General features: G+C 70.1%; 88 protein-coding genes and 4 pseudogenes. 47 read left to right on the top strand and 45 right to left on the bottom strand.

What is annotated here, in order from left to right; translation table 11 throughout:
• Positions 1 to 106 precede the first annotated feature (106 nt).
• The 13 genes and pseudogenes from ACWD4J_RS31700 to ACWD4J_RS31640 all read left to right on the top strand — a co-directional run bounded on the left by ACWD4J_RS31700 (position 107) and on the right by ACWD4J_RS31640 (position 13,686).
• A complete protein-coding gene (locus ACWD4J_RS31700; RefSeq protein ID WP_451398897.1) occupies positions 107 to 1,312 on the top strand; it encodes an MFS transporter in 1,206 nt (401 codons plus the stop codon).
• A 123-nt stretch (positions 1,313 to 1,435) separates the two neighbouring features.
• Positions 1,436 to 3,652 (top strand): FUSC family protein, encoded by a 2,217-nt coding sequence (locus ACWD4J_RS31695; RefSeq protein ID WP_451398896.1) that lies wholly within the window; start codon positions 1,436 to 1,438, stop codon positions 3,650 to 3,652.
• A 125-nt stretch (positions 3,653 to 3,777) separates the two neighbouring features.
• Positions 3,778 to 4,599: an NPP1 family protein gene (locus tag ACWD4J_RS31690; RefSeq protein WP_451398895.1), complete on the top strand. Its 822-nt coding sequence runs from the start codon at positions 3,778 to 3,780 to the stop codon at positions 4,597 to 4,599.
• Between the two features lie 135 nt (positions 4,600 to 4,734).
• Positions 4,735 to 5,502: a sulfite exporter TauE/SafE family protein gene (locus ACWD4J_RS31685; protein WP_451398894.1), complete on the top strand. Its 768-nt coding sequence runs from the start codon at positions 4,735 to 4,737 to the stop codon at positions 5,500 to 5,502.
• 72 nt (positions 5,503 to 5,574) lie between these two features.
• A pseudogene (locus ACWD4J_RS31680) lies at positions 5,575 to 6,035 on the top strand (zinc-binding dehydrogenase); the annotation flags it as partial.
• A gap of 68 nt (positions 6,036 to 6,103) precedes the next feature.
• Positions 6,104 to 6,569, top strand: a pseudogene (locus tag ACWD4J_RS31675) (MBL fold metallo-hydrolase).
• Between the two features lie 533 nt (positions 6,570 to 7,102).
• On the top strand, positions 7,103 to 7,636 hold the full coding sequence (locus ACWD4J_RS31670) for a DUF5994 family protein (RefSeq protein WP_451398906.1): 534 nt from the start codon (positions 7,103 to 7,105) through the stop codon (positions 7,634 to 7,636).
• 497 nt (positions 7,637 to 8,133) lie between these two features.
• On the top strand, positions 8,134 to 9,225 hold the full coding sequence (locus ACWD4J_RS31665) for a ferredoxin reductase (protein WP_451398893.1): 1,092 nt from the start codon (positions 8,134 to 8,136) through the stop codon (positions 9,223 to 9,225).
• Between the two features lie 62 nt (positions 9,226 to 9,287).
• On the top strand, positions 9,288 to 10,343 hold the full coding sequence (locus ACWD4J_RS31660; protein WP_451398892.1) for a fatty acid desaturase family protein: 1,056 nt from the start codon (positions 9,288 to 9,290) through the stop codon (positions 10,341 to 10,343).
• 188 nt (positions 10,344 to 10,531) lie between these two features.
• Complete coding sequence (locus ACWD4J_RS31655) at positions 10,532 to 11,788, top strand: PP2C family protein-serine/threonine phosphatase (RefSeq protein ID WP_451398905.1); 1,257 nt, start codon at positions 10,532 to 10,534, stop codon at positions 11,786 to 11,788.
• Positions 11,789 to 12,280: 492 nt separating this feature from the next.
• Complete coding sequence (locus ACWD4J_RS31650; RefSeq protein ID WP_451398891.1) at positions 12,281 to 12,712, top strand: DUF5994 family protein; 432 nt, start codon at positions 12,281 to 12,283, stop codon at positions 12,710 to 12,712.
• Positions 12,713 to 13,079: 367 nt separating this feature from the next.
• Positions 13,080 to 13,340 carry a hypothetical protein gene (locus tag ACWD4J_RS31645; protein ID WP_451398890.1) on the top strand — a complete coding sequence of 87 codons (261 nt, stop codon included), beginning with the start codon at positions 13,080 to 13,082 and terminating at the stop codon, positions 13,338 to 13,340.
• 79 nt (positions 13,341 to 13,419) lie between these two features.
• A complete protein-coding gene (locus ACWD4J_RS31640) occupies positions 13,420 to 13,686 on the top strand; it encodes a hypothetical protein (RefSeq protein WP_451398889.1) in 267 nt (88 codons plus the stop codon).
• Between the two features lie 57 nt (positions 13,687 to 13,743).
• Here ACWD4J_RS31640 and ACWD4J_RS31635 read toward each other — a convergent pair whose 3' ends face one another.
• The 6 genes from ACWD4J_RS31635 to ACWD4J_RS31610 form a co-directional block, all read right to left on the bottom strand.
• Complete coding sequence (locus tag ACWD4J_RS31635) at positions 13,744 to 14,304, bottom strand: GNAT family N-acetyltransferase (RefSeq protein WP_451398888.1); 561 nt, start codon at positions 14,302 to 14,304, stop codon at positions 13,744 to 13,746.
• A 123-nt stretch (positions 14,305 to 14,427) separates the two neighbouring features.
• Positions 14,428 to 15,309, bottom strand: a complete 882-nt coding sequence (locus tag ACWD4J_RS31630) for a carbohydrate kinase family protein (protein WP_451398904.1) — start codon at positions 15,307 to 15,309, stop codon at positions 14,428 to 14,430.
• 149 nt (positions 15,310 to 15,458) lie between these two features.
• Complete coding sequence (locus ACWD4J_RS31625; RefSeq protein ID WP_451398887.1) at positions 15,459 to 16,055, bottom strand: TetR/AcrR family transcriptional regulator; 597 nt, start codon at positions 16,053 to 16,055, stop codon at positions 15,459 to 15,461.
• Positions 16,052 to 17,530: an MFS transporter gene (locus ACWD4J_RS31620; RefSeq protein ID WP_451398886.1), complete on the bottom strand. Its 1,479-nt coding sequence runs from the start codon at positions 17,528 to 17,530 to the stop codon at positions 16,052 to 16,054. The genes ACWD4J_RS31625 and ACWD4J_RS31620 overlap by 4 nt, the downstream gene beginning before the upstream one ends.
• A gap of 144 nt (positions 17,531 to 17,674) precedes the next feature.
• Complete coding sequence (locus tag ACWD4J_RS31615; RefSeq protein WP_451398885.1) at positions 17,675 to 19,741, bottom strand: SpoIIE family protein phosphatase; 2,067 nt, start codon at positions 19,739 to 19,741, stop codon at positions 17,675 to 17,677.
• A gap of 137 nt (positions 19,742 to 19,878) precedes the next feature.
• Positions 19,879 to 20,430, bottom strand: a complete 552-nt coding sequence (locus ACWD4J_RS31610; protein ID WP_451398884.1) for a DoxX family protein — start codon at positions 20,428 to 20,430, stop codon at positions 19,879 to 19,881.
• 327 nt (positions 20,431 to 20,757) lie between these two features.
• Between ACWD4J_RS31610 and ACWD4J_RS31605 the strand changes: the two genes are divergently transcribed.
• The 3 genes and pseudogenes from ACWD4J_RS31605 to ACWD4J_RS31595 all read left to right on the top strand — a co-directional run.
• Positions 20,758 to 21,345 carry an RNA polymerase sigma factor gene (locus ACWD4J_RS31605; RefSeq protein WP_451398883.1) on the top strand — a complete coding sequence of 196 codons (588 nt, stop codon included), beginning with the start codon at positions 20,758 to 20,760 and terminating at the stop codon, positions 21,343 to 21,345.
• The gene (locus ACWD4J_RS31600; protein WP_451398882.1) at positions 21,335 to 22,099 is read left to right on the top strand and encodes a hypothetical protein; all 765 of its coding nucleotides are present in this window, start codon (positions 21,335 to 21,337) and stop codon (positions 22,097 to 22,099) included. Before ACWD4J_RS31605 ends, ACWD4J_RS31600 begins: the two co-directional genes overlap by 11 nt.
• Before the next feature lie 2 nt (positions 22,100 to 22,101).
• Positions 22,102 to 22,317, top strand: a pseudogene (locus tag ACWD4J_RS31595) (serine hydrolase domain-containing protein); the annotation flags it as partial.
• 64 nt (positions 22,318 to 22,381) lie between these two features.
• On the opposite strand, the gene ACWD4J_RS31590 reads toward ACWD4J_RS31595, so the two are convergent.
• Complete coding sequence (locus tag ACWD4J_RS31590; protein WP_451398881.1) at positions 22,382 to 22,756, bottom strand: DoxX family protein; 375 nt, start codon at positions 22,754 to 22,756, stop codon at positions 22,382 to 22,384.
• Positions 22,757 to 22,920: 164 nt separating this feature from the next.
• Here ACWD4J_RS31590 and ACWD4J_RS31585 point away from each other — a divergent pair, with 164 nt between their 5' ends.
• Both ACWD4J_RS31585 and ACWD4J_RS31580 read left to right on the top strand, forming a co-directional pair.
• Positions 22,921 to 23,406, top strand: coding sequence for a MarR family winged helix-turn-helix transcriptional regulator (locus ACWD4J_RS31585; protein WP_451398880.1), 486 nt, complete (start codon positions 22,921 to 22,923; stop codon positions 23,404 to 23,406).
• Positions 23,407 to 23,500: 94 nt separating this feature from the next.
• On the top strand, positions 23,501 to 24,517 hold the full coding sequence (locus ACWD4J_RS31580; protein ID WP_451398879.1) for a dioxygenase family protein: 1,017 nt from the start codon (positions 23,501 to 23,503) through the stop codon (positions 24,515 to 24,517).
• A gap of 35 nt (positions 24,518 to 24,552) precedes the next feature.
• On the opposite strand, the gene ACWD4J_RS31575 is transcribed toward ACWD4J_RS31580, so the two are convergent.
• Positions 24,553 to 25,464 (bottom strand): serine/threonine-protein kinase, encoded by a 912-nt coding sequence (locus ACWD4J_RS31575; protein WP_451398878.1) that lies wholly within the window; start codon positions 25,462 to 25,464, stop codon positions 24,553 to 24,555.
• Positions 25,461 to 27,290 (bottom strand): ABC transporter ATP-binding protein, encoded by a 1,830-nt coding sequence (locus tag ACWD4J_RS31570; protein ID WP_451398877.1) that lies wholly within the window; start codon positions 27,288 to 27,290, stop codon positions 25,461 to 25,463. Before ACWD4J_RS31570 ends, ACWD4J_RS31575 begins: the two co-directional genes overlap by 4 nt.
• A 735-nt stretch (positions 27,291 to 28,025) precedes the next feature.
• On the opposite strand from ACWD4J_RS31570, the gene ACWD4J_RS31565 reads away from it, so the two are divergent.
• The 4 genes from ACWD4J_RS31565 to ACWD4J_RS31550 all read left to right on the top strand — a co-directional run bounded on the left by ACWD4J_RS31565 (position 28,026) and on the right by ACWD4J_RS31550 (position 31,968).
• Positions 28,026 to 28,262: a DUF6296 family protein gene (locus tag ACWD4J_RS31565; protein WP_451398876.1), complete on the top strand. Its 237-nt coding sequence runs from the start codon at positions 28,026 to 28,028 to the stop codon at positions 28,260 to 28,262.
• Positions 28,263 to 28,377: 115 nt separating this feature from the next.
• On the top strand, positions 28,378 to 29,631 hold the full coding sequence (locus tag ACWD4J_RS31560) for an RNA polymerase sigma factor (RefSeq protein WP_451398875.1): 1,254 nt from the start codon (positions 28,378 to 28,380) through the stop codon (positions 29,629 to 29,631).
• A gap of 109 nt (positions 29,632 to 29,740) precedes the next feature.
• Positions 29,741 to 29,920: a CsbD family protein gene (locus ACWD4J_RS31555; RefSeq protein WP_451398874.1), complete on the top strand. Its 180-nt coding sequence runs from the start codon at positions 29,741 to 29,743 to the stop codon at positions 29,918 to 29,920.
• Between the two features lie 218 nt (positions 29,921 to 30,138).
• The gene (locus tag ACWD4J_RS31550) at positions 30,139 to 31,968 is read left to right on the top strand and encodes a glycoside hydrolase family 15 protein (protein ID WP_451398903.1); all 1,830 of its coding nucleotides are present in this window, start codon (positions 30,139 to 30,141) and stop codon (positions 31,966 to 31,968) included.
• Positions 31,969 to 32,057: 89 nt separating this feature from the next.
• Here the strand turns inward: ACWD4J_RS31550 and ACWD4J_RS31545 are convergent, their stop codons facing one another.
• Positions 32,058 to 32,867: an SGNH/GDSL hydrolase family protein gene (locus ACWD4J_RS31545; RefSeq protein WP_451398873.1), complete on the bottom strand. Its 810-nt coding sequence runs from the start codon at positions 32,865 to 32,867 to the stop codon at positions 32,058 to 32,060.
• Positions 32,868 to 33,105: 238 nt separating this feature from the next.
• Positions 33,106 to 33,567, bottom strand: coding sequence for an ATP-binding protein (locus tag ACWD4J_RS31540; protein WP_451398872.1), 462 nt, complete (start codon positions 33,565 to 33,567; stop codon positions 33,106 to 33,108).
• A 481-nt stretch (positions 33,568 to 34,048) separates the two neighbouring features.
• Here ACWD4J_RS31540 and ACWD4J_RS31535 point away from each other — a divergent pair, with 481 nt between their 5' ends.
• Entirely contained in the window at positions 34,049 to 34,816 is a 768-nt protein-coding gene (locus ACWD4J_RS31535; protein WP_451398871.1) for an IclR family transcriptional regulator, read from the top strand.
• Positions 34,817 to 34,861: 45 nt separating this feature from the next.
• Positions 34,862 to 36,376 carry a glycerol kinase GlpK gene (glpK, locus tag ACWD4J_RS31530; RefSeq protein WP_451398870.1) on the top strand — a complete coding sequence of 505 codons (1,515 nt, stop codon included), beginning with the start codon at positions 34,862 to 34,864 and terminating at the stop codon, positions 36,374 to 36,376.
• Positions 36,377 to 36,386: 10 nt separating this feature from the next.
• Here the strand turns inward: glpK and ACWD4J_RS31525 are convergent, their stop codons facing one another.
• Entirely contained in the window at positions 36,387 to 38,489 is a 2,103-nt protein-coding gene (locus ACWD4J_RS31525) for a SpoIIE family protein phosphatase (protein WP_451398869.1), read from the bottom strand.
• A gap of 301 nt (positions 38,490 to 38,790) precedes the next feature.
• On the opposite strand from ACWD4J_RS31525, the gene ACWD4J_RS31520 reads away from it, so the two are divergent.
• Entirely contained in the window at positions 38,791 to 39,765 is a 975-nt protein-coding gene (locus tag ACWD4J_RS31520; protein ID WP_451398868.1) for an alpha/beta hydrolase, read from the top strand.
• Positions 39,766 to 39,937: 172 nt separating this feature from the next.
• Here ACWD4J_RS31520 and ACWD4J_RS31515 read toward each other — a convergent pair whose 3' ends face one another.
• The 3 genes from ACWD4J_RS31515 to ACWD4J_RS31505 form a co-directional block, all read right to left on the bottom strand.
• The gene (locus ACWD4J_RS31515) at positions 39,938 to 42,349 is read right to left on the bottom strand and encodes an endonuclease/exonuclease/phosphatase family protein (RefSeq protein WP_451398867.1); all 2,412 of its coding nucleotides are present in this window, start codon (positions 42,347 to 42,349) and stop codon (positions 39,938 to 39,940) included.
• A 244-nt stretch (positions 42,350 to 42,593) separates the two neighbouring features.
• Positions 42,594 to 43,877, bottom strand: coding sequence for an MFS transporter (locus ACWD4J_RS31510; RefSeq protein ID WP_451398866.1), 1,284 nt, complete (start codon positions 43,875 to 43,877; stop codon positions 42,594 to 42,596).
• A gap of 39 nt (positions 43,878 to 43,916) precedes the next feature.
• The gene (locus tag ACWD4J_RS31505) at positions 43,917 to 44,384 is read right to left on the bottom strand and encodes a hypothetical protein (RefSeq protein WP_451398865.1); all 468 of its coding nucleotides are present in this window, start codon (positions 44,382 to 44,384) and stop codon (positions 43,917 to 43,919) included.
• Between the two features lie 118 nt (positions 44,385 to 44,502).
• Here ACWD4J_RS31505 and ACWD4J_RS31500 point away from each other — a divergent pair, with 118 nt between their 5' ends.
• The 5 genes from ACWD4J_RS31500 (at position 44,503) to ACWD4J_RS31480 (ending at position 49,624) form a co-directional block, all read left to right on the top strand.
• On the top strand, positions 44,503 to 44,802 hold the full coding sequence (locus ACWD4J_RS31500) for a DinB family protein (protein WP_451398864.1): 300 nt from the start codon (positions 44,503 to 44,505) through the stop codon (positions 44,800 to 44,802).
• Positions 44,799 to 45,833 (top strand): hypothetical protein, encoded by a 1,035-nt coding sequence (locus tag ACWD4J_RS31495; RefSeq protein WP_451398902.1) that lies wholly within the window; start codon positions 44,799 to 44,801, stop codon positions 45,831 to 45,833. The genes ACWD4J_RS31500 and ACWD4J_RS31495 overlap by 4 nt, the downstream gene beginning before the upstream one ends.
• Before the next feature lie 189 nt (positions 45,834 to 46,022).
• Complete coding sequence (locus ACWD4J_RS31490) at positions 46,023 to 47,423, top strand: MFS transporter (RefSeq protein WP_451398863.1); 1,401 nt, start codon at positions 46,023 to 46,025, stop codon at positions 47,421 to 47,423.
• A 102-nt stretch (positions 47,424 to 47,525) separates the two neighbouring features.
• Positions 47,526 to 48,254, top strand: a complete 729-nt coding sequence (locus tag ACWD4J_RS31485) for a response regulator transcription factor (protein ID WP_451398862.1) — start codon at positions 47,526 to 47,528, stop codon at positions 48,252 to 48,254.
• Complete coding sequence (locus ACWD4J_RS31480) at positions 48,251 to 49,624, top strand: HAMP domain-containing sensor histidine kinase (protein ID WP_451398861.1); 1,374 nt, start codon at positions 48,251 to 48,253, stop codon at positions 49,622 to 49,624. Before ACWD4J_RS31485 ends, ACWD4J_RS31480 begins: the two co-directional genes overlap by 4 nt.
• Before the next feature lie 22 nt (positions 49,625 to 49,646).
• On the opposite strand, the gene ACWD4J_RS31475 is transcribed toward ACWD4J_RS31480, so the two are convergent.
• Positions 49,647 to 50,618 carry a TAXI family TRAP transporter solute-binding subunit gene (locus tag ACWD4J_RS31475; protein WP_451398860.1) on the bottom strand — a complete coding sequence of 324 codons (972 nt, stop codon included), beginning with the start codon at positions 50,616 to 50,618 and terminating at the stop codon, positions 49,647 to 49,649.
• A gap of 85 nt (positions 50,619 to 50,703) precedes the next feature.
• Between ACWD4J_RS31475 and ACWD4J_RS31470 the strand changes: the two genes are divergently transcribed.
• Positions 50,704 to 51,417: a 4'-phosphopantetheinyl transferase family protein gene (locus ACWD4J_RS31470; protein ID WP_451398859.1), complete on the top strand. Its 714-nt coding sequence runs from the start codon at positions 50,704 to 50,706 to the stop codon at positions 51,415 to 51,417.
• Between the two features lie 36 nt (positions 51,418 to 51,453).
• On the opposite strand, the pseudogene ACWD4J_RS31465 reads toward ACWD4J_RS31470, so the two are convergent.
• Together ACWD4J_RS31465 and ACWD4J_RS31460 are read right to left on the bottom strand one after the other, a co-directional pair.
• Positions 51,454 to 52,285, bottom strand: a pseudogene (locus ACWD4J_RS31465) (SGNH/GDSL hydrolase family protein).
• Positions 52,272 to 52,841: a PadR family transcriptional regulator gene (locus tag ACWD4J_RS31460; protein ID WP_451398858.1), complete on the bottom strand. Its 570-nt coding sequence runs from the start codon at positions 52,839 to 52,841 to the stop codon at positions 52,272 to 52,274. The pseudogene ACWD4J_RS31465 and the gene ACWD4J_RS31460 overlap by 14 nt, the downstream one beginning before the upstream one ends.
• Positions 52,842 to 52,948: 107 nt before the next feature.
• On the opposite strand from ACWD4J_RS31460, the gene ACWD4J_RS31455 reads away from it, so the two are divergent.
• On the top strand, positions 52,949 to 53,380 hold the full coding sequence (locus ACWD4J_RS31455) for a nuclear transport factor 2 family protein (protein ID WP_451398857.1): 432 nt from the start codon (positions 52,949 to 52,951) through the stop codon (positions 53,378 to 53,380).
• Positions 53,381 to 53,414: 34 nt separating this feature from the next.
• On the opposite strand, the gene sbnA is transcribed toward ACWD4J_RS31455, so the two are convergent.
• Entirely contained in the window at positions 53,415 to 54,407 is a 993-nt protein-coding gene (sbnA, locus tag ACWD4J_RS31450; RefSeq protein WP_451398856.1) for a 2,3-diaminopropionate biosynthesis protein SbnA, read from the bottom strand.
• A gap of 453 nt (positions 54,408 to 54,860) precedes the next feature.
• Between sbnA and ACWD4J_RS31445 the strand changes: the two genes are divergently transcribed.
• From ACWD4J_RS31445 to sbnB, 4 genes are all read left to right on the top strand, one after another.
• On the top strand, positions 54,861 to 57,563 hold the full coding sequence (locus ACWD4J_RS31445; protein WP_451398855.1) for a Pls/PosA family non-ribosomal peptide synthetase: 2,703 nt from the start codon (positions 54,861 to 54,863) through the stop codon (positions 57,561 to 57,563).
• 66 nt (positions 57,564 to 57,629) lie between these two features.
• The gene (locus ACWD4J_RS31440; protein ID WP_451398854.1) at positions 57,630 to 60,185 is read left to right on the top strand and encodes a non-ribosomal peptide synthetase; all 2,556 of its coding nucleotides are present in this window, start codon (positions 57,630 to 57,632) and stop codon (positions 60,183 to 60,185) included.
• A gap of 103 nt (positions 60,186 to 60,288) precedes the next feature.
• Positions 60,289 to 61,332, top strand: a complete 1,044-nt coding sequence (locus ACWD4J_RS31435) for a TauD/TfdA family dioxygenase (protein WP_451398853.1) — start codon at positions 60,289 to 60,291, stop codon at positions 61,330 to 61,332.
• Positions 61,329 to 62,414, top strand: a complete 1,086-nt coding sequence (sbnB, locus tag ACWD4J_RS31430) for a 2,3-diaminopropionate biosynthesis protein SbnB (RefSeq protein WP_451398852.1) — start codon at positions 61,329 to 61,331, stop codon at positions 62,412 to 62,414. Before ACWD4J_RS31435 ends, sbnB begins: the two co-directional genes overlap by 4 nt.
• A gap of 134 nt (positions 62,415 to 62,548) precedes the next feature.
• Here sbnB and ACWD4J_RS31425 read toward each other — a convergent pair whose 3' ends face one another.
• From ACWD4J_RS31425 to ACWD4J_RS31400, 6 genes are all read right to left on the bottom strand, one after another.
• Positions 62,549 to 63,562: a LacI family DNA-binding transcriptional regulator gene (locus tag ACWD4J_RS31425; protein ID WP_451398901.1), complete on the bottom strand. Its 1,014-nt coding sequence runs from the start codon at positions 63,560 to 63,562 to the stop codon at positions 62,549 to 62,551.
• A gap of 162 nt (positions 63,563 to 63,724) precedes the next feature.
• Positions 63,725 to 64,615 carry an NAD(P)-dependent oxidoreductase gene (locus tag ACWD4J_RS31420; RefSeq protein WP_451398851.1) on the bottom strand — a complete coding sequence of 297 codons (891 nt, stop codon included), beginning with the start codon at positions 64,613 to 64,615 and terminating at the stop codon, positions 63,725 to 63,727.
• Between the two features lie 116 nt (positions 64,616 to 64,731).
• Positions 64,732 to 65,247, bottom strand: coding sequence for an SRPBCC domain-containing protein (locus ACWD4J_RS31415; protein WP_451398900.1), 516 nt, complete (start codon positions 65,245 to 65,247; stop codon positions 64,732 to 64,734).
• A 414-nt stretch (positions 65,248 to 65,661) separates the two neighbouring features.
• Complete coding sequence (locus ACWD4J_RS31410) at positions 65,662 to 66,543, bottom strand: fructosamine kinase family protein (protein WP_451398850.1); 882 nt, start codon at positions 66,541 to 66,543, stop codon at positions 65,662 to 65,664.
• A gap of 169 nt (positions 66,544 to 66,712) precedes the next feature.
• Positions 66,713 to 67,201: an Lrp/AsnC family transcriptional regulator gene (locus ACWD4J_RS31405; RefSeq protein ID WP_451398849.1), complete on the bottom strand. Its 489-nt coding sequence runs from the start codon at positions 67,199 to 67,201 to the stop codon at positions 66,713 to 66,715.
• Between the two features lie 232 nt (positions 67,202 to 67,433).
• Positions 67,434 to 68,141 (bottom strand): SDR family oxidoreductase, encoded by a 708-nt coding sequence (locus ACWD4J_RS31400; RefSeq protein WP_451398848.1) that lies wholly within the window; start codon positions 68,139 to 68,141, stop codon positions 67,434 to 67,436.
• Between the two features lie 102 nt (positions 68,142 to 68,243).
• On the opposite strand from ACWD4J_RS31400, the gene ACWD4J_RS31395 reads away from it, so the two are divergent.
• Complete coding sequence (locus tag ACWD4J_RS31395) at positions 68,244 to 69,083, top strand: helix-turn-helix transcriptional regulator (protein WP_451398847.1); 840 nt, start codon at positions 68,244 to 68,246, stop codon at positions 69,081 to 69,083.
• Positions 69,084 to 69,187: 104 nt separating this feature from the next.
• Here the strand turns inward: ACWD4J_RS31395 and ACWD4J_RS31390 are convergent, their stop codons facing one another.
• The gene (locus ACWD4J_RS31390) at positions 69,188 to 69,664 is read right to left on the bottom strand and encodes a (2Fe-2S)-binding protein (RefSeq protein ID WP_451398846.1); all 477 of its coding nucleotides are present in this window, start codon (positions 69,662 to 69,664) and stop codon (positions 69,188 to 69,190) included.
• Between the two features lie 16 nt (positions 69,665 to 69,680).
• Positions 69,681 to 72,047 carry a molybdopterin cofactor-binding domain-containing protein gene (locus tag ACWD4J_RS31385; protein ID WP_451398845.1) on the bottom strand — a complete coding sequence of 789 codons (2,367 nt, stop codon included), beginning with the start codon at positions 72,045 to 72,047 and terminating at the stop codon, positions 69,681 to 69,683.
• Positions 72,048 to 72,407: 360 nt separating this feature from the next.
• Here ACWD4J_RS31385 and ACWD4J_RS31380 point away from each other — a divergent pair, with 360 nt between their 5' ends.
• A complete protein-coding gene (locus ACWD4J_RS31380) occupies positions 72,408 to 73,529 on the top strand; it encodes an Acg family FMN-binding oxidoreductase (protein ID WP_451398844.1) in 1,122 nt (373 codons plus the stop codon).
• Between the two features lie 10 nt (positions 73,530 to 73,539).
• On the opposite strand, the gene ACWD4J_RS31375 is transcribed toward ACWD4J_RS31380, so the two are convergent.
• The 3 genes from ACWD4J_RS31375 to ACWD4J_RS31365 form a co-directional block, all read right to left on the bottom strand.
• Positions 73,540 to 74,235: an N-acyl homoserine lactonase family protein gene (locus ACWD4J_RS31375; RefSeq protein WP_451398843.1), complete on the bottom strand. Its 696-nt coding sequence runs from the start codon at positions 74,233 to 74,235 to the stop codon at positions 73,540 to 73,542.
• 131 nt (positions 74,236 to 74,366) lie between these two features.
• On the bottom strand, positions 74,367 to 75,017 hold the full coding sequence (locus ACWD4J_RS31370) for a hypothetical protein (RefSeq protein ID WP_451398842.1): 651 nt from the start codon (positions 75,015 to 75,017) through the stop codon (positions 74,367 to 74,369).
• Positions 75,010 to 75,837 (bottom strand): alpha/beta fold hydrolase, encoded by an 828-nt coding sequence (locus ACWD4J_RS31365; RefSeq protein ID WP_451398841.1) that lies wholly within the window; start codon positions 75,835 to 75,837, stop codon positions 75,010 to 75,012. Before ACWD4J_RS31365 ends, ACWD4J_RS31370 begins: the two co-directional genes overlap by 8 nt.
• A gap of 145 nt (positions 75,838 to 75,982) precedes the next feature.
• Between ACWD4J_RS31365 and ACWD4J_RS31360 the strand changes: the two genes are divergently transcribed.
• Positions 75,983 to 76,138: a DUF6131 family protein gene (locus ACWD4J_RS31360; protein ID WP_451398840.1), complete on the top strand. Its 156-nt coding sequence runs from the start codon at positions 75,983 to 75,985 to the stop codon at positions 76,136 to 76,138.
• A 252-nt stretch (positions 76,139 to 76,390) separates the two neighbouring features.
• Here the strand turns inward: ACWD4J_RS31360 and ACWD4J_RS31355 are convergent, their stop codons facing one another.
• Positions 76,391 to 77,131 (bottom strand): class I SAM-dependent DNA methyltransferase, encoded by a 741-nt coding sequence (locus ACWD4J_RS31355; RefSeq protein WP_451398839.1) that lies wholly within the window; start codon positions 77,129 to 77,131, stop codon positions 76,391 to 76,393.
• A 218-nt stretch (positions 77,132 to 77,349) separates the two neighbouring features.
• Here ACWD4J_RS31355 and ACWD4J_RS31350 point away from each other — a divergent pair, with 218 nt between their 5' ends.
• On the top strand, positions 77,350 to 77,937 hold the full coding sequence (locus ACWD4J_RS31350) for a hemerythrin domain-containing protein (RefSeq protein WP_451398838.1): 588 nt from the start codon (positions 77,350 to 77,352) through the stop codon (positions 77,935 to 77,937).
• Between the two features lie 310 nt (positions 77,938 to 78,247).
• Here the strand turns inward: ACWD4J_RS31350 and ACWD4J_RS31345 are convergent, their stop codons facing one another.
• Positions 78,248 to 78,712 carry a cyclic nucleotide-binding domain-containing protein gene (locus ACWD4J_RS31345; protein ID WP_451398837.1) on the bottom strand — a complete coding sequence of 155 codons (465 nt, stop codon included), beginning with the start codon at positions 78,710 to 78,712 and terminating at the stop codon, positions 78,248 to 78,250.
• Between the two features lie 171 nt (positions 78,713 to 78,883).
• On the bottom strand, positions 78,884 to 79,522 hold the full coding sequence (locus ACWD4J_RS31340) for an NADPH-dependent F420 reductase (protein WP_451398836.1): 639 nt from the start codon (positions 79,520 to 79,522) through the stop codon (positions 78,884 to 78,886).
• Positions 79,523 to 79,621: 99 nt separating this feature from the next.
• Here ACWD4J_RS31340 and ACWD4J_RS31335 point away from each other — a divergent pair, with 99 nt between their 5' ends.
• Entirely contained in the window at positions 79,622 to 80,008 is a 387-nt protein-coding gene (locus tag ACWD4J_RS31335; protein ID WP_451398899.1) for a winged helix-turn-helix transcriptional regulator, read from the top strand.
• A gap of 71 nt (positions 80,009 to 80,079) precedes the next feature.
• On the opposite strand, the gene ACWD4J_RS31330 is transcribed toward ACWD4J_RS31335, so the two are convergent.
• On the bottom strand, positions 80,080 to 81,033 hold the full coding sequence (locus ACWD4J_RS31330; RefSeq protein WP_451398898.1) for a LysR substrate-binding domain-containing protein: 954 nt from the start codon (positions 81,031 to 81,033) through the stop codon (positions 80,080 to 80,082).
• A gap of 215 nt (positions 81,034 to 81,248) precedes the next feature.
• The gene (locus ACWD4J_RS31325) at positions 81,249 to 82,484 is read right to left on the bottom strand and encodes an FAD-dependent oxidoreductase (RefSeq protein WP_451398835.1); all 1,236 of its coding nucleotides are present in this window, start codon (positions 82,482 to 82,484) and stop codon (positions 81,249 to 81,251) included.
• A 154-nt stretch (positions 82,485 to 82,638) separates the two neighbouring features.
• Between ACWD4J_RS31325 and ACWD4J_RS31320 the strand changes: the two genes are divergently transcribed.
• On the top strand, positions 82,639 to 83,274 hold the full coding sequence (locus ACWD4J_RS31320) for a PadR family transcriptional regulator (protein ID WP_451398834.1): 636 nt from the start codon (positions 82,639 to 82,641) through the stop codon (positions 83,272 to 83,274).
• A gap of 165 nt (positions 83,275 to 83,439) precedes the next feature.
• Here the strand turns inward: ACWD4J_RS31320 and ACWD4J_RS31315 are convergent, their stop codons facing one another.
• A complete protein-coding gene (locus ACWD4J_RS31315; protein ID WP_451398833.1) occupies positions 83,440 to 83,652 on the bottom strand; it encodes a hypothetical protein in 213 nt (70 codons plus the stop codon).
• A 212-nt stretch (positions 83,653 to 83,864) separates the two neighbouring features.
• The gene (locus ACWD4J_RS31310) at positions 83,865 to 84,953 is read right to left on the bottom strand and encodes a protein kinase family protein (RefSeq protein ID WP_451398832.1); all 1,089 of its coding nucleotides are present in this window, start codon (positions 84,951 to 84,953) and stop codon (positions 83,865 to 83,867) included.
• On the opposite strand from ACWD4J_RS31310, the gene ACWD4J_RS31305 reads away from it, so the two are divergent.
• Positions 84,946 to 85,776 (top strand): phosphotransferase, encoded by an 831-nt coding sequence (locus tag ACWD4J_RS31305; RefSeq protein WP_451398831.1) that lies wholly within the window; start codon positions 84,946 to 84,948, stop codon positions 85,774 to 85,776. The two genes, ACWD4J_RS31310 and ACWD4J_RS31305, sit on opposite strands and share 8 nt — an antisense overlap.
• Positions 85,777 to 85,850: 74 nt before the next feature.
• Positions 85,851 to 86,579: a tyrosine-protein phosphatase gene (locus ACWD4J_RS31300; protein WP_451398830.1), complete on the top strand. Its 729-nt coding sequence runs from the start codon at positions 85,851 to 85,853 to the stop codon at positions 86,577 to 86,579.
• A gap of 101 nt (positions 86,580 to 86,680) precedes the next feature.
• On the opposite strand, the gene ACWD4J_RS31295 is transcribed toward ACWD4J_RS31300, so the two are convergent.
• From ACWD4J_RS31295 to ACWD4J_RS31265, 7 genes are all read right to left on the bottom strand, one after another.
• Complete coding sequence (locus ACWD4J_RS31295) at positions 86,681 to 87,691, bottom strand: LacI family DNA-binding transcriptional regulator (RefSeq protein ID WP_451398829.1); 1,011 nt, start codon at positions 87,689 to 87,691, stop codon at positions 86,681 to 86,683.
• 31 nt (positions 87,692 to 87,722) lie between these two features.
• Positions 87,723 to 89,072, bottom strand: a complete 1,350-nt coding sequence (locus ACWD4J_RS31290; RefSeq protein ID WP_451398828.1) for a glycoside hydrolase family 36 protein — start codon at positions 89,070 to 89,072, stop codon at positions 87,723 to 87,725.
• Positions 89,069 to 90,049 carry an ABC transporter ATP-binding protein gene (locus ACWD4J_RS31285; protein ID WP_451398827.1) on the bottom strand — a complete coding sequence of 327 codons (981 nt, stop codon included), beginning with the start codon at positions 90,047 to 90,049 and terminating at the stop codon, positions 89,069 to 89,071. The genes ACWD4J_RS31290 and ACWD4J_RS31285 overlap by 4 nt, the downstream gene beginning before the upstream one ends.
• Positions 90,046 to 91,125 (bottom strand): ABC transporter ATP-binding protein, encoded by a 1,080-nt coding sequence (locus ACWD4J_RS31280; protein WP_451398826.1) that lies wholly within the window; start codon positions 91,123 to 91,125, stop codon positions 90,046 to 90,048. The genes ACWD4J_RS31285 and ACWD4J_RS31280 overlap by 4 nt, the downstream gene beginning before the upstream one ends.
• On the bottom strand, positions 91,122 to 92,096 hold the full coding sequence (locus ACWD4J_RS31275) for an ABC transporter permease (protein ID WP_451398825.1): 975 nt from the start codon (positions 92,094 to 92,096) through the stop codon (positions 91,122 to 91,124). Before ACWD4J_RS31275 ends, ACWD4J_RS31280 begins: the two co-directional genes overlap by 4 nt.
• Positions 92,093 to 93,076: an ABC transporter permease gene (locus ACWD4J_RS31270; protein ID WP_451398824.1), complete on the bottom strand. Its 984-nt coding sequence runs from the start codon at positions 93,074 to 93,076 to the stop codon at positions 92,093 to 92,095. Before ACWD4J_RS31270 ends, ACWD4J_RS31275 begins: the two co-directional genes overlap by 4 nt.
• 138 nt (positions 93,077 to 93,214) lie before the next feature.
• Positions 93,215 to 94,885 carry an ABC transporter substrate-binding protein gene (locus ACWD4J_RS31265; RefSeq protein WP_451398823.1) on the bottom strand — a complete coding sequence of 557 codons (1,671 nt, stop codon included), beginning with the start codon at positions 94,883 to 94,885 and terminating at the stop codon, positions 93,215 to 93,217.
• An 874-nt stretch (positions 94,886 to 95,759) separates the two neighbouring features.
• Here ACWD4J_RS31265 and ACWD4J_RS31260 point away from each other — a divergent pair.
• From ACWD4J_RS31260 to ACWD4J_RS31250, 3 genes are all read left to right on the top strand, one after another.
• Positions 95,760 to 97,691, top strand: coding sequence for a glycoside hydrolase 5 family protein (locus tag ACWD4J_RS31260; protein ID WP_451398822.1), 1,932 nt, complete (start codon positions 95,760 to 95,762; stop codon positions 97,689 to 97,691).
• Between the two features lie 34 nt (positions 97,692 to 97,725).
• Entirely contained in the window at positions 97,726 to 98,706 is a 981-nt protein-coding gene (locus tag ACWD4J_RS31255; RefSeq protein WP_451398821.1) for an acetylxylan esterase, read from the top strand.
• 209 nt (positions 98,707 to 98,915) lie between these two features.
• On the top strand, positions 98,916 to 99,050 hold the full coding sequence (locus ACWD4J_RS31250) for a hypothetical protein (protein ID WP_451398907.1): 135 nt from the start codon (positions 98,916 to 98,918) through the stop codon (positions 99,048 to 99,050).
• A gap of 45 nt (positions 99,051 to 99,095) precedes the next feature.
• Here ACWD4J_RS31250 and ACWD4J_RS31245 read toward each other — a convergent pair whose 3' ends face one another.
• Complete coding sequence (locus ACWD4J_RS31245; protein WP_451398820.1) at positions 99,096 to 100,715, bottom strand: cellulase family glycosylhydrolase; 1,620 nt, start codon at positions 100,713 to 100,715, stop codon at positions 99,096 to 99,098.
• Positions 100,716 to 101,065 lie beyond the last annotated feature (350 nt).

Here is a 101,065-nt window from a genome sequence, read left to right as displayed (position 1 = left end):
GACCACCCGGCTCGCCCCGGATTGCCAGTAAATGTCAATCGTCATGAACCGATGCAAGCCGGGCGCGATTCCAAGATCTTCAGGACACTCCTAGCTAGGGTGAGATGTGGTCAGTCAGGGTACGAGCCGTCAGCAGGGCGCCGTCCGGCCCGGATACGTGGCCGCCGCGGGCGTGTTCGCGGTCGGCATGATGGGTACGACCCTGCCCACTCCCCTGTACGGGCTCTACCGTGAGCAGATCGGTTTCTCCGAACTCATCGTCACCGTGGTCTTCGCCGTCTACGCCGTCGGCGTGATCGCCGCCCTCCTCGTCGCCGGTGACTTCTCCGACATTCTCGGCCGCCGCCCGATCCTGCTGTGCGCCCTGGGCCTGGCCGCGCTGAGCGCGGTGTGCTTTCTGCTGGAGAGCGGACTGCCGCTGCTCTTCGCCGGTCGCGTCCTGTCGGGGTTCTCCGCGGGCCTGCTGAGCGGTGCCGCCACGGCGGCCGTACTGGAACTCGCACCGCCCGGGCGCCGCACCCGCGCAGGATTCGCGGCGACCGCGGCCAACATGGGGGGCCTGGGACTCGGCTCCCTGACCGCGGGGGTCCTCGCCGAATACGCCCCGTGGCCGCTGCACCTGCCCTTCCTGACCCATCTGGCGCTCCTGGTGATCGCGGCGGCGGTCACCTGGCTGCTGCCCGAAACCGTGCACCGCGGCAAGCCCAGGCCGCCGCTGCGGCCGCAGGGCATGGTCGTCCCCGCCCAGGTGCGCGGTGTGTTCGCGCCCTCCGCGCTCGCCGCCTTCGCCGGGTTCTCGCTGCTGGGCCTGTTCACGGCGGTCGCGCCCGCCTTCCTCGCCGGGACGCTGGGCGAGCACAACCTCGCCGTGTCCGGCGCCGTGGCCTTCTCCGCCTTCTGTGCCTCGACCTGCGGCCAGTTGCTGATGAGCCGCGTCGGGACGCGCAGCGCCCTGCCCGTCGGCTGCCTGGTGCTGGTGGCAGGCCTGCTGCTCGTGGGGGTCTCCCTGTTGCTGGAGTCGTTGCCGGTCCTGCTGGTCGGTGCCGTGACGGGCGGCATCGGACAGGGCCTGGCCTTCCGGGCGGGTCTGACCGTGGTGAGCGCGGCAGCTCCCGACACCCGAAGGGGCGCCACCATCTCCGCGTTCTTCGTCGTCGCGTACGGGGGGATCTCGGTGCCCGTCATCGGGGTCGGAGCCCTGACGTTGGCGCTGGGGCTGCGCAACGCGGGCCTGGTGTTCGCGGGATGCGTCACGTTGCTGGCCGCCTCAGCGGGCGGCTATCTGTGGCGACGGCCGCCCGCGGAGGCCTGACGACCCACGGCCTCGGCCCTGTGCGGCGCCCGCCGTCGTGGTCGGGGTGACCGGCGAAGCTCGTGCGGCGGTTCGGGTCGGATGTGATCCTGGGAGGACGACGAGCGGGCAGGGATGCTGACCATGGGCCCTGAGGCCGACAGCGGCGGTGCCACCGTCCGGGCACGTGTGCGGCCCGCCCGAGCGCTGCGCAGGGCCGCCACCGCACTGCGGCACGGCACGGGCACATCGGCCTGCGCGGCCCGGCGGGCCGTCCGGCTGACGATCGCGGCCGTCGCCGCCTTCTACGTCTGCCTCTACGGTCTGCACCAGCCGGTCACCGCCACGTACGCCCTGTTCGCGGCGGTGGCGATGGCCGGCCTCTCCCGTATCCCCGGCACCGGCCGCCAGCGTGCGGTTGTGGTGCTCCGGGTGCTCCCGGTCGGCTGGCTCCTCGTGACGGCCGGGACGCTGCTCGCGGTGAACACCTGGGCGGCTGTGGCGGGGATGCTGGTGATCGGCTTCCTGCTGGCGTTCGCGGCGGCGGCCGGTCCCCGGCTGGCCGGGGCGGCTCCGGGCCTGCAACTGCTGTACATCCTGCCGTGCTTCCCTCCCTACGCGCCGGAGACACTGGGGGAACGGCTGAGCGGGATGACGCTGGGCATCCTGCTGCTCGTGCTCGCCGAGAGCCTGCTGCTGCCCGACCCGCCTCCCACGTCCTACCGGGCTCTGTCGGGGCACGCGGCCATGACCGCGGCGCGCTGCGCGACCGAGCTGTCCCGCCCGCCGTGGACCCTGTCGGACGAGTCGCGCAGCGCAGCGCGGTCAGCCGGTGAAGCGCTGCGCCCCTTCTACGTACCCGAGTCGGAGCGCCCGGCCGGACCGGGACCGCGCGAACGGGCGCTCGCCCACACCGGCATGGCAGCCCGTGTCCTCCTCGCGCGTCTGCAAGAGGTGCCGGCGCCGGGACCTCAGGGTTTTCATCCCCATTCCCTCGAACTTCTGCACGAGATCACGGTGTCGGCCCGGCGGACCGCCGCCGCGCTGCGCACCGGCCGCCCGGCCGGCCCGGGACGGCTGCCGGACGCCCTCGCCCTGTACCGGCGCCGCCGCACGCTGCCCACGGACGGGGCGACACACGCGACGACCAGCACGGTGATGCACCGTCAGGCGATGCTCATCGAGGCTGCCCATGCCGGGGTGACGCTGGCGACGGCCGCCGATCTCGCCCTGGGACGGCGCCGGAGACCCGCCCGGACACAGGACGCGAGTTTCTGGTACGCGGGCCACAGCACGGTCCAGCTGTGGGCGCACCGGATGATGGCGCACCTGAGCCCCCGCTCGGTGTACTTCCAGAACGCGGTGCGCGTCAGCCTGGCCCTGGCCACCGCGCGTACCGTGGCCGGGGTCGACTCCCTCCCGCACGGATTCTGGGCCATGCTGGCCGCTCTGACCCTGATTCGCACCACGGCCGCGCAGACGGGTGCGGTTGTACGCCAGGCCCTCATCGGAGCCCTGCTGGGCGCGCTGGCCGCCGCCGTCCTTCTGGTGTACGTCGGAGGGAACACCACGGCCTACACCGTGGCACTCCCGGTGGTCATGCTCGCCGCGTTCTGGATCGGCCCGACACGCGGTGCGGGATGGGCGCAGGGCTTGTTCACCCTGGTCGTGTCCTTCGTCTTCGCTCAGCTCGCGCCGGCCACCTGGCAATTGGCCGAGGTCCGCTTCCTCGACGTTCTCACCGGCAGCGTGATCGGGCTGGTGATCGGGCTGCTCGCCTGGCCACGGGGCGCCCATGAGGAGCTGCGCCGAGACGTGGCCCAGGTGCTCCGCGCCATCGGCTCGACCATCAGCTCCACCACGTCGGTCCTCGCCACGAGTCATACGGAGGTTCAGGGGAGCGGGCCTTCGCTGCAGCACGCCCTGCTCCTGGCGGAGTCGTCCTACGCGCAGTACCAGAGCGAACCGCGGCGGTCCGACACAGCGGTGGCGGACTGGCAGGCGGCGCTGATGGCCGGGCACCACGCCCTGAGCGGGTCCCGGCGCCTGCTGGATCCGGGGAGTACGGACAGTGTCCGGCCGCTCGGGCCTGTCCACGGTGCGGGGCTGGCCCGGGACGGTGACGCCCTGGCCGTGCAGTACGAGCTGGTCGGCGCCCTCCTCGCAGGCGCACGTCCGCCGACGTCGCGGTCCGGCCGTCCGAGGCCCGGCGAGGCGGACACCCGCCCGCAAGGCGCCCCGGCTCCGCCGCTCTACTACGACGCCGAGGCATGGCTGCAGGGACTGGCCGTCGACCTGGACCGCATCACCGAGGCCACGGCCGCGGCCGTGGCGGGGGCATCCCTCAAGGGCGAAGGCTGATCCGGGACTTGGCTGCGTGAGACGCGCAACTGCCCCCGATCTCTTCCCGTGTTGGCCGATCTTTCATCGATCTGACACCTCCTGACGCTCAAGTAGTCAATGACGCCCGCAAGTGTGAGCTGGGCATGCCAATCTGGCTGCTGCCTACCCCCCCACATGCGGTCAACCAGGAGGACGCAGTGAAGAGGCGATCGCTCACGCGCAAGGTCCCGCTCATACTCGGCAGCGCCGTCGCGCTGGTCGTCGCCTTTCCGGGCAGCGCTCTCGCCGACCCTCCCAAAGCCCTGCCCGCCAACGCGGACAGCCTGGAGCAGACGTTCCAACCGGCCTACGACTACGACACGGACGGCTGCTACCCCACCCCGGCCATCGGCCCCGACGGCACCCTGAACGGCGGCCTCAACCCGACCGGAGCCCTCAACGGCCAGTGTCGCGACTCGTCGGACCTCGACAACACCAACGGATACGCGCGCTACAAGTGCAACAACGGCTGGTGCGCCATCATGTACGGCCTCTACTTCGAGAAGGACCAGGCCGTGGCGGGCAGCAGCATCGGCGGGCACCGCCACGACTGGGAGCATGTCGTGGTGTGGGTCCAGAACAACCAGGCCCAGTACGTCTCCACCTCCAACCATGGCAGCTTCACCGTCCACAGCCGTGACCAGATCCGGTGGGACGGGACGCACCCCAAGATCGTGTACCACAAGGACGGTGCGAGCACCCACTGCTTCCGCGCCGCGAACGCAGGCGACGAGCCGCCGGAGAACCACTACAAGACGTGGCAGTTCCCCACGCTGGTCGGCTGGAACGGCTACCCCGCGGGTCTCCGCGACAAGTTGAGCCAGGCCGATTTCGGTAGTGCCAACTTCGGCCTCAAGGACGGCAATTTCAACGCCCACCTCGCGAGCGCGAAGCCGGCCGGCATCTCGTTCGACCCCTACGCCTGAGGCCGGGCGACCGCTGCAAGCGAAGGTCGGGGCGTACAGTCGAGCCGTCTACGCTGTCTCCCTATGTAGACATAGTTTTTCATTTTGGACGAGAGGTAGGAGGATGGGCCGTCCACGTTCAGAAAGGATGGTCGTGTGGCGGCCGACTCCGTACTCCTGCTCGCCGCGGCGGGCGTCGCATCCGGCCTGGCCGGCTCGATCGCCGGCCTGGCCTCGCTGTTCAGCTATCCGGCCCTGCTGGCCGCAGGCCTCCCACCGGTGGCCGCCAATGTGACCAACACCGTGGCTCTGTTCTCCAACACGGTGGGTACCGCGGCCGGCTCGCGGGAGGAGCTTCGCGGCCAACGCCGCCGTCTCGTGCGGCTAGCGCTCCTCGCTGCCGCGGGCGGCTCGGTCGGCGCGGCGCTGCTGCTCGGCACGCCGTCCTCGGCGTTCGAACGCGTCGTGCCCTGGCTGATCGCCCTGGGATCGGTGCTCATCCTGGTCCGAGAGCCGCTCCGCCGACTGGCGGCGACCCGCCTGCAGCGGAGCGACGGCGGACTGCGCGTGAAGTCGCCGCTGACCTGCGCAGTTCTCCTGGTGGGCCTCTACGGCGGCTACTTCGGGGCCGCGGCGGGTGTTCTGATGCTGGCAGTGCTGTCGCTGTCGGCGAACGAACCACTGCGGGTGACCAATGCCGTGAAGAACATAGCCACCGGAGCGGCAAACATCACCGCGGCCATCGCCTACGCCTTCCTCGCGCCGGTCCACTGGGGAGCCGCTGCGGCGCTCAGCCTCGGATGTCTGGTCGGCAGCCGGGTGGGGCCGGTCGTCGTCCGGCGAATTCCCGAGAATCCGCTGCGGATCGCCATCGCCCTGGCGGGCTTGGGCCTGGCCGTCTCCCTGTGGCACGAGGCGGGCTGACGTCCGCGCTGCCCACGAAGGTGAAGCCGTGGCGCGCATGCCTCGGCGAGCCGTCCGTGCCCCGAACCTCACGCGGTGGACATCGACGACCGCAAGCTCGCCACAGCGCAGCGGCTCGGCGCCACACGCACCGTCAACTCCCGCCAGGCCGACGCGGTGGAGGCGATCCGCGAGCTGACCGACGGCTTCGGCGCGGACGTGGTCATCGACGCGGTGGGCCGACCGGAGATGCATCAACAGGCCTTCTACGCCCAGGACTTGGCCGGGACCGTGGTGCTGGCCGGGGTGCCGACGCCGGAGAAGAAGCTGGAACTGCCGCTGCTGGACGTCTTCGGGTGCGCCGCGCGCTGAAGGCCTTGTGGTACGGCGACTGCCTGCCATCCCGGGACTTCCCGATGCTGATCGGCCTGCACCGCCAAGGGCGCCTGGACCTGGAGGCCTTCGTCACCGAGACCATCGCCCTCGACCAGGTGGAGCAGGCCTTCGAGCGGATGCACCACGGCGATGCGCTGCGCTCGGTGGTGGTCTTCTGATGGCGGTCGGCCGCACCGAGCACCTGGTCACCTCCGGCACCTTCAGTCTGGGCGCCGGCACCTGAGACGTGGACAACAACGTCTGGATCGTGGGCGACGACCACGAGGTCATCGTCGTCGACGCCGCGCACGACACCGAGGCCATCGCCGCGGCGGTCGGGGACCGGCGCGTGGCGGCCATCGTGTGCAGCCACGGCCACAACGACCACATCGACGCCGCGCCCGCGCTCGCCGACGCGACCGGCGCCTCCGTCCTGATCCACCTCGACGACGGCTGCTGTGGAAGCACACCCCCCCGACCGGAACCCGGACCGCTACCTCTCCGACGGGCAGCAGATCACCGTGGCCGGCACCGAACTGACGATGCTGCACACGCCCGGTCACACCCCCGGAGCGATCTCGCTCCACGCGCCCGGGCTTGGAACGGTCTTCACGGGCGACACCCCCTTCGCGGGCGGCCCCGGCGCAACCGGGCGCTCGTACTCGGGCTTCCCGACCATCATCCGGTCCATCCGGGACCGGCTGCTCACCTGACCCTCCCGCCGGACACCGTGGTCCGCACCGGTCACGGGGAGTCCAGGACCATCGGCGCCGAGGCGCCCCACCTTCAGGCGTGGATCGCCAGGGGCCAGTGAGTCACTGATCGCTGTTCCACAGCGGGGCGACCGCCTGTGCTGCCGCCCGCCCCTGGGCGAAGCCGGCGTGGCCCGCAGGGGTCCTGCTGGCGGGGGACAGCGGGTCGGTGCCGAAGGCGCGCGCTGATCAGGCCGGGCAGCTCGCTGCCGATGTCACGGGAGGCGCCCGTGCCGACGGACACATGGTTGACTACGGCGGATATCCGTCGGCAGGTTCACAGTACTGCGCGCACCGACGTGCACGGCTTGTCCGCGGCGCCGCGGCAGATCGCGGCGCTGCCGGGAACGCGCTGACGCGCACGTTCGCCAGTCGGGGAGCGGAGTAGGGTGAAGGCACCGGGAGTACTTCGCACACCGGCTCCCACGCTGGTGTCGTTCCCGGTGATCGACGACACCGGGTCGTCGCAGACGGGCCGGAGACAGGTCCGCGTCGTGAACGTGACCATCGACCGTACTTTGCGTGAGCGCGCACCCTCACCGCCGGCCCGGTTGTCCCTGACACCCTCGAGCACGGTTCTGGGCCGGTTGGACGGCGCGTGGTGGCCCCGCTCCCGGAACCTCTTCCGCGAACTCCCGGCCCTGGCGGACGCTCTCGTCGGCCCCAGCGACCTGGTTACCCGTGTCACGGTGAACCCGGTCTGCTGGCCCGTCATCCCCCGTACGGTCCCTGTCAGTGGGCACATCGTGCACGTGGGATGGTTCACGGACGAACAACACCCGCACACAGTGGTTCTGCTCTCCCACACCGTCGGCCGCTGGAACCTCCTGGTGGTCCCGCCGGAGACGGGTGCGGCCGCCGCCGCCCGGCTGATGTCCGCCGCGGCGACTGTGGGTAACCGGCGTGCGGCCGACCGGCTGATGGCCGATGAGGAGGCGACCGACCACGTCACCGACGCCCGAAGCGGGGAAGAGGCGTGGGAGACGGACGGCGGGGCCTGGGCACGACCGCCGCTTTCCCGCCGCTGAGCCCGGCGGGGCGGGGCTCTTGGCCTCCGGCCGAGGAAGTCGGACCACGGAGACCGCTCGCAGGGGCGGTGCCATGGTCGCGGTCCGGTCGTCCTGAGCCGGAATCGCCCTGACCCGCCGTCTCAGAAACTCGCCATGACGCACGGTCGCAGACTCCGCCACGACGCCGCCATGCCGGGGATCGGCCGTGGAACCGCAGGCGGCGCCGAACGGCCGGCGGTCGGACATGCCGGGAACAAGGGCTTGGCAAGCCGTGGCCGGGATGTGCATCGCGCTGTATGTGCGTCCACACCGGCGCCGCGAGGTCGCCGTCGGTGCGCGCGAGTAAGCCCCCGGTCGCGGAGCGATCATGCCCCGACAGCACTCGCGCCAGGGTGATGCCCGAAAGCACCGGCGCCAGGGTGATGCCCGAAAGGGAAAGAGCAACCCGGCTTGCCGGTCCTCCACGGCTGCGTGAGCGTAGGTGATCGGAGAGTGTCGAGGAACGGGGAGGCGGAATGGGCGGCGTGCTCCGGCACCTGGCACGGCCCGTCTGGCACGGCGCCGGGCGGCTGACCACCCCATTGCTGCCTGACGACTTTCTGGCCGTCGTCGATCCCCTGTGGTCGGCCAGGTGTCCGTCGGGCCGGGTGGAGCTGGTCCGGGCGGAGACGGCGGACGCGACGACGCTCGTGGTGCGGGCGGGGCGCGGCTGGTCGGGGCATCGCGCGGCCGGGCAGTACGTGCCGGTCGGAGTGGGCATCGACGGCACAGTGCACTGGCGGACGTACTCGATCACGACCCCGCCGGGCTCCGGGCGTTTCGCGATCACAGTGCGGGCGGTCCGGGACGGGCGGGTGTCCCCGCACCTGGCCCACCAGGTCCGGCCCGGCGAAACCCTGCGCCTCGGTCCTGTCCAGGGGGACTTCGTGCTGTCCGGCCCGCCGCCCGCGCGCGTCCTGTTCCTGACCGGCGGTATCGGCATCACTCCCGTGGTGGCCATGCTGCGCGCGCTCGCCGGACGCACGGGCCGCCGCCCGGACACCGTGCTGGTGCACAGCGCGCCGGACGCCGACCGGGTGGTCTTCGGTGGTGAGCTCCGTGCCATGGCCGCCCGCGAGAGCTGGTTCACGCTGTACGAGCACCACACCCGCCGCGCAGGGCGGTTGGATCGGGTGCACCTGGGCGCTCTGTGCCCTGACTGGGAAGAGCGCGAGTCCTGGGCCTGCGGCCCGGAAGGGCTGCTCGCGTTCGCCGAGCGGGTCTGGCGCGGCGCGGGTGCCCGGCGCCGGCTGCATCTGGAGCGGTTCCGGCTGCCGTCACCGGCCGCGCCCGGCAGTGGATCGGGCGGGCACGGTGGGCGGGTGCGCTTCACCCGGAGCGGTGTCGAGACGGACGCAGGCTCCGACACGCCCCTGCTGGACGTCGGCGAGGCTGCGGGTGTCGTCATGCCCAGCGGCTGCCGTATGGGCATCTGCCACAGCTGCGTCAGCCCGCTGTCCGCCGGACGGGTCCGCGACCTGCGGACCGGCGACGTACACGGCGAGCCAGGCGATCTGATCCAGACCTGCGTGTCGGCAGCCTGTGGATCCGTGCACATCGACCTGTAGAGCCGATCTGTCGAGCCTCGAGCCTTCGTCGAGCCTCGAGCCTTCAAGGAAAGGGAGAAACCGTGGCCGCTGTGCTTGCTCTTGCGCCGCCCGAAGCCGACGCCTTCGGGCAGGAACTGGACCACATCCGCGCCGAGGTGCTGGCCGAGCGCGGCGCCGAGGACGCCCATTACATCCGCACACTCATCACCGTGCACCGCGCCCTGGAAGCCGGCGGCCGGGCCGCACTGGCCGTTTCCCTACTACCGCCCGCCTGGCTGGCCGGGACGGCGATGCTCACCACCGCCAAGATCCTCGAGAACATGGAGTTGGGCCACAACATCCTGCACGGCCAGTGGGACTGGATGCGCGACCCGGCCATCCACTCCACCACATGGGAATGGGACTTCCCCACCCCGGCCGCCGCCTGGAAGCACACCCACAACGACCTGCACCACACCTGGACCAACGTGGTGGGCCGGGACCGGGACCTGGGCTACGTGGCCATCCGGATCAGCGCAGACCAGCCCTGGCGCTCCGTCCATCTCCTGCAGCCCCTCTACGGCGGGCCGCTGCTGGCACCGCTCTTCGAGTGGGCCATCGCGCTGTACGACCTGGAGCCCGACGCAGTCGTCCAGGGCCGCAAGTCCGTGCGCGCGTTCCTGGGCGACCTTGCAGGTATGGCCCGCAAGACGGCACGGCAGTTCACCAAGGACTACGTCCTCTTCCCGCTGCTGGCCGGCCCGTCCGCCCTGCCGTGCCTTCTCGGCAACCTCACCGCCAACGTCACCCGCAACATCTGGGCGCACACCGTCATCTTCTGCGGCCACTTCCCCGTCGGCGCGGAATCCTTCACCGAGGACCAGATCGAGGGCGAGTCGCGCGGCGAGTGGTACGTGCGGCAGGCACTCGGCTCGGCGAACATCGACGGCGGCGCCCTCCTTCACATCCTCACCGGCAACCTCAGCCACCAGATCGAGCACCACCTCTTCCCCGACCTGCCCAGCAACCGCTATGCCGAGATCGCCCCCCGGGTGCGCAAGCTTTGCGAGAAGTACGGCATCCCGTACACCACCGGCCCGCTGCTGCGTCAGTACGCCTCCACCTGGGGCCGCATCTGGCGCATGGCGATCCCGTAGACCTCCGTCGGCCTTAAGCTGTTGCCGAGAGACTCCATGGGCTGTTGATCACGGTCGTGTCAGGAGCCCGAGGGTGTACAGATCGCGTGAGCGGCTTGATGAGCAGATCCGCCGGGATCGCCAGTCGGAACCGGCACCGACCGCCCGCTGCGAGCCTGCCGATGCGGAAGACCACGCTGGGGCGGGTCATGGAGGACAGTGAACGGCAGCCCGACCTCGGACGGGTGGACCTGTCCGAAGGGTTCCGGGAGCGGCTGCTGGAGGTGTTGCTGGACCGGTCACGCGACCTTCCGGCACATCTGATCGGCAATCTGGTCGCTGACGAGGTACGCAAGATCGGCGGCCGAGACGTGTCGATCTTCCTGCAGGACTACGACCAGCTGTTCCTGATGCCGCTGACGGGAAGAGGACTGACCCCCGGGGAGCCCCAGCTGATCGCCGACTCGGATGTCGGCCTCGCCTTCCAGCTCCGGACACCCGCCGAGGTGCCGCAGCCCGACGGCATCCGGATCTATCTGCCGATGCCTGACGACAGCGACGACGTGGGCGTCCTCGCTCTCACCCTGGACACCATCAGCGATGACGACCGACGGCTGCTGCGCAGCCTCGCCGGCCTGGTCGCCGGTATCCTCGCGACCAAACGCCACGCCACCGACCTGTTCTTCCAGACCCGGCGCCGTCAACCGATGACCCTCGCCGCGGAAATCCAGTGGTCTCTCCTGCCGCCACTGACCATGGCCGTTCCACAAGTCGAGGTGGCCGGGATCCTCGAACCCGCCTACGCCATCGCTGGGGACAGCTTCGATTACTGCCTCAACGAGGACATCCTGCACGTGGCCGTCATCGATGCCATGGGTCACGGACTCGACGCCGCCACCATGGCCACCGTCGCCATCGGCGCCTACCGGCATGCCAGACGCGCCTACATCGGGCTGTCCGAGATCTACACGTTCATGGACGAGGCCATCGCCGAGCAGTTCGGACCCGACCACTTCGTCACCGCGCAGATGATGCTCCTGAACATCGCCACGGGCCGTCTGCAATGGGTCAACGCCGGCCACCCCGTACCACTGCTGATTTGCGGCCACCGGGTCATCCAGCGGCTGAACAGCCCCACCACGCTGCCCGTCGGCTTCGGCGGGCACGAACCCGAGGTCAGCGAGCAAGAACTCCAACGCGGCGACCGCATTCTGTGCTTCACCGACGGCCTGGTCGAAGAGCGCAACGCCGGCGGCGAAGAATTCGGAGAAGAACAGCTCATCGACTCGGTCAACCGCCACCAACCGGCTGCGGGAGGCGCCCGGGCGGCGGTACGTTCCCTGTCTCACGCACTCAGGAAGGCCCGCGGAAGGACCACGGACGACGCGACCCTCGTTCTGATCGAATGGCGCGGGGGTACCGCCGACCACCTCTCCAACGGCGCCGACGGGCCGAGCAGGCCCTGATCCGGTGGTCGCTGGGCGACCGCATCATTGGTCGGCGCGGTCCCCCCGGCCCCGGCCGCCATTTCGATGGATATTTTCAAGGAAATTCCGCATGGTTGCAGAATCCGTGCTAGATTGGGTGAAGTTTTAGTTCTGGTATCCATAAAATCGATGTGCACCTGACGGTACGTGACCTTCAGGTGTATTTCGTTTTCCGGCGCTCCCTGGATGGGGCATCTCGGCGACGGGATTTCGCACGGTGCCTGTTTTCGGTTCTCCCGTCTCGCTTCCATCTGCGCACCTCATCTGCGGAAAGGCTGTCCCTCGCCCTTCTCCACGGCCTGGAGTACGGTAGCCATACCGAGGGCATTTCGCGCAGCGCGACCACGGCGGTGCCGTTCCCGGCGAATGACGACACGGGCAGCCGAAAAACGCCCGGGACGGATTGCTCAGATGGACGGGACAAAAAATCCCCCCGAATGCACGCCATCGGCGAAAGCGCGAACGTACCGGATGCCCTTGCCCCGGCTGGCCCTCACGCCGGGCGTCGGCCACGGCTCGCTGGACGGAGCCTGGTGGCCGCGCTGCGATGTGCTCGAACTGGAGCTGCCCTCGCTCGTCGGCTCGCTGGCCCCGGGCTGCGGTGCTGTCATCCATGTCACCGTGGGCGCCGCTGCCTGGCCTCACGCCCCGCGCACGGTCATGGCACCTGGTCACGTGATCGAGGTGACACGCGCGGACACCGAGGCCGAGACACACGTCGTAAGCCTGGACTGCGGCACCATGGGCCACTGGGAGCTGCTGGTCATCCCGTCCGACGAGCCCGCCGGAGCGGCCACCCGGCTGCTGGCCGCCGTCGCCGATCCCTCGAACCCGCTGACAGCCCAGCGGATGCCGGCGTTCGCCGTGGCCGACCTTCTTGAGGAGAGGCCGCATGGGACTTGAGGAGTGCACCACGCGGTCGTCGACGACCAGGTGCTGGAAGTGCCTCCCAGGCCTCAATCGTCAAGGCGAGGCCCACGCGGGGTGACCAGGCCGAGGTACCCGGTGAGAGCTCTCACGAGAGCAGGCCACTCGGCGCCGATCTCGCGACTGCGGCCCACCAGGCTGCCGGGGCACCACGTGCCGACGGGCGTCGGTCTCCGGGTGTCACCGTGACGCCGGTGCCCTGCTCGATGGGCAGGGACCACAGGGCCGGGCATACGCTGCAGAGGGGGCGTACGTGAAAGCGCGGCGCTGCGCTCCTACCCCCAGACGTGGGAAGCGGCGACCTCGTTCGTCCTCAGCGCCGCCGCCCTGCAGGAGGTACGCCATGGATCACGACCCGTTGCCCTCCGCGGGCCGCGCCGAGGTCCGAATCGTCGCAGCGACGCCGGAGGTCGCTCGTCGCGTCGCCGAAGTGCTCCGTCGCTGCTTCTCCTCGACCGAGCAGCGCAGCTACCCCGCTGGCTACGAGGGAGCAACCCGTCTCCATTTCACCGTCGACACGACGCAAGCCGCGGAGCCCGCACGATCCTGGCTGGCAGCCAGCCAGTCGTCCTCCGAGAAGCACCAATATTCGGATGATGTGTGAACAGGACACGTGGAGGCCGTGGAAACCCAGCCCCGCATCCGCGTCCGCACCGTCAGCCACCACCCGGAGAGCAACAGCCATGGCGACTCTGCGTGAACGAAAGACCTACCGGAAGTCGGTCATGAATTCTCTGTACGAGGCCGTCGAACGCAATCGCCCGGAGGTCAGCGGAGCCACACTCCGTGACGAGCTCCGTATGCCCGACGAGGACCTGTCCGCAGCCTGCACCTACCTGGCCGGCGAGGGCCTGATCACCGTCGACTGGACATCGCACAAGACACCGGCGACCATCTCTCTGACCCATGAGGGCATCCGGTTCATGGAAGAGCAGGAAGAACACAGCTGAAACACCGGGAAAGCATCCTGCCGTCACGGCAGGATCGTCGTCCGAACAAGACGTCCTCTAGGACGCCTGCTTGGACGCCCGCCACTCCGGTGCGAGGACCGACCAGACCTCCATGTCATGCCGCTTGCCCCGGTACGGGTAACTCTCCCGCAGTACGCCTTCCTTCGTCATCCCGAGCCGCCGGGCCACCGCGATGCTGGGCTCGTTCGCCGCCGAGACCTGCCACTCCACGCGGTGGACGCCCCGCTCCTCGACGGCCCAGTCGATGATCACGCGCGCGGCCCTGGTCACCAGGCCCCTGCCCGCTGCGGACGGCTCGAGCCAGCAGCCGGCCTCGGCGGTGCCGTGCTCGACGTCCATCGTGCGGAAGAGGACCCCGCCGACCAGTTTGCCGTCCGCCCAGATGCCGTAGATCCGCCCCGTGTCGGCTGCGGCCTTCTCCGCGTACGACTGGAGGAACGAGCGGCTCGAGGCGAGGTCCGTGACGAAGTCCGGGAGCGCGATGTGCTGCCCGACGAACTCCCGGCCCCGGTCCATGTGGGTCAGGAACTCCTGGGCCTGCCAGGGCTCGAGCGGGCGCAGCTCCGCGCCGTCGTCGCCCAGGGATATCGCGTACATCGTCACCTTCCATGGTCGATACCGGCGCGCACTGCGAGGGATCTTCTCACGGGGACTGCGGGCTGCCATCTGTTTTCGGTGCCACCGGCGTCTCGGCGTACGAAGTGCTGCTCGTCCCCGGCGTCATCCGCCGTGAGTCGCCAGGAGGTCTTCCGGTGAGATGAGGGCGGTGGAGCCGGGGGCCGTGCAGGCGTAGGCGCCCGCCATTGCGCCGAGGCGGGCGCACTCCAGTACCTCGCGGCCGGTGAGCCTGCCGTACAGGAAGCCGCACACATACGCGTCGCCCGCACCGTTGGAGTCCACCACCGGTGCGGGCGGAACGGCCGCCGCGATGTGGTGCGGGGTGGAGCCGCCGTCCCGGGTGAGGAGGTAGGCGCCGTCTGCGCCCGCTGTGGCGACCACGGTCTGCGCGCGGCCCGCGCGGAGGATCTCCCGCATCAGAGCAGGGGTGTTTTCGCCCGCGCCCGCCGCGCTGAGGAAGACGAGGTCGGAGCGGAGGGCGAACTCCCTGTGGTGGTCGGCCAGTCCGTCCCAGTCGTGCAGGTCGGTGGAGACGGGGACGCCGAGGTCTTCGATGTCGTCGTAGAGGAAGCGAGCGAAGTCCATGATCGAGACGTGGACGTGCCGGGTACGTCGCAGGCGGGGCAGGTAGTGATCTCGGGGCATGCGCAGACCGGCCGGGTCGCGGGCGTCGTAGAAGGACATCCTGCGGCCCGTCGCGTCCACCAGGTTCACCGCGCGGCGGGTGCCCGCGGGGGAGATCACCGGGGCGAACTCCACGTCCCCCTCGGCCAGTCGCTCGCGTACCTGCGCGCCGATCCAGTCGTCGCCGATGAAGTCGAGCAGCGCGACCCGGAGGCCGAGTGTCCTGGCGCCGAGCGCGACGTTCCCCCCGGTGTGGCCGGGCCACTCCTCGATCGGGCCGACGTGGACGGAGTCGGCGAGCGGGACCGGCAGGGAGTCGACGCGGACGATGGTGTCCACCCCGCTGCCGCCGACGATCACGACGTCGTACTCCGCGTGCTGACTGCTCACACGTCCGCCTCTCTGGCCCCGGTTCTGTTCCCGATCGCGTCCCAGTATGGCGACTTCGGGTCGTCAGGGGCTGCGTTGTTCCGCGGCAGCTGCTCAACGGCCGCCGGGAGGCCCGCCGGTCAGCGGCGGCCGCTGAGGAGGTCCTGGAGTGCGGGGGAGTAGCGGTCGGCGAGGTCGTCGATGTCGGTCGCGCGTACGGCGTCGCCCCTGGCGATGCCGTACATGATGCCCAGGCCCAGCAGCATGCTCATGGCGAGTTCGGCGCGCACGGCTGCGTCCGGCCCGGTGAGGCGCTCCGTGAGCCGGGTGACGACCTGCTTTCTGAAGTTGGCGCGGAGCACCTCGCCGTACTCCCCGTGACCGCTGTGCAGTGGCGCGAAAGCGATGCGCAGCACGGGAGCGGTGCTGCGCTCGGCCTGGCTGGTGAGCAACTGGACGACCATGTGCCGGCCCAGCTCCTCCAGCGGAGCGTCCAGCAGCGCGTCGGCGTCCTCCTCGAAGGACAGAACGTGGGCGAACAGCCGTTCCTTGTTGCCGAAGTACTTCACGATCAGCGGGGCGCTGACTCCGGCCTGCTCCGCCACGGCCTTGAGCGTGATGTCGGTGTACGGATGGCGGGCGAACATCATCCGGGCCGCGCGCAGGATGGCGTCCCGCGACGCCTGCGCGTCCCGGCGCCGGGCGCCCTGCCCGGCGGTGCGGCTCGGCCCGCTCACGCTTCCTCCACTGCCTCCACCGTGGCCGGGGCCGCCGACCGTATACGCTGCCGGGCCTCGCCGGCGGGGTCGCGGTGGCGCGGGATGAGAAGTGCCAGGGCGAAGGCCAGCACAGCGACCGTACCAGCCATACAGAACGCCAGCAGATAACCGTGGAGCGTGGGCACCGCGATGCCGCCCAGGGACATCGTGTGATGCGTGAGCACAGCGGCGACCGCGGCGCTGCACGTGGCCTGGCCGATGGTGCGCAGCAGCACGTTCACGCCGTTCACGGAGGCGGTCTGGTGGGCCGGCACCGACTCGATGATGAGCGTGGGCAGGGCCGAATACGCCAGGGCCGTGCCCGCCGAGAGGACGGCCGAACCGGCGATGATCAGCCAGAGTTGCTCGCTGTCCGCGATGCGTACCGCGTACCCCGCGGCGATGACGGCGGCCCCTGCGGCAAGGGCGGTCTTCGCACCCCGGGCGGCCGAGATCCGGGCGGATATGGGGGAGACGCACAGCATGATCAGGCCGCCCGGCAGCATGCACAGGCCGGTCTGCAGGATGGACAGGTCGAGGCCGTACCCGGTCTCCGCCGGGGCCTGGAGCAGTTGGGCGGTCACCAGCGAGTTGGCGTAGAAGGCGAACCCGGTGAACAGGGCCGCCAGGTGCGGCAGCGCCACCCGGGGCCGGGCCGCCAGCCGCAGGTCGACCAGCGGACTGCGGGCCCGCATCTGATAGAGGCACCAGGCGGTCAGCACGATCACCGTCGCACCGGCAAGTCCCAGCACCGCCGGGCTGGTCCAGCCCCAGTCGCCGCCCTGTGAGATGGCCAGCAGCAGGCAGATCAGGCCTGCGCTCAGCCCGACCGCGCCGACGGCGTCGAAGCGGCCCGGAGTGCGTACAGGCGACTCCCGGACCGCCCACCGGGCCAGGGCCAGTCCGATGGCGCCGAGCGCGGTCGTGACCCAGAACATGACGTGCCAGTTCGCGTACTGCACGATCGCCGCCGCGAGCGGCAGCCCGAGGGCCGCGCCGATACCGACCGTGGAACTCATGAGCGCGACCGCCGAACCGCTCCGGGCCGGCGGCAACTCGTCCCGAAGGAGGCTGATTGACAGCGGTACGACCGAGGCGGCCGACCCCTGCAGGGCGCGGGCCGCGATCAGCAGCCGGATGTCGGATGTCACCGCGCACACCAGCGAGCCGGCCGTCATCAGCGCGAGGGAGAGCAGCAGCACCCGCCGTTTGCCGTACATGTCGCCCGCCCTGCCGAGGACCGGGGTGAGCACCGCCCCTGCCAGCAGCGTCGCGGTGACCATCCATGACACTGCGGCGGCAGAGGAACCCGTCAACCGCGGGAGATCGGGCAGCAGGGGTACGACGGCTGTCTGCATGACCGCCATGAGCGACCCGCCGAGGGCCAACACCGGCACGGTGAGCCGCTCCCTGAGGGGTGGCGCCGGAGCACCCGGGAGACGAGACATCGGCATGCTCCGAGCGGAGTCGCGGAAGACATGGGTAATTGAATAGCAATTCACCACTCTAGGTGAATTGTTGTTCACCAGCCAGAGTTTGCCGGCCGGAGTACGCCGGACAGGGTTGTTTCCGCTTGCCGTCCGTCGACCGAAGACGCCTCAGGGCGTGCCGACGCGGGCGATGAGGATCGCGATGTCGTCTTCCGCGGGGGTCGCGGCGAGATGCGTGACCAGGGTGTCGCAGAGGCCCGGCGGCGGCTGACCGGAGTTGCCGAGCAGATCGGTGAGTTCCGTCAGGCGTTCGTCGAGGTCGCGTCCGCGGGCTTCGATGAGGCCGTCGGTGTAGAGGACGAGCAGGCTTCCCGGCGGGAGGGCGACTTCGGTGGTCGTGAAGGTGATGCCGCCGATGCCCAGCGGTGCGCCGGAAGGCAGGTCGAGCAGGCGGGCGGTGCCGTCCGGTGTGATCACGGCGGGCGGGGGATGTCCGGCGCGGGCGAACCGGCAGCGGTTGGTCGAGGTGTCGCACACGACGTACAGACAGGTGGCCAGCAGCGGGTCGTCGAGTTCCTGCATCGCATGGTCGAGGTGGTCAAGGAGCTGGTCGGGCGGCAGGTCGAGACGGGACAGCGCCCGCACCGTGGTGCGCATCTGGCCCATCACGGCGGCGGCGGTGATGCCGTGGCCCATGACGTCACCGATGACGAGTGCGGCTCTGTCCGGGGTGATCTCGGTGACGTCGTACCAGTCGCCGCCGATCTCGTTGACGTCGGACGCCGGGCGGTAGCAGTGGGCGATCTCCATGCCCGCCGGGGCCTGGGGGCGGCGCGGCAGCATGCTGCGCTGCAGGGTGAGTGCGGTGTCGTGCTCCCGGTGGTACAGCCGCGCGTTGTCGATGCAGATGGCGGCGTGTGCGGCCAGGTCGCCCGCGAGCGTGAGGTCGGCGGCGTCGAAGGCGGTGGGTTCGTCCGCCCGCAGGAAGGTGGCCACGCCCAGGACGAGGCCACGCGCGATGAGCGGCACCATCATCAGGGAGTGGACACCCAGGCGGCGGATCCGTTCGGGTGTGGGGGTGTATCGGGCGGCCGGCGCGACGGCGCGGGCGTCGACGCGCGGGAGCAGATAGGGGCGGCGGTCGACGAGTGCCTGCACGTAGGGCGCGGCGGCGGGAAAGTGCAGGATACGGCCGACGGGAGCGAGGACGTCGGCGACCACTGATCCGTACACGGGCGCCTTCCCCAGGCGGCGCAGGGCGGCACCCGCGGCCAGGCCGCTCAGCGGTTCGGCGGCCTCGCTGACGGTCCGCAGGACGTCGACGGTGGCGATGTCGGCGAGCCGGGGAACGGTGAGGTCGGCGAGTTCCTGCCCGGTGCGGGCTACGTCGAGTGTGGAACCGACCCGCAGTGTCGCCTCGTTGAGCATGGCCACGCGCCGGCGGGCGGCGGCGCTGTCCAGGTCGTCCTGCTCGTCGCCGGTGATGTCGATGAGCGAGCCGCTGATGCCGAGCGGCCGCCCGTCGGGGCCGTCGAGGCGGAAGTACGAGCACGACCAGACGCGCTCGCGGTGCGGATCGGCGGGCGTACGGCCGATGCGGCGGAAGTTCACCACCGGCTCGCCGGTGTCCAGCACCCGGCGCATCGCCGCCTCCATCTGCTCGGAGTTGACGCCCGGCAGCACCTCGGACAGACGCCGGCCCAGATGCGCTGCCGCGGGCAGACCGTTCATGGCTTCCATTGCGGGATTGATCTGCCGGAACCGCAGCTCGGTGTCGAAGAAGGCCAGGCCGAGGGGCGAGCCCGTGAACCACTCCTCCGGCAGTGCCTGCCCACTGCGCGTCCGCTGAACATCACGGGCGTCCGCCGCCAGGCACAGCAAGTCCCGGTCCTGACGGCCGGGGCCGGTGACCGGGCACACCCACACCTCCAGCCGGACGGTGCGGCCGGTCTTGTGGCGCACGGGAATGGACCCGGTCGCGCTGCGCCCGGCGGCGACGGCCTCCCGCAGGGCTCGGAGCGCGGCCTGGCCCTGCGGGTGCACGAACTCGGCGCTGTCATGGCCGAGGACCTCCTCGGCCGCGTATCCGAGCAGCTCGGGGGTGGCCTGGGCCCACTGCAGTACGTGTCCGCCGCGGTCGAGGACGAGAAGGGCGACCGGCAGCACGTCCCACCAGGCCTCGGCCTGCTCGTCGACCAGGGCTCTCCCGTCCCCCGCCGGACTGGGATCCGGCATAGCAGATCCTCCACGAAGCGGCTGGTCCTGCCTCCCTTTCAGTATGAACCGGTACGCACATCCGCGGCGCCCGTATGCGCATCGGCAGGGCGACGGTGGCGGGCACCGTGGGCACGGACGTCACTCGTGTGCGGACGTCATGCGAAGGCGAGGACCAGGGCGGCGCCGATGGCACCGAGGCCCAGGGCCACGCCCGCTGGTAGCCATCCGCCGTTGCGCCAGCGGAACGGGCGGTCCAGCGAGAGCATGCCGGGGCCCACAGCGGCGATGGCGATCGCCGCGGCCGTGATGACCAGCGGATACTCCAGGCCACCGGCATGCGCCCACAGACCCTTCGGCGCCGTCGTGGCCATGGCGTTGATCATGACGCCGACCACGGCCGCCGCGGCCAGCGGGGTGAGCAGGCCGACAGCCAGACCGAGCCCGCCGAGGAACTCCGAGGCACCGGCGAGGCCGGCGAAGAAGTCACCGGGTTTGTAGCCGAGATCGGCGAAGCCTTTGCCGGTCGCGGTCAGCCCGGGGCCGCCGAAGATGCCGAACAATTTCTGCGCGCCGTGCCCCGCCAGCAGCAGACCCACGGCGAGGCGGAGCAGAAGGATTCCGGCGTCGGCGGCGGACGGGGACAGCGGTTGCGAAGTGGCGGCCTCCGGACGGGACGCGGCCCGGAGCCGCTGAGCGGTCACTCTCATCGATGGTTCGCTTTCTGTACCGACTGCCCCCGGGCGGCGACGCAGGGCTTCCATGGCCGGGGGCGGGGTGCCGACGGGTGCGCTTGCCTCATTCACCAGCCCGGCCCGGCATAGCGACGAATTACTGACTTCTACGGAAGGTCGGCCGGCGCCGTCGGGTGCGAGGTCGGACCAAGCCGAGCACACAGGAGATACGAGACGGAAGCGCCGGATGGATTGCCCCGGTCGGCCCAAGCACTGGATCATGCGGCGGTATCCGGGAGTACCGAAGGATGATCTTCCCTGGTGGCCGGAATCCCCTGGTCGATACGCACCGTATATACGGGTATGCAGAGGTTCAGGTTCCCGGTGGGCCGTCTCTCGGACGAGGCCCTGCTGTCCGGCCTGGCCACGGGCGATCCGGAGCTCGCCGTCACCTTCGTACGGCGGTTCCAGCACACCGTCTTCGGCGTCGCCATCGCCGTGACCGGCGACCCGCAGCTCGCCGAGGACATCGCCCAGCAGACGTTCGAGCGCGCGTGGCGGCACGCGCAGATCTACGACTCCCGCCGCGGATCGGTGACGACCTGGCTGACGACGATCGCACACAACCTCGCCATCGACGCAATCCGTTCACGCAGGCCCGAGCCGGTGGCGCCGGAGGACCTCGACGCGCTCCTCGGCGTCGTGACCGAGACCCCCGAGCAGCGTGCGCTGGCCGACGACGCGTCGGCCAGGCTGCGCGCCGCCGTGGCACAGCTGCCGCGCGAACAGGGCCGCGCCCTGGTGATGGCAGGCATCTACGGCATGACGGCCCAGCAGATCGCCGACCGGGAGCACATCCCCCTCGGAACGGCCAAGACCCGCATCAGGACAGCGATGGGCAAGCTGCGGACCACGCTCACGTCCCCGAAGCGAGGCGACCATGTCCAATGACGTGACCTGCGAAACGCTGCAGGAGAACGGCGCCGAGCTGGCTCTGGGCGTGCTGCCGGGCCGGGAGCGGGCCGAGGCTGTCGCGCATCTGGACCGCTGCGCGGACTGCCGGGAGTACGTCGAGCAGCTGACTCTCGTCGGCGACGGCCTCATCGGCCTGCTGCCGGGCAGCGAGCCGCCGGTGGGGTTCGAGTCGAGGGTGGCGCGGGCGTTGACCCGGGCATCGGCCGGGCGCGATGGACCCCTGGCCGCGCACGGCCTCGCCCGCGTGCGCAGGGGATTCCGCTGGCGTGGATACGGATCTCGACGGGTACGGCTCCGGGTCGCCGCCGCAGCGGCCGCCCTGGCGCTCGCCTGCGGCTTCGGCGGCTGGGCCGTCGGTACGGCCGTCGAGACCTGGACGGCAGCCCCCTCGCACCCGGCTGAGTCCACGTCCGGCCTGTTGTGGGCGAACGTGACCGGAGTCGGTCCCGGCCGGCCCCACGCCGGTGAGATCTTCGCCTATGCCGGGTCGCCGGGCTGGGTGTACATGTCCGTGGACTTCGCCGACGCCGGGATCTCGTACAACGGGAAGGTCACCTGCCTGCTGGCGAGCAAGGACGGCACCAATGTAAAAGTAGGCACGTTCGACGTCCGGGACGGATACGGCTACTGGGGCGCCCCGGCCCCCGTGGACCCGTCCACGCTCTCCCACGTCCGTCTGATCTCCGCCGACGGCACCGTCCTGGCCGAGGCGCACTTCAAGGCGGCCTAGGCGGGCAGGGCTGGGGCTTCGGCGGCTCCTTCGACGTCGAGGCCGTCGATCCCTGGAACGTGCAGGGACGCTACGGCTGGATCGGCGGCACCGGCAAGACGGCACACCTCACCCCGTCCACGGGCGCGGTCACCGTCCTGCTGACCCAGGTTGAGATGTCCGGACCGACCCCGCTGCCTCTGATGCGGGACTTCTGGCGGTACGCGGCCGGCCTTTGACCCGGATCAGCTGTGACGGGCAGCGGTGACGGTCAGTGGCTCTCGAGTGGCGTGCGCCTGTGGCTCAGAAGGCGTACGGACCGAAGCGGCCCCATGCGACGACGGCTGCCAGGACGAGCAGCACGAGGGGCGCCGCGATGGCCTGGTTCTCCTTGCGGCGCACGTGCACGACGACCGCGCCCACCATGGTGACGGCCAGTCCCACGGCCGCCCAGGCCACCAGCGCCGGGGCGATGTCCAGTGCGGCCGGGAGTATGAGGCCGAGGGCGCCGAGCGCCTCGGCGGCGCCGATCGCCTTGACGGCGCCGGGGGAGAAGTCCCCGGCCCACGCCATGCCGGAGGCGGCGAGCTTCTCGCGGGGCTGGGAGACCTTCATCAGACCGGCGGCGAGGAAGCCGGCGGCGAGGATGCTCGCAATGATCCACAGGGTGATGTTCATCAGGGACTTCTCTGCTCGTGGGTTGAAGGTTCAATATTGAACGCAGGAGCCGAAGGTAGTCAGCGGAGATTGAAGCGTCAAGTGATGTGACGACATTTTCGGCTTGACCCTTCAATCGCGAGGTGCCCGTCTCGGACTTGAGACATCAAGCTATGGTGAGCGGTATGGACACTTCGGAACCCCGCTGGCTGACCGATGAGGAGCACGAGGTCTGGATGGCGCTCGGCAGCATGCTGATCCGGCTGCCGTTCGCCCTGGACCAGCAGCTCCAGCGGGACGCGGGCATCAGCCACTTCGAGTACCAGGTGCTGGCCGGACTGTCCATGGCGCCGGAGCGCACACTGCGGATGAGCGATCTGGCCTTCTTCGCGGACGGCTCGCTGTCGCGTCTGTCGCATGTGGTGAAGCGGCTGGAGAAGCAGGGCTGGGTGCGCCGAACCGCTGACCCGGTCAACGGCCGCTACACGCTGGCCATCCTCACCGACACCGGCTGGGACAAGGTCGTGGCCACCGCCCCCGGCCATGTCGAAGAGGCGCGGCGCCTGGTGTTCGACCCGCTGACCAAGGCCCAGCAGAAGCAGCTCCGGGAGATCGGCCACAGGATCGGCAAGGCGATCGGCCCGGACGCCTGCGACGCTCATCAGCCTTGACGCTCATCAGCCTGGACGCGCCGCCCGACGTTCAGCGTCAAGCGCCGACGAACGCTCGGCGTTGACGTGCTGCCGATCGTCCAGCTCTGACGCGGTGCCCGTCCGTCGACCGGCCGGCACCCCCGCGTACCGCAAGAGGCCGAACACCCCCGCCTCCCGACCAGAACCCACCGCCCAGGACCGGGACGCCGTCACCCGAGGGCGGCCCGACCCCATACTGCTGGAGCACCCCGTGAACTCCCTGCTCAACCCGGACATACCGGCCGGCGCCTACGACGCCTTCCTGCCCGGCGCCCTGCCCCGGGCCCGCGCCCAGCGCGAGTGGAGCCCCGCCGACGGACCCCTGCCCGCCCTTTACCTCAGCCACGGCGCGCCTCCGCTGTTCGACGACGGACCCTGGATCCGGGAGTTGTTCGACTGGGCCCAGTCCCTGCCCAAGCCCAGAGCCATACTGATCGTCTCCGCCCACTGGGAGAACGCACCGCTCTCGCTCTCCGCACCGGCCGCGCACACACCGTTGGTCTACGACTTCGGCGGCTTCCACCCGCGCTACTACCAGCTGCGCTACGACACCCCCGACGCCCACGGCCTCACCCGGCGGGTCGCGGCGATGATGCCCGACGGCGAACCGCTCCACCAGCACACGCATCGCGGCCTCGACCACGGCGCCTGGGTCCCGCTGATGGCCATGTATCCGCTGGCGGACATCCCGGTCCTCCAGCTGTCCATGCCCACCCACGATCCCGCCCGCCTCCTCGACATCGGCCGCCGCCTCGCCCCGCTGCGCGAGGAAGGCGTCCTCGTCATCGGCTCCGGCTTCATGACCCACGGTCTGCCGTTCATCACCCGCGACATGCTCAGCGGTGCGGTCCCCGCCTGGTCCTCCGACTTCGACACGTGGGCCGCCGAAGCCCTGGCCCGCGGCGACGTCGACGAACTCGCCGCCTATGCCACCCGCGCCCCCGGCATGCCGTACGCCCACCCCACCCCGGACCACTTCCTGCCCGTCTTCATCGCCTTGGGCGCCGCCGAGAACCCCGAGCAGCCTGCCCGCAGCGTCATCGACGGCTTCATGATGGGCTTCGCCAAGCGGTCCTTCCAGATCATGTGAGTCCGGCCCGCCGACCGCTCGCCGCTGCCGGCGCGTCAGAGGCCGCTCGCCGGGTTCCTCGGCCCGCGCAGCATCGTGTCGAAGATGGCGGCGAGTTCCAGAACAGTCGGCCGGGCGGCCGGTTCCGGGCTCAGACAGCTGTCGATGGCCAGCGCGAGATCATGCGGCAGGCGTCGACGGGAGGTTATCGGCGGCGCAGTGCCTTCCAGTTGCGGATACCAGTCGTCGCCGCCACTCGTGTCACCGCCCTGAGTGACCGAGCCGGCGGCGTCGCTCCCGGACACGGTCTCTCCGGTGTCGAACGGCGTGTCGCCCGTTGCGACTTCGTACAACGTGACGCCGATGCCCCACACGTCGGCGGCTGCCGACAGCGGTCCGCCGCGCGCCTGTTCGGGGGCGAGACAGCAGAACGTGCCGATGCCCGGCGGCGCGATGCCGGGCGGCCGCGCGACGCTGAGGTCCAGCACCTTGGCGTGTCCGCAGTCGACCACGACGTTGGACGGCTTGAGATCCAGGTGGAGCAGGTCCTGGCCATGGAGATAGTGGATCGCGGAACACAGCTGCACGCCGAGGAGCGCCACGTCCCGCGCGGCGGGCCGGCGCCGCAGCCGGTGGATGAGGTGGGACAGCGTCTCGCCGGTCAGCGTCTCCAGTACGACGAGCGGTTCCGGCGACTCGACGATCTCGTAGGCGCGGACCAGGTGCGGATGCGTGAACGCCCGGAGCCAGCGGCCCTCACGCAGCAGCCGTCGCTTTAGGGGCGCCTCGTGGCGGCGGTCGGGCCGCACCGTCTTGGCCACGCACCGGCAGTGCCGTTCCTCGCTCCAGGTGTCGTAGAGATCGAGCCAGCCGGTGCGGGCCAGATGCGCCAGGATCTCGTAGCCGGGCGCGGGGCTGGTCCCGGGCGCCAGAGTGGCCGCGGGAGCAGCGGCGCCGCCGTGCGTCATGGGAGCGCCTTCCCCGTGCTCAGAGAATCGGAGGGACCGGCCCGCATGGGGCCGGCGATCTCGTGCAGCCGGTGCAGCCGGGCGTAGGACCCGTCGCGCAGCACCAGTTCGTCGTGAGTGCCGGACTCGACGACCCGGCCGCGGTCGAGGACGACGATCCACGTGGCGTCGCGGACGGTGAGCAGATTGTGCGAGATGACGACGGTGGTGCGCCCGGTCATCAGCCGGCGCAGCGGTTCCATGATCCGTCGGCCCGACTGGGCGTCCAGGCCCGTGGTCGGCTCGTCGAGCAGCAGGACCGGCGCGTCCCTGATCATCGCGCGGGCGATCGCCAGGCGCTGGCGCTGCCCGCCCGAGAGCGTGCGGCCCCGCTGCCCCACCACGGTGTCGTAGCCGTCGGGCAGCAGCTGGATGAAGCCGTGCGCATCGGCGGTGCGGGCCGCCGCCACGATGTCCGCCTCCGTCGCGTCCGGGCGTCCGTAGGCGATGTTCTCCCGCACGGTGCCGTGGAACACGAGCGTCTCCTGCAGCACCACCGCGACGTTCTCCCGCAGCTCGGACAGGCGCAGGTCCCGCAGATCGACACCGTCGAGGCGGACCACCCCCTGGTCGGGGTCGTAGAAGCGCAACTGCAGCTTCGCGACGGTGGACTTGCCGGCGCCGCTCGCGCCGACCAGCGCCAGCGTCCCGCCGGGCGCCACGTGGAACGACACGCCGGACAGCGCCCACCGGGACGTATCCGGATAACGGAACGACACACCGTCGAACTCGACGTCGCCCCGCGCACGCCCGATCCGCCGGGCATGCGCGGGCTCGGTGACCTGGGGGCGCTGGTCGAGCAGCTCGATGATCCGTTCGGCGGAGGCGGAGGCCGCGTAGAACGTGTTGGTGAGCTGGGAGAGATCGCGAATCGGGCTGTAGAGCCTGCTGAGCAGCGCGATGAACACCAGCAGCCCGCCGAGCGTGAGTTCCCCTTGCGCCAGCTTCCAGGTGCCGAGGCCCATGACCGCCAGCGCGCCGGCCAGTTCGATGACGTTGACGATCGGCTCGTAGACGGCGTGGATCCGCGCCGAGGCCATCGCCGCCCGGAACTTGCCGGCGCTCTCCCGGTCGAACCTGCTCTCCTCCCACCCCTGGCGGTTGTACGCCTGTACCAGGGCGACGTTGCCGAGCGACTCCTCGGCGATCGCGCTGAGCGAACCGCTGCGCCGCCTGCGCTCGCGCGACGCGGCCTTGATGAGCCGGGAGAAGTGCCGGGCCGCGCGCCAGAACAGCGGCGCGATGACGAGGGCGAGCAGCGTGAGATCCCACTGCAGATAGAACAGCAGGCCGAGATAGACACCCAGTTGGATCACGTAATACAGGGCGTTCGCCACGCCCGACAGCAGGAATGTCTCCACCGCGTCGACATCGCCCGTAACACGCGCCAGTACGTCCCCCAGCCGCCGCCGCTCGAAGAACCCGAGCGACAGGCTCTGGACGTGCCGGAACACATCCGACCGCAGCGCGAGCAGGAAGCGCTCGCTGACCCAGGTGGACAGCACGTCGTCGGCGAAGTCCAGGACCCCGGAGCAGACGATGAGTCCAAGGTAGGCCAGGGCGATCCAGAGGAAAGGACGCAGGTCACGCGGGACCAGGACATCGTCCACCACGATCTTGAAGAGCCAGACCTCGGCCCCGTCGATGACCGGCCCGACCACGCTGAAGGCGAGTATGGGCACAAGCCAGCGCCGACCGCCGCGCGTATAGGGCCAGAACCGCCGGAACACCTCGCGCGGGGGGACGGGCGGGGCGGCGGCGACAACGGCATCGGGGTCCTCGGCCACCGACAGCAGGCGCCGCACAAGAGGCCGCCAGGTAGGCCGGCGGGCTGACCGCCGCCAGGCAGACCGCAGAGCCGACCGCAAGGCAGGCGCAGAGAGACGCGCCATGGCAGGCGTTCCTCAGGAGACGAGACCACGGAGAGAGGGGACCACGGGCCGAGCGGACCGAGAGCTCCCGCCTCGGGGCTCCGGTCCGCTCATCCCTCAATTGCCGGTCACTATCAGTAACCGTGGTTGTGGTTGTGGTTGTGACGACCGTGGCCGTGGCCGTGGCCGTGGCCGTGGTCGTGGCCGTGCCCGTGGCCGTGCCCGTGCCCGTGGCCGTGGTCGTCTCCGTGCGACGACCTGTCATTCCTGTCGTGGTCCCCGTGATCCCGCATTGCGGGACATAGACCACTGAAGATCAGCATGAGCTTCCCTCTTCCAACGTGCCCCCGCCTCCAACCTGCCCCCGAACGAGATACGTCCGAGAGCCGCAGTTGGATGGCATTTGCGGGAAATTGGGGGGAACCTGCATGTCACATGTCACAACGGCCGCAGCCGACACCACCGCCCGCCACCTCTGCGCCCCTTCGGCCCCGTTTCAGGAGGCGACGTCTGCCTTCGCCTCCACGGGCCTGCCGGGGGCGGGGGACCGGTCCAGCAAGGCGCTCCTTGTCGCCGATGGTCCGGAGGCATCATGAAAGAGGGGCTCACAATTGTCCGCCATGTGGGGGTTTCGTCTGTTGGGAGGCCGTCATGAAGACCGTCGACCGTTACCGGCTGAAGTTCACCGATCGGTCAACGGGGGCCGGCGTCGTGACGGACGAGGTGATCGTCGAGCGTACGGACGCTGTGGGGCCGGGCGGGCATCCGGTGTACAGCGATCCCACGGGCATACTCCGTGCCGAGATCAGCCCGGCGGGCGAGGTGCGCATGCTGGCCACCGGGGTCTATCAGTCGCCCCAGGCACCCACCGTAGAACCGCTGCCCTGACAGGCCCGCACCCCTGGGAGTGCCGGCCGTGTGCGGCGGCGTGATGCGGGGCTGGGCAGCTGTCGAAGGCCGATCCGGCCATGCTTGCCCTGCCCCGGTGCGGCTGCTCTGATGGGTGGCCGTGACGGCAGCAAGCCCGGCCGAGACGGTCGAAGCGGTGTTCAGGATCGAGTCGGCGCGGATTATCGCAGGTGTCACCCGCATCGTGCGAGACGTGGGGATCGCCGAGGAACTCGCGCAGGACGCCCTGGTCGCCGCGCTGGAGCAGTGGCCGGAGTCAGGCGTGCCGGACAGGCCGGGCGCCTGGCTCATGGCCACCGCCAAGCACCGCGCGATCGATCTCATACGCCGCAAGGAGACGTACGCGCGCAAACTCGCCGAGGTGGGGCGGGCGCTGGAGGACGTGCCGCCGCCCGAGCCGCCGGAGGCCGACGACATCGACGACGATCTGCTTCGGTTGATCTTCACCGCGTGTCACCCCGTGCTCTCGCCCGAGGCGCGCATCGCGCTCACCCTGCGCCTGCTGGGCGGGCTGACGACGGACGAGATCGCCCGTGCGTTCCTCGCCTCGGAACCGACGGTCGCCCAGAGGATCGTCCGCGCGAAACGGACGCTCGCCAAGGCGCGGGTCCCCTTCGAGGTTCCCTGCGGCGCCGAGCGAGCCGTTCGCCTCGCGTCGGTTCTCGAGGTCATCTACCTCATCTTCAACGAGGGGTACTCCGCCACGGCAGGCGACAACCTCGTACGACCGGCCCTGTGCGAGGACGGGCTCCGCCTGGCGCGTGTCCTGGCGGGCCTGATGCCCCAGGAGCCCGAAGTCCATGGCCTGGCCGCACTGCTGGAGTTCCAGGCCTCCCGTATCGCGGCCCGCACGGGACCCGACGGCGAGCCGGTGCTGCTGGCCGACCAGAACCGCTCCAAGTGGAATCGCCTGCTCATCCGCCGCGGCATCGAGGCCCTGCAGCGCGCGGGCCGCGGCCCGTACTCCGTGCAGGCCGCGATCGCCGCATGCCACGCACAGGCGGTTCGCTACGAGGACACGGACTGGACGACGATCGCCGCCCTGTACGGCCGGCTGGCGGCCCTGACCCCCTCCCCGGTCGTGGAGCTGAACCGGGCGGTCGCCGTCGCGATGTCGGAGGGCCCCGCGGCCGGCCTGCAGCTGGTCGACGCCTTGGCGGACGAACCGGCCCTCAAGGATTACCACCTGCTGCCGAGCGTCCGCGGGGATCTCCTGGAACGCCTCGGGAGAAGCGAGGAGGCGCGCGCGGAGTTCACGAGGGCGGCGTCCCTGACCCGGAACGCCCGCGAGAGGGAGCTGCTCATGGAACGTGCGGCAGGCCGGGACAGGGGAGCGGGAGGCGGCTGACCAGCGGACCGCTCCGCGTGTCTCGTACGCCGCTGGTTCGGTCGCATTATTCCGGGTATGCGGAGATTGTTCCGTTCCGCCCGAACTGCTCATCCTTGGGAGAGATGTAATGGCCAGGAAAGACAAGGCCTCGAACGCCGCCCAGAAGATGAAAGGCAAGGCGAAAGAAACAGCCGGCAAGCTGACCGACGACGAGAGCCTGGAGGCCAAGGGCAAGGCCGAGCAGGTCAAAGGCGACGTCAAGCAGGCCGGAGAGAACGTGAAGGACGCGTTCAAGCATGGGCGGTGATCCGCGAAACGCCGCGTTCCTTCAAGCCTGGACGCTTCACCGGCGTCCAGGCTTCCGCGCACCCGGGATTTCCGCCCGGTTGCGCGGTCCGGCGACTCGTGGCCTGAAGAGCGGGCCGCGGACAAGGGGGGAGACGGAGCAGGGAGGCCGACGTGACACTTGAGGCCGAAGCGACCGCGGGCAGGTCCGGCTCTCCGGGCGGAACCCCGGACGCCGCGATCGCCGGTACGAACCCCGGCTCCAGCCGCTATCTGCCGGTCGCCGAACACGGCCTGATCGGCGATCTGCGGAGCGCGGCGCTGGTCGGCACGAACGGGACCATCGACTGGTACTGCTGCCCGCGCTTCGACGCGCCCAGCATCTTCGCCTCGATCCTCGACGCCGACAAGGGAGGGTCCTTCGAACTCGCAGCGGACGTCCCGGCGCGCACGAAGCAGTTCTACTTCCCCGACACGAACGTGCTGATCACCCGCTTCTTCGCGGACGACGGAGTCGGCGAGATCCAGGACTTCATGCCGGTCGTCGACGACTCACGCGAGGCCGACCGGCACCGGCTGATCCGCCGCGTGATGTGCGTACGAGGGTCGCTGCCGTTCCGCGCCCGTGTGGCCCCCCGCTTCGAGTACGGGGCACAGCCGCACACCGTGCACGTGCAGGACGGCCAGGCGATCTTCGAGGCGCCGTCGCTGGCCCTCGCGCTGACGTCCACGGTGCCGATCGAGGTCAGCGGCCAGGACGTGTGGTCGCTGTTCAAGCTGCACGAGGGTGAGTCCGCGGTGTTCGCCCTCGACCGGGTCGGCGGGGGTGTGGCACCGCGTTTCTGCGCTCTGTCCGAGGCGGAACAGCAATTCAACGCCACCGTGTGCTACTGGCGGCGCTGGGTGTCGCGGTCCCGCTACCGGGGCCGCTGGCGGGAGATGGTGCACCGCTCCGCCCTGACCCTGAAGCTGCTCACCTACGCCCCGACGGGCGCCATCATCGCCGCGCCGACCACCAGCCTGCCCGAACAGGTAGGCGGCCAGCGCAACTGGGACTACCGCTACGTATGGATCCGTGACGCCGCGTTCTGCGTCTACGCGCTGCTCAGGCTGGGCTTCACCGATGAGGCCGAGGCGTTCATGGGCTTTCTGTCCGAGAATGCCCACCTGGAAGTGACCGACGCGCACTGCTCCACAGGTCCCCTGCAGATCATGTACGGCATCGACGGGAGCCATGAGCTGCCCGAGCAGGAGCTGTCCCATCTCGAGGGATACCGGGGTTCAGCGCCGGTGCGCGTCGGCAACGACGCCGTCAGCCAGCTGCAGCTGGACATCTACGGGGCGCTGATCGACTCCCTCTACCTCTACGACAAGTGGGGGCACCCCATCTCCAGTGGGCACTGGGACAGGATCTGCGAGCTGGTCGACTGGGTGTGCGGCCACTGGGACCAGCCCGACGAAGGGGTCTGGGAGACCCGCGGCGGACGAAAGTCCTTCCTCTACTCGCGTCTGATGTGCTGGGTGGCGATCGAACGGGCCATGCGCCTCGCCCGGCACCGCGGCCTGCCCGCCGACATGGTCCGCTGGGGACAGGCCCGGGACGCGATCTACCACCGCATCATGCGCGACTTCTGGTCCGACGAGCGGAACGCCTTCGTCCAGTACGAGGGAGGCCACGTCCTCGACGCGTCCGTGCTGATGATGCCCATGGCGAAGTTCATCTCGCCCACCGACCCGAAGTGGCTCGCCACGCTGGACGCACTGGGTGACGACCTCGTCTCCGACTCGCTGGTCTACCGCTACGACCCGCAGGCCAGCCCCGATGGACTGCGCGGCGAGGAGGGCACCTTCTCCATCTGCTCGTTCTGGTACGTCGAGGCACTGGCCCGCGCCGGGCGCCTGGACGACGCCCGGCTCGCGTTCGAGAAGATGCTCACGTACGCCAACCACGTCGGCCTGTACGCCGAGGAGGTCGGCCACACCGGCGAGCAGATCGGCAACTTCCCCCAGGCCTTCACTCACCTGTCCCTGATCAGCGCGGCCTTCAACCTCGACCGCGCCCTCGGGTAGCCGAGCGGTCAGTCGGCGCCGGAACGCGCGTCGCCGGAGCGACGGCATGGACGTGATGGTGATCGTCACCGTGCTCACTCTGGAGGTCGTCACGTCGCGTCGGTGAACACCGAAAGGTATCCGCGGGCCTGCCCGGTCGCCGTGGGGTGGTACGACTCCGTGATCGCCAGCCAGTTGACGCTGCGCATCCACGGCCTCGCGGAGCAGATCTCGTGTCCGGAGAAGGCGGCCCTGACGTCGCCGAAGGTGAACCCGTGGTCGGCGGCACGCTTCGCGGTCACGGCGTTCAGATGGTCCACGCCCCGGTTGATGGCGGCCCGCGAGGTCTCCGAGAGGCCCCCCACACAGTTGCCGTCCAGCTCGTACAGGTGCGGGTAGCCGAGCACCACGACGTGAGCGGCCGGGGCCTTCGTCCTGATGGCCCTGTAGAGACGGTCGAGATTGCCGGGCAGTGTGTCGTCCATGTAGGTGCGCGCCCGGGAGACGGCGGTGAGGCATGCGTGGGAGCCCTGCAGCACACACGTCTTCATGACGTCCGCGAAGCCCGCGTCGCTTCCGCCGACGGTGATGCTGACGAGGCCGGTTCGCCTGTTGAGCGGGCCGAGTTGGCTGCGCAGGACATCGGTCGTATGAGCGCCGTTGCAGGCCCTGAAGCTGAACGACGACGGGGAATGGTCGCCGGCCCACAGGACGGGATACGCCCGGCGGCTGCGCAGGCACTCCACGCTGGAGCCGATGTAGCTGCCGGCCCCTACACCGGCGGAGTAGGAGTCACCGAGGGCGACATAGCCGGTCGCCGCCTCCTCTGAGGACGACTGCGCCGTCGCGGCGCCGGTGACGGCGCAGGCGACGGCGAGGACGAGCGAGGACACGTATGCCGCGATTCGGGGCTTTCTCATAACCCTCGATTAGCATGATCCGTCCGCCCCGACTGTCATGGCCTGCAACCCGTTTGCTGTTCCGTCGAGGAGTGTCGGGCGCGCCGCGACTCATCAACGTCCCCACATCTGCGGGGACTTCGGCTGTCCTCGGCGAGCCGGCCGTCGTGACGGACTTCGAGCCGACGTCGCCCGGAGAGCCGTCACTCTTTCGTGGCACGCGCTGCTGCGCCGTTTTACGGGCCGAGCGGCACCGGCATCACGGAGCTTCCACGTCGGCCCATCGAGTAACCCCCTCGCTGTGGGTACGGATTCCGTGCCGGGCGGACAGGGCGGCGACGATCGGGATCCCGCGGCCGTGCTCGTCCGGCTGCAGGTCGGCAGGCCGTTCGGTGAGCGAGGCGGGACCGCCGTCGGTCACCTCGATACGCAGGGCGCGGCGCCCGTCGACCCGGGTCCAGCCCAGGCGCAGCACTGCCGGAGGGCGGGCATGGGTGACCGCGTTGGTGACCAGTTCCGAGATCACCAGGAGCGCGTCCTCAGCCGTGTCCGGAGGCAGGTCCCAGGCCGCCAAGGCGGTGCGGGCGCGTCGGCGCACGGCTGCCACGGCCTCGGGTATGTGCGGTACCGGACAGACATGCTCGATGGGGTGTCCCCTGCCGGCGTCCGCCTCCGGCGTCATCTGGGGACCAGGGAACCCGCCCAGGGCTGTGGCGCTCATCGCGCGCCTGCCACAGTCTCTCGCGGGGCACCGGGACGCGCATTCGAGCGGGGAAGCAGGCATGCCGGGTCACCGGTGCCGGTGCCGGTGACGGCGAAGGCGACCTCGCAACGGATCGCCGTCGTGCTGCTGCCCTGCGAGACCGCCGACGAGCCCGCCCCTGGGGTGTTCAACCGTGCTACCACGTGTCCTCCTGCGGAACGCCCTTCGGTGGTGACGAACATGTCGAGCGCCACCGGCGCGGTGTCGACGAGGGAACGTCGCGCGCCGCGCAATGGTAGAAATTGCGCCAATAGGGCACGCTAGGGAGCGAGGCACGGCGGGTCAATGAATGGCGGTCGGCATTACCGAACGGAGATGTCGACCATCGAACAGCAATCGAAAGATTGTGTTAAATCCGGTCAAGCCGCTCTGTGTGACGAGAGCCGTGTGCCAGGCGGCTCGACAGTGCCGAACAGCGAAGCGGAGTTACGATCGCACCATGCCCGGCGCGGTCCAGTCGATCGAGCGAGCGGCGGCGATCCTGCGTCTGCTCGCCAGCGGCCACCGCCGACTCGGGCTCGGAGAGGTGGCGGCCTCACTGGGGCTGGCGAAGGGCACCGCCCACGGCATCCTGCGCACCCTGCAGCACGTCGACTTCGTCGAGCAGGACCAGGCGACCGGAAAGTACCAGCTCGGGGCGGCCCTGCTGCACCTCGGCACCAGCTATCTCGACGTCAACGAACTGCGGTCCCGCTCCATCAACTGGGCCGACGCCCTCGCGGCCCGCAGCGGTGAAGCCGTCCGCATCGGCACACCCCTCGAGGGCCAGGTACTCATCGTCCACCACGTCTTCCGGCCCGACGACACGCTCCAGACCCTGGATGTCGGCGCTCTGCTGCCGCTGCACGCCTCCGCGCTCGGCAAGGTCCTGCTGGCCTTCGGGGCCACACCCGTGGCGCCGCTCGTGGAAGCCGGCCTGGAGGCGTACAACCGCCACACCTTGGCGACCCCCGAGGAGCTCGAGCGTGCGCTCGCCGGGATCCGGGAGGTCGGATGGGCCGCCGAGGTCCAGGAAATGATCATCGGTGAGGCCGGTATCGCCGCGCCGATCCGGGGGCAGGGCGGTTTGGTGGTGGGTGCCATCGGCGTGTCCGGCGCGGTCGAGCGCATCTGCGACACGCGGGGCCGGCCCCACCCCAATCTCGTCGCCCTGGTACGCGACGCCGCTCGCGCGGTTTCCCGGGATCTCGGGGCCGCCCGCTGGTGACGTCGTCCACGCCCTCCTCGCCCGCATCCGAAGGAAGGCCCGCTCATGGTTGAACGCTATGTGATGTCCATCGACCAGGGCACCACTTCCACGCGATGCATCCTGTTCGATCACCGCGGGCGCCTGGTGTCGGTCGCCCAGCGGGAGCACCGGCACCACTTTCCCCGGCCGGGCTGGGTCGAGCACGACGCGGTGGAGATCTGGCGCAACCTCCAGCGGATCGTGCCGCAGGCCCTCGACGGAGTCGAAAGCGACCAGGTGGCCGCCATCGGCATCGCCAACCAGCGCGAGACGACGGTGCTGTGGGACCGTACGACGGGCGCTCCCGTGGGGAAGGCGATCTCCTGGCAGGACACCCGGACCGGTTCGCTGGTCGAGGACCTGCGGCGCACGACCGGGGACGACTTCTTCCTCGACCGCTGCAGCCTCCCGCTCGCCACCTACTTCTCCGCACCGCGGATCCGCTGGCTGTTCGACCACGTGACGGGGCTGCGCGAGCGCGCCGAATGCGGCGAGGTGCTGTTCGGCACCATCGAGACCTGGCTGATCTGGAATCTCACCGGCGGACCCGCCGGAGGACTGCACATCACCGACGTCACCAACGCCAGCCGCACCATGCTCATGAACACCCGCTCACTCGCGTGGGACGAGGACCTGCTCGCGTACTTCGACGTGCCCCGCGCGATGCTGCCGGAGATACGGCCGTCAGCGGAGACCTACGCCGTCGCCGACTCTCTCCTGCCCGGCGTCCGGATCGGCGCCGCCCTCGGCGACCAGCAGGCGGCGCTGTTCGGACAGACGTGCTTCGCCCCCGGCGAGGCGAAATGCACCTACGGGACGGGCAGCTTCCTGCTGATCAACACCGGCACCCAGGTGATCCGGTCGCGGCACGGTCTGCTCACCACGGTCGGCTACAAGATCAAGGACGAGCCCGCGGTCTACGCCCTGGAAGGCCCCATCGCCGTCACCGGCTCGCTCGTCCAGTGGTTCCGGGACCGGCTCGGACTGATCAACAGCGCACCCGAGATCGAGACCCTCGCCCGCACCGTCGACGACAACGGGGGCTGCTACATCGTCCCCGCGTTCTCCGGCCTGTACGCCCCCCACTGGCGAAGCGACGCGCGCGGCGTCATCGTCGGCCTCACCTCGTACATCACCAAAGGACACCTCGCCCGCGCCGTGCTCGAGGCCACCGGCTGGCAGACACGGGAGGTCGTGGACGCCGTGAACGCCGACTCGCCGCACCCCCTCAAGGAGCTCAAGGTCGACGGCGGCATGACCGCGAACAACCTGCTCATGCAGTTCGTCGCCGACGTGCTCGACGTACCCGTCGTACGCCCCATGATCGCCGAAACGGTCTCGCTCGGCGCCGCGTACGCCGCCGGGCTTGCGGTCGGCTACTGGCCGGACCTCGAAGGACTCCGCCGCAACTGGCACCGGGCCGCGCAATGGCTGCCGGACATGGACCCCGAGCGGCGGGCAGCGGAGTACGACAACTGGCAGCGCGCGGTCGAGCGGGCGCTCGGGTGGATCAAGCCGGCCGCGTCCGACCGGCACTGACCATGTGCCCTCACTCCGCCGGCGACGGCGCGCCCGATGGCTTCCACCGCCGTGCGCGGGCGATGAGCAGGGCGACGTCGTCGTGGTTGTCGGGGTGGCGCAGTGCCCGCAGAAGGTGGTCGCAGGTGTCTTCCAGCGGGCGGCCCGGCTCGTCGAGGAGCCACAGCAGCGTAGTCAGACGTTCGTCGATCGAGTGCTGGCGGGTTTCCACCAGCCCGTCGGTGTAGAGCACGAGCTGGTCACCGGGGCGGAGGTCGATGGTGGTCGTGGAGAAGGGGACGCCGCCCACGCCCAGGGGTACGCCCGTGGGCAGATCGAGCAGTTCCGGGGGACGGCCCGGGCGCACCAGGGCGGGCGGCAGGTGTCCGGCCCTGGCGATCTCGCACCGCTGGGTGTGGGGGTCGTAGACGGCGTACACACAGGTGGCGATGTAGTGGTCCAGGCCCTCGGTGATCTTGTCGAGGTGTTCGAGGAGCGTGGCGGGGGCGAGGTTGAGGGAGGCCAGGGTGCTGGTCGCGGTGCGCAGCCGCCCCATGGTGGCGGCGGCGTCGATGCCGCTGCCCATGACGTCGCCGACGACCAGCGCGGACTTGTCGCCCTCCAGGGGAATGACGTCGAACCAGTCCCCGCCGACCTCACTGGCCGCCCCGGCCGGCTGATAGCGCGAGGCGACCTCGAGCCCCGGAGCGGCGGGCGGGCGCTCGGGCAGCAGGCTGCGCTGGAGGGTGACCGCGGTGTTGCGCACGTTCTGGTACCAGCGGGCGTTGTCGATCGCCACGGCCGCCCGGGAAGCCAGCTCCCGGGCCAGGACCAGGTCGTCGTCGCTGAAGGGCCGCGGGTTGCGGCTGCGCTTGAGGTCGAGGGCGCCGAGCACCTCGCCGCGAGCGATCAGCGGCACCGCCAGATAGGAATGGACACCCGCCCGCGCGAGGTGCGTCGCCGCCTGCTCGTCGCGGGCGATACGGCGCAGATCGTCGTCCGTCACATGCCGCACCATGACCGGGCGGCCGGTGCGCACGGACTGGGTGACGAGGCGGTCAGCGGGGTACCAGGCGAGCTGCCCCTCCGGGTCGGCCGCCTTGAGCGCCTCCGTGGGATGGCCGGCCTGTACCGCGACGGCGCGGATCACCGCCGCATCACCGCTCGAGGCGCCGCTGCGGCGGTCCTCCACCACCGTGTCCAGCAGGTCCACGGTCGCGATGTCGGCGAGCTCGGGCACGGCGATGTCGGCCAGTTCGCGGGCGGTCCGGTTCAGGTCCAGGGTGGTGCCGATGCGGGCGGAGGCGTCGGCGATGAGGGCCAGGCGCCGCCGGGCGGTCTCGGCCTCGAGGCCCGCCCGGTGCCGCTCGGTGACGTCCACGACCGAGATCGCCACGCCCAGAACCTCTCCGGCGGCATCCTCCAGCCGGTAGAACGACACCGACCAGGCATGGTCCTCCGCCGGATCCGCAGGAGTCCGCCCCACAGCGGACAACTCGATCAGCGGCTTGCCGGTCCGCAGCACCCGCCGCATGGCGGACTCTATGCCGTCGACGTCGAGGAACGGCAGGATCTCGCGGAACGTGCGGCCGATGTGGTCTTCGGCGGGCATGCCGTTGATCTGCGCCAGCGCCGGGTTGATCGACACGAACCGCATGTCCGTGTCCAGTACGGCAAGCCCGATCGGCGACTGCGTCACCATCTGCACCGACAGCGCGACATCCCGCTCCACCCGGCGCACGGCCGCCCGGTCGGCCGCCAGCCCCAGGGCGTAGAAGTCTCCGCGATCGTTCAGGAGCCGCATGTTGCGGAACTCCACCAGCCGTACTCGGCCGTCCTTGTGCCGCACGGGGAAGGCCCCGGCCCAGCCGCTGCCGGTCTCCATCACATCGGCGAACAGCTTGGTCACCACATCGAGGTGCTCCTCGTGGACCAGGACCCGGGCCGCGTACTGGCCCAGCGCCTCCTGGGCGGTGTAGCCGAAGAGCTCCTCGGCCTGCGGGCTCCACAGGACGATGCGCCCCCGCGCATCCAGCAGCACCGCCGCCACGCCCAGTACGTCCAGCAGGCCGCTCGGCCCCGCGGACCCGCGCACCGGCTCGTCGCCGCCCGCCACGAAGGATCCTGACGTCATCCCAGGCACCGCCTCCACCGCCTGCAACGGCATGCCGTCCTCTATCGGCTCTCCGGCCCGGCCCGCCCCCGGTTCACCGCGTTCCCTCCCGCTCCACCATGCTCCCCCGGAACCGGCCGCCACCACATGCCGGACCGCCATCCGGCCGCCCGGCTGCACCCGCAGGCCACGTAGCGCTGTTGTCGGTGACGCTGCGTTGCCGGGGGCGGTGGTGACGCCGATGGTGGTTGTAGACCGCCGGACAAACCGGCTGCCTGGATGGCCCCACGTCTCACGACCGCTCAACCAGAGGGAGAACGAGATGTCCGAAGAGTCGTCCACCGCTCCGGTGCTCGAGCCTGCCGCCGCCGCGTTCGCCGAGGCGACCGCCAACCCGCCGTACCTCTACGAGATCCCGCCCTCCGAGGGCCGCAAAGCGGTCGACGAGGTTCAGGCGGGCGACATCGAGAGGCCCGCGGTCGACGAGGAGTGGGTGACGGTCGAGGGCGGTCCCACCGGGAGCGTCCGGGCACGCATCGTCCGCCCCGCCGGGGCCACGGGTGTCCTTCCCGTCGTCCTCTACATCCACGGCGCCGGCTGGGTCTTCGGAAACGCTCACACCCACGACCGGCTCGTCCGCGAGCTGGCCGTCGGCGCCTCGGCCGCGGTCGTCTTTCCCGAGTACGACCTCTCGCCCGAGGCCCGCTACCCCGTCGCGATCGAACAGAGCTACGCCGTCGCCCAGTGGGCCGTGCGCGAAGGCCGCGACAAGAACCTCGATCCTGCACATATGGCGGTCGCGGGCGACTCCGTCGGCGGCAACATGTCGGCCGCTCTGACGCTCTTGGCCAAGGAGCGCGGCGACGTCGGCCTCGCCGCGCAGGTGCTCTTCTACCCCGTGACGGACGCGGCGTTCGACACACCCTCCTACCGGCAGTTCGCCGAGGGCTACTTCCTGCGCCGGGACGCCATGCGCTGGTTCTGGGACCAGTACACGACCGACGAGGCGGAGCGTGCCCAGATCACCGCTTCACCGCTGCGTGCCACCACCGAGCAGCTCGCGGGTCTTCCGCCCGCCCTGGTGATCACCGCCGAGGCGGACGTCCTGCGGGACGAGGGCGAGGCGTACGCCGGAAAGCTCCGCGCCGCGGGTGTCCCGGTCACCGCGCTGCGTGTGCAGGGCGTCATCCACGACTTCGTGATGCTCAACGCCCTGCGCGAGACCAACGGAGCCGAGGCGGCGATCTCGTTCGCCGTCCACACCCTGCACAAGGCCCTCCACCCGCAGGGAAGTTGACCTCGCTTCCGTGGCACGGTGTCGAGGCCCCAGCCGCCCGTCGGGGCCTCAACGGCGTCCGCGCAAGTCCTCCATGCAGCGGGACGCCGAAGCCGGCCGCTGACAGACACCACGCGGACGCCGACAGGCGGGCCCGCGGTGTCTGCACCGCCGGCCCGCCTGCCCGCAGTCACTACCTCTTGTAGCTCTTGACGTCGAAGCGGACGATCTGCGGGTCGTGGTCGCTCGCCTGGTCGGCGAACTCCGCGTTGATGTGGACCACGTCGTAGTCGTGGCACTTGATGGCCGGTGACGTCAGGATGTGGTCGAGGGACTGCGAGTTGCCGTCGTAGACGTAGGTGTACCGCTCGTCGGCCGGCAGCGTGTTGAGCAGGTCCGTCAGGACCTTGCCGTCGTCGGTGAGGGTCTTGACCGCGGGGGAGAACTCGTAGTCGTTGAGGTCGCCGAGGACGACGATCTGGGCCTCGGAGTCCGCGGCCAGCATCGAGTCGACGAAGGCGTTCACCTCGGCCGCTTGCGCCTTGCGCTGCGTCTCGGAGCTGCGTGCGGGCTCCTGGTAGCGGCCGTGCAGGGGCTGGTCGCCGCCCTTGGAGTTGAAGTGGTTGGCGACGACGAAGACCGACTCGCCGCGGAACTTGAACTCGCCCGCCAGCGGCTTGCGGCTGCTGTCCCAGGCGTCGCTGGTCGGGTCGATGCGGCCGGGAGAGGCCGAGAGCTCGACGCCGTGCTTGGTCTTGACGGCGGATACGGCGGTCGTGGCGTCGCCGCCCGCGCGGTCGACGAAGGTGACGCGGTCGGGGTTGTAGAGGAAGACCTGGCGGATGTTGCCGCCGGGCTCGCCGCCGTCGGTGTCGTTCTCAGGGTCGATGGAACGCCAGGAGTAGCGCGGACCGCCGGCCGCGACGATGGCGTCCACGAACTTCTGGACGGTCTGATCGGCTGCGACGACACCGTCGTCCGTCGCACCGTCGTTGTCCTGGATCTCCTCCAGGGCCACGATGTCCGGCGAGTTGAGGTTGACGGCGACGCCCTCGGCGAGACGGGCGAACTTCTCGTCGCTGTCCTTCGGGTCGAGGTTCTCCACGTTGTATGTGGCGACCGCGAGCTCCTCGTCGCTCTGCTTGCGGGTGACCTCGCGCTGCAGGCCCTTGTCGACGGGGGTGCCGAGGCTGCCGGCGGAGGTGGCGAGCAGGTATCCGCCGAAGGAGGAGTAGTCGACCGGGCCGGTGGTGGTACCGGACAGCTCGTCGCCGACATCGAGCGTGGGTGCGTCGCTTCCGTCGGCGGTGGTGATCTCGATGCGCCCGGTGTTCTGCTGGTCGTACGCGCCGTAGACGGTGCCGCCGCGCGGTGTCGGATTCTCGTCGGGCTTGGCGGTGACGAACAGTTCTCCGTACGAGTTGGTCGCGCCGACGACCCGGGCGTCGCTCACCTCGGCGCGCATGCCCTCGATGGACTCGTAGAAGTCCTGGGAATACGTGTGCGGTTCGAGAGCGAGTGACTCGATGCTGCCGCCGCCGGCGGTGGGGCTGTACGCGTCCGGGATCGAGTGCTCGTCGAGGACGACCGCGTCAGGGAGGGCGTTGCCCGTGGACAGCGTGGTGGAGACCGGGCTGGTGAGCTCGGTCACCGACTGGGTGGTGGACGACGGGTAGTACTCCGAGACCTTGCCCGTGACCAGCACCGAGTCGCCGACGGAGACCGTCGGAGCCGACGACGTGTAGACGAAGATCCCCTCGCTGGTGGCGTCGTCTGAGTCCGGGTTCGGGTCCTGGATCCAGTAGCCCTTGCTGCCGGTGGTACGGACGGCGGTGACGATGCCCGGCACACCCGTCACCGTCTGGCCCTTGAGTGGCGAGATACGGGTCGTGCCCTGGATGTCGTGGATCCGGAACGCGCCCGGCTCGGTGGGGCCGGAGGTGCCGCCGCCGCTTCCGCTCGCGGTCTCGCCCGCGCTGTTGGTGGGGGTGGGCGTACCGGCCGTGAAGTCGGCGGAGTTGTCGTCGGTGTCGACGAGCGAGGCGGCTCGGGAGACGGACGTGGTGTTGCTCGCGGTCGGGGCGGCGGTCTTCTCGCGTACGACCGCGGTGCCGTAGCCGACGAGGTCGACCACATTGGGGTCGGCCGCGCAGTCGGCGACCGTCTTGCAGGTCAGGGCGGTGGCCGAGTCGACCAGGGCGACCGTGCCGCTGGCGGCGGCCATGGCGATGCTGCCGCTCGCGTCGGCGGTGGGCAGCGCCGTGGTGCCGCCGCTGCCGGCGGCCTCGGAGACGAGATACGTCCCGCCTGCGGCGAGCGAGCCGGTGAGGCGGGTGACCTGCCACTGTGAGCTGGAGCTGGGGGACGCGGGAAGGTACTGGATGCTGTAACCGTCCAACGCGTATGCGTTCGTGGAGCGGTTGGCCAGCTCGACGAAGTCCTTCGTCAGGGTCGCGCCGGAGTTGCCGCCACCGCCGTACACCTCCGAGATCACAGCCGAGGAGGAGTTGGCGTACGCGACCGGCAGCGGTGTCAGAACGAATGAACCGGTCACCGTGGCGAGGCCGGTGGATATCAGGGCTATGCGTCTGAGTGGGTAGGGCACGAGGTGACTCTCCGTCCGGTCAGCTTGCGTGCGTGCGCGGCAGCACGCCAGTTGCAGCATGAGTAATGCAGTTGAGGGACGTTACGCGCGTAGAAAGACCCTGGACAAGAGCCATGCGGTTAAATCTGTGGATCTCGTGAGCAGGCGGCGACTTCTCGGGTTTGTCTGTGCGTCAGCTGACAAACGTCAGACGAGGATCAGCCGACCGCACGGTGAACTGACCACAATCGACGCAGCGTTGTGGTCAGGCGTTGCCGGGTGACCGCTCCGGACGGGGCTGTCGGACCGGCGTGAGCAGGGCCAGCGCCGCGATGAGCAGGCAGGATGCGCCGGCGGCCACGCCCACGGGGGCGGTGCCATGGTGTTGCGCGGCCCAGGTGAGGACGGCCGCGCCGACCGGGGCTGCCGAGTAGTGAAGGGTCCAGAACGCCGAGGTGACCCGTCCCAGCAGGTGCTCGGGGGTCACTTCCTGGCGCAGGGACATCGAGCACGTTCCCGCCACGGCGGTGCAGCCCAGGAACGTCGCGGTCAGAACGGCGACGCCTGCCACGCCGCCGGTCCAGCCGATGCCCGTCACGGCGAGCCCGCAGACCGCGACGGCGCCGATCCAGGTCGCACCGAAGCCGAGTTTGCGGCGGACCGGGGCCACGAGAAGGGCTCCGGCGATCGTGCCCGTGGCACCGGCCGCGAAGACGGTCCCCACCGCGCCGTCGCTCTGGCCGAGGTCGTGCTTGAGGTGGTAGATGAGCAGGTCGTTCAGACCGAGAGTCAGGAAGCTGAAGAACGACAGAAGGACCGTCAGGGCCCGCAGCACGGGATGCCCGCGCAGGAACGACACCCCGGCAAGCAGGTCCTTCCACACCATCTGCCAGGCCGATTCCGCTCCGGGCTCACGGGCGCTCCGGGACGCCCGTGTGCCGCTCCGGAACCGCACGAAGCTCAGGCAGGCCGCGGACACGCCGAAGCTTGCCGCGTCCACGCCGATCGCCGCCGCCGGGCCGAAGCGGGCCGCCACCAGGCCCGCGCACAACGGGCCGACCACGCCGGCCGCCGCGGCCGTCGCATTCAGTGTGCCGTTGGCCTCCGTGATCCGGCTTCCGCTCACCAGGCTCCGGACAACGGTGACGTACGTGACGGAAAACAGCATGCCGACGGCCTCGCCCAGGGGCAGGAGCACGTACAGCAACCAGATCTGCGGGCCGAACGCCCACACCAGCGGTATCACGGCGTACAGCACCATGCGGACGACATCGGATGCGATCAGCAGCTTTCTGCGGTCCATCCGGTCCACCACGACCCCGGCGACAACCCCTGCCAGGAGCGAGGCCGCGCCGGCGGCGGCCGTCAGCAGCCCCATCTGCGCCACGGATCCCGTCGCGTGCAGCACCAGCAGAGGCAGGGCGATCAGAGCGAAGGAGTCTCCGACGACCGAGAGGGTCTGCGCGGTCCAGAAGACACCGAAGTCGCGGTCGCGCCACAGCGGACGTGCCCCCTCCGGTAACGGCTCGTCAGCAGCGGGTTCGGCCATGCTGAGGAGCGTAGGGCCGATGGCGGGTGAGCACAGCCGTCATATGCGGGGGCGCTGCGAAGACCTGCGCGACGAAGAGCGCCGTCGGGGCGGCCAGTTGCCGGCCTCTCCGCGCAGGACGCGTTCGAACCAGTCCGCCGTCAGTTCCGCGCACCGGGCGGGTGAACCGGCGGCGTGGAGTATCTCCACGAGGGACTCGTGGACTTGGGGAATGTACATCTGGTTGTGCACTTCGGTGCCGAGCACACCCTCCCCGTCGAAGAACGCACCGAACACGCAGGAGACAGAATCGGTTTCAGGCGTCACCCCATAGACAAGGGCCAGCAGATGCGCGAACCCGGTTTCTTCGGGACGGAGGATGAGAGTGTCGTCGGGTTCGCACGGCCACGTGACGGCCCGCTCACGCAGTACGGAGACGAAGGTGCGCCACGCGCTGTCCAGCGTCTCGAACGCGTCCTCGTCGGTCTCTCCGACAGAGAACCAGGGCACGTATACGGGGCCGTCCATGGCCGACACCCTAGCCGGAGGCTGACTACCAACTGCCAAGCGCACTGTCGGCAGGCGGGACTGACATCGAGCCGCCCGGTAGTGTCAGGCCGGCAGGTCGTCAGAGGAGGGAAACGCGGTGAAGGCCGACGAGGGCCGATGGCAGGACCTGACGCTTCGGCTGTTCCGCCGGATCCGCAGCGACCTTGCCGAGGCGGTCGAAGGCGCCACGGCTGTCGAGCTGGACGAGCGACTCTTGCCGGGTTCCAACAGCGTCGGCTGGCTTGCATGGCATATCGCGAGAGGGCAGGACCGGAATCTGTCCGAGATCACGGGCAGCCCGCAGCTGTGGCTCTCCGACGGCTGGGCCGCCCGCTTCAGCCGACCTGCGGACCCTGGTGACACCGGGCTGCTCGTCTACCACGGGTGCGGTCTGTGAAGGCCGGGCCGGCACGTTCCGCCGCGGTCCAGTGGGTCGCACGGTATGCCGAATCCGACGCCGGGTTCCGCGGCGCGTACTTCAGCGGATCGACCGTCGGGCTGCCGGACGACGCCGAGCTGCCGCTGTCCTCCGACGTCGACGTCTTCGTCGTCACGGCCCATGACCCTCCGCGGGCCAAACCGGGCAAGTTCCGCTACCAGGGCGCCCTGCTGGAAGTCAGCTACGTGCCCTGGGCACAGCTCGCCTCGGCTGACGACGTCCTCGCGTCCTACCACCTGGCCGGAAACTTCCGCACCGGCGCGATCATCGACGACCCCACCGGCCGTCTGAACGAGCTGCACCAGTACATCTCACCTCGTTTCGCCGCCCGGCCCTGGGTCCGCCGCAGATGCCAGGACGCCCGACACCGGATCGAGAACCGCCTCGCCGCGATCGACACCTCGGCCCCGTTCCACGAGCAGGTGACCGCCTGGCTGTTCCCCACCGGCGTGACCTGCCACGTGCTCCTCGTCGCCGCCCTGCGCAACCCCACCGTCCGCTTGCGCTATCTGGCCGCCCGCGAGGTCCTCACCGACTACGGCCACCTCAGCCTCTACCCGGAACTTCTGGACCTGCTCGGCTGCCGGCAACTGCCTGCCCAACGCGTCCAGCGTCATCTGCACGAACTCGCAGCGACGTTCGACGCCACCGTGCAGGTGGCGAAGACTCCGTTCTTCTTCAGCAGTGACATCAGCGCTGCCGGGCGCCCGATCGCCATCGACGGAAGCCAGACGCTCATCGACTCGGGCAACCACCGCGAGGCCGTCTTCTGGATCACCGCGACCTTCGCCCGCTGCCACACCATCCTGGCCACGGACGCCCCGCAACTGCACGAAGCCCTCGCCCCGGCCTTCCGGGCAGCCGTCTCCGACCTCGGCATCAGCTCTACCGCTGACCTCCTCCACCGGGCCGCAGAGGTCACCCGGTTCCTCCCGCGGCTCTGGAGGACGACCGAGGACATCCTCGGCAGCAATCCCGACATCACCTGACAGGGGAGCAGTGACGGGCCCGCGCGATTCTTAGCGGGACGTTAGATCTGCGTGCCGGACCTTGTACGGGCATGGCGGCCGCCCGCATGCTCATGCCGCACTTCGTCCCCGGCGAGGCCCCTCCCCCCAACTCCTGGGTCCCGCCTGCGCCCTGGGTCTCCCACCAGGGACCTCTCAACTGGAGCCGCCATGTCTTCTGCTGCCGCCGTGCCCGGAACACCGCCCGGGGACCTCCGCGCGAAACGCCGCCTCGCCCTCGTCGGCGGGTCGCTGGGCAACCTCGTCGAGTGGTACGACTGGTTCGTCTACGCCAGCTTCGCGATCTACTTCGCCGACTCCTTCTTCCCCGGCGACAACCCGACAACGCAGCTGATGAACACGGCCGGAATCTTCGCGGTCGGCTTTCTGATGCGCCCGGTCGGCGGCTGGGTGCTCGGCCGCGCCGCGGACCGGCACGGACGCAAGAGCGCGCTCACCCTCACCGTCACGATGATGTCGGTGGCCGCCCTGCTGATCGCGATCGCCCCCACATACGGCCAGGCCGGCTACTTCGGCGCCGTGGTCCTGCTGCTGGCGCGGCTGCTGCAGGGCATGAGCATCGGCGGCGAGTACGCGGCGAGCGCCACCTATCTGACCGAGGCGTCGGCCCGCAACCGCCGCGGCCTCGGCTCGTCCTTCCAGTACGTGTCGATGACCTGCGGCCAGCTGCTCGGCCTCGGCATCCTGATCACGTTGCAGCACACCCTGACCACTCCTCAGCTGGAGAGCTGGGGCTGGCGCATCCCGTTCGTGCTCGGTGCGCTCTTCGCCGTGGTGGTGTTCTGGATCAGGCGCCGGCTGACGGAGACCGACGCGTTCCAGGAGGAATCGTCCGATGAGGACGGCCAGGACAGTACGCGCGGCACGCTGAAAGCGCTGTGGCAGCACCGGCGTCAGGCGGTCCTGGTCATGGCGCTCACCCTCGGCGGCACAGTGGCGTACTACACGTACACCACCTATCTCACCAAGTACCTGATCGGCAGCGCGGGCATGTCCAAGAACACCGCCACGCTCGTGAGCTTCACCGCTCTCACCGTCTTCGCCGTGCTGCAGCCCTTCGCGGGGATGCTGTCGGACCGGATCGGCCGCCGCCCGCTGCTGATCACCTTCGCCGTCGGCTGCACAGTCGGCACGTATCCGATCATGACCGCTCTCGGGTCGGCCTCGTCCTACTGGTCGGCGCTGGGCCTGTCGCTGCTGGCCCTGGTCATCGTCACCGGCTACACGTCGATCAACGCCGCCGTGAAGGCGGAGCTCTTCCCGACCCGGGTGCGCGCTCTCGGTGTGGCACTGCCGTACGCGATCGCCAACGCCCTGTTCGGCGGCACGGCCGAGTACGTGGCGCTGTGGTTCAAGGACAGCGGCCACGAGAGGATGTTCTTCTGGTACGTGTCCGGGTGCGCGCTGGTCTCCCTGGTGACGTACGTCCTGATGCCCGACACCCGGCACGCGGCACTCAGTCGTACCGAGGCCGGACACGACGCCGAAGCCGAGGCCGATTCGGCAGCGGCGGGGGTTCCGGCAGCCGCCGCGGCCGAAGCCCGGCGCTGAGCGGACCGAGCCCCGGACGGTGACCTGGACCGCAGACCTTCCGTAAGCTGCGGCCCAGGTCACCAGGCCCGCGAGGGCCGCAAGCGGCACGAGGAAGCACATATGCACGCGCTGCTCGTCGAGGACGACGACCGCATGGCCCATGCCCTGGGCACCGCCCTGTCCCAGCGCGGCCACACCGTCCGCAGGGTCGGCCGGGCCCTGGACGCCCTGCGGCACGTGCACGAGGCCGAGTTCGTGCTCCTCGACCTCGGCCTGCCCGACCTGGACGGACTCGAGCTGCTGCGGCGGCTGCGCACCGTCTGTGACGCGCCGCTCATCGTGGTCACGGCACGCTGCGAGGAGCGCGACATCGTTCAAGGTCTGCGCGCGGGCGCCGACGACTACGTGGTGAAGCCGTTCCGGATGGCCGAACTGATCGCCCGTATCGACACCGTGCGCCGCCGGACGGGAACCCCGCACGGCGGCACGGACACCGGCCGTACCGCCGGCACCGGGGAGCCGGTCCGCGCCGGTGACGTGGAGATCGACCTGGCGGGCCGCACGGTGGCGGTGGCGGGGGAGGAGATACGGCTCACCCGCCGCGAGTTCGACGTGCTGGCCTTCCTCGCCGCGCGCCCGGACCAGGTGCACTCCCGTGAGGAGATCCTGGACCGGATCTGGGGCGACGCCTTCCTCGCGGCCTCCCGCTCCCTGGACGTCCACGTGGCGGGCATCCGCGCCAAGACCGGCCGTTCCGGCCTGGTCCGCACCGTCCGCGGCTTCGGCTACCAGCTCGGTTCCGTGCCCGGCCGGGAGGAACGCCAAGGCCGGCGGGACGGCCGGAAATGAGACGCAGACTCCTCGCCGTGCTGATGGTGCTCATGGGCGCCGCGACGGTGCTGCTGTCCGTGCCGTTCGCCGACGCCTACGCCCGCGGACGGACCGAGCACCTCCTGCTCCAACGACGCTCGGACGCCGAGCGGTTCGCCGATCTCGCCGACCGCATACGCACCGGCCCCGACCGGCTGGAACTGCTGGCCGAGATCCGCCGCTACACCGAGCTCTACGGAGCGGGAGTGACCGTCGTCGACACGGCGGGCCGGACCGTCGCCCGGGCCGGATCCAGCGCCGGTGTCACGGGCGCCGCGGCGGACGACGCCCGGCATCGCGCCCTCACGGGCCGCTCCACCGAGCAGCTGCCGACCGTGCACCCCTGGGGCCCGGACACCGTCGTGCTCGCCGAACCGGTCGGGCGGGACGAACGGGTGAGCGGCGCCGTCCTGCTGTCCGTACCGACCGACGCCGCCCGCCGCGACGTCACCTTCCGCTGGTCGCTCATCGCCGCCGGGGCCGTCGCCGCCTTCGGGGCCGCGGCCCTGGTCGCCGCGGGCATCACCCGGTGGCTGATGCGCCCGGTCCGCGACCTCGACCGGGCCGTGGAGGATCTGGCCGCCGGCAGTCTCGAGGCGCGCGCCGTCTCCGACACCGGACCGCCCGAACTGCGCCGGCTGCGGCGCCACTTCAATTCGATGGCCGACGCCGTCGCCGACTCCATCGCGCGCCAGCGCGACTTCGTCGCCGACGCATCCCACCAGCTGCGCAACCCGCTCGCCACCCTGGTGCTGCAGCTCGAGAACGTCGAGCCGCACATCTCCCCGGGGCCCGGCACGGCCGAGCACAGCCGCGCCCTGGACGAGGCGGAGCGGCTGGAGGAACTCCTCGACGGGCTGCTCGCCCTCGCGCGGGTGGAGTCCGCGATGGCGACGCTCACGGATCAGGACGTGTCGCAGGCCGTGCGGGAACGGGTCGCGGCCTGGACACCGGTCCTCCGCAGCGCAGGGACCGCACTGATCCCGGAGGTCGCCGACGGGCTGCGAGCACGGGCACTGCCGGACGCGGCGGGCCGGATACTCGACGCGCTCCTCGACAACGCCGCCAAGTTCGTACCGCCCGGCGGCCGTGTGGAGGTGCGGGCCGAGGCCGCCGCGGACGGGCAGGTCGTCGTCCGTGTCGTGGACGACGGCCCGGGAGTGCCCGAGGGCCAGTTGCCCCTGCTGTTCCGGCGCTTCGCCCGGTCACCCGAGCACCAGAACGTCGCAGGCAGCGGATTGGGGCTCGCCATCGCCGACGAGATCGCCAGGATCAGCGGCGGCCGGCTCAGCGCGAGCGGCAGCAGCCCGCACGGACTGGTCGTGGAACTCCGGCTTCCTGCCGCGTGACCGCCCGGCCGCAGCCGCACGCTCAGCCGTACACGGACCGGTAGTACGCCTTCGCGCCCGGATGGAGCGGCACCTGGCCGGTGGAGATCGCGAACCGCGGCTCGAGCCGCACGCCGGCCGTCACGCCTCGCAGGAGCACCTGCCACTGGTCGAACACGACCTGGAGCAGCCCGCGCACCGCAGGCCCCGGCACATCGGTACGGGCCATCAGATAGTTGCCCACGCCGATCGTGGCGACCGGTTCCTTCAGCCCGTACGCCCCGGACGGCAGCGTGACCGCCGTGTAGACCGGGCCGTACCGCTCGCGAAGCGCGCTCACGAACCCGTCGAGCGGCAGGAACCGCAGCGGCAGTTCGCGGGCCACGGCCGTGAGCGCGGGGGTCGGTACGCCGCCGGACCACATCAGCGCGTCGATCGTGCCCGCGCGCAGCGCTTCGACCGCATCGCCGAGGCCGAGCCGGCGCTCCTGCACGGGTGAGCGGCTCCCGGTCAGCCCGGCGGCTCGCAGCAACCGGCCGGCCAGCACGTTTCCGCCGGATCCGGCCGAGCCGGTCGCGACCCGCCGGCCGGACAGCTCCTTCACCGACCGCACCGGGCCCTCCGCGGGGACGACGAGATGCGTGTAGTTCACATAGACACGGGCCAGCGCGGACACCCGAGCCGGCCGGGAGAACGGTGCGCGGCCGAGTACGGCGTCCTCCGATGCGTCCGCCATGGCCAGCGCCAGTTCGGCCGAGCCGTCGTCCAGCCTGCGGAGATTGTCCACGCTCGCCGCGGTTCCCACCGGAACGATCTCCAGCCGCCGCCCGCTCGCCGCGACCGCCCCGGCGAGCGCCCTTCCGAAGGCGTTGTACGGTCCGCCGCGCGGCCCGGTCGCGAACCGCAGCCGTCGTATCGGGCCCGAGTCCTCGGAGCACCCGGCCAGCAGCGTCGCGGCCGTGCCGCCGAGGCCGGCCCTGAGCGCCCGTCGGCGGCTCACCTCTGCGCTGGTCATCGCCGAAGGGTAACCGGCGTCCAGCGGAAGGCGGCGGCCGGGCAGTGGAGTGGTGGAAGGCGCCGAGGTTCGCAATCCTGCGTGTGTGACGGCTGGTGTGGTGTGGCAGCCCGTGGAACTGCGGGACGGGGGGTGGGAGCGGCCGCTGACGGCGACGGGTATGGCCGGCCGGCCCGGGCTGTGGCTGGTGCGGGCCGAGGCGTTCAGGACGGTGGTGGCGCGCCTGGCCCATTCGGTGCTGGACGGGACCGAGACCGAGCGTGCGGCGGCGTTCAGGGAGGCGCGGGACAGGGACACGTATCTGGCGGGGCATGTGGGGCTGCGTCTGCTGCTGGGTGCGCAGCTCGGCGTCCCGCCCGCCGATGTTCCGCTGGAGCGGCTGCCGTGCCCGCAGTGCGGGGAGCCGCACGGACGCCCCGTGGTGCGTGGCGATCCCGTGCATTTCTCGCTGTCCCACAGCGGAGGGTTGTGCCTGCTGGCTTTCGCGGCGACGCCGGTGGGGGTGGACATCGAGGCCGTCCCAGGACCCGCGGTGGCCGATGAGGTCGGGGCCTGCCTGCATCCGCGGGAGAGCGCCGAGTTGAGTGGGCTACGGGCGGTGGACAGGCCGGCGGCGTTCGCCCGGCTCTGGGCACGCAAGGAGGCCTACCTGAAGGGTCTGGGCGTGGGGCTGGGACGTGCCATGTCACTGGACTACGTGGGTACGGCGGCTGGTGCGGCGGACACGGTGCCCGGATGGACGATCAGGGATGTGGCGGTGGTCGGCGGATACGCTGCCGCGGTCGCCGTCCGGCGGTGAGGAACCGGGCTCGCCGCCGGACGGTTGCCCCGCAGGTCACCTCGGCGCAGCGGCACCCTCGCCCAGGGTTGTACCGCCAGGTGCCCCCACGGGCAGGAGCTGTGGGCGCTTGGCCGTGCGGCCGTCTCCGGACGAGTGGCCGCGCAGGCGCCGGACCAGCCAGGGGCCGAGGTAGGCGGCGGCCCAGCGCAGTTCGGCCGGTACGGCGCGCAATCCGGTGGGCAACGGTGTCTCGGGAGGGGGCAGTGGACGAGTCCAGGAGTCGCTGCTGCCGGGCAGTTCCAGGGCGTGGGCGATGGCGTCGGCGATTCTCCGGTGGCCGAGCGGGCTGGCGTGGAGCCGGTCCGGGGTCCACAGGCGGGGGGTCGGTCACCACGGGATGGTGGCTTGTCTCGGCGACGGTGACGCCGTGGCGACGGGCCGCCTCGCGGATCCGGTCGTTGAGGGCGGGGACGCGCGATGCGAGTGGACGGGCCAGCGGGGTGATGCGCGCGACGTCGGGAAACGTGACGGTGGCGACGCGGGTGCCGTGGGCGGTGAGCGCGGCGAACACCGCCTCCAGGTGGCCGGCGACCTCGTCGGCGTCGAACCGCGGGCGGAGCAGGTCGTTGACCCCGGCGACGACGGTGGCCAGGTCGGGGCGCAGGGCCAGGGCGGGGGCTAGCTGCTCGGCGTGGACGTGGCAGGCCAGGCGCCCGCGTACGCCCAGATTGGCGTAGAGCATCCCGGGGTTGTGCTGTGCGAGGTGTTCGGCGAGTCGGTCGGCCCATCCTCACAGGCCGATGGTGTCGTCCCCGTCTCCGAGGCCCTCGGTCTGGCTGTCGCCCAGGGCGACATAGCGCCGATAACGCGGATCATTCTTGGGCATGGGCCGCTTGCCTCTCTTTCAGGACGGTGGCCACGCGTTCGCACCAGTCGCGGTTGCCCTGCTCGAAGGCGAGGCCGCGCAGACACGTCAGGTAGGGGCCGATGCGCTCGCCGTGCCGCAGGAACTGCTCTTCCGAGCGGTCGCCCCGCATGGTGCGCAGCAGCTTGCCGAACAGCTCGGCCTTGGCCTGGGCGAACGCGGCGCGCTCGGCGAGCTGCGCGATCAGCGTCCCGGCGTCGACGTGGTCGGCGGCCTGGACCTTGACCACCAGGTCGTCGCGGAGGAAGGAGGGCTTGGCGGCGGCGGCCGTGAAGCGCTCCAGCTCGGCCAGGCCGCGGGGGGTGACCTTGAACAGGCGCTTGTTGGGCCGGTTGTCCTGGACCACTTCCCGGCCCGTGATCAGCCCGTCCTGCTCCAGCCTCGGCAGCTCCGCGTACACCTGCTGCGGCTGCGCGTGCCAGAAGTTCGCCACACCCAGGTCGAACGCCTTGGCCAGCTCGTACCCGCTCAACTCCTCGTCGAGCAGCGCCGCCAGTACGGCATGCCGCAGCGCCATCGGATCGTCTCCTCTTCGTACGTGCCCCTGTCCAGGGGCACGCCTCCATGGTACTCATGAATCTGATTAATCGCATTCATGAGTAATCAACCATCGGAGGAGAAGCCGTGACCACATCGGACCGCTTCCGCGCCGCCGTCGACAGCCGTGACCTCGACGCCCTGCAGGACCTGTTCACCGAGGACATCCGCTTCTACAGCCCCGTGAAGTTCGCGCCGTTCGAGGGCAAGCCGCTGGTGCTGGGCCTCTTCGGGGTCCTGCTGCGCACCTTCGAGGACTTCCGCTACATCGGCGACTTCACCGGAGCGTCCCGGACGAGCGGCGACGACACCGAGTCGCCGTCGGCGGTGCTGCTGTTCCGGGCCACCGTCGGCGGAAAGCAGATCCATGGCATCGACCTGCTGCACTTCGCCGACGACGGCCGGATCAAGGAGTTCACGGTCATGGTCCGGCCGCAGTCCGCCGTCCACGCCCTCGGCGAGGCGGTCCTTGCCGGGCTGGTCGCCGACGGCCTGGTACCGGCACCGGCCGCCCAGTGACGAGGCGCGGGCGCGGGCCGCCTCGTGTCCTGCGTCAGGCTGCGGGGGAGTGGGCGGTGACTGCCCGCTGGTCGAGTACGTCGTCTCCGTACAGGTCCTGTACCCAGTTGGTCTGGTAGACGGTTTCGAGGTAGCGCTCGCCGAGATCGGGGGCGATGGCCACCGCGGTCGGCGGCCGGTGGTGCCCCGACTGCTCGGCGAGCCACCGCGCGGCGCCACTGACGACGGTGCCCGTGGACCCTCCGAAGACGAAGCCGCGACGCGCGAGCCGGTGGCAGGCGCGGATGGCGTCGGCTTCGCTGACGTGTATCACCTCGTCCACGTACGAGTCGTCCAGCAGCGGTGGACGGACACTGGTACCCAGGCCGGGGATCATGCGCCGGCCTGGGGTGTCCCCGAAGGTGACGGAGCCTTCGCTGTCGATGGCGACGATGCGCACGCGCCTGTGCCAGTCGCGGAAGTAACACGCGCAGCCCATGAGAGTGCCCGTTGTGCCGGCTCCGACGAAGAGGACGTCCAGGTTCGGGAAGCGGCGCGCGATGGCGGGGGCGGTGGTGCGGTAGTGGGCCATGTGGTTGTTGGGGTTTCTGTACTGGTTGAGCCAGACGTAGCGGTCGTCTGAGGCGCACAGCGCGCGGACGTGGTCGATGCGCGCGGCGAGTAGACCGCCGTTGGCGGCGGGCTCGGTGACGATGTGGATCCGGCTGCCGAGGGCTTCCATGAGCAGCCGGGTGGGCAGGTTGCAGCGGGCGTCGGTCACGCACACGAACCGGTAGCCCTTGCTGGCCGCGATCATGCTCAGGGCCACGCCCAGGTTGCCGGAGGAGGATTCGACGAGTATCGAGTCGTCGGTGAGCAGGCCGTCTCGCTCGGCTGCCTCGACCATCTCGGCGGCTGCCTTGAGTTTGATGGATCCCGCGAAATTGAACCCTTCACATTTGAGGAACAGCCGGTTCCCGGTGATCGCCTCGAGATCGACGTAGAGGTCGTCCTCATTGAAGCCCTGGGGTGTGGATATGACCGGCACGGTCGCCTCCTGATCTGCGCTGAACCGAATCGGGCCGCTCTTTGTGAATTCGGGCGGCTGAGGAAGACGTCGCCTGCCGGGTGCGACGTCCTGGGGACTCCTCCAAGTACGCGCGAGCACCGTGGCCCTGTCATGCCACCGGATTTCGGGGCTTGACAGCGACTTCGATCGCGCTTAATCGCGCGCGGTCGTTGTTCAGCGGTCGTTGCTCATGGGAGGCGGGGCCGGTCTCTCCGGCGGCTGCGGAACAACGAAGACCGGCAGCATCGGCCGATTCCGATAACCGCTGCCGGGGTCCGGTGTCAAGTTACGAGTTTCAGCGGCGTGACGAGGATGTGCCCGCCCCGCCTACTGGAAAGGCGGGCGCGAGAAATCCGCCCCGAAAAGGCTTCGAATCCTCTGCGGACGGAAGAAGCCCTCGCCCGCGATCACACCGACGACACCGGAGCTCACATGGCAGGGAATTCCACCGGCACCTGGATGGCCGATCCGCCGCCCGACATCTCCACACGCCCCGACTGCAGGCCCGACGACGGGTCCGCCGACGCGGCCTCCCGTACCGCACGGCTTCTGGCGGAGGTACTGGCCGACGTCGTGCGCGTGGAGAAGGTGCCTGCCGACAGTCACTTCTTCCACGACCTGGGCGCGGATTCGATGGTGATGGCCCAGTTCTGCGCCCGCGTGCGGAAGCGCGCGGACTTGCCGCCTGTGTCGATGAAGGACGTCTACCGGCATCCCACGGTCGAAAGCCTGGCCACCGCCATCGCCGGGCCGGAAGCCATGGCCACCGCGCCCGCAGCCGTCGCCCACGCGTCCGGGTCTGCGGAGACCACGGCCGCGGCGTCCGCGGCGAGCACCTCGACCGCCGGCGTGCCCGTACCTGCCCAGCAGCCCGGCCCGGCGCCCGCATCGGCCTCCGTTCCGGCGCCTGCCGCGAACGCTGCCCGGACGTCGAGCGGTGTGGCCGCACGGGCGGGCACACGCCAGTACCTGCTGTGCGGAATGCTGCAGTTGCTGTTCTTCCTCGGATACTCCTATCTGGCCGCGCTGGCGGCCGTCCGCGGCTACGAATGGATCAGCGACAGCTGCTCCCTGACGGGCCGCTACCTGCGCTCCGTACTGGTCGGCGGTGCCGGCTTCATCGGCCTGTGCACCGTGCCGATCCTGGCCAAGTGGACACTCATCGGCCGCTTCACGCCCTGCGAATTCCCCGTGTGGAGCTTCGCCTATCTGCGCTGGTGGATCGTCAAAACCCTGATCCGTACCAGCCCCGCGCGCCTGTTCACCGCGTCGCCGCTGTATGTGCTCTATCTACGGGCACTGGGCGCGAAGATCGGACGCAATGCCGCGATCTTCTCGACCCATATTCCTGTGTGCACCGATCTGCTCACGGTCGGAGACGGGACGGTCATCCGCAAGGACGCACTGTTCTCCTGTTACCGCGCCCACGACGGCCTCATCCAGACCGGCCCGGTCACCCTCGGCAAGGACGTCGTCGTCAGCGAACAGACGGTCCTCGACATCAACACCGCCATGGGTGACGCGTCGCAGCTCGGGCATGCCTCTTCCCTGCACGCCGGGCAGGCCGTACCCGCAGGGGAGCGCCGGCACGGCTCACCGGCGGAGGCCACCGTCACGGACTTCCGCACGGTGGACGCCGCCGACTGCTCCGCCGCCAGAAAGGTCCGCTACACCATCGGGCAGTTGCTGGCCATGCTGCTGGTGTATCTGCCGCTGGCCACCGGTGGCGTGACGCTGCTGCTCGCCGTGGTACCGCAGCTGAACTCATCCCTCGACACAGGGTCATTGCCCTTCTCCGGCTGGACGTTCTGGCTCGGTGCCCTGGCCGCGTCCTTCATTCTGTTCTTCGGCGCCGTCTTCGCCGGCCTGGTCGTCCTGGGCACGGTGCCGCGCCTGCTCAACCTGGCCATCAAGCCGGACACGGTCTATCCGCTCTACGGCTTCCATTACGGTCTGCAGCGGGCCATCGCCTTTCTGACCAACAGGAAGTTCTTCGCCACGCTTTTCGGGGACAGCTCCGCGATCGTCCACTACCTGCGCTATCTCGGCTACGACCTGTCCCGTGTCACGCAGACCGGCTCGAACTTCGGCACGGAAGTGAAGCACGACAGCCCGTTTCTGAGCTCGGTGGGCAGCAACACGATGATCGCCGACGGTCTGTCCATCATCAATGCCGACTTCTCCAACACGTCGTTCTCCCTCTCCCGCGCCTCGATCGGAGCGCGCAGCTTCCTCGGAAACCGCATCGCTTATCCGTCCCGGGCCAGGACCGGCGACAACTGCCTGCTGGCGACGAAGGTCATGGTGCCCATCGACGGAGAGATACGGGAGGACGTCGGTCTGCTGGGCTCGCCCCCTTTCACCATTCCGCGCACGGTGATGCGGGACGCCCGGTTGAACCACGTGGCGAGCGGTGGTGAGCTGCGCCGGTGCCTCGCCGCCAAGAACAGGCACAACGCCGTCACGGCGGTGCTGTATGTGCTGGCGCGGTGGTTCCACGTATTCACCGTCACCCTGCTGGCACTGGGCGCCGAAACCCTTTACCCCGCCTTCGGCGCATCGGCGATCGCGTTGGCCAGCTTCCTCGCCCTCGTCTTCACCGTCTGCTATTTCGCCCTGATCGAACGGGCCGCCACGGGATTCAAGGCCCAGCAGCCGCTGAACTGCTCCATCTACGATGCGTCCTTCTGGCGGCATGAACGCTTCTGGAAGATGGCGGCGCTCGACCACGCCCAGTTTTTCGACGGAACCCCGTTCAAGAACGTGGTGCTGCGGTTGCTCGGTGCCCGGATCGGCAAGCGGGTCTTCGACGACGGGTCCTTCTTCCCGGAGCGGACGCTGGTGACGATCGGCGACGACTGCACCCTCAACGCGGGCACGGTGATCCAGTGCCACTCGCAGGAGGACGGCGCATTCAAGTCCGACCGCGCCACGATCGGTGCCGGCTGCACCCTCGGTGTCGGCGCGTTCGTCCACTACGGCGTGACGATGGCCGACCACGTCGACCTCGCCTGCGACTCCTTCCTCATGAAGGGCGAACACGTCCCCACGCACGCCCGGTGGGGAGGAAACCCGGCCCGTCACCTCCCCGACAGCACCCCCCACCCGCAGGCGCTTGTGGCAGACCGTATCTGACGCTACGTCACGCACGCACTCCAGCCACATCAGAACCATCAGAACCCGAGTAAAGGACAGACCCCGATGGCACTCGACACTCCCGCCGGCCGAGACTTCTGGCACGGTGTCCTGACCGCATCCGGCGGCTTCACGCCCCTTCCGCGCTGGACCCGTAAGCCGGTTGCCGGACTGGCTGAGCACCACGCACCGATCCCCGTCAGCCACACCACAGCCCTGCGCCGGCTGGCGGACGACCTGGACATGTCGCTGAGCTCTGTGCTCCTGGCCGCGCATGCCAAGGTACTGGCCGCGCTGACCGGCGAACGCGACGTCACCACCGGCTACATCGCCGTCGCCCGTGGCCGACCGCTGCCGTGCCGACTGGCGACAGGGCACGGCTCGTGGCGGGCCCTCCTGCTCCACACCCACGAGGTCGCCTCACAGATGCTCACCCATCGGGATCACCCGGTGGACGACCTCAGGCGCGAACTCGACCTGACCGAGCCGCTGTTTGAAACCGTGCTCGATGTGAGCGGGGCCGGCGGCGAACCAGCCGGCACCGGCAGCGAGTCGCTCGCGAACAACATCGAGACGGCCCCGGACGCCGCAGTGCTGCGGGTGGACATCGCCCAGCACGACGACGGCCGGCTCATGCTGCGGCTGCGCTACCGCACCGACGTTCTCGACACCGACTGCGCCGCCCGCATCGCCGGCTACCACCTCACGGCGCTCGCCCTGATCGCCGCCGACCCGGGCGCGGAGCACTCACGCCAGAGCCTGCTGTCCGCTGAGGAGCTGCGCTTCCAGCTCGAAGGGCTCGCCGGGCTGCACCGCAGTCTGCCTGACGCCAGGGTCCATGAGCTGTTCGAGCAGCGCGTACGGCACAACCCGCACGCGGTCGCAGCCGTGCACGGCAACCAGCAGTGGACGTACCGGGAGCTCAATGCCCGCGCCAACCAGCTGGGCCGCGCCCTGCTGGCGCGGGGGCTCAGCCGCGAAGGCGTCGTCGCGGTGGTGATGGACAGGAACCTGGACTGGCTGGCCGCCGTTCTGGCGGTCTTCAAGGCCGGCGGCGTGTACCTGCCCATCGAGCCGCATCTGCCCGCTGAACGGATCAAGGCCATGCTCGCCCGTTCCGAGTGCAGGCTTGTGCTCACCGAACTTGCCGGCACCAGCACCCTTCAGACAGTCCTCGCGTCGATGCCCGCAGTCCGGATTCTGCTCACCGACACCGCCTACGAGGAGGGCCACGCCGCGTGCGATCTCGGCATGGCCGTCACGCCCGACCAGCTGGCCTACATCTACTTCACCTCCGGCTCCACCGGTGAACCCAAGGGCGCGATGTGCGAGCACGCGGGCATGCTCAACCACCTCTACGCCAAGATCGACGACCTGGAGATCGCCGCGGGGCAGGTGGTCGCCCAGACCGCGCCCCAGTGCTTCGACATCTCACTGTGGCAGTCGGTCTCCGCGCTGCTGGTCGGGGGGCGGACCCTGCTGGTCGAACAGGACGTGATCCTCGACGTCGAGCGGTTCGTCGACAAGATCGCCCGCGAACGGGTCTCCGTCCTCCAGGTCGTGCCGTCGTACCTCGAAGTCGTCCTGACGTACCTGGAGCAGCACGCGCGCGGACTGCCGGACCTGCGGTACGTATCGGTGACCGGCGAGGCGCTGAAGAAGGAGCTCGTCCAGCGCTGGTTCACCGCCAAGCGCCACGTCAAGCTGGTCAACGCCTACGGCCTGACCGAGACCTCGGACGACACCAACCACGAGATCATGGATCGCGCTCCGGACGGCGATCGGGTTCCGCTGGGGCGGCCGGTCAGCAATGTGCGCGTCTACATCGTCGACGAGCACCTGAACCCGGTGCCGCTCGGCGCGCCGGGCGCGATCGCCTTCTCGGGTATCTGTGTCGGCCGCGGCTATGTCAACGACCCCGACCGCACCCGGCCCACCTACCTGCGCGACCCCCACCGTGAAGGCCAACGCCTCTGTCTCAGCGGTGACTTCGGACGATGGCTGCCCGAAGGGAAGCTGGAGTTCCTCGGCCGCCGTGACACCCAGGTCAAGATCCGCGGTTTCCGCATCGAGATCGGCGAGATCGAGAACACCCTGCTGCAGGTTCCCGGTGTCCGTGACAGCGCCGTGGTGGTCGACGAACTGCCCGGCCACAGCACGCACCTGGTGGCCTTCTACACCTCGCAGCGGCCCCTCCACACCGATGCCCTGCTGGAACGGCTGAGCGCCGCCCTGCCCGCGTACATGGTCCCGTCGGCCGTCCACTGGCGCGAGTGCCTCCCGCTGACCGCCAACAGCAAGATCGACCGGAAGGCCCTGACGGCCTTGGCCGCCCGGCTCAACGCCGCCGAGGACGGCGTCCAGGCGCCCGCAACGCCCGTCGAACAGCGGCTGGCAGCGGCATGGGCGGGAGTGCTCGGCATTTCGCAGGACCGGATCGGACGCCACGACCACTTCTTCGATCTGGGCGGCACCTCGCTGTCGGCCGTGAAACTCGCCATCAGCCTGGACCGCGCGGTGTCCGTGGCGGACATCACCCGCCACCCCGTTCTCACGGACCTGGCCCGGCTCGTGGAGGAGTCCTCCCGCCGGCTGCCCACCGCAGAGCCGGTCTCCGCCTGACCTCGGGCCTGTTCCTGACACCCCGAGGAAAACCTCAGCACCCCCGACACGGTCACCCCTGACACTCCACGTAAATCCTCAACACCCCTGAAAGGACGGAGCGATGTCACTCCGCACTCGCATCCCCGCCAACCCCACGCTCGCGGCCGTGCCGCCGCCCGGGACGGACCTGGACCTGCACCCCGGCAAACCTCCCATCCTGTACACCCACAGCCACGCATCCGAGGACGTGCCACGCTGGGCGGCGGAACACCGCAACGCCCTCCGGGGCCTCGTCAACGAACACGGCGCGCTCCTCGTCCGCGGCCCCGGCCTGCGCGACACCGGCCAGGCTGTCGCCGTCTTCCACCACCTCACGGCCGGCCTGATGACCGAGAGGGAAGCCTTCGCGCCCCGTCACACCCATACGCCGGGCGTCTACTCCTCCACGGCCTGGCCGGCCAACCAGCCCATGTGCATGCACCACGAACTCAGTTACACCCGCACACCGCCCGGTCTGCTCCTCCTGGCCTGCCTGACCCCGCCCGCGACCGGTGGAGCCACCGCCCTCGCCGACGCCCCCTCCGTCCTCGACGCGCTGCCGCCCGAACTGGTCCGGCGGTTCGAGGAGGAGGGCTGGCTGCTCACCCGCACGTACAACGACGAGATCGGGGCGTCATGGGCAGAGGCGTTCGGCACCGAGGACAAGGCCGCCGTCGAGGAGTACTGCCGCGCCAACATGATCGAGTTCTGCTGGGGGCCCGACGGGGGCCTGCGCACCCGCCAGCGCCGTCACGCCGTGGTGCGCCATCCGGTCACCGGTCGCCGCTGCTGGTTCAACCAGATCGCGTTCCTGAACGAGTGGACGATGGCTCCGGAGGTACGGGAATACCTCGTCGACGTCTATGGCCCCGACGGGCTGCCCTTCAACACCCGCTTCGGAGCCGGCGACCCGATCGGCGAGGACGTCGTCCAGCTGATCAACACGGTCTACGACAGCCACACCGTCCGCGAGCCGTGGCAGGCCGGGGACCTGATGCTCGTCGACAACATCCGCACGGCCCACAGCAGAGAGCCCTATCAGCCACCGCGCGACGTCGTCGTCGCCATGGCGGAACCGCTGCACCACACCCCCTGCCGGCCTGCCCTCGAAGGGAGCGCCCGATGACCACGTCCCGTTCCAACGCCATGGAGTCCGCGATGTCCGAACCGATCACCGCACAGCCGTCGATCACCGTGCCGCCGTTCGCGGTGATCCCCGGGGGCCAGGTCAGGCACACCCTGCAGGGCCAGGAACGGCAGATCGTCGACCTGGTCGAGGCCACCTACCGACTGCACGCCGCCGGCGACTCGGTCAACCCGCCGTCGTACTTCCTGCGCTTCGACGACCGCCCGACGGCGCGGATCATCGCGCTGCCCGCGTCGATCGGCGGCCAGGTGCGGGTGGACGGCGTCAAGTGGATCTCCAGCTTCCCCGAGAACGTGCCCACCGGCATCCCGCGCGCCTCGGCCGTCCTCATCCTCAACGACCACGACACGGGCTACCCGTTCGCCTGCCTGGAAAGCTCCATCATCAGCGCGAGCAGAACGGCCGCGATGGCCGCATCGGCGGCCGACTGGCTCAGCCGCCACCGCCGGCGCCCCACTCGAGTCGGATTCCTCGGAACGGGCCTGATCGCCCGTTACATCCACACCTTCCTGACCGCGACCGGCTGGTCGTTCGACCAGATCGGCGTACACGACGTGTCCGCCGACAGCGCAGCGGGCTTCCACGCCTACCTGCAACAGACCGCCACCGGTCCGATCACCGTGCACGGCAGTCCCGAGCAGTTGATCCGCTCCAGCGACCTGGTGGTGTTCGCCACCGTCGCGGGCCGGCCACACGTCACCGACCCGGCATGGTTCGACCACAACCCCTTGGTGCTCCACGTGTCGCTGCGCGACCTCGACCCCGACATCGTCCTCGCCTCGGCGAACATCGTCGACGACGTCGACCACTGCCTGAAGGCCGATACCTCGCCACACCTGGCCGAACAGCTCACCGGCAACCGGGACTTCCTGACCGGAACGCTGTACGACGTCATGACGGGGCGGGCGACGCTACCGGAAGACCGGCCCGTGGTGTTCTCACCCTTCGGCCTCGGAGTGCTGGACCTCGCCGTCGGCAAGCACGTGTACGACGAGGTGACGCGCGCCGGGCAGCTGCACGTCGTGGACGACTTCTTCCATGAACTGCGCCGCTACGGGTGAGCGTCTGCTCCTCGGTCCTCGGCATCACCGATCCGCTTCGGCTCGCAGAGCGGCTGGGGCCGACTGCGGGCCGACTGCGGGCCGGCGCTGTCGTAGCGGGTGCCGACGGGTGCCCGGACGGCGACGCGCTGCCCTCAGCCCGGGGTCTTCCGGGGTGGTGGGGGCGCGGTCGAGGAGCGGACGACGAGGTCGACCGGCGGGTCGCCCGCCGGCAGAGGGTCCGCGCGCGGGTTCTCGATGGCGTGCACAAGACGCTTGAGGCCCTCCCGCGCCACGGCATCGAACGGCTGACGAACCGTGGTCAGGGGAGGAGTCACATAGGCGGCGACCGGAGTGTCGTCGAAACCGACGACGCTGACGTCGTCCGGCACGCGCAGCCCGGCCTCCGTGAGCGCGCGGATCAGACCGATGGCCATGTCGTCGTTCGCGGCGAACACCGCGGTGACGTCGCCGCGGGAACCCAGTTCACGGCCTGCCGCGTATCCGGACGCGGCCGACCAGTCGCCCTGGACCACCGGAGGTTCGGCCCTGTCACGTGCCGCGAGCGCCGCGCGCCAGCCGTCGAGACGGTCCCGCGCGGCGTACCAGGGCTGCGGCCCGGCGAGGTGATGGACCGTCAGGTGTCCGAGGTCCAGCAGATGCTCGATTGCCGCCCGCGCCATCGCGTCGGCGCCACCGCCGGCGGTCAGCACTCGCGAAGTGGCGAAGGGAGAGGGCGCGCTGAGGACCAGGACCGGCACGTCGACGCGGACAGAGAGTTCTCCCTCGGCTCCGCCCTCGTCGATGGGCTCCGAGATGACGATGCCGTCCACGCCCTGGTCGAGAAGCGAGCCCACGGCACCGGCGATGCCCGCCGGGTCGCCTTCCACCGTGTTGACCACGCGCAGCGCGTAACCCGTGTCCCGTGCGGCTCGCTCGATGCCCATGAGCAGGGAGGCGGGGCCGTACAAGGCCGTCCCGAGCGTCACCACGCCGATGGAACGAGTCCGTCCTGAGGCAAGGGCCCGGGCCGCGTTGTTCAGCCGGTAGCCGAGTTCCTCGGCGGCTTCGAGAACGCGTCGGCGCACCTCGGCGGAGACGTACGGCTCGTCGTTGAAGACCCTCGACACCGTCTTCTGTGAGACCCCCGCCAGACGAGCCACATCCACACTGCGCGGCGCAGCCGGGCTTCCGCCCCGTCCTGCCGGTCGCGTCACGCTGCCTCCCGATGGCCGCCGCCCGAGTGCGTCGGACGCATCCGTCGAACGGTGTCCGACCGCGTCGTCATGTCTACGCAGTCAGGCGAGGGGCCGTCAAGAGGCCGGAGCGCGTCAGGCGCCGGTCTCCGCATCGAAGCTGGCGAAGTAGGCCGCGGCCATGTCCTCGTCGCCGTGGCCCTGGGCGGCGGCGCGGGCGAGGCGTTCGGCGCCCGCGCCGGCGATGTCGAGCCGGACGCCGTACTGCCTGCCGGCCTCGACGATCAGGCGGGCGTCCTTGGCAGCGGTCGTCACGGCGAAGGAAGGCGGTGTCAGCTGGTCGTTGAGGATGAGCCCGGCCTTGACGCGCAGATACCCCATGTCGAGGGGCCCGCCCGCGATGGCGTCGAAGAACTTCTGCGGGTCCACGTCGAGCGCCTTGGCCAGGGCCAGGACCTCACCGGCGGCGTTCGTCGCCGCGATCACCCAGCTGTTGGCCACGAGCTTCAGGCGCGTGGCGCTGCCCGCCGCGCCGTCCTCACCGGTCCACACCGTACGGGCGCCGACGGCGTCGAAGACCGGCGTCACCGCGCGGCGGCCCTCGCTCGGACCAGCCGCCAGCACGAGCAACTGCCCCGCCTCGGCGGGCTGCCGCGTGCCGAGGACGGGCGAGTCGTAGAAGACCAGCCCGTGCTCGGCGGCCAGGCCGGCCAGCTCGCCGATGGCGTCGATGCCCGCCGTCGTCGACTGCACCCAGGCCGTACCCGGGCTGAGGGAGGGTGCGGCCTGCCGCATGACGTCCAGCACGGCGGCGCCGTCGTACAGCATGGTGAGGACGACGTCGGCGCCCCGCACCGCCTCGGCGGGGGTGTCGGCGATGACGGCGCCGTCGGCGGCCAGCGGCTCGGCCTTGTCGCGGCTGCGGTTCCAGGCCCTGACGGTGTGTCCGGCGCGGGCGAGGTTGCGGGCCATCGCGGCGCCCATGATTCCGGTGCCCAGGACGCTTACGGTGAGCGTGTCTGTCATGACGTCGACTTCCTGATCCGTGCTGAGTGGTGGTTGCCGCTGTGCGGTGGTGGCTGTGCGCCCGGGGACGACGGTACGGGACGGGGTGCGCCACCGGGTGTGCCATGGGAGCGGGCTTACTCGGCGGTGCCCGCTGCCCGGACGAGGCCGTCGAGCCAGGCCTGGTGGCCGTTGAGCATCGGGTTGGGCCGCTCCTTGGCCAGCTGAGCAGCCGGCCGGCCGATCTGGGTCTCCTGGGTCAGGACGCGGAGCCGGCTGCCGGGCAGGTCCTCCACCAGCCAGGCGTGCAGGACGTCGAGCCGCTCCTCGGGCGTGCCGTCCTGCTCGGCGGTCCAGGACAGACGGCCGGGGACGCCATCGGCGGGCGCCCGGAACTCGACGACGTGCGCGTCCAGGGGCGGGAACCCGAAGGTGCCGAAGCTGAAGTGGATGCCATTGCTCAGCTCGGGGCCGCCGCCCTCGGGGAAGCTGATGTCGGCGACGTTGCCGTAGTACGACTCCCACGTCGAGGTGTCGACCAGGTAGTGCCACGCGGCGGCGGCGCTCAATCCCTTCACGATCACCTCGTTGGAGACGAAGTTGTCGCCGGTACCCGGCAGATAGCGCTCGGGCCAGTTGATCGCGTTCTGCATGGTCACTCGGGGGTCCTTTCAGGGGGGTGGGTGGTGGGTGGTGGGTGCGGCGGGTATCCCGGCGCCGGATGACGAGCTGGCTTCTCGAGGCGCTGCGCGTGCGTCGGACACGGTCGGCCGAAGGCCCGGAGGGCCGCGTCGTAGACCATGTTCGCCGAGCTCTCGCGTCTGCGCCTTCCGGGCCCGCGTCGGCCGTCACCACGTTGTCGACGTCCTCGACGTTAGGCGCAGAACCCATTGAAAAACCAATAGAGAAGCCGATCTCTGCTATCGGTGCTCCAATGGATGCCTGGGGCGGTCAATACATCTCGCAGGCTCTTCGGAGCTGCTGTGCACCCGGGTTCTGCCTGCGCTCGCACCCCGCGTCGCCGAAGCCGTCCGTACGCCTCCCACCCGGCAGCACCCCGCCTGGTGTCACTGCCTCAAGGTCGCCCGGGCCACCGTGAGTGCCTGTTCGGCGTAGCTGCGGCCGAAAAGCACCGCGTGCACCAGCAGTGGGAAGAGCTGGTGCAGCCCGATGCGCTCTGCCCAGCCGTCGGCGAGCGGCGCAGCGTGCTGGTAGCCGTCCAGCACCTGGTCCAGGTGGGGGCAGCCGAAGAGATGGAGCATGGCCAGGTCGGTTTCCCGGTGCCCGCCGTGCGCGGCCGGATCGATCAGCCAGACGCGCCCGGCAGCGCTCCACAGAACGTTGCCGTTCCAGAGGTCGCCGTGCAGCCGGGCAGGCGGCTCGGCAGGGCCCGCCAGCTCGGGCAGCCGCTCCACGACGCGTTCGACCACGGCTGCCTCGGCGTGGCGGATGGTGCCCTCGTCGACGGCGTGCCGCAGATAGGGCAGCACCCGGTGCTCGGCGTACCAGCGCGGCCAGTCGGCGCCGGGGATGTTGCGCATCGGGGCGAGCCCGATGTACGCGTCGCTCGGCCCGCCGGGCGGCGGGGCGCCGAACGCGGGTGCGCCGGCGGCGTGCATGGCGGCGAGTTCGCGGCCGAAGCGGGTGGCTGTCTCACCGCTCGGCCGGCCGGTCAGGACCCGGTCGGTCACCAGCCAGCGCCGGTCGTGGCCGTGGACGGCCGGGACGCCGACCGTGCCGGTGGCGCCCAGCCAGCGCAGCCCCGCCGCCTCGGCCTGTGTCGCGCCGGGGTCGTCACTGCGCTTGACCATCACCGTCTGCCCTCCGTCGAGGGTGACTTCGGCGAGGGTTCCGGACAGCCGCCGCTGACCGCTCACAGGGCGCCCGGTGAGCCGCTCCGCTGCGGCACCCGGCCCCTCGCCGTGGCCGTGCGACAGTCGGCCGGTCATACGCCCGGACCCTCGCGCAGCCAGGCGAACAGGCCGTGCGTCGCCGATTCGGTCGTGTCCAGCACCTCGTCGAATCCCTTCGGGTCGTGGTTCGGGCGGGGCACGCCTCGGTTCATGGCACCCGTCCCGAGGTGTGTGCCCGCTCGAACCTACTGCGGCCGGCGACCCGTCAGGAACGCGGACCGGCCCAGGAGTCCAGGGGCAGCGTGCCGCGGTCGACGACGGTACGGATGGAGAAGGTGCTGCGGGCGTCGCGTACGGGACCGATGGACAGCACGTCGTCGGTGAGCACCCGCTCGAAGGTGTGCAGGTCGGGCACGGCAAGCTCCACGAGGAAGTCGGCGTCGCCCGACACCACATGGCAGGAGACGACGTGCGGTATCGCCTTCAGCGCGGCCTCGACCACCTCGGCGGTCGCGGGGGCGCGCTCGACCTTGAGCGACAGGAAGACCGTCAGACCGAGCCCGAGACGCTCCCTGTCCAACTCGGCGCGGTAGCCCGCGATGACGCCGTCCGCCTCCAGCGCTTTGGTGCGCCGCAGGCAGGACGAGGGCGACAGCCGCACGGCCTCGGCAAGGTCGACGTTGGGGGTCCGCCCGTGGCGCTGGAGATGATCCAGGATGGCACGATCGATGCGGTCGTACAGAGGCTGCGGCATGGAATGCAGCGTAGTAGGCCCGATCCGGTTACAGAATAGTCGGGTCCAAGCGCGTTACTGGCATTGATTCTTCCGTCGAGTGCGGCGTCCGCTCGTATCGCCGTCACGGATCCGGGCGTCCGCGGCACGAACGCCGAGGCCCGGCACGCCGTCGGTGAGTGCACCGACGACGGCGCGGACCGCGGCGTGAGCGGCCGCGGCGGTGCATATGGTGGCCGCCGCGAAGGGCGTGTCACCAGGGGAGGGGGCCTTCGGCGTCGAAGTAGCCTCCGGTCGGGCCGTCGGCCCCCACCTGCGCCATGCGGACGATGATCTCGGCGCCCTCCTCGACGGTCTGTGTGCCGGTGTGCCCGTTGAGGTCCGTCGCGGTGTAACCGGGCTCGACCGCGTTGATCCGCATGCCAGGGAACGCCTTCGCGAACTGCACAGTGATCATGTTGACCGCTGCCTTGGACGCCGGATAGGCGACACCCGGGTATGCGTACGCCGGTGTGTCCGGGGCAGTGACCCGGGCCAGCGAGGCCAGGCCGCTGCTGACGTTGACCACGACAGGGGCGGTCGACCGCCCCAGCAGCGGCAGGAACGCGTGGGTGACACGCACCACGCCGAAGACGTTGGTCTCGAACACCTGACGCATCGTGTCGGCGGTCACCTCCTCGGCGCCGATCACGCTGTTGCCTTCACCCCTGCCTTCCACGCCGGCGTTGTTGACCAACACGTCCAGTCCGCCCTCGGCCTCGATGGTCTTCGCTGCGGCCGCGACGGACGCGTCGTCGGTGACATCGAGGAGGACCAGGCGGGCGCCCAGCTTCTCTGCGGCGCGACGTCCGCGTTCGGCGTCACGGCTGCCGATGTAGACGGTGTGGCCTGCGGCGATGAGTCGTCGGGCGGTCTCGAAGCCGAGACCCTTGTTCGCTCCGGTGATCAGTGTTGCTGTCATGCCTCCATGCTCCGGCCCGGCGATGTCGTCAGCCAGGCGTCCCGTCTTCCTGGGACTGCCAGTACCAGGTAGGCCGGCCGGGGGCGGTGCACACTGGTGGGCATGGCGACGGCGGAATTCGGACAGGCGGTGCGGCGCTGGCGCGACCGGGTCTCGCCTGGGGCCGCCGGTCTGCCGGCGGGAGGACAGCGCCGCGCGGCCGGACTGCGTCGCGAAGAGCTGGCGCTGCTGGCCGGGATCTCCGTCGACTACGTCACCCGGCTCGAACAGGGCCGCGCATCCCACCCCTCGGCGCAGGTCGTCGAGGCACTGGCCAGGGCACTGCGACTGTCGGGCACCGAGCGCGCACACCTGTTCCGCCTGGCCGGGCTGGTGCCGCCGGGCCCGGACACCGTACCGGCCCACATCACCCCCAGCGTGCAGCGGCTGTTGGACAGACTGACCGGGACACCCGTCGCGGTCCACGACGCGGCCTGGACGCTGCTCATGGCCAACCCGCCGTACGCGGCACTGATGGGCGATCCGTCCGGATGGCGCGGCAACCAGCGCAACGGCGTGTGGCGGCACTTCCTCGGCCCGGGCACCCGGGCCCGGCACACACCGGAGTCCCTGAGGGCCTTCGAGGCCAAGCTGGTCTCCGACCTGCGCGCGGCCGCCGACCGCTACCCGGCCGACCAGCGACTGCGACGACTGGTGGCCGAACTGCGGGCGAACAGCGACCGCTTCGCCGAACTGTGGGACTCCGGAGCCGTCGGCCGCCACGAGGCCGCCCGCAAGACGATCGAGCACCCACAGGTCGGTCCCCTGACGCTGGACTGCGACGTGCTCACCGTAGAGGGCAGCGATCTGCGCATCATGGTCTACACGGCCGAGCCCGGCACCGAGGACGCCGAACGCCTCGCCCTGCTCACCGTGCTCGGCACCCAGGCACTCGTCGGGTAGTCGCGTAACCGCCGGCCGGGGCGCAAACCGGCGTGAAGCCGGCCGAAGGCCGCTCTCACCGAGTCGCGGCTCATCCGGGACTGCGGTGCGCGGGTGGGGGCTGCTCACATGTTCCTGGCGCCGGCCCTGATGGCTTCGCGGATCCGGGGGTACGTGCCGCAACGGCAGATGTTGCGGATCTCGTCGAGGTCGCTGTCGTCGATGTCGCGGCCTTCCGCGGCAGCCTGGCGGACCTTGGCGACAGCGGTCATGATCTGACCCGGCTGGCAGTAGCCGCACTGCGCGACATCCATCTCCAGCCAGGCTTCCTGCATCGGGTGCAGGTCTTCGCCGACGGTGGCGGGCAGCCCTTCGATCGTGGTGATCTCGTCGTCCGGGGCGATCTTCGAGACGGGCACGGAGCAGGGGTTGAACGCCTTGCCGTTGATGTGGGACGTGCAGGCCTGGCAGACGCCGAGCCCACAGCCGTACTTGGGACCCGTGACGCCGAGCAGGTCGCGCAGGACCCACAGTAGCCGTACGTCGTCCTCGGCATCGACGGTGATCTGCTCGCCGTTGAGCTTGAAGGTGTGTGTCGGCATGGCTCCTGGCTCCCGTTCAGAAGGCGCGGTCGAGACCGTCGGTGGGGGACTGCGGCGTGGACGGCTCGAGCGGCAACGGCTCGAAGCTCAGGGTGTCGTGGTTGATCGGGAAGCTGGTCGGCATCGTGCCGACGGCACGCGCGTACGCGCAGGCGATCGCGGCGAACGCGGGAGCGACCGCCAACTCGCCCGCGCCGGCGGGTTTGTCACTGGTGGGCGGCATGACGACGACGCGGAGATCGAGCGGGGCGTTCCACTGCCGGGTGTAGAAGTAGTTGTCCCAGCTGCCTTCCAGCGGAATGCCGTCCTTGATGTGGAGGCTCGAAGTGAGCGCCATGGCCATGGCGTCGACGAACCCGCCCATCATCTGGGCCTCCAGGCCGCGGGGGTTGATGGCGAACCCGGCGTCGACGACCAACAGCGCCCGGGTGACGCGCGGCCCGGTCACCCCATCCCTGACCTTCCGGTTCACCGTCTCGGGCCGGCAGTCGATCTCGACCAGCGAGGCGACCGCTCCGCGGTACTCCGCGTGCAGTCCGATTCCCTGCGCGACGCCGGCGGGGAGCTTCCTGCCCCACTCGCCGACCTCCACCGCCTGGTCCAGTACGGCACGCAGACGCTCGTCCTTGAGGAACTCCCGGCGGAACGCCACCGGGTCCTTGCCCATCCTGGCGGCGAGCTGGTCGACGACGAGTTCCTGCGCGCACACCACGTTCGGCGAGTAGATGTTGCGCATGCTGCCGGTGTTGAACTCGAGCGGCACTTCGGAAAGGAGCTGGGTGGTGACCCCGAAGTTGTAGGGCGACGACTGGGTCAGCGCGAAGATCGTCTCGGCGAAGGTGAGATTGCCGGCCACGGGCAGCTGCGCGGCCGTCGAGGTGATCATCTCGCCGAGGCCGTGCCCGAAGTCGGTCTTCGCACTGGTGTGGCGCTGTTCGAAGCTGAGCACGTTGCCGAGGGCGTACGCCGCGCGCACACGCGAGATGCACATCGGATGCGTGCGACCCTGCCGGAAGCTGTCGGTGCGGGACCACGACAGCTTGACCGGCTTGCCCATCTTCTGTGAGATCTCGGCGGCCTCCGCGGCCACGTCGTGGAAGAGATGGCGCCCGAACGAGCCACCGCCCTCCACCACATGCACCGTCACCGAATCCTGAGGCAGCCCGAGCGCCTCGGCGATCTCCTGCTGGGCGACGATGGGCACCTTGAGACTCGCCCAGATCTCGGCCCGGTCGGGGCGGACGTCGGCGATCGCGTTGTCGGGCTCCAGCGGGCTGTTGCTGGCGAACGCGAAGGTGAACTCGGCGTCGATCGTCTTGCTGAGCAGCGTCGGCACGGCCATCGGGAGCGCCGCGGCCCTGAGCTTCGCCAGGACCGTACCGTCCGACTCCTTGTCCACCGTCCCGCCGCCCCAGGTCACCTCCAGGGCCCGCAGGGCGTCGATGCACTGGCCGAACGTCTCGCCCCGCACCGCCACACCGTGCTTGACGGTCACGACGTCGGTGATGCCCAGCATGCTCCTGACCGCGTCGGCATTGTGCACGGCCACAACCGTGCCGTTGATCGTCGGCGGTCTGCGCACCATCGTCGGCTTGGCGTCGGGAACCTGCAGATCCATGCCGAACTTCTTGCGCCCGGTCACGATGTCGCGTGCATCGACACGGCTGTGGGCCTTGCCCAGGACGGTGAACTGCGCGGGCGACTTGAGCTGTGCGGTGACAGCGGTCGCCTTGGTGGCGGCCGCCGCTGTCGCGAGCGATCCGTACGTCGCGCTCTTCGCCGTGCCGAACGAGACGACCCCGTCCCTGGTGGTCAGTTCGGAGGCCGGAACCCCCCACTGCCCGGCGGCGGTCGCCACCAGCCGCTGCCTGGTGACCGCCGCAGCCGTGCGCACCGGCAGGTACATGCTGCGCATCGAGTTCGACCCGCCGGTCAGCTGGTTCATCAGCAGCTCGGGGCGGGCATCGGCCAGGGTGACCTTGACCCTGTCGAGCGGCAGATCCAACTCCTCGGCGACCATCATCGCGACCGCCGTGGTCATGCCCTGACCCACCTCGGCGCGGGGCACCGCGAGCGAGGCGGTCCCGTCGGTGTGCACCTGAACGGATATCAGCCCCGACGTCGGCGCCGCCGCCAGATTCTGCATGTCCCCCAGGTCGAGCAGCTCCTCGGGCTGGGGAAGGGAGGGCACCGAGGCCTGAGCGGGCTGCGCTGCGGCTGCGTCCGCAGCCAGGCGCACTCCCACGGCCAGCGTGGGGGCAGCGAGCAGATACGCCAGCACCCTGCGACGCCCGAGCCCCTCAGACACCCGTTCCGGACGAGATGCCTCCGCCCGGCCGGGCGCTCTCTCCGGGCCCTGCGGCGAACGACTCTGTTCTGGCATGCGTGTACCTCCCGAAACGCCGAACCGACCGTCGTACGGTCCGTTCCGCGTCCCGGAGCTTTTCACAGGTCATAGCAGTGATCCAGGGGCACGCTGCCCTCCGGAATGCGTCGTCGCAGCCGTCTGTATCGTACAAGGGCGGCAAAAATCACCCCGTGATCAACGCGGTTGCCCTGAAAGCAACATCAGGACGGCGCTAAGCGCCTGCGAAAGCTCCACATGATCACCACACTCCGGGCCGCCGTGGCAGCCGGCCCCCAGAACCGCTTCCCCCGGGGCGACCTGCGGTGGCAGCCTGGAGATGCAGCCAGCCGGAGACGGACTCGCCAGGGGTACGGACGCTCCGGAGGGGAGGCATCAGTGCCGGCCCAACCGCTCGACAAGGATTCGGTGACGGCCCTGGTCAACGACGCCACCGCCGCGCCGTCCCTGCACAACGCCCAGCCGTGGCGCTTCCGCTACTTTCAGGACCGCCGCGTCTTCCACCTGCGCTCAGACCCCGAGCGCGCCCTACCCCACACCGACCCCCACGGCCGCGCCCTCCACATCGGCTGCGCCGCCGCGCTGCTGAACCTCCGCGTCGCGGCCCTGCACGGCGGCTGGCATCCGGAGACGCGGCTCCTGCCGGACCCAGGGGACACCGAGCTGCTCGCCTCGGTGCAGCTGACCGCCCTGGGAAGCGGCGAGGGCGAGCTCGGCGCGCTGTACCCGGCCATTCACAGGCGGCACACGAGCCGGTATCCGTTCGAGGAGACGGAGATACCCCAGGCGGTACAGGCCGCCCTCGCAGACGCCGCGCGCGACGAGGGTGCCTCGCTGACCTTCCCCACCGGGTGGCATCTGCACGAGGTGCTGGAGCTGATTCAGGAAGCCGAAGCCCGCAACATCACCGATCGAGCGAGGGCGGCGGAGCTGGCCCACTGGACCAGCCGCGGCATCCCGTTCTCGGACACGGCCGCCGAAGGGGTCCCCGAATACGCCTTCGGCCCGCGCAAACTCGCCGGCAAGGCACCGATGCGCGACTTCGCTGCCGGCCGGCAGGTGGCAGGCCGCACCGCCGCCGAGTTCGAGCACCACACGCAGCTGGCCCTGCTGCATACCACCCGCGACCGCCCGGAGGACTGGCTGCGCGCCGGCCAGGCGATGCAGCGCGTCCTGCTGCTGGCGACTGTGAAGGGTCTGTCCAGCTCGTTCGTCACCCAGGCGCTGGAATGGCCCGACCTGCGCTGGCCCCTGCGCGACCCGGTGACGGGCACCGGGCATGTGCAGATGGTGCTGCGCCTCGGATACGGCCCGCCGGGCCCCGCGACACCACGGCGCCCGATGCGAGAGGTGCTGGACATCGTGAAGGGCAAGGGGCCGTCGATGACGAGTTCTGCAGTCGTGAGGACCCAGCCGGGCCCGGCGCCGGGTCCGGTAGGCGGGGGCGCCGGCCGCCGCCGGTCTTCGACGGACCAGCGCGCCATTGCGTGCCCGTCCTGACAGCCCTGCGTCACGGCTCCCAGACCGAGCAGTCGTGGGCGAAGAGCACACGCCGCGGGTCGAAGTCGGCGAGCCGCTCCAGCCAGTGCCGGTAGTGGGGAAGCGGCTGTTCGACGCCGTGCAGTGCCGCCTGGCGCGCCAACTGGTCCGACGCGAACTGGGAAGCGAAGTCGTGTGCCTGGCCGGCAAGGATCACGGTGCCGTCGCCTTGCCGGAGGACGAGCGACTGATGTCCTGGAGTGTGCCCCGGCGTCGGAACGATCCAGACGCCCGGCCAGACCTCGGTCTCACCGCCGAGCTCCTCGTAGGAAACGCCGGGGAAGTCGACGAGTTCGTCGACTGTGTAATCGCCCCGGCGGGCGGTGGCCAGCTCGACATCCTGCACCAGGATGGGCTTACCGCCCAGGAGGGGATTGCCGCCGCAGTGGTCGAAGTGCAGGTGACAGTTCACGACCATGGAGATGTCGCCCAGAGTGACTCCGGCCGCCGACAGGGCGTCCTGCAGCGTACGGCGTCGGGGCCGGTAATGTGCTTCGGTCTCCGGACCCGCGTCACCGATGCCGGTGTCGAACAGGATCAGACCCTGGTCGTGCCGGACGAGATAGGCGAGCACCGGCTCAACCCGCGGCCCCGCGCCGCCCGTTTCCGACGCGGGCCGGATGAAGTACCCCAGGTCGAGTCGCCGCACCGCGGTGTTCTGCCCCATGCGGCCATCCTGACAGTCTGCGACATGCCCGCCATCCGGTCCGCCGACAGCGGAACTCGTGGATTCTGCGACCGTCCACCGTCCCGGTCGCGGCACACACGCCACCGGAGTGCGGTGCGGCTTGGCGGCGGTCACCCGAGGACTTGCGGAGGCTCCGGCCTGAGCAGTACCTCGCTGCCGATCGGTGTGAAGCCGCAGGCGAGGAAGGCACGCAGGGACCGGGCGTTGCCCGGGGAGACGGCGGCGAAGACCGGTTCACCTTCGGGAATGAGGGTGAGGGCGTCGGCGAGCAGGCCGCGTCCCCGGCCCCGGGCGCCGTCCTGCGGGGAGTGGAGCTCGATGCTCAACTCACGCCGTCCGGCGAGTCCGTCGGCCACAGTGATCAGGCCGCGTTCGTCGCCGTAGACGCGGACGCGAGTGCGCAGCCCGCGGGCGTGCAGGACGCGCGGATGGTCGTTCACGTCGGTCAGCTCCGCCAGGTGTGGCGTGCCGCCGGTGCCGCGGGCGGTGAGGGTGGCGTCGATGACGCCGATCCAGCCTTCGGGTCCTGCCAGGCGACGGAGAAAGTCGGGGGCCAGGGAAGCGCCGAAGCCGTCAGGATGCCAACTGGCCACGTGCCGGCTGCTCAGCGCGGTGGCGACGAAGGCATGCCCCGTGAAGGCAACGGAGCACTCCAGACCGCCCGGCAGGGGCGGCAGCACCGTCACGCCGCCGTCGGCCGGCGGGAAACGGCCTTCGGCAGCGGCGGTGAAGTGGCCGAGAAGCGGATGCGGCTCAGGCACGGCCGGTCGCCTCGTCCGTCACCCGCGTGGCGAGGAAGTCCAGCAACGCGGCATTGAAGCGCTCGGGCTGTTCGGCACACGGAAGGTGCCCGGCCTTCTCGATGACGGCCAGAGCCGCGTGCGGTACGAGACGGTGGATGTCCTCGGCGTCGCCGACCGGGGTGTACACATCGTCCGCGCCGACCACGATCAGGACGGGCACCTCGACGGTGGCCAGCGTGTCCCGGTAGTCCGGGCGCTCGGCACGTCCCCGCAGAGCGGCGGCGGCGCCGCGCGGATCGGTGGCGCGCATCATGCCCAGGACGTGCGCAGCCACATCCGGCATAGCGGCGACGTTGTACGCGGCGAGCATCTTGTCGATCACCTCGGCCGCGTAGCCGTCCATGCCCTCGGCGAGCAGCCGGTCGGCCAGACGGTTGCGGAACTCCTTGCCCGCATCGGTCTCGGCAGGGGCCGACGTGTCGGACAGGACGAGTGCCCGCACACGCAGCGGATGCCGACGCTGGAATTCCATGGCGATCTGGCCGCCCATGGACACGCCGCCCACCACAGCCCGCTCGACGCCCAGCTGACCCAGGAGTGCGGCGATGTCGTCCGCGAAGTCGGAGAGGAACACCTTGCCGGGCGTGACGTCGCTGTCGCCGTAACCGCGCAGGTCCGGCGTGATCACGCGGTATCCGGCCGCCACAAGCGCTGTGGCCTGCGGCGCCCACAGGCTGCGGTTGAACGGATGTCCGTGGATCAGGACGACAGGCAGACCGTCTGACGGGCCCATGTCGTCGCAGTGGAACGTGACGCCCTGCACGGATATGCGGCTCATTCCTGGCACCCTAGCGTCATGATCGGCTACGGCTCCACAGAAATTCGCCGCACCCAGGGAGACCGCCGCCGGTAAGGCATATGAACCGATTACGCACCTTTTGCCGGGGTACACGAAGGGCGACAGGTATTACTTGGAGGCCGCCATGATCGTGCTCGGCGTCATCCTTCTCGTGATCGGATTCGTAACCGGGATCGGTTTCCTGTGGACGATCGGAATCATCCTGGCGGTCATCGGCCTCGTCCTGTGGCTGCTGGGAAGGACGGGCCATGCGGTGGGGCGCCGCCCCCACTACTGGTGACCTGCATTCCGGTCAGCGCAGCCGCCGGTGGTCGGCTGCTCGCGTTCCGGTGGTCGGCTGCACATGTCGATGCACGCGGCGAGCCATAGTCAGCTCTTTCGCGGGAGGACGCGCAGACCTCCGGCGACTCGGAACACGGCGAATCGGAACCCCGGTCTCAAGCAGGACCGGGGTTTCCATGCGCTCCGGGGTCAACAGGAGGCAGGCGAGACATGGGCGGCATTGAGTGCCGCGCGCGGCTCGCTCCCCGGGTCAGCCGACGGGCTTCTGCCAGACCGAGACGTGCCGGCGGCTCTCACCGGTGAAGGGTGCGCGGTCCCAGTCCTCCCACCGGTCGCGCAGCCGCAGCCCGGCGAGCTGCGCCATCAGGTCCAGCTCGGCCGGCCACACGTACCGGAACGGGACGGACCAGTACTCGGCGCGTCCGTCGGCGATCGTGACGTAGTTCGAGCTCATGGCCTGGGTGGCCACGTCGTAGGTGTCGAACGCCCACTGTGTCGAGCTGATGTGGAACGGTACGGCGTTCTGGCCTGGCGGCAACCGCCGCAGGTCCGGTACCCCGACCTCGATGACGAAACAGCCGCCTGGCCTGAGGTGGGCGGCCGCATTGCGGAAGCAGGCCACCTGGGCGTCCTGCGTGGTCAGATTGTTGATCGTGTTGAAGACGAGGTAGGCGACCGCGAACGTGCCCGCCACGCGTGTCGAGGCGAAGTCGCCGATCGTCACGCCGATGGTGTCGCCGCCCCGCTTCGCCCGCAGTCGGGCCACCATGGCCTCGGACATGTCGATGCCGTGCACCGGGATGCCGCGGCGGGACAGCGGCAACGCGATCCTGCCGGTGCCGATGCCGAGTTCAAGCGCCGGGCCGTCCCCTGCGAGCTCCGCCAGCACGTCGACCGCCGGGTCCACCACGTCCGGCAGGAACATGCCCGCCGCGGACTCGTCATAGCGGGCCGCGACGTCCTCTCCGAAATAGCCGTCTTTGTCGCGCATCCCCGGACCGTACCGCTCGCGGGGCCGCCGGAGCGCGCGGTTTTCCGCCGGGTCCGTTCGCGCCTCCGCCCGGCGGAAGATCGGTAGGCAGGCGTCGTGCGGGTTTGCACAGCCGGGTCACGGCCACTCGCCGTGTGAGAACCGTGCCTGCTCCACCATGGCCGTCTCGGCCTCCGGCGGGGAGCGGGAAAGTCGACCCCAAGGGACGGAGAACGGCCATGAGCAGTGCGAATACAGAACGTGCCGAAGCGGCGAAGCTTCCGGAGGGTGACGTGATCGGCATCCTGCTCGAGCAGCACGCCCGCATCCGGGACCTGTTCTCGGACGTGAAGACTGCCGACGGCGTGCACAAGCGCCAGGCGTTCGACGAACTGAGGGCACTCCTGGCGGTGCACGAAACCGCTGAGGAGATGGTCCTGCGACCCGTCGCACAGGACGTGGCCGGCGAGGCGGAGGCGGACGCTCGCAATCACGAGGAGGAAGCGGCCAACAAGGTCCTCGCCGACCTCGAGAAGATGGACGTCTCCGGTGCCGAGTTCGATGCCGTGTTCGCCAGGTTCGAGCAGGCCGTCATCGACCACGCGGAGCACGAGGAACGCGAGGAGTTCCCCTCCGTGATCCGGGAGTGTGCCGCGGACAGGCGGAAGGGCATGGGCACGATGCTGCGTGCGGCCGAGAAGATCGCCCCCACCCACCCGCATCCCGGCGCAGCCGGATCTCCGATGGCCCAGTGGACGGTCGGGCCGTTCGCGTCCCTGGTGGACCGGACGAAGGACGCACTGAAGGCCGCGACACCCGGCGGCTGATCATGGCCGGCCGAAGGCCGGACAGCACGGCTGCGCTCCCGCGGACCGCGAGCCACCCTGAGGGCACCAGGGCACCAGGGCACCAGGGCACCAGGGCACCAGGCACGCCGGCGCCGTTGACGTGCTCGTCCGCGCGAAACCGAGACGGGAGCGGTACGGCGCATGAGCAGCGGTTCGGCGCGAGCGCGGCCGCTGCCCGACCGGCCCGAGCCGTGGCCAGTCGGGATGTGCGGCGTCCGCGAGCAGCAACGGTCGCCGCGTCAGTGCGCGCGCGTATCGCACGAGAGCGTACGAGCGCTTCGCCGTGTGATCAGAACAGCGCGTCGAAGCCCTGCGGGGCGTACCGGTCGAGCAATCGGATCCGGGTTGCGTGCAGCCGGTGGGCGAGCACCTGTCCGACCCAGTGGCCGACCGCGGAGCCGAAGGCGGGATCCGCGTCCATCATGGTCCGCACGGTCAGCGCGTCGAACTCATGGGTCCGCACCGGCGTCATGGCTTCCGCGCCCAGCTGCCAGACGTACGGGGCGAACAGCCAGGACCAGCCGATCAGCTCACCGTGGCCCAGGCTCTCGATCACGACCGGCCGCCCACCCGACACACGGAAGTCGAGCGTCACAGTGCCGGACCGTACGATCCAGAAACGGTCCGCGTGGGCACCTTCCTGGAACAGGCGGGTGCCCTCGGGAAAATTCACCTCATGCGCGAGTGCCATGAGGCGATCCCGGTGTTCCGCCGACAAGGAGGCGGTGATCCGGGTGGGAGAAAGAGCATTCATGGTCGGCCCTCCATACCCAAGGTCACTTCCATGATGGGCCTCCATTGCCGCTCCGCGCAGGGTGGAGCGAGAAGGAGCGTGAAACCCTTAGCCACACCCCGAAGGGGAGAGCCTTGCTCTGCCCCGGCGCCACGGTGCCCGAATACCAGGACTCACCCGTCGCGGCACGGCCTACGAGGTCACGCGGGGAACCGCGGAGCCGGGGTCGAAGCCCGCGAAGGCCAGGCCGATGACGAAACCCGCCACCTCCTCCAGCTGACGCACGCGATCCAGCGCCCCCAGAGTCGCCGGCGTTCCGCCGACATCCCGCACCAATTCGCCGACAATGCGCAGGGCCGCCGGATCGTCCCCGCACATAGCCACCGTCACACGCGAATCATTTCCTCCCGGAGGTGTCGCCCACTGACTGGCGGGAAACAGGTGGAACGCCTTGACGACATGCGCTCCTGCGGCCAGCCCGGCGATTCGCTCCGCCATCGACTCGCCGTGATCGGTGAGCAGCGAACCCACACCATGCGCGACGGCATTCGTGGGATCGATCAACGGCGTCCCCTCGAGCACGCCGTCGGACGCGCCCACCGATCCGAGCATGTCCTCGACCCCATCCCATGACACGGCGAGCAGTACCGCATCGCGCCCGATGACCGCCTCACGCGGCGCGACGGCGACGACCCCACGGCCCAGCCGGTCGGCAAGCTTCTGTGCCCTCGCCTGCGAGCGACCGCCGATCACCACCTCATGTCCCGCACGGGCCCAGCCTTCACCCAGCGCCGCCGCGAGCGTCCCCGTGCCCAGGATTCCGATACGCATCGTCACTCCCTCTCACACAACGAGCAGTTGGGCAGCTACCGTAAGGAAGGTGATACGCACCGATCGGTGTGTATCAGGCGCGCGATGATGGCTGGCGAGATGAAGGATCACGAAGCCCATTGCTACGAGCTCGTCGCCGATTGCCGGCTGCGCGCGGCAACCGATCTCTTCGGCCACACATGGGATCCCGTTGTCCTGGCGGCTCTTCAGCCGGGACCGCGCCGACGCCGCGAACTGCGCGCCGCGATCGGAGGTATCAGCGACAAGGTGCTCACCGACACCTTGCACCGCCTGCTCGCCAACGGCCTGGTCGACCGCCGTGCACACGCCGAGGCGCCACCTCGCGTCGAGTACGGCCTGACCAGCTTGGGGCAGAGCCTGGTCGACGGCCCGCTGAAGGCACTCGGACGCTGGACGATCGAGCACGGTGAGGAACTGCTTGACGCGCAGGAAAGTGCGGCGCGCAGGCAATCAGCTCGCAGATAGCCACGTCCACGACACAGCGAACCGCGCATTCCGCTGCCGTGGGCGGCCCGCCGCGGTGAAGTGAAGTGCGGTCAGGGAGCCGCAGAACTGTGCCCGCTTGGAGGTAGTGGCGAAACTCCCGGCTCGTCGCGTCGTGCACGTCTGGCCGCAGACGCCCAAGGCCCTGCCCGGGGCACATTGCGACGGGCGCGCATCGCCACGTCTCTCCTCTTCTTGCTTTTCGGTACGGCCCTGGGGGCGTGGACGAGCCGTATCCCCGGTGTGAAGAGCCATCTCGGACTGAGCGACGGCCGGTTGAGTCTCGCGTTGCTCGCCTTCGCTGTGGGAGCCATCACGGGCATGGCGGGGTTGAGCCGGCTCGTCGACCGGTACGGAAGTACAGGCGTCATGGTGCCGACGGCGCCATTTTGGGCTATGTCGGCTTCCTGGTCGGCCCCATCCTCATCGGCAGTGCCAGCACCTTCATAGGGCTGCCTGCGGCCCTCGGGGTCCCCGCGCTGCTCGTACTCGCCGTGGCGCTGAGTGCCTCCGCGCTTCAGCCCCCGGGGCACCGCGGGATGCCGCCCGTCCCGGATGCCGGGCGTGGTGCTCGAGAGCGGCCGAGAAGCATCAGCCGTCGCGGTGGCGGACGCTCTCCTGGGCGGCTTCGGCGAGAGCGGTGACGAGGGGCGTTCGCCCGGCCCTCGGCCCAGGCCGGAGCGACCTGGGCGGGTGGGGCGTCGGTGACCGGCACATACGCGATGTCGGGCCGAGGGAACATGTCGGAGATCGACACCGGAAGGAACGCCCCGCCCCGCGCGGCCGTACTCCACGATCTCCTCCATGTCGTGCACAGCGGGTCCCTGGCGGGCTTGGGTGCCGTCGGGGCGTGGATCGATGCTCCAGAAGGCGTTCCAGGCGGAGGTGGCGTCGGCGTGGCGCACCACGGGCTCGCCGGCGACGTCGGGGATGCGGACGCAGGTCCGGGCCGCCAGCGGATGGTCGGCCGGCAGGGCGACCGTGAGCGGTTCGGCGTAGAGCGGCAGAGGTCAGCGAGGTGGCCGACCGCATCCGCGCAGAGCTCCTCGATCGTATCGGCCTCGGCGACCTCCTCGTCGCCCACAAACTGGTGAGCAACGGCTGAAGCGCGGGCTGTTTGCGTGGTGCCGGCTTGAACGGCGGTGTTCAGGGAGTCGGTAGTCGCTCGTCGGCACCACGCTGCGGTGTACAGGGAGTCGGCAGTCGGCACCACGCCGCGGTGTCACGTGCGTGCGGTGTCGTGGCGGGTGGTGCCTGGGGCCGGTGCGGCCCAGTCGATGTGGTGGTCGACCATCCAGGCGGTCTTCTCGGGCTTGGAGAGCCTGCCGACGATCCGCAGCAGGACGCTGGTGAGGGTGCGGCCGACAGGGCCCGCGGTCTTGTTGCGGTTCTGGCGGGCCGTCTCAGCGATGATGCGTTCGACACGAGGGCGGCGCAGGGCCTCGTACGCGGTGAATGCCTCGCCGTGCGGCAGGTCGCGCAGGCAGCGGGCGAGTTCGACGGCGCTCTCGGCGGAGAGTGAGGCGCCCTGTCCGGAGGTGGAGGAGGGTGCGTGGGCGGCGTCGCCCACGAGGACCATGCGCCCGAGGCTCCACGCGGGGATCTTCGGCATGTTCTCCATGGAGCCGATGACGAGCAGGTCGGACGGGGCGGTGCGGGCTATGAGATCGGCCGCCGCGGTGCGGTCGGCGGAGAACGTCTCGGTCAGTCGGCGCTTCCACTCCTCGGCGGTTGTGAACCCTGCCTCCTTGGCAGTCAGCGGTTCGCGGCGCGGCAGGTTCACCCACCACACGGCCGACGAGTCCTCAAAGATCTGGTAGCCGAAGAAGCCGCGCTTGCCGAAGCTCATGTTCATCTTGCCCCCGGTCGAGGGCAGGCCGGTGTCCTGGACCCGGGCGCCGAAGCTGATCAGCCCGGTGTGGGCGGGGCCGGGTGCGGCGGGGTCGATGAGCGTGCGCACGGTGGAGCGGATGCCGTCCGCTCCGATGAGGATGTCGGCGCGGGCACGGGTGCCGTCGGCGAAGCGCGCGGTCACTCCATCGGCCGTCTCCCGCGCTCCGACGAGCTGCTTGCCGTGCTCGATGCGGATGCCGCGGCGGACCGCTTCCGCGTACAGGGCTCGGTAGAGGTCCGCACGCCACACGAACTGCATGGGCGCGACGCCGGGCGGGTTGCCGAACTCCGCGAGGCGCCGGCCGGCCCAGTCCTGGATGACCAGGGCTGTGACGGGGGTGCCGACGGGCCGGACCGCGTCGCCGGCGCCGATGGTGTCCAGCGCGGAAAGGCCGTTGGGCGCGATGGTCAGGCCGCCGCCGACGTTGTCGGCGGACGCCTGGTGAGCCTCGTGGATGCTCGCGGTGATGCCGGCCTTCTGCAGGGCCATCGCGGCGACGGGGCCGGCGATGCCGCCGCCGATGACAAGGGCGGTGCGCGTGCGGGGTGTTGCGTTGGAAGCCATGGGTTCCTGCCTTCGTCGGGGTTCCTGCCTTCGTCGGGATGCCGGCCACCGGTGTGTGGACCACACCGTGTCCGGCTGGTCCGGCTGCACAGGTCGATAGTTGCAATGAAACTAGTCTCATGTCAACTAGTTCGCGTGTGGGTAGCATCGGCGCATGAGTGCCGTCCCGCGCAGTTCCCCGCTGGCCCTGACCGTCCTGGCCCTGCTGCACTACGAGCCGCTGCACCCGTACGGCATCCAGCGACGGCTGAAGCAGTGGGGGAAGGACCTGGTCGTCAACGTCGGCCAGCGTGCCGCGCTGTACCGGACGATCGAACGGCTGGAGCAGGCGGGCCTGGTTGCCGTGCGGGAGACGGGCCGCGACCAGGCGTATCCGGAGCGGACCGTGTACGAGGTCACCGACGCCGGACGCGAGGTGGCCCGGGAGTGGCTGGTGGAGATGCTGGCGGTGCCGCGACAGGAGTTCCCGCAGTTCCCTGCCGCACTGTCGCAACTGCTGCTGCTCACGCCGCAGGAGATCCCTGAGATCCTTCAGCGGCGGCTGGCTGCGGTCACCGAGCAGCTGAGCGGGCTGGAGGAAGCCCTGGCTGAGGGCGGGGAGGAACTGCCGCGCGTCACACTGCTGGAGGTGGAGTATCTGCGGGCCGTGACGCGGGCGGAGGAGCAGTGGCTGCGAGGGCTCATCGACGACCTGACCACCGGCCGTCTCACCTGGTCGATGGAGGAGTTGTTCGGCACGGCCCAGGCACTTGCCGCAGACGAGGCTGACGGCGCTGACGAAGTGCTGTGACCGGACAGTTCACCGGAGGCGTAGTGCGCTTCGCTGGGCAGGGGGTGTCGTCGCTTCCGAGGACGTGGCGCTCGCCGAAGCGCTCGAACCGTGCCCAGCGGATCCATGAGTTCGGCTGGGGCGTCCGCTCCTGTCCGGTGACAGCCGTTGCCGCGGGCACAGCTGTCAGCAGTAACACCCGACGTCGGTGACCTCGAGGACGTTGCCACGGGACATGTACTCAATCCAGCACTGCTGACCGAACGCTGCTGCAGTCGTCCCCGGCGCAGGGGCCGGCGCCTCGGCAACGGCGGCGATGATCATGATGATTTCCTTGCGCGCGTCGTCGGGGACGTCCCACAACACGTCGGCGGCGCGTTGGATCATTTCCACTCGCATTGCACACCCCTTGGCAGGAGCAGCGTCGTACGGCGGAGCGCCCGGGACCGGATGGACCTGCGGCCGACCAAGACCAGAGTCGCTCGATATCTGCGGACATGTACAGAGGTGCAGCGAACCTTCGCCTGCACGGTGCCGGGCTCGTGCATGGGCCCATGCGTCGCCGACGGCTGGGAGGAAGGGCGGCCGGGCGGGAGAGCGGCGTGCGGGCGTCAGTCCGGTACCGAAGGCGCCCCGGCGAGGGCCTTCTGAATATCGGCGGCCGGGAAGGGGGTGTCTTTGCTTGCGGTGAGAAGCCGGTGGTGGAAGTCGTCCAGGATGAGGGCCGACCGGGCGTGCCGGTCGATTATCGCGCTGATCTCGGCCGGAACACCTTCGGGCCGACGGCCGGCGAGCCATGCACGCAGGAACGCGTTGTGTTCCGTGCCGCCGCGCACCGTGTCCGGCAGGTGGTACCGCAGGAGGTGGCTCGGCGCGTAACAGCGGTCATAGGCGAGGTGGTCGGTCAGGAAAGCGGATTCTTGCGCCGAGAGATCGAAGTCGCGGCTCAGGGCCAATCCCAGGTCGCCGAAGTAGATATGGCGGCCGTCGGTCAGCAGGTTCGCGAAGTGCGTATCGAAGTGGACCAGGCCACGGGAGCTCATGAAGGACGTCCCTGCCGTCAGTGCGTCCTCCACCCACGGATAGTGCGAGCCGTCCTGCGGCTCCGTCTGCGCGCCGGTTGCATCGCGAGCGGCGCCGAGCCAGTCGGCGAGCGTGTGCGGCACGTACTCCAGGAAGAGCACCACGCTGGCGGTGGAGCGGCTGATGGCCTGCAACCGGCGCCGGACGGCGGGGGAGCCTTCCCAGTGCGCGACGGCGCCCTCGAGACCGCCGAATTCGTCGGCGAATCCCGCCGGGGGGTCATCGGGCAGAACCCGCCAGTGATACAGCAGCGGGAAGCCCACGTACTGGTCTGTCAGCACCCACCCGGTCGTCATGATGTGCGCTGCCAGCTCTCGCCAGGCTCCGAATCCGGTGGACCCGATTCCGTACTGGTAGAACAGGGGCAGTTCGAACAGGTTGGCTGTCGATCGCACATTCTCCGGCCGCAACTCGAGGTCCGTGAGTGGGGCCCGTTTGATGAAGACACGGACGCCGTCCACGTCCCACTCTGCCGACCTGCCGCCGATGCCCGAGCCCAGCACAGGTGCAGCAGCCACCGCATCAGCGAGCCGGTGGTCGCTGAGCTGCGACAGACGACTTGCCACAGTCTTGTACGCGGACACGCGCGTGGCGTGCAGTGACTCGGCCTTGTTCATCGGCGCCTCCCCGGCACTGCAACGCAACAGACTTCCCCGACAGCGTACGGATTTCGAGGAACTCGTCGGGCAAGGTGGAGGGATGCTGCCTGAGGTGCCCCTGCCCGGAGGTTTCGTCAACGATGTGGTTCGTGTCGGTGACACCGTGCGCCGCCCGGCGTCCGCCCGGACGCGCTTCGTCGGTGACCTCCTCGACCTGCTCGAGGCTCGTGGCTGGCCAGGAGCGCCGCGCTATCTCGGCATGGACGACGAAGGCCGTGAGATCCTCACCTACCTCGACGGGCATGTGGCCTGGGAAGGACAGCAGCCGGCCGCTGTGGCATCGGATGCGAGCCTTGCGCGCGTCGCCCGGCTCGTGCGGGAATTCCACGATCTGACAGCCGGTACCGAGCTGGCCGGAGCCCACGAGGTCGTGTGTCACAACGACCTCTCGCCCAAGAACACCGTCTACCGGACAGTGGGCGGCACGCTGCGCCCGGTGGCCTTCATCGACTGGGATCTCGCAGCGCCAGGTGAACGGATCCATGACGTTGCCCACGTGTGCTGGCAGTACCTCCACCTGGGACCGGGAGCGGTAGACATCGCTGAAGCCGCCCGGCGGATGCGGTTGATCGCTGACAGCTACCAGCTGTCGGACCGGCGCGACCTCGTGTCGACGATCCTGTGGTGGCAGGACCGGTGCTGGCGCGGCATCGACGCCGGGGCGGAAAGCGGGGACGGCGCGATGATCCGCCTTCGCGACGCCGGGGTGGTCACGCAGGTGCAGAGGGCGTACCGCTGGGTCGCCGACCATCGGGCTGTCTTGGAGCATGCAGTGCGCTGAGCACGCCCGACGGTTGCGGCGGCACTGTCTGTGCCTGCGGCAAGGTCGTGGAACCTCCTCGTAGAGTGACGCTCATGACAAGACACGTCGTGTTCGAGCGGCTCCACAACTTCCGTGACCTGGGCGGCTATTCGGCTCGCGACGGCCACACGGTCCGGTCGGGTCTGCTCTACCGGTCCGACTCCCTGGCCAAGCTGGAGAACGGGGACTGGGATCGCTTCCTCGCTCTCGGGGTGCGCACGGTGATCGATCTGCGATACCCGTGGGAGATAGCGGCAAAGGGACGCGTGCCGCACAGCGACGAGCTGACGTACTTCAACTTCAGCATCGAACACCGCCCCTACGACCAGGCGGAGATCGATCCCGATGCCGACCCCTGGCGCTACCTCGCGGACCGGTACGCGGAGGTCGCCGACGACGGCGCGAAGGAGCTGCGCCAGGCGCTGGAGGCCATCGCCTTCGCGGATGGGCCGCTGGTATTCCACTGTGCCTCGGGCAAGGACCGGACCGGGATCGTCGCCGCCCTCGTCCTGTCCCTGCTGGGCGTGTCCGAGGACGATATCGCCGAGGACTTCGCCCTGACCGAGCTGGCCACGGACCGGCTGATCGCCGACTGGCATGCCGCGCACCCCGGGCGGACGCTGCGCTGGCCGGGGTACGGCCGAGCCCCGGTGGAGGTCATTCGGATGTTCATGGCTGACCTCGCCGCCCGCCATGGATCCGTTCACCGGTACGCCACCACACACCTCGGTGCCGATGACGGACTGATCGCCAAGCTGCGCGAGCGGCTTCTCACGTCGTGAGCACCGGGCATCCTCCCCACCTCGCTCACACTCGGTAAGTACCGGCGTCCGCACAGGCGGAGCTCCTCGCCCGCGCCTGTGCCCGACCGCCGGTCCGCCCGTCAGCTCGCCGGTCCGGTACTGCCTCGCACCACCAGCTTCGGGCGGGAGACCTCGAAGTGGCCGATCGTCGTACCCTCGACCAGTTCCCGCAGCTGCCGGGCCGCCCTGGCCCCGTAGTCGACGATGTCCCGGTTCAGTGCGGTGAGGCCCGGCTCCACCAGCTCGCACAGGGCGGAGTCGTCCCAGGCCACCATCGAGACGTCGCCGGGGACGGACAGGCCCATGTGGCGGGCGGCGCTCAGGCCGGAGACCGCCATCACGTCGTTGTCGTACAGCACGGCCGTCGGACGCGGATCGCGGGCCAGCACCTCGCGGGTCGCGGCGGCACCCTGCTCTCCGGTGTAGTCGGCCTCGACCGTGGTCAGGCGCATCCCGAACTCGCCGGTGACCTCCTCGAACGCGGTGGTGCGGATACGGGTGTGCCACAGCGCGCCGGGGCCGGAGATCCTGGCGACCGACCGGTGGCCCAGGGCGGCCAGGTGCGCCAGTGCGGCGCGCACGGCCTGTGCGTCGTCGCTCCACACGGCCGGCAGGCTGCCGGTGCCGACCGGATGGCCCACCACCAGGGCGGGCAGGCGCAGTTCCTCGAGCGCGGGGATCCGCGGGTCGTCGACTGTGACGTCGACCAGGAACACGCCGTCGACCCGGCGGCTCGCCCACCAGTCGCGGTAGACGGCGATCTGGGCAGCCGTGTCCTCGGCCAGGGTGAACAGCAACGACACGCCCCGGCCGGACAGCTCGACCTGGATGCCGGAGATCAGCTGCATGAAGAACGGCTCGATGCCCAGCATGCGCGCGGGCCGGTCGACGACGAGCCCGTACGAGCCCGCCCGCCCGTCGGACAGGGCGCGGGCCGCGCTGTTGGGCTTCCAGCCGAGCTCCTCGGCGATGGCGAGGATCCGCCGCCGCGTCGCGTCGGACACGCCGGGTTTGCCGTTGAGCGCGAACGACACGGCACCCTTGGTGACGCCGGCTCGCCGGGCGACGTCGGCCATGGTCGGGCGCTTCACCAATGCATTCCTCTCCCTCGGGCAGTCCAGTCTAGGAGGGCCACAGCAGGCGGCGGGTGGTCGCGAGGCCCCAGTCGTCCAGGGCGCGCAGCCCGTCGCCCGACGACCGCAGGCCGCCGTGCGTCTCGACGGTCCGCGCCCACTCCTCGCGCCGCTCGACTCCGGGCCGCAGCATCAGGCAGTCGGGGTCGTTGGTCCATAGCCGGCCGTGCTGCCAGGCGCGGGCGCGCACATTGCGGTCGGCGTTGCGCTGGCTCGGCTCGGAGGGGTGGCCGCTCGGCGCCGACCAGTACTGGGCGATGTCCGGCCCGACCCGCATGGCGTCCACGAAGCCGGCGGCGGGCAGCAGCGGGGCTCCGCACCCCACCAGGTACGAGTCGGCGCCGATCGTGTCGCGGATGATCCGCAGCGCCTCGCGGTACGCCTCGACACCCGTCACGTCCGCGTACCGGCGGCCCTCGAGCGCCCCCGCGTAGATGAAGTCGATCTTGAAGTAGTCGACGCCCCAGCCGCGCATCGCCGCGAACACCTCCCCGAGGTACGCGGCCGCGCCCGGGTTGGTCACGTCCAGCGCCGTGCAGCGGTCGCCGATCGCGTCGCCCGCGAACACCGGTTCACCGGTGGCAGGGTCGGTGACCGCCCAGTCCGGGTGTTCGGCGTAGAGGCGGCTGCGCAGGCCGATCAGCAGCGGGGCTGTCCAGATCCCGGCCCGCCGGCCGCCGGCCCGGATCCGGCCGACCAGCGCCGGCACGTCCGCGAACCGGTCGGACGGCAGCAGCCAGTCGCCCGGTGCGGCCTGGTAGCCGTCGTCGATCTGGACGACGTCGAAAGGCAGGTCCAGCTCGTCCATGGCGTCCATCTCCGCCAGGATGTGCGCCTCGGTGACGGTGTTCCAGTACTGGTACCAGGAGCACCACACGGTCGGCGCCGCCCGCCTCAGGCGTTCCTCCGGCACCCCGGCCTGCCGGGCGAAGTCCTCTGCCCAGGCGCCGAGTGCGGCCTGCACCGACGCCCCGTCCTCGCCCCGCAGCCGCAGCACGGGTGCGTCCGACGAGATCCGCAGCACGCCGCCGGGCGCCGCCTCCGCGCGTACCCGCGGAACCGTCCGGTCGGCGCGCTCGGCCGCGAACACGTGCACCGGCCCGCCGTCGCCGGGATCCACCGCCAGTACGCCCTCGCCCTGGAAGACGCCCTCGGGCGGCACGGTGTTGTAGTGGCAGTCCATGGCCAGGGAGTTGGCGAGGGTCGGCCGGTACGGAGCGACGGTGACCGGAAGGGACTCGGTGACGCTCCAGGACTGCCAGCCCTCGGCGTGGATCCGGGCGGTTCCCGGGTCCAGGGTCAGGGTCGCGACCGGTTCGAAACCGGCATGGTCGGTCACGCGGCGGCCTTCCCCTCGGACTGCAGCCAGCACAGCACCTTGTGGCCGCCGCCGAGTGCCGCCTCCGGCGGGCGGGTGGAGCAGACGTCCATGGCGAACGGGCAGCGCGGCCGGAACCGGCAGCCGTCACCGGCCACCGTCTCCCGACGCTCGGCGTCCCGTGCCGAACGCGCCGCCATGCGCACCTGCCGCGCGGCGCGGATCTCGGCCCGTGTCGCCCCGGTCCTGGGCGCCGCGGCCGCCAGCAACTGGGTGTAGGGGTGCTTGGGGTTGAGGATGACCTCGTCGCTCGGGCCGCGCTCGACGACCTCCCCGCGGTACATCACCATGATGTCGCTGGAGAAGTGCCGGGCCGTGGCCAGGTCGTGCGTCACGTACAGCAGCGCCAGATCGCGCTGGCGCTTCAGGTCGTCCAGCAGGTTCAGGATCTCCAGCCGGATCGACACGTCCAGCATCGACACCGGCTCGTCGGCGAGCAGCACATCGGGGGCCGGAGCCAGCGCACGGGCGATCGCGACCCGCTGCCGCTGCCCACCGGACAGCTCGTGCGGCCGCTTGCGCGCCACATCCGCGGCCGGGGTGAGGTTCACCTGCCGCAGCAGCTCCGCGACCGCTGCGTCCGCCTCGGCTCCGCGCCGCGTCCGGCCGGTGGCCAGCAGCGGACGCCGCAGGTGGTGGTCCACGCTGTGCGAGGGATTGAGCGAGGCGAACGGGTCCTGGAAGACCATCTGCACCGCGCGCCGGTACTCCTTAGCCGGCACCTTGTCCCGGCCGCCGAGCAGGATCTGCCCGCCGCCCGGCGTGACCAGGCGCGAGAGCGCCTTCAGGACGCTGGACTTGCCGCTGCCGCTCTCGCCGACCAGGGCGAGGGTGCGTCCGGGCTGCAGTGCGAAGGAGAGTTTCTCGACGGCCCGGTAGGGCTTGCCGCGGGACTGGGCGTACTCGACGACGAGATCGCGGACTTCGAGGGCGGTCATGACTGCGGTCCTTCGGCGTCGTCGGAGGCGGAGCTGCGGTGTTCCGGGTCGTTCAGATGGCACGCGGCGCGCCAGCCCGCGGTACCCGCGCTCGCGATGTCCAGCAGGCGGGGCGCTACCGTCCGGCAGGGCTCGAAGGCCTGCTCGCAGCGGTCCGCGAACGCACATCCGACGACCTCGCCGCGCAGGTCCGGCGGCGAGCCCGGAATGCCGCGCAGCTCGCGGCGCTCACCGACGAGATCGGGGAACGAGCGCAGCAGTCCCTGCGTGTAGGGGTGCCGGGCGGCGGTCAGCCGCTCCGCCGGGGCGTACTCGACGATCTCGCCCGCGTACATCACGGCGAGCCGGTCGCTGATCTCCAGCAGCAGCCCCAGGTCGTGCGTGATGAAGATGACGCTGAAGCCGAGCTCCTCGCGGAGCCGCTCGATCTCGTCGAGGATCTCCCGCTGCACCACCACGTCGAGTGCGGTCGTGGGCTCGTCCATGATGACGACGTCGGGTTCCAGCGCGAGCGCCATGGCGATCACCACCCGCTGGCGCATGCCGCCGGACAGCTCGTGCGGATAGCCGCCCGCCCGGCCCGCGTCGATGCCGACCATCTCCAGCAGCGCCTTCGTACGGCCGGCCCGCTCGGTCTTGGTCATCTCGGGCCGGTGGGCACGGTAGATGTCGTCGAACTGCCGCCCCACGGTGGTGACCGGGTTCAGCGCGTTCATGGCGCTCTGGAACACCATCGACAGCCGGTTCCAGCGGAAGGCCCGCAACTCATCGTCCTCCAGCGCCAGCAGGTCGGTCTCCCGGCCCTCCCGGTCGCGGAAGACGACGCTGCCGCCGGTCAGCCGCGCGGGGGCCTTAAGCATCCGTGTGACCGCGTACGCCAGAGTGGACTTGCCGCAGCCGCTCTCCCCGGCGATCCCCAGGACCTCGCCGCGCCGCAGCTCGAAACTGACGCCCCGCACGGCACGCGTCGGGCGCTCGCCGTCGTACTCCACCTGGACGTTCTCGGCGCGCAGCACGACATCCCGGGCGGCGGAGCCCGAGGGATCGGCAGCCAGGCCGGCAACGGTGTCGATCATCGGGCGGTCCTGCCTTCCTGCGTACGGGTACGGCGGCCGGAGCGCGGACGGTGGACGCGCAGCCTGGGGTCGAGGACCTCGTCGAGGCCGAAGCTGATCAGTGACAGGGCGGCGCCGAAGACCGCGATGCACAGGCCCGGCGGGACGAACCACCACCAGGAACCGCCGGCCAACGCCTCGGCGTTCTGCGCGAAGTACAGCATGTTGCCCCAGGTCATCGCCGACGGATCGTCAAGACCGAGGAACGCGAGGCCCGCCTGAGTGAGGATTGCGAAGATCACCGCGAAGATGAACTGCGAGACGATGATCGCGACCTCGTTCGGCAGGATCTCCACCAGCACGATCCGCCAGCGCCGCTCGCCGTACAGCCGGGCCGCCTGCACGTAGTCGCGGCTGCGCAGGCTCAGCGTCTGGGCGCGCAGCACGCGGGCGGAGGCGGCCCAGCTGGTGAGCGCGATGACGCCGATGGTCGCGAGCGAGCTGCTGCCCTTGACGTACGAGGCGATCACGATCACCAGGGGCAGGCCCGGGATCACGAGGAAGACATTGCTGATGAGCGAGAGAAGCTCGTCGGCCCAGCCGCCGAGGAAGCCGCCGCCGATGCCGATCACGATCGACACGGCCGTGGCCAGCAGGGCGGCCGCGGTGCCGATCACCAGCGAGCCCCGGGTGCTGGCGATGAGCTGGGCGAAGACGTCCTGGCCGGTCTGGGTGGTGCCCAGCCAGTGGGCGCCGGACGGCGCCTGCGACAACTCCTGGCTGAAGGCGTCGGGGTTGCCGGTGAGGAACGGGCCGAAGATCGCCACCAGTACGAACACGGTGATGATCGCGAAGCCGACGGTGAGCCGGCGGGAGCGGCGCACCGTCCGCCAGGCGCCGCGTGCCCAGGCGGCCGGGCCACCGGAGGAGCCGGACGCGGGCACCGGCGGAGTGGTGGTCGGAAGGGTCGAAGGAAGCGGTGCGGTGGTCATCGGGCCTGCCTCGTACGGGGGTCGACGAAGCCGTACAGCATGTCCACCAGGAAATTGGCCGACAGCACGGCGAAGGTGATGACAAGGAAGACGGCCTGCATCAGCGGGTAGTCGTTGTTGCTGACGGCCTGGAACAGGGTGTACCCGATGCCGGGGTACGAGAAGACCATCTCCATGACCAGCGAGCCGCTGACCACGAAGCCCAGCGAGATCGCGAAGCCGGCCACCGACGGCAGGACCGCGTTGCGGGCCGCGTAGCCGATCATCACCGTGCGGGACTTCAGCCCCTTCGCCTCGGCGGCGGCCACGTAGTCCTCGGACAGCGTGGAGACCATCATGTTCCGCATGCCGAGCAGCCAGCCGCCCACGGAGCTCAGCACGATGGTGATCGCGGGCAGCATCGCGTGCTGCAGCGCGGAGTTGACGAACGCCCCGTTCCAGCCGATCGTCACGCCCGGTTCGTAGCCGCCGTTCTGCGGGAACACCGGCCAGATCTGGGTCAGCAGGTACAGCAGCAGCAGCGCGAGCCAGAAGTAGGGGATCGCGGCCAGGAAGGTGGTGGACGGCACCAGCGAGTCCAGCCAGGTGCCGCGCTTCCAGCCGGCGACCGTGCCCAGGGTGATGCCGATGACGACGCTGATGACGGTGGCGGCACCGATCAGCAGCAGCGTCCACAGCACCGAAGAGTGCAGTACCGAGCTCACCGGGGTCGGGAAGAAGGTGACCGACAGTCCGAACTTCAGCTGCGCCGTGGCGACCAGGTAGTCCCAGTACTGGACGAAGATGTTGCCGTGGCCCAGGCCCAGCATCTTGGCCAGGGCCTCCTTCTCACCCGGGGGCACCGGGCCCTGCTGCGACTGCCTGGCCATGATCAGCTGCACCGGGTCGCCCGGGATCAGCCGGGGCAGCGCGAAGTTGAGGGTGACCGCCATCCACGCGGCGATCGCGTAGAACCCGAGTTTTCTCAGTAGGTACCGCATGTCCGAAAAGCTCCTTGCCGGCTCGGCCGGGGGCCGGTGCGGTGCCGCTCCGTCCGTCCCGGCGCCGTTGTCAGGAGTCGGCGGGGGAGGGGGATGGGGAGGGGCACCGCACCGGAGTGCGGGCGGGAGTGTGCCGCGTTACTTCACCGGCTTGAGGTGCATGGCGACCCAGCCGTTGTCCGGGGCCAGCCAGATCGACGGGGCGGCGTACGCGTTGTCCTTGGTGGGATACCCGGTGACGTGGTTGCCGTTGAACTCGATCTCGTTCTGTTGGTTGAACAGCGGGATCAGCGGCATGTCCTTGATGAACTGCTGCTGGATCGTGTAGAAGTGCGGCCGCTGCTTGGCCACGTCGGTGGTCGAGGCGATGGCGTCCAGCGCCGCGTCCACCGCGGGGTTGGAGTAGCCGCCGTAGTTGCCGACGTTCTCGCTCTGCCCGTCCTTCGGGGCGATCCGGCTGTCGAGTAGCTTGTCGTAGTAGGCATACGGGTCCGGTGTGTAGCCGTCGTTGCTGAGCAGCATCTCGAACTTGCCGGAGGACTGGTTGGCCACCCACTGCGCGTAGGCCTCGGTGCGCACCTTCAGCTCGATGCCCGCCTTGGCGAGTTGCTGCTTGGCCATCTGCCCGATGCTGATGTAGTCGGTCCAGCCGGTGGGGATCTCCACCGTGATCGACAACTTCTTGCCGCCCTTGGCGTAGATGCCGTCCGAGCCCTTGGAGTAGCCCGAGGCCTTGAGGTATCCGTCGACCTTCGTCTGGCCAGTCTCGAACTTCGCGTCCTTCAGCGTCGGATCCAGCACCAACTGGTAGTTGGGCAGCAGCAGCGCCATCGGGTTCGTCGCTCCGGCCTGGCCGTTGTACACGGTCTTGCTCATGAAGTCGCGGTCGAGCGCGGCGCTGATGGCCTTGCGCACGTTCACGTCGGCGGTCGGGCCCTTCTTGAAGTTCGGCGCGAAGTAAGTGGTCGAGAGCGGGATGTTGACCAGGTCGAACTTCTTGTTCTTGGCGAGGTAGTTCTTCTCGATGTCCGGGATGAAGGCGCCGGCCCAGTCGGTCTTCCCCGAGGTGATCGCCGCGTTGGCGCTGGTGTTGCCGCTGAAGGACAGGTAGCGCAGCGTCTTGATGTTGGGCTTGCCCTCCATGTAGTAGTCCTTGCGCGCTGAGAGGTCCATCACCGTGTTGGCGACCGACTTGACCGTCCAGGCACCGGTGCCCACCGGCTTGGTGTTGAGGACGGTCTTCTTCTTGCTGTCGGGGATCTTCGACCAGATGTGCTCGGGCAACTGGTCGGCCTTGCCGAGGATGAAGTACTCCTTGGTGTAAGCCGACTGCGAGAACTTCAGCGTGACCCCGTCCTTGCCGTCCGTGGTCACCGACGTCAGCGGCAGGGCGAAGCTGTTGAAGTCCTTGTTCTTCAGCGACATCTCGAAGGTGAACGCCACGTCCTTGTTGGTGAACGGCTTCCCGTCGTTCCAGGTGGCGTCGGTGCGGATCTTGATGTGCAGGGTCTTGCCGCCGTCCGACCATGTGTAGGACTTGCCGAGCCACGGCTGGACGTCACCGCTCTTCACCGCGTTGAACAGGAACAGCGGCTCGTAGATCATGCCGTGCGTGCCCTGCTGTGCGTTCGGCGAGAACGGGTTGAAGTTCTTGGTGAAGTTCCCCGAGGAAGCCGTGACGGTGAGCATGCCGGTCGCCGCCGGGCTGGAGGAGCCGCCTCCGCCGCATGCGGTGGCGGTGGTGGCGGCCAGAGCCAGTACCGCGCCGATGGCGAGGCGTCGTCGCCTGGCCGGTGTCGTGACGTTCATCGGTGATCCCCTGATCGGTGGGCGGGCTGGAGGTGAGGTGAGCACAGGTCGGGGTTGGTGGTGACCGCCGAGAGGTGGTCCGTACGGCGGATCACGGTGTGCGGGTGGAAGCGTGCTGACAACGATGTCAGGGCAAGGTTCTCGAGCCCTGCGAACTGGCCGGGTGGTACGCGTGCGCAAGTGGTGCGGATGTACGAGTTGTGCGGCCCGGCGGGCTGCCCGTATGCCTCCCGCCACGTGCGTCGAGCGGGACAGGGACGGTTGACCCTGTCACTCTCGGCGTGGGTGAAAATTAGAGTCCGGGTAATCCGCTGTCAACACTTCCAAAACAAATAAGTTCTGGATCTCCGCGACACCGGCACGCTTGGCAACCTGACCCAACTGAACCGGTTTTGCTCGGCCATGACCAAAGGGCCCGGGCGGTCGGCGGTCGGCCCGCGCAGGTCAGCCGCAGTGTCGCGACCACGCTTGCGGCCCGGACGAGTGCCGGCTCGGGGCGCTGCTGCCCCGGAGCGGGAAGCGACAGGCGGTGCGGGCCGCCGTCAGGCGCCCGGGACTTCGCCACGACGTAAACCGGTTTATGAATCTGCGCGGAGTTCTCCGCGACGTCTTGACGCTAAACCGGTGCAGTGGTTCCATCGTCCCGCCGTCGGAGGAGCCGCCCGGCCACCACACCGTATGCGCCGCACGACGAAACACCGCCAGGCCAGGGCGGAGTCGCGAGCTCCGGTGCGCGGTCGTGCACCGCCGTCAGCCGCCGGCCTCCCCGCAACCATTCCGCCACGCCGTCGGCGCGGGCTCGGGTGCTTTGCTCTCGCCCCCGAAGCCCGTACCCCGTCCCCGGCGACCGCCACTTCAGAAGAGGATCCCGCCCATGCAGCGCACCTCCGCCCGGCTGACCTCCGCCACCACCCCGGTCACCTGGCTCGGCGCCAACTACTGGTCGCGCACCGGAGGCCCGCTGATGTGGCGCTCCTACGACCCCGACGTGGTGACAGAAGAACTGCGCGTCCTGCGCGACCACGGGCTGAACATGACCCGGTCCTTCTATTACTGGCCGGACTTCATGCCCACCCCACACACGGTGGACGAGGAGAAGTGCGCCCTGTTCGCCGACTTCCTCGACCGGCACCAGGCCCTGGGCATGACCACCGTCCCGACCTTCATCGTCGGCCATATGTCCGGAGAGAACTGGGACCCCTCCTGGCGCGGCGGCCGGGACCTCTACTCCGACGTGTGGATGGTCGCCCGCCAGGCCTGGTTCGCCGGGCAGATGGTGCGCCGCTTCAAGGACCACCCGGCCGTCGCGGGCTGGCTGGTCTCCAACGAGATGCCCATCTACGGCGACCGCACCCAGGACCGCGAGGCCGTCTCGTCCTGGGCCCAGATCATCGCCGACGCCGTCCGCGCCGCCGGCGGCACGCAGCCGTTCTCCCTCGGCGAAGGTGCCTGGGGCCGTGAGAACACCGGCAACGAGAACGGCTTCTCGGTCCGCTACACCGCCGAGATCTGCGACTTCCTCGGCCCGCACGTCTACCGCATGGAGGACGATCCCGTCCGCCAGCACCACGCGGCCGCCTGGGTCTGCGAGATCACCGGCACCTTCGGACGACCGGTCGTGCTGGAGGAGTTCGGCGTCAGCTCCGACTTCGTCTCCGGCCCGAACGCCGCCCACTACTACCGCCAGGTCCTGCACAACAGCCTGCTCGCCGGGGCCACCGGCTGGATCGCCTGGAACAACACCGACTACGACAACCTCAAGCACCAACCCCCGTACCTGCACCACGCCTTCGAGATGCACTTCGGCCTCACCGACGTCGAAGGCGCCGCCAAGCCGCAGCTGCGCGAGCTGAAGGACTTCGCGGAACTGCTGCAGAAGGTGGACTTCGGCCGCACCCGGCGCGCCGACACCGACACCGCCGTCGTGCTCTCCTCGTACCTCGACACGGAGTACCCCTTCACCCGCCCCGAGGACGCCGACCACGTCTACCGCAGCGCCCGCCAGGCCTGGGTCGCCGGCCGCCTCGCCGGACTCGCCCCGGCCGTCACCCGGGAGAGCGACGGCCTGCCCGGCGAGGCCAGGCTCTACCTCGTACCGTCCACGAAGCAGCTGCTCTCCCCGACCTGGTACGAGCTCGAGGACCGCGCCCGCACCGGCGCCACCGTGTACGTCTCCTACTGCCCCGGCTACCACGACGAACAGCGCGGCCCCTGGTACGCCCACCTCAACGAGATGTTCGGCGTCGAGCACCAGCTGGAGTACGGCCTGGTCGACCCGATCGAGGACGACGAGGTGACCTTCACGTTCGTCCGCCCCTTCGGCAACCTCCCCCAGGGCGCCCGGCTCACCTTCCGCGCCGCCGGGACCGAGAACAGCCGCGTCTTCCTCCCCGTCGAACCCGCCGACGCCGAGGTGCTCGCGGTCGACGCCCACGGCCGCCCCGCCCTGCTGCTGCGGCGGGTCGGCGAGGGCTCCGTGATCTTCTCCACCTACCCCCTCGAGCACATGGCGGCGGTCACCCCGCGCGTCAACCCGGAGGACGGTGTCACCCTGTACGACGCGCTCGGCGCCCACGCGGAGGTGCGGCGCCCGGTCACGGTCGCGGACCCGAGGGTGGTCGTGGACCGTCTGGAGCACGAGGACGGCCGGGTCTTCGTCTGGCTGGTCAGCCAGGCACGCCAGGAGATCACCGTGAAGCCGGCGGTGGAGGGCGACGCCACCTTGCACGACCTCGACGGCACGCCCGTCGACACCGTGAGCCTGCCCGAGCGAGGCGTTCGCGTGCTGGAACTGCGCGGGGCCTGAGCCCCTTACCCCTACGTACCGGAGGAGGAGCCCCGTGCCGCTCACCGACATGCCGCTGGACGAACTGACCCGCTACCGGCCCGAAATGGAAGCCCCCGCCGACTTCGACGACTTCTGGGCCGGGACCCTCGCCGAGGCCCGTGCCCAGGGCGGGGACCCCGTCCTGACCCCCGTCGAGGACACACTGCTGACCGCCGTCGACGTCCACGACGTGCGCTTCCCTGGCTGGAACGGCGAACCGGTGACCGCCTGGCTGCTCCTGCCGCGCGGTGCCACCGGGCCGCTGCCCGTCCAGGTCAAGTACATCGGCTACAGCGGCGGCCGGGGCCGGCCCACCGATCACCTGCTGCCGCCCGCCGCCGGATACGCCCACCTGGTGGTCGACAGCCGCGGCCAGGGCCACGACACGCCCGACCACGGCACGGGCGGCGGGACCCAGTGGGTCGAGGGCTTCATGACCCGGGGCATAGAGGACCCGCGCGACCACTACTACCGCCGCCTGATGACCGACTGCGTCCGCGCCGTCGACGCCGTCCGCACCCTGCCCCAGGTCGACCCGGACCGGGTCGTGGTCAGCGGCGGCAGCCAGGGCGGCGGCCTCGCCCTCGCCGTCGCGGGCCTCGCCCGCGACCTGGTCGCCGGAGTGCTGACCGACGTGCCGTTCCTGTGCCACTACGAACGCGGCGTAGCGGTCGCCTCCGACGGCCCGTACGTCGAGATCGCCAAGTACCTGCGCTGGCACAGCCAGGACATGGCGGAGACGGCCTTCCGCACCCTGTCCTACTTCGACGGCGTCCACTTCGCCGCCCGCGCCACCGCGCCCGCCCTGTTCAGCGTGGGCCTGATGGACCCCATCTGCCCGCCGTCCACCGTCTACGCCGCCTACCACCGGTACGCCGCCGAGCGTGACATCCGTGTCTGGCGCTTTGCCGACCACGGCGGCGGATACGGGGCCACGCCGGGCGAGCACCTGCGCTGGCTGCGCGACCACGGCCTCGGGCCCAAGGACGCGTAGAGCCCGGTTCCTTTCCGGCCAATGGAGCACTCCGGGCGCGCAGTCGGCGGTGAAGCAGAAACCCTCGCGGCGCGAGCTGGGAGATTCCCTCGTCGCCGCGAGGGAGACGTCAACTCCGCGCCACCGGGATGCCGGCGGCGCGGACGGCGCGCGGTCCCGCGCCCAGTTCGCGGCGGCAGGCCTTGTTGAACGCCTGCAGATCGGCGACCGTGTACAAGACGGGCCTCGCCGCGCTGCAGGACGGCTGGCGCCTGTTCCAGGCCTCCCAACTGCTTCCGCCCCACCCTGACCACGAGTACGACACCTCCTTCCTCGAACACGAGTTCTTCTTCGAGAAGCTGTAGCCCCGGCGGCCGGGCCGCCCCGGCCGCCGGGGTCGGGGCGGCCCGTCAGGCGGTGGTGCAGGTGCTGCCGTTGAGGGCGAATGTGGTCGGGGCGGTGTTGGCGGTGTTCTTGGTGGCCGTGAAGCCCAGCGTCACGGAGCTGCCGGCCGCGATCGTGGCCGTGTAGGAGGCGGGCGCGACGCTGACGGCGGCGCCGTCCTGCGTGGCGGTGCCTCCCCACATGTTGCTGATCTGCTGACCGTCCGCGTAGGCGAAGGTGAGCTTCCAGCCGCTGATGGTGGTGGAGCCGGTGTTGCCGAGCACGATCTCGCCTTGGAAGCCGCCGGGCCACTCGTTGACGACGCGGTAGGCGGCCGAGCATGAGGCGCCGGGTGTGGTGTCCTTGTCGGTGGTGACGTTCACCGTGGCGGAGCGGGCCGAGCGGTTGCCGGCGGCGTCGCGGGCGTAGACGGCGAATGTGTACGACGTGTCGGCCGCCAGACCGGTCACGGTGACGGAGTTGGCGGAGGACGCGGCCACGGTGGTCTCCGCACCGCCGCTGACGCGGACGACGTCGTAGCCGGCTACGGCAACGTTGTCACTCGAGGCCGCCCAGGTCAGGGTGGTCGACGTGGCAGACACCGAGGACGCACTCGGGGTGCCGGGCGTGGTCGGGGCCTCAGTGTCCGCCGGGCTGCCGTCGGCGTAGATGCTGGCTTCCCGGGAGGTCTGGGCGATGCCGTTGACACCGTGGAAGATGCGCTCGCCCCAGGAGCTGAGCTGGTTGGGGTCGAAGTCGATCGCCAGGTCGAGGACGGGGTCGGTGTTGCCGCTCCAGGACCAGGCCAGGTAGCCGAGATCAAGCTCCTCGGCGGCGGCCATCATGGTGTCCTCGTCCGGGTCGCCGTACTGGTCCGCAGGGCCTCCGAACTCGCCGATGAGGATGGGCAGTCCGGCGTCGACGAAGGCGTTCAGGTAGTCCGTGATCTCCTGGGCGGTGTCGTAGACGCTGTACATGTGGATCGAGAAGATCAGGTTGCCGGTGGAGTCGGCGTCATAGACCGACTGGGCGTTGTCGCGCATGACGCCTTGCCAGTCCTGGCCCCAGTTGGGTGCGTCCACCATGATCGTGTGCTCGAACCCGGCACTGCGCAGCTTCTTCACCGCGGCGATCGTGGGATCGGTCCAGCCGGCCGGATTCGTGTTGCCCCAGGGCTCGTTGCCGATGTTGATAATGATGTAGTTCTCTTCGCCGGCGAGCACGTCCTTCAGGCCGATCCAGTAGTCGGCCGCCTGGTCGAGCGACGCGGCTGCGGACTCCTCGCCGTAGCCGGTGGTGTCGTGCACCTCCAGCACGCAGATCAGCCGGTTGGCCTTGCACTGGTCGACGACGTTCTGCACGTCCTCGGCACTGTTCTCCGTCCAGCGGTGGCCGTTGGACAGCACGACGCGGACGGTGTTGGCACCCAGCGCCTTGATGTCGGCCAGCGACTGCGTCTCGTTCGGGTACCAGGTGTGGGCGTGGTTGACGCCGCGCATGACGAAGTCGTTGCCGTCCACTTCGAGCAGGCGGCCGTTGCTGATGTGCAGGCCGGTGGCGAGGGCGCCGACCTGCTGGGCCTGGGCGGTGGCCGGGCTCAGGACAGCGGCAACGAGGACGGCGAGGAGCGCGGCCAGCTGGGACAACAGGACGGCGACGGGGCGATTTCGCCTCGTACTTCTGGTGGTTCTTGGTGTTCTCACTGCGACTCCAAAAAAGTGAGCGCCAGGAAACTTCAGGCTGGGAAGCGAACTTGCTGGGAAGCGAGCTTGGGAGCGCTCCCATGAAAGCGATTGTGTCAAGAGCACGTCAAGATGTGCGCGTGCTCGAATGCCTGAATGGCCGATACGTGGGTGCCGGCCTTGGCCCCGGGCGCGGGGGAGTCTGGTCGGGCTGCTGCTGATGCGCGGCGCCGCCCGCGGAGGGCTCGCCCCTCGGGGTCCTTCGGCAGGCAGCAGTGCGGCGGGGGGGGGGGGCGCGCGGGGCCGCCCCCCGC

The organism is Streptomyces sp. NPDC002577 (assembly GCF_053594815.1).
Note: the sequence above shows the minus strand (reverse complement) of the source record. Positions and strands in the feature narration are given on the sequence as shown.

Coding starts and splice junctions, on each gene's coding strand:
- ACWD4J_RS31640 (WP_451398889.1), top strand. CDS start 13,420: ATGGCGACTCTGCGTGAACGAAAGACCTACCGGAAGTCGGTCATGAAT.
- ACWD4J_RS31555 (WP_451398874.1), top strand. CDS start 29,741: ATGGCCAGGAAAGACAAGGCCTCGAACGCCGCCCAGAAGATGAAAGGC.
- ACWD4J_RS31260 (WP_451398822.1), top strand. CDS start 95,760: ATGCAGCGCACCTCCGCCCGGCTGACCTCCGCCACCACCCCGGTCACC.
- ACWD4J_RS31410 (WP_451398850.1), bottom strand. CDS start 66,543: ATGACCGGCCGACTGTCGCACGGCCACGGCGAGGGGCCGGGTGCCGCA.
- ACWD4J_RS31445 (WP_451398855.1), top strand. CDS start 54,861: ATGGCAGGGAATTCCACCGGCACCTGGATGGCCGATCCGCCGCCCGAC.
- ACWD4J_RS31590 (WP_451398881.1), bottom strand. CDS start 22,756: ATGAACATCACCCTGTGGATCATTGCGAGCATCCTCGCCGCCGGCTTC.
- ACWD4J_RS31460 (WP_451398858.1), bottom strand. CDS start 52,841: ATGGCGCTGCGGCATGCCGTACTGGCGGCGCTGCTCGACGAGGAGTTG.
- ACWD4J_RS31690 (WP_451398895.1), top strand. CDS start 3,778: ATGCCAATCTGGCTGCTGCCTACCCCCCCACATGCGGTCAACCAGGAG.
- ACWD4J_RS31540 (WP_451398872.1), bottom strand. CDS start 33,567: ATGAGCGCCACAGCCCTGGGCGGGTTCCCTGGTCCCCAGATGACGCCG.
- ACWD4J_RS31650 (WP_451398891.1), top strand. CDS start 12,281: ATGCCCTTGCCCCGGCTGGCCCTCACGCCGGGCGTCGGCCACGGCTCG.
- ACWD4J_RS31585 (WP_451398880.1), top strand. CDS start 22,921: ATGGACACTTCGGAACCCCGCTGGCTGACCGATGAGGAGCACGAGGTC.
- ACWD4J_RS31320 (WP_451398834.1), top strand. CDS start 82,639: ATGAGTGCCGTCCCGCGCAGTTCCCCGCTGGCCCTGACCGTCCTGGCC.
- ACWD4J_RS31615 (WP_451398885.1), bottom strand. CDS start 19,741: ATGCCGGATCCCAGTCCGGCGGGGGACGGGAGAGCCCTGGTCGACGAG.
- ACWD4J_RS31335 (WP_451398899.1), top strand. CDS start 79,622: ATGAAGGATCACGAAGCCCATTGCTACGAGCTCGTCGCCGATTGCCGG.
- ACWD4J_RS31480 (WP_451398861.1), top strand. CDS start 48,251: ATGAGACGCAGACTCCTCGCCGTGCTGATGGTGCTCATGGGCGCCGCG.
- ACWD4J_RS31535 (WP_451398871.1), top strand. CDS start 34,049: ATGCCCGGCGCGGTCCAGTCGATCGAGCGAGCGGCGGCGATCCTGCGT.
- ACWD4J_RS31575 (WP_451398878.1), bottom strand. CDS start 25,464: ATGACGCACGGCGGCGCCGCTGCTCCCGCGGCCACTCTGGCGCCCGGG.
- ACWD4J_RS31280 (WP_451398826.1), bottom strand. CDS start 91,125: ATGATCGACACCGTTGCCGGCCTGGCTGCCGATCCCTCGGGCTCCGCC.
- ACWD4J_RS31695 (WP_451398896.1), top strand. CDS start 1,436: ATGGGCCCTGAGGCCGACAGCGGCGGTGCCACCGTCCGGGCACGTGTG.
- ACWD4J_RS31525 (WP_451398869.1), bottom strand. CDS start 38,489: ATGACGTCAGGATCCTTCGTGGCGGGCGGCGACGAGCCGGTGCGCGGG.
- ACWD4J_RS31395 (WP_451398847.1), top strand. CDS start 68,244: ATGGCGACGGCGGAATTCGGACAGGCGGTGCGGCGCTGGCGCGACCGG.
- ACWD4J_RS31620 (WP_451398886.1), bottom strand. CDS start 17,530: ATGCCGATGTCTCGTCTCCCGGGTGCTCCGGCGCCACCCCTCAGGGAG.
- ACWD4J_RS31665 (WP_451398893.1), top strand. CDS start 8,134: ATGGGCGGCGTGCTCCGGCACCTGGCACGGCCCGTCTGGCACGGCGCC.
- ACWD4J_RS31340 (WP_451398836.1), bottom strand. CDS start 79,522: ATGCGTATCGGAATCCTGGGCACGGGGACGCTCGCGGCGGCGCTGGGT.
- ACWD4J_RS31475 (WP_451398860.1), bottom strand. CDS start 50,618: ATGACCAGCGCAGAGGTGAGCCGCCGACGGGCGCTCAGGGCCGGCCTC.
- ACWD4J_RS31510 (WP_451398866.1), bottom strand. CDS start 43,877: ATGGCCGAACCCGCTGCTGACGAGCCGTTACCGGAGGGGGCACGTCCG.
- ACWD4J_RS31485 (WP_451398862.1), top strand. CDS start 47,526: ATGCACGCGCTGCTCGTCGAGGACGACGACCGCATGGCCCATGCCCTG.
- ACWD4J_RS31365 (WP_451398841.1), bottom strand. CDS start 75,837: ATGAGCCGCATATCCGTGCAGGGCGTCACGTTCCACTGCGACGACATG.
- ACWD4J_RS31310 (WP_451398832.1), bottom strand. CDS start 84,953: ATGAACAAGGCCGAGTCACTGCACGCCACGCGCGTGTCCGCGTACAAG.
- ACWD4J_RS31605 (WP_451398883.1), top strand. CDS start 20,758: ATGCAGAGGTTCAGGTTCCCGGTGGGCCGTCTCTCGGACGAGGCCCTG.
- ACWD4J_RS31275 (WP_451398825.1), bottom strand. CDS start 92,096: ATGACCACCGCACCGCTTCCTTCGACCCTTCCGACCACCACTCCGCCG.
- ACWD4J_RS31315 (WP_451398833.1), bottom strand. CDS start 83,652: ATGCGAGTGGAAATGATCCAACGCGCCGCCGACGTGTTGTGGGACGTC.
- ACWD4J_RS31350 (WP_451398838.1), top strand. CDS start 77,350: ATGAGCAGTGCGAATACAGAACGTGCCGAAGCGGCGAAGCTTCCGGAG.
- ACWD4J_RS31635 (WP_451398888.1), bottom strand. CDS start 14,304: ATGTACGCGATATCCCTGGGCGACGACGGCGCGGAGCTGCGCCCGCTC.
- ACWD4J_RS31390 (WP_451398846.1), bottom strand. CDS start 69,664: ATGCCGACACACACCTTCAAGCTCAACGGCGAGCAGATCACCGTCGAT.
- ACWD4J_RS31265 (WP_451398823.1), bottom strand. CDS start 94,885: ATGAACGTCACGACACCGGCCAGGCGACGACGCCTCGCCATCGGCGCG.
- ACWD4J_RS31600 (WP_451398882.1), top strand. CDS start 21,335: ATGTCCAATGACGTGACCTGCGAAACGCTGCAGGAGAACGGCGCCGAG.
- ACWD4J_RS31360 (WP_451398840.1), top strand. CDS start 75,983: ATGATCGTGCTCGGCGTCATCCTTCTCGTGATCGGATTCGTAACCGGG.
- ACWD4J_RS31655 (WP_451398905.1), top strand. CDS start 10,532: ATGGAGGACAGTGAACGGCAGCCCGACCTCGGACGGGTGGACCTGTCC.
- ACWD4J_RS31645 (WP_451398890.1), top strand. CDS start 13,080: ATGGATCACGACCCGTTGCCCTCCGCGGGCCGCGCCGAGGTCCGAATC.
- ACWD4J_RS31270 (WP_451398824.1), bottom strand. CDS start 93,076: ATGCGGTACCTACTGAGAAAACTCGGGTTCTACGCGATCGCCGCGTGG.
- ACWD4J_RS31490 (WP_451398863.1), top strand. CDS start 46,023: ATGTCTTCTGCTGCCGCCGTGCCCGGAACACCGCCCGGGGACCTCCGC.
- ACWD4J_RS31400 (WP_451398848.1), bottom strand. CDS start 68,141: ATGACAGCAACACTGATCACCGGAGCGAACAAGGGTCTCGGCTTCGAG.
- glpK (WP_451398870.1), top strand. CDS start 34,862: ATGGTTGAACGCTATGTGATGTCCATCGACCAGGGCACCACTTCCACG.
- ACWD4J_RS31610 (WP_451398884.1), bottom strand. CDS start 20,430: ATGAGAGTGACCGCTCAGCGGCTCCGGGCCGCGTCCCGTCCGGAGGCC.
- ACWD4J_RS31300 (WP_451398830.1), top strand. CDS start 85,851: ATGACAAGACACGTCGTGTTCGAGCGGCTCCACAACTTCCGTGACCTG.
- ACWD4J_RS31385 (WP_451398845.1), bottom strand. CDS start 72,047: ATGCCAGAACAGAGTCGTTCGCCGCAGGGCCCGGAGAGAGCGCCCGGC.
- sbnB (WP_451398852.1), top strand. CDS start 61,329: ATGACCACGTCCCGTTCCAACGCCATGGAGTCCGCGATGTCCGAACCG.
- ACWD4J_RS31285 (WP_451398827.1), bottom strand. CDS start 90,049: ATGACCGCCCTCGAAGTCCGCGATCTCGTCGTCGAGTACGCCCAGTCC.
- ACWD4J_RS31505 (WP_451398865.1), bottom strand. CDS start 44,384: ATGGACGGCCCCGTATACGTGCCCTGGTTCTCTGTCGGAGAGACCGAC.
- ACWD4J_RS31565 (WP_451398876.1), top strand. CDS start 28,026: ATGAAGACCGTCGACCGTTACCGGCTGAAGTTCACCGATCGGTCAACG.
- ACWD4J_RS31355 (WP_451398839.1), bottom strand. CDS start 77,131: ATGCGCGACAAAGACGGCTATTTCGGAGAGGACGTCGCGGCCCGCTAT.
- ACWD4J_RS31420 (WP_451398851.1), bottom strand. CDS start 64,615: ATGACAGACACGCTCACCGTAAGCGTCCTGGGCACCGGAATCATGGGC.
- ACWD4J_RS31375 (WP_451398843.1), bottom strand. CDS start 74,235: ATGGGGCAGAACACCGCGGTGCGGCGACTCGACCTGGGGTACTTCATC.
- ACWD4J_RS31345 (WP_451398837.1), bottom strand. CDS start 78,712: ATGAATGCTCTTTCTCCCACCCGGATCACCGCCTCCTTGTCGGCGGAA.
- ACWD4J_RS31405 (WP_451398849.1), bottom strand. CDS start 67,201: ATGCCGCAGCCTCTGTACGACCGCATCGATCGTGCCATCCTGGATCAT.
- ACWD4J_RS31435 (WP_451398853.1), top strand. CDS start 60,289: ATGTCACTCCGCACTCGCATCCCCGCCAACCCCACGCTCGCGGCCGTG.
- ACWD4J_RS31325 (WP_451398835.1), bottom strand. CDS start 82,484: ATGGCTTCCAACGCAACACCCCGCACGCGCACCGCCCTTGTCATCGGC.
- ACWD4J_RS31415 (WP_451398900.1), bottom strand. CDS start 65,247: ATGCAGAACGCGATCAACTGGCCCGAGCGCTATCTGCCGGGTACCGGC.
- ACWD4J_RS31520 (WP_451398868.1), top strand. CDS start 38,791: ATGTCCGAAGAGTCGTCCACCGCTCCGGTGCTCGAGCCTGCCGCCGCC.
- ACWD4J_RS31545 (WP_451398873.1), bottom strand. CDS start 32,867: ATGAGAAAGCCCCGAATCGCGGCATACGTGTCCTCGCTCGTCCTCGCC.
- ACWD4J_RS31440 (WP_451398854.1), top strand. CDS start 57,630: ATGGCACTCGACACTCCCGCCGGCCGAGACTTCTGGCACGGTGTCCTG.